We start from the raw sequence: 91,756 nt of genomic DNA, 5'->3' as shown, positions 1-91,756 counted from the left end.
CCTTGCGCGGCTCGTTGCCCGGGGCGAACAGGAGCGAGCGAAGTGGCAGCGACGTGTCGGCGGCGCTCATCGGGACCACCCGACCGGTTCCAGGACGGCCAGGGTCAGGAAGCGGTCCATCATGGCGTTGACCTGCTCGGGGACCTCGGGCTGGCCGACATCGTTCCCGCGCCGGCGGTCAGTCACGGATTGCCGCCCACGGTCTCCGTCTGGATCTGCCGGAGATGGCCCCGCATGAGCGACTCGGCGCGCGCCGAGTCGCCCGCCTCGAGCGCGCCCAGGATGGCCAGGTGCTCCTCGCAGATCACGCGCGCCCGCCGCTGCCACTGGCGTGCTGTCAGCGCGGTCAGCGAGGCCCGCATCGGCGACCTCTGGAATGTCCTCCAGCGGCCGCAGTTGCCCGTGCCGGCCCACGTGGTGCGAGCCAAGGCGCGGTTGATGCAAAGCTTGGTGGAGCAGTTGGGATGCCGACATTCGGGCACTCCGCGGCGATGTCCACGGCCAGCTGCTCCCAGCTCTTCCCGGCGTCGGTGGAGCGATAGATGCCCGGCTTGCTGGGCGTGCCGGTCCCGACGAACATCACATTCGGATCGACCGGGTCGATGGCCATGCTCCAGACCATGGAGCCCTTCATCGGCGTGTCCAGCAGGCGCCAATGGGCGCCGCCGTCATCGCTCTCGTAGAGGCCCATGTCGGTCCCGGCGTAGACGACATCCAGGCGCCGCGGATCTGGTAGCAGCGCCCGCACAATACAGTCGGAATGCATGCCCTGTCGCACGCTGGCCCGTGTCCAGCTCTCGCCGTCGTCAGCGCTCATCATGACGCCCTGGCCGATCGTCCCTACCAGAATGTTTCCCTGCTTCGCCATGGCCCACCTCCTGACTTCGTCCGGACCGTTTCCGCTTTCCTGCGCCCGCGACTATACGCCTATCGGCGAGGGTCCGCCTCTACGGACGCAGGAAGTTGCGGACCAGCTCCGCCACCGCGGCCGGCTGCTCGAGATGGGGCGCGTGCCCCGCCTCCTTCACGGTCTCCACCCGAGCACCCGCGATGTGGCGGACGAAGTCGTCGGCGTAGACGGGCGGCACGAGCCGGTCCTCGGCGCCCCAGATCAGGAGCGTGGGCGCCTTCACGCGGTGGATGCGCTTCTTCAGGCCCTTGTCGGGGATGGGCCAGATGAATTTGCCCGTGGCGCCCATGGCCCAGGTGAGCTCGACCTGGGCCGTGACGCGGGCCTCCTCGTCCTCTGCCTGGGCGAACATCACACGCGCGCCGGCGCTCGCGGGATCACGGAAGATCGCGCCGGGCAGCTCCTGTGGGTTCAGCATCATCCAGTTGACGACGGGGGCGTCGTCGCGCCAGAGGCCGAGGGGATCGATGAGGGCCAGGCGGCTGGCGCGGCGCGGGTAGGCCGCGGCCACTTCGCAGGCAACCATGGCGCCGAAGGAATGGCCCACGAAGGCCGCGCCCTCGAGGCCCATCTGCTCCAGCAGCTCGTCGTAGCAGAGGATCAGGTCCCAGAGGCCGTCCAGATGATAGATGTCGTCGGGCGCGCCGGGCGTGGTGCCGGGGTGTTCGGGGGCGTGGACGGTGAAGTGCTGGGACAGCGTGTCCAAAAACGGGTCCCAGTGTAGGCCCCAGGGGCCGTGGAAGAAGACGAGCGCGGGGCCGGCGCCCTTCGAAAGCACGCGCATGCGGACGCGGTTCTGCCAGACGGAGAGGGTGCGGGCTTGGGTGTCGTTGAGACTGCTCATCGCGCCGCGACCACGGCGGGCTCCGGTGCGCGCTTGCGGAGCTTCTCGGGCCACCAGTGGTTGACCCAGCCCTCGTCCTCCCAGAAGCCGCGGAGGGAGGGGAGGACTTCGCGGGCGAAGAGGTCCATGTTCTGCAGGGTCAGCTCGTGGGGCATGGAGCCGATCTGCAGGAGCACCATCAGGTTGCCGACGCGGAGGCCCTTGACGACTTCTTCCTCGAGCTGCTGACGGACGGTGGCGGGACTGCCGGCGATGACGTAGCCCTTCTCGACGAAGTCGCGGTAGCGGAGCTCCTTGGTATTCACCGCGTAGCGCATGGGGTTGCGCGCGGTGGCCTGGAGGCTCCGGTAATCCTGATTGCCCGGCGGCGAGAACCACACGGCGGGGACGTGGAGGCACTTGTGATAGAAGTACTCCACGTGCCGCGCGTACTGCTCCTCGGCGCGCGCGTCGGTGTCGGCCACGACCACCAACTGCAGGAAGCCCGCGCGGTAAGGGTTGGCGTCGCGGCCCTTCTTGGTGACCACGTCCCAGTAGCCGTCCATCATGCCCTTGGCCGAGCGGGCGCCCGAATAGCTCAGGAAGCAGTAGCACACCTCGTTCTCGACAGCGAAGTCGAAGGTGCTGATGCTGCCTGAGCCCGGCACCCACACGGGCGGATGCGGCTGCTGGATGGGACGGGGCCAGAGGTTCACGTTGGCCAGCTGGTAGTAGCGGCCATTCCACGGGAAGATCTCGCGCGCCTGCCAAGCCTTCATGGTGAGGGCGAAGGCCTCGCGGTAGCGCTCGCGATGCTCCATGGGCGTGATGCCGTAGCAGAGGTTGACGTCCATGGGGCTGCCAAGCGGCAGACCCGCCACCAGCCGCCCGCCGCTGATGCAGTCGAGCATGGCGTACTCTTCCGCCACGCGGATGGGCGGGTTCTGGGTAGGCAGCGTGGCGCCCATCTGCACGATGGCCACGGGCAGATCATTGGTGGCCTTGGCGAGCACGCTGCCCATCAGGTTGGGACTGGGCATGAAGCCGTAGGCGTTCTGGTGATGCTCGTTGGTGCACACGCCGTCGAAGCCGGCGCGGGCCGCGAACAGCAGCTCGTCGAGCGTCCAGTTGTAGTACTGCCCCACGCGGACGGGATCGGCCAGCTCCCACCAGGGCGGCGTCACCCACACGGACGGGTAGCGCTTCTCAAAATCGGCGGGCAGCTCCCGGTGCGGCATCAAGTGAAACGCGCTGATCTTCATGGAGGTCCCTCGCAGGGCTTGGAATAGGCTGGCGTGGCTGCTGGTGCCTCACAGTACTGCCGGCGTCCGGGGAGTGTCAATTGCTAAGCGCGTTGCATGCTCTCCAACCTGCCGTTCCGCCCGGTGCGGAATAGCTGACAGGGGGTTTCTCGGGATTCGTGCCCTGCTGGCCCCGCGTGCTCCGAGGCGTGCCACCCTTGACCACCCACCGCGGTGACACCCCCGCCCGGGTCGATCTCGCTCCGCGTCTCGCTGCCTCCGTCGCCGTCGTGTCGCTCACGTCGGATGCCCCGCGAGCCGCTCGGTACGCCCGAGAATCTGCCCAAAGAGGCGCTGCGTCAAGTGGCGTTCGGCCAGCTGGAGGACGAAGTACCGAGCATGCCGGATCAGGCGACCACCGGTCTTGAACAGCCGCTGCTGGAGGCTCGTCAGGGACCAACTCTGAATGGTAAGGGGGAGAGCGAGCCGACGCAGGAGGGTGCCGAGATTGTAGGCGATGACCCCGAGGAGCAACCGCACCTCGTTGGCCCGGAAGCAGTGGCAAGAGAGGCGCGTCCCATGGGCGGCTTCTTTGCCCTCCTTGATCCACTGCTCCGCCGCCGGGCGCCACGTCTGGAGCTCGGAGATCAGATCCTGCGAGATCAACCGGGCGCGGAGCTTGAGGGCGGCGCGGCCGGTCCCGGCGCGCGCCGCCGCCGGCCAGCCGAAGTATCCCCGGCCCTTTGGGTTCATCTTTCTGAATGTGGTGCGGCCCGCCGCCAGCGCGCGTTTCACATCTATCCAGGCGGGCGGCAGTCGGCGGGCGAGGGCGCGGCGAACGAGCCCGGGGCGGACGGCGAGCACCATAGCCGTCTCGAGCTCGCCCGAGTGCCACTCTCGATCCGGCCGCGGACTCCGGCAGAGCGCCGTGATGCGGGGATTGACCATGGCCGCATTCGAGTGGTCTGGGGCGAAACCGGCGAAGAGCACCTGCATCCGACCGCGCCGCTCGGCAGAGCGCTTGATGAGGGCCATGGCCCGGAGGTGCCCTGGATCCGCCTGATAGTTGGTGAGCACGAACCGCCGGAAGCCGTGGCGGGCGAGACCGCGAATGATTTCCCCCACCACCCGCCGCAGCGTCCCGGTCGAGAGCGACACCGTGCCGCTCCAATCCTCGGCGAGCGGGCTCGCGCCGTAGGGCATCGACGGCACGAGCACGGGTCGCCAGCCCGCGCGCCGCAGGTAGGGCGCGATCACCCGCGCCAGCTCCTCCGCGCCCAGCCAGTCCACGAGCAGCGGAAGGTGCGGACCATGCTCCTCGATGGCGCCCAGCGGAAACACGACCACCGATTTCGGATCGCGGGCGAGCCTGGCAGCTTCTTCGTAGGTGCGTTCGGCGAGCCGGATCATCAGCGGTCCGTCAATCCGACGCTCGCTCCGGCCCCGACGGCACGCAGTTCACGCGGACCCCGTCGCGGCCATGATCGCGCGTGGACGGCTCCAGAAGGCGCGCCGGGTCGTGGGGATGCGCGACGGACGGTGTGGTGTTTCAAGACCTGGCCCCATAATCCAGTGTCGCCAGGGCTAGAGCTCACCCTTGAAGGCGCGGTCGAGGACAGCGGGAAGCAGGGTCGCGAGTTCGGCGGTGGTCTCGGTTTGCACGCGCCTCATCGCATCCACCTGCACCTGCAACGCATCCAACTCGCTCAGGATCCGGCGCTGCTCGGGAAGTGAGGGAAGGGCGATCGGCAGTGCCTTCAGCTTGGTGGCGTTGACGTTAGCCTGTCCCGTCATCTGTCGTTTTTCACTGAGCATATAGGCCCGACCAAGTGGTGAATTGATGTAGGCAGCGACAAGCTCCGGATGGGCACGTTCTTGATCGACGCGCAGCCGAATGAGATACGACGCAAACGAGAAGTCTCTGTCTACATGAAACACCGCGCATTTCCCTACGAGGTCGGCGCTGTTTGTCCGGTTTACGAGAATATCTCCTTGCTTCAGTATGAGCTTGGCGCGCTCCTTTTCGGAGAGATGAAGAAACTTCAGATCGTGGAGGTCAAGGTGTCCGTTCTGTATGTTTCCCATCCGAAGTACCGGAATGCCTGTACTGTCGTCAGAGGTTTTCTCGGATGTTCCGTAGCAGTCGTCCAACACATAATCGCCGAGCGTCCTCCCTGGCCAGCCTTCGACTTGACCATTTCCGAAAATATGGGAGACCTTTGAAGCGACCAATACCTCCGTTTCTTCTGCCGTCTGGTGGCGGAGGGTGCAGGCCTCGTGGATCTGGGCGGCCAGCTCCTCGATTCGCGCCACCACGCGGCGCTGCTCCGCAAGCGGCGGCAGCGGGATCTCGTAGCCCAGAACATCCGCCGGACGGATCGCCGCATAGTTCGTGGACCCCTGTGCTTCAACCTGCTCGCGAAACGCCAGCGTGCGAATGAAGTAGTCGAGGAACCCGCGCTCTAGCTTGGCCTCGTCAAGATCGAAGAGGAAATAGTGACTACTGACGATGGTGCCATCGAGCGCCTCTGGTACCACGCCGAAGCCACCAACCTTGGCATCGATTTCAGCGACTAGGAACTCTCCGGCTCGACACACCTGCTGCTGCTTCGTCTTGATGAGTGTGCCGGGAACTTCGTCGCGGAGAACGATGCCCTGAGCGTGCAATTGAACCCGTGGGCGGCGATAGGTCGTGAGGTCGTCAATCGTCACGAACTCCTTACGATGGCGTAGCACCTCCCCCAGCCGAACCTTGGGCCACTCCCTCTTCATCTGCGCCTCGTCGGTGAGGCGGCGCCGAATATGCTCGACACTGTCGAGCGAATCCGAAGAGGGGCGGAACGAGAAGATTTCCGAATCACTGTCTCGGAAATCTTGCCCCGGAGAGCCATGTGGGTGCCGGGCGTCAAGACTCAGCGCTCCGAGCCAGCAGCTTTTGGATGCGCCCCATGATCTCCGCGATGCGCTGTTCCTTCTCCAGGATGCTGGCGGCGATCTGCTCGGGCGGCAGGTGGGCGATGTCCTCCTTGGCGCGCGGGTTCTTGCGGTCAAGGTTGCAGTTGCTGGCGAGTAGCTCGGTGGCGGGAACCTTCCACGCGCGCTCGTTCTCCTTCCGGTGGGTCCACCACGCCTGGCAGGCCGTGAACTCCTCGAACTGGATGGGCGTGGTCTTCGTGTAGTTCTTCCGGCCCTCGGGCAGCGGATGCTCGTAGTACCAGACGTCTTGAGTCGGCCCAGAGCGGTCGAAGAACAGCAGGTTGGTCGGAATGCTGGTGTAGGGCGCGAACACGCCGTTGGGCAGGCGCACGATGGTGTGGAGGTTGAACTCCTTGAGCAGCTCTTCCTTGATGCGGGCGCAGACCCCGTCGCCGAAGAGGGTGCCATTGGGCACGACCACGGCGGCGCGTGCCGGCAGGCCGGCAGACGTGGGGCGGCGGCGGAGTTTGCGCATGATGAGCTGGAGGAAGAGCAGCGCCGTCTCCGCGGTCTGCCGGTCCTCGGGGAAATTACCCTGGACGCCCTTCTCTTCCTCGCCGCCAAAGGGTGGATTGGTGACGATCACGTCCACGCGCTCCTTCTCGCCGATCTCGGAGAGCTTGTGGCGCAGGGCATTGCCGGGGTCGATCTCTGGGGCATCGAGGCCGTGCAACAGCAGGTTCATCTGACAGAGCAGGTAGGGCAGGGGCTTCGGCTCGCAGCCGGAGAGCGAGCGCCTCTGGAGCGTTGCGCGGTCTGCCACGGTTTTTACCTGTGCGCCGAGGTGGTTGAACGCCTCGACCAGGAAGCCGCCGGTGCCGGAGGCCGGGTCGAGCACGGTCTCGCCGAGGCGCGGGTCGGTCACCGCCACCATGAAGCGCACCACGGGGCGCGGCGTGTAGAACTCGCCAGAGTCCCCCGCCGCGTCCCGCATCTCGCGCAGGAGGGACTCGTAGAGGGCGCCGAGGGTGTGCAGCTCCTCGCTCGAAGTGAAATGGATGCCCGCGATCTTGTTGATGACGTCGCGCAGCAAGTAGCCGCTCTTCATGCGGTTGTCGACGCCGCGAAAGACAGTGGCGATCACGTCGCGGCGGTCGTCGCCATTGGCGCTGGTGAGCGCGCGCAGATAGGCGAACAGCCCGGGCCCGCGCGTGCCGTCCGGGCGGACGGTCTCATCCTGATTGATGAAGGCCAGCAGCTCGTCGCCGGTGACGCCCTGCGGGTTGGCCGCCCAGTCGCGCCAGCGGTAGGGAGCCTCGAGGGCCGGCCGGAACTTCTTCCGAGCGAGTGAGGCCTCCTCCTCGCGCTGTAACTCCAGATCGTCGAGGAACTTGAGGAACATGATCCAGGTGAGCAGCGGCAGGCGGTCGAGATCGCCGTTGAGTCCCTTGTCCTTCCGCATGATGTCGCGCGCGGACTTGATCAGGCTCCCCAGCGACTGGGCGGTGGTGGGAGCGGGAGCGGTGGGGCCCTTTGCCCTACGCCGCATAGAGTTGGGCCTGGAGCTCGGTCACCGCGGTGCGGAGCTGTTCGGCGCCGCCGAAGAGCTTGACGATCTCCGCGACGGTGCCGTGCCGCGAGAGCGGCGGAACGTGGAGCACGTCGGGCAGGACGAACTGGGCGTCGCCGTGTTCAGCGTACTTCTCGACCAGCTCGTCCAGCACCTGACGGGCCTCGGGAGCGTAGCGGTCGAAGAAGTCCTTGCGAGTTTCGCGGAGCCGCTGCGCCCGCTCCCGGCGGGTGCGTAATGGAGCGTTGAACGCCAGATGGCAGAGCAGATCGAACGGATCGGCCTCGGGCTGATGGGCGGCCTCGGCTAGCTCGGTGAAGCTGATGCCGCGCTCCTCCAGCCGCCGGATGATCTCGGACCGCTTCGCCGGGTCGGCCCACTGGGCCCGAAGCTCCGGCGCGGTCGGGCAGAGCATGCGAACCTTTTCAGCGGCGTAGTCCGTGTAGCGGACCACGCGGAGTTGCTTGCCGTCCGGGTCCAGCTCATAGACGAGGTGTGCCGCCACCTCGACACGGCCGCCGTCGAAGTAGAACTTCCGCCGCTCCTCGGCCGGCGGCTCGACGATCTCCGGCTTCCCGTCTGGCTCGGTTGGATCGTAAGGCGCGGGCGTTTCGTGAACGGCACGGACCGAGCCATCCCCCGCGAGCTCTTCCTCGGTCAGCCGCGCCGGGTCACCATCAAAATCCGGGTCGGCGAAGAGCCGCGTGGCCGAGCCGGTGTAGTCGATGATGTTGAACCAGAGCTTGCCGTAGTCGTCGCGCACGCGGCTGCCGCGCCCGATGATCTGCTTGAACTCGCTCATGGAGCTCACCACGCGGGCGAGCACCACGTTCTTGCACGTGGGCACGTCCACGCCCGTGGTGAGCAACTGGGACGTGGTCAGAATCGCCGGTACCTGGGTGTCAACATCCTGAAACCGCCCGAGGTGACCGCGTCCGATGTCGCCCTCGTCGGCGGTGACGCGGCAGACATAGTCCGGGTACCGCATCACCAGGTCGCTGCTGAGGTTGGAGAGCGCCGCGCGCATCTCGCTGGCGTGCTCCTGGTCCACGCAGAACACGATCGTCTTGGCGAAGCGGTCGGTCTTCTTGAGGAAGTCGGTAAGGTGCCGCGCAATCGCCTGGGTACGGGCCCGCAGCGCCACCACACGCTCGAAGTCCTTGGTCTGGTATTCGTCGTCGGGGATCGGCCGGCCGTAGCGGTCCACCTCATCCTTGCTTGGCCGCCAGCCGGCCGCGTCCCACTCGGTGATCACCCGGTGCACGCGGTAGGGCGCGAGGAAGCCGTCGTCGATGCCCTGCCGTAGGCTGTACTCGTAGATGGGGTTGCCGAAGTAGAGGTAGGTGTCGCGGTTGTCGTCGCGAAGGGGCGTCGCGGTCATGCCGAGCTGGAACGCCGGCTCAAAGTACTCGAGGATCGTGCGCCACGAGCTGTCGTCGCGCGCGCTGCCGCGGTGGCACTCGTCCACGATGACGAGATCGAAGAAGTCGGCCGGGAAGGACCGGAACAACCCGGCGCGCCGCTCGTCCTCGGCAAGTGCCTGGTAGATCGCGAAGTACATCTCGCGGCTCTTCACCACCTCGCCGGACTCGATCTTGGAGCGCGCATCGCCGAACGCCGCGAAGATGCCGTCCTTCGGATAGTCGACGAGAATGTTGCGGTCGGCGAGGTAGAGGATCCTGGGCCGGCGATGTTCACCGGTACGGTTCCAGCGGGCGGTCCAGAGCTTCCAGCAGATCTGGAACGCCACGGCAGTCTTACCGGTACCGGTCGCCATCGTGATGAGCAATCGGCGCCGGGCATTGAGGATCCCCTCTACCACGCGGTTGACCGCGATCTGCTGATAGTAACGCTCGCCCTGACGGACCGTGTGGTTGAACGGTGTGAGGAGCTGGGCCGCCGCATTCGGATCGGTGAGACCGGCGGCCGTGCGGTAGCGCTGCCAGAGCTGATCGGGCGTCGGATAGTCGGCCCGGGTCTGCTCCAGCCCGGTTGTGTAGTCGAATTCGATGATCTCGTCCCCGTTGGTCGCGTAGGCGAATTTCAATCCGAGCATCCCGGCATAGTCCTTCGCCTGCTGCAACCCGTCGGCCGCGGCCTTGTAGGCGGCCTTCGCCTCGACGACCGCGAGCGGAAAGTCGCGCGTGTAGCGCAGCAAGTAGTCCACGCGCTTTGGCGGCTTGCGGACAAAGCCCTTACCAACCGGAATGATGCGGCCGTCCGTGATCGTGCGTTGCTCGGCGATGGAATGCGGCTCGTCGTCCCAACCGGCCGCCTGAAGAAGGGGCACGACTTGCTTGCGGCAGGTGTCGGCTTCGTTCATGCCCGGCGCCAACCTCGCCTCTGCACGGATGTAGCTGCTGTCACAGCGGTGAGCATGCCACAAATCACCACCGGCCCCCCTGTTCTTCACCGTATCGTTCCTGCGGCACTTGCGAGGCTCTCAGCGCCCGGCGTAGAGTCGGGGCCATGCGCCTGTTCCGCGTGAGGGGACGTCTGACCGGGCCCTCGGGCTGCCGCGAAGACGCCGCGCTCCTGATCGACACGGGGCCAACCCTGCTCGGAGTAGGGGTACAGCGATCTCGCCGACGCAACCAAGCACAACCAGCAATCCCCCTTTTGACGCGTATGGCTCGCAGCGGGCTGGGGAACGACTGAATGGGTGGAAATGGGTCGCGCCCGGTGACGTCACCGACGCGATGGCTCTACGCGCTGATTCGTCTGGCAGGACTGGCTCTCGCGCTCTCCCTGGCGGCCTGCGCGACGGCGTCCGCTCCTCCGCGCCTGCCCACTGAGCCGGTGGTGGGCGCCCCGGCACCGACTCCCTCGCGCTTGCCCATCGAGCCGATGGTGGGCGCGACGGAGAGTGGAGACGCCACGTGGTACGGCCGCGAGCACCAGGGGCGCCTCACGACGAGCGGCGAGCCATTCGACATGCACAAACTCACCGCCGCGCACCCCACGCTTCCCCTCGGCACCCACCTGCTCGTCACGAATCTGAAGAATGGGCGCTCGGTTCAGGTTCGAGTGAACGATCGTGGCCCGGGGGCGCCGGGCCGCATCATCGACCTGTCCTACGCGGCGGCAGAAACGCTGGGCTACGTCCAGGCCGGCCTCATCCAGGTTCGCGTCCGGGTCCTGTCCTTGCCGAACCACTGACGCGCACCATCGCCACCCTCGCGAGCCCGTGGCCGTCTCCGCGCTGCCTCAGGGGCTGCAGCCGCTTCTCGCCGCCGACCGCGACCCCGCGCTCGTGATCCACGTCGACCGTGAGGTCGCGCCCGCCCGCGTGGCGTCCTCCCGTATGCCACCATATCGATGATATGGTTGCGGCCGACGCCATGGGGGTCTACCCTCGGCGTACTGGATCGGCTGATCAAAGGAGGGCGCTATGTATACGAAGGACATCGGCGGCAATGTTCCGCTCTATGGCCAGGAGATGTGCTTCTGGTGCGGCGCGGCAAGCGCCCAGATGTCCCGGAACGGCTATCCCAACCCGCCGGATCGCCTGTTCTACACGCAGCTTGCCCTGTGGAATTCGATCCAGGTGAACAACAGCACCGACCCCGCCGACAGCGGGTGGGCCACCGACCCGCACGGTCTGCAGGGGTGTCTGCAATCGGCGGCGAATCCTGCTGGCGTGCACTGGTCAGAATTCGCGAATGCGAGCCGTGACGGCTTGCTATTTTCCACGCTCTACTGGATGAACCGCCGGGAGTTTCCCGCACCCACGCTGGTGAACCAGGGCGGCCACTGGGTCGTCATCGTCGGTTGGACGACGGATGTCGAGCCGGTCACAGGCAGCAGCCCGGTGCTTCAGTCAATCCACTATCACGATCCGGAGCCCCACAATGTGGGCACCGACACGATGATGACGGCCGCCCAGTGGTACGGCGGTCCATGGAACGGTGCGGTGATGTATGGTGGAACCTGGCTCAATAAATACGTGGCGATCGTTGAGCCCCCCCTCACGAAAGGACAGGCCCGCGTGAAGCAGGTCAAGCGTACGGGTAGCAGGCTGCTGAAGCCGGCGCAGGCGGTGGCGGCGGCCCGCCGCTGGATTGAAGAGCAACGCCTGGGTGAGATGCCAAAATACGGTCTGCTTGTCCGGAAGGGTGTGGAGGTGCTGACCCCGCTGCTCGTGAGAGAAGGGCCGCCGATTCGCCCCGCCGGCCAGCGCGCCCAGTCGCGTACGCGGTCCCGCGCCACCCAGGTTCCCCACTACTACATCGTCCCCTTCGGCGTCCGCGGCGAACGAAGTGAAGCCGGAAGCCCACTCGCCCGCGTGTGCGTGCTCGTCAACGGATACACCGGCGCGTTCGAGGAGGTGACGGCGTTCGGGCAGCCGCTGAAGCATCTCACCGTTGAAGAGGCGCTGAATGTGGTCGCTGCCGCGCTGAAGGTCGCTCCAAATCGGTTGAGGCGCGCTGATGCGACCTTGATGTTCCAGCCCGGTGATATTACCCATGTACGGACGTACCCGTTCTGGAGGGTGCAGGTCGGGGAACGAACCCTCTACGTGGATCAGCTGGGCAAGCTTTACGGCAAGCTGTTGCCAGCTATCCCAGGCGACTAAACGTTCATTGCAGACTCGGCGGTAGGTCTTAGGCCTGAGGTCTCAAGTGCGCAGCCAACGGCTGCACGTTTTTGCCGCAGTTCAGAGCATAGATAGGAAACACAAAGGCCCTATCGCCTCTTGGACCTCGCTGGGTATGAGCGTTCCTGTCCTTCAGCGGTCGTCGAGCGCATCGAGCGCCTGGCGCAGCGGGAGTACACCGCGTGCGGTGACGGGCGCATGGTGTGGAGGTGCTGGGGCACGGGGCCGCCGCTCGTCCTGCTTCACGGGGCGACAGGCTCGTGGACCCACTGGCTCCTGAACGTGCTGCCGCTCGCCGCGCGCTTCCGCGTGATCGTCCCCGACATGCCCGGCTTCGGCGACTCCGACCTGCCTCACGAGCCCCACACGGCCCAGGGCCTCGCCGACATCGTCTCGGCGTGCCTCGACGCGCTCGTGCCGCCGCCCCGGCCGCTCGACCTCGCGGGCTTCTCCTTCGGCGGGATCATCGGCGGGCTCGTGGCGGCCCGCCAGGGCGAACGCGTGCGCACCCTCGTGCTCCTCGGCCCCAACGGCATGGCCCTTCCCGGTGGGACCGACCGGCCGCTCGCGCGCACGCGGCCCGAAATGACACCCGCCGAGGTGATGGCGACGCACCGCGAGAACCTGCGCATTCTGATGCTCGCCGATCCAGGGAAGGCCGACGACCTCGCCGTCCACCTCCAGATGGAGAACATTCGTCTGGCCCGGATCAAGTCGGGCGGCATCCCCGCCTCCGACACCCTCTTGCGGGCGCTCCCCGCCGTGCGCGCGCGGATCGCCGGGATCTGGGGGGCGCAGGACGCCTTCGCCCTGCCCTTCCTCCACGAGCGGCGGCGGACGCTTGCGCGCTTCCAGCCCGACCTCGACTTCCGCGTCATCGAGCGCGCAGGCCACTGGGTGGCCTACGAGGCGCCTGTCCAGGTGAACGCAGCGCTGCTCGAAATCCTCGACGTCCGCCACCGCTCCGCCCCACGCTGACAGCCGCCCCGGGGCGGGGGTATCAACGACCTGGGGCGTCCAGTCCAGTCGGAAAGCGCCGGATTTCCGTTGAAGGGTTCGTCGGCTGATGGCGTTGTAAGCCGCAGCAGCCAGCCGGAGGGGACCATGGGGATGTCGAGCGTGATCGCTCAGCTGCGGACGACGTCGAAGCTGTGGCAGAGGCACTCATGAAACGTGGGATTCGGTTTACGAAGGACGTCCATGAGACGCCGTGGGAACGAAAGAGTTCACCATCAAGGACAATCATGCCCATTTCACCGCGATCTGGCTGGCGGAGGATGCGCTTCGGACGGCCTTCGGCGCGGGCTGGGAGGTGCGCGCTCAGGGGCCCATCGCGCTGGACGCCGAGTCCGAGCCCGAGCCCGACGTGGCGGTGGTGCCAGGAACCGGCCGCACCCTTCGGCTGGCGCTACCAGTCCGTCACGACCATTGGACCCGAGGGATCCGTGGCTCCTCTCGCTGCCCGCGGCTCCCACATCCCGGTTGCCGATCTCCTGCCGTAGTCGGACCTGTTGGCTCGGCGCTCCTGGGCGCCGCCTCAGTCCACGCGGAAGACGAGGTCGCGCTCCAGGTTCTTGACGCTCGTCTGGCCCGAGAGCGCCATCGTCGTGCGGAGCTCCCGGCGCAGGATGTCGAGCGCGCAGGCGACGCCGGCGGCGCCGTCCGCGGCGAGCCCCCACAGCACGGTGCGTCCCACCGCGACGACGGTCGCGCCGAGCGCCAAGCCCTTCAGCACGGCCGTACCGCGGGTGAAGCCGCCGTCTATCACGATGGCGGCGCGGCCCGCGACGGCATCCACGATCGGCGGCAGGGCGTCGATCGCGCCCTGGGTGTGGTCGAGCTGGCGGCCGCCGTGGTTCGACACCCACACGATCTCCACGCCCGCCTCGACGGCGCGCTTGGCGTCGCGCGCGGTCATGATGCCCTTGATCCCGATGGGCAGGCGCGTGGTCTTCTTGAGCCACGCGACGTCGTCCCAGGTCAGGCGCTCCGGGTAGCTGCCGTCGGGGCCGCGCGGGTTGGGCGCGTGCGACATCGCATCCCGCGGGCTGAAGCGGTGGACGATGTCCCGCTCGCGCCTGCCGTAGACCTGCACGTCCACGGTGAGGACGACGGACTGATAGCCCGAGGCCTCGACGCGCGCGAGGACGTCGGCCGCCCACGTGCGGTCGCCGTGGTGGTAGAGCTGGAACATCTTCGGGCCCGGGCTCGACTTGGCGACGTCCTCGACGGACCAGCCGGCGGCGCCCGAGAGGAACTGGAGCGTGTCGCCCTGCGCGGCGCCGCGGGCCATCTCGCGGTCGCCCTCGGGGTGAAACAGGATGAGCCCGCCCATCGGTGCGATCACCACGGGCCACGATAGCGGCAGCCCCAGCAGCGACGTGCGCAGGTCGATCTCGCGGACGTCCACCAGGATGTCCTGGCGGATGGCGAGGCGGTCGATGGCGCGCCGGTTGCGGCGCAGCGTGGTCTCGCTCTCGGCGCCGCCGTCGCCGAAGTTCCACGCGTCTCTCGGCAGGACCTTCTGAGCAAACTTCCGAATCTCGGGCAGGGTGACGAATTTGTCGGCCATGGTCCAGTACCATAATGCTTTCGGGCCCCCAAAGTAAATGGGGACGCAAATGAGCAATTGACAGCGGGTGGGCCCGCGTCTAGATTCGGGCCTGCCGCGCACACCCCACCGACAAGGAGACCTTTACAATGATGTACGAGCTCCGCACGTACTACGCCATGCCCCTGCGCCTGCCGGACCTGAACCGGCGCTTCGTCGACATCACGCTGGGCTACTTCAAGAAGTACGGCATCCAGGTCGTCGGCTTCTGGACCAACGAGCTCGGCGGCTCGTCCGAGCAGTTGATCTACATGCTGGCCTACGAAAGCCTCGCGGACCGCGAGAAGAAGTGGGGCGCCTTCATCGCCGACCCGGAGCGCCTCGCGAAGTTCGCCGAGACCGAGAAGAACGGGCCGCTCCTCAGCCGGCTGACGGCCCAGATCCTCAAGCCGACGGCGTACTCGCCCATGAAGTAGACGGCCGTGCGCGCCAGCGCCACTCTCGCCGCCGCCCTGCTCGTGGCATCCGCCGGCGCCGCCAGGGCCGACGCGCCCTTCGCGCCGCCGGCCGCGGTCGCGATTCCGTTCGGGCCCTTGGGCGAGGCCATCCGCCACGGCGAGAAGGTCGCGACGCGGACGTCTTCTTACGCCAAGGCGAACGTGGGCGCCGGGCTCGACTGCACGAGCTGCCACATCAAGGGCGCCCGCGCGCCCAACGCCTTGCCCTGGGTCGGACTCTGGGGTGTCTATCCCGAGTACGACCCCCGGAGCGGCCGTGTCATCACGCTCGCCGACCGCATCAACGAGTGCTTCCGCCGCTCCATGAACGGCAAGCCCCTGCTGCTCGACTCTGCCGAGATGCGCGGCCTCCTCTCCTTTATCTGGTGGCTGTCGAAGGACGTGCCTACGGGCGTCTCCGTCGAGGGCCGCGGCTTCAAGCCGGTCGAAGCCTCGCGTCCGGCCGATCCCGCCAAGGGCGGGATTCTCTACGCCGCGAAATGCGCGGCCTGCCACGGCGTCTTGGGGCAGGGGGTGATGGGCGCGGGCGGCTACACCGTGTTCCCCGCGCTGTGGGGGCCTCGCTCCTTTAACATCGGCGCCGGCATGGCCCGCCTCGACACGGCCGCGGCCTTCGTCAAGGCCAAGATGCCGCTGGGCGGCCCTGCGCTCACCGACCAGGAGGCATACGACGTCGCCGCCTACTTCACGCGCCGGCCGCGGCCCGACTTCAAGGCGAAGAGCCGAGACTGGCCCAACAGAGACAAGCCCCCCAACCGAGTCAAGCCCAGGGATGCCCGGTACTGACGGAGCGCCGGCCGGCCGGGTCTTCCAGGGCGCGGACGCGCGGGTTCCGCCCGGGCCCTGGGACGTCATCGTCGTGGGCGCCGGAATCTACGGTCTGCCGGCGGCGTATTTTCTCGCCAAGCAGCAGCGGGCGCGCGTGCTCGTCCTCGAGGACAACGCCGTCCCCGGCGAGTGCATCACGGTCAACACGGGCGGCATCATCCGCATCGCCTATTCCGACCTCGACGTCGTCCGCGTGGCGGCCTTCGCGCGCGAGATTTACCGCGATCCCGTCGCGCGGCTGGGGCTCCGCGCGCCGGTGCACCTGGGCTTCGTGCCCACCGGCTGGGCGCGCTTCGTGTCCGAGTCCGGCGTGCCCGGCATCCTGGGTGAAGTTACGAGGATCGCCGAGGGCGCCGGTGGCCGCCTCGAAGTGGTCCGCATGGGGGACTATCTCGCGCGGCTCGGACCGGGCCGCCGCCGCAACCTCGAGCGGATCATGGACGTGGAGGACTCGACCCACGTGCTGGCCGACGAAGAGGGCGGCTTCGCCGACGGCGGCACGGCGCTCACCGGCTTCTTCGAGGCCTGCCTCGAGGCGGGCGTCTGCGTCAGCCTCTACTCCCCCGTCGCCGAATTCCTCCGGGAGGGCGAGCGCGTGACCGGGCTCGTGCTGGAGCGCTGGTCCCAGCGCGGAGCCGAGCGCCACGTCGTCGCCCGCGAGACGCTCAAGGCCGACAGGATCGTGCTGGCGGCGGGACGCGGCAACGCCGCGCTGGTGCGGAGAGCGGCGGGCTGGGAGATGCCCACCTTCACCAGCTTCCACCAGGTGCCGTACATACGGAACTCGCCCGACAACAAATTTGCCCAGCGGCGCTACGCCGTGGGGCCGCACGGCGCGCGCCGCGAGGTCGAACTGATCGACGCGCCGACTATCTCGCACTGGCGCGACATCTACTTCCGGCCCGAGGGCGACGGGCTCATCTTCGGGACGCACCACCGGGAGCTCCAGCATGACGACTACCGGCCGCGGGGCGGCGAGATCGGCGGCATGCGCGTGGGGCTCGACCAGGTCATGATCGAGACCCTGGTGGAGGTGATGCCTCACTTCCCCGTGCTGTCCTCCCAGGGACTCAACCTCGGCAAGACGCCCGCGGACATCGCCGGCGGCGCCTACTACATGAACCCGGAGGAATTGCCCTTCGAGGGCCTGGTGCCGGGCACGGGCGGCGCGGTCTTCTATGCCGGCAGCGGCTGCGGCACCGGCTTCAAGCTCGGCCCGGGCGTCTCCTGGCTCCTCGCCGAGCGCATGGCCGGCATCCCGCAGGAGAACCGCCTCATCGCCTCCCACGCGCTCTCCGCCGAGCGGGCGGAATACTTCTATCCGCCGGGGACGAGTCGCGAGGAGCTGCTGCGGCAATTCCGCCCAGCGTCCGAAGGCGGCAGGCTCATCGAGATGGGCGCGGCGGGGATCTCCGTCGCCCAGCAGAGGAGGGGGTGACGCTCGCGCTGCGCATCGCCGACCCGCTGCGCGCGGCGCGCTCTGGCATAATGACGCCTATGCTGAAGGCGGCCGTCGTCCTGATCGCGCTGCTGTCTCTGGGGCTCGGGGCCTGCGAGCGCGAGCAGAAGGGCATCAGCGAGGACCTGCCCGCCGCGCGCGCCACCAAGGCGCGCGACGACGCCCAGGCCATCGCGAGCGCCGTCCGCCAGTACCAGGCGACCTTCGGGGCGCTGCCCGGGTCCGTCGCGGACCTGACCGAGGCGCGGACGGCCTCCGGTGTCACCGGCGGGCCGTTCCTGGGGAGGGTCCCGACGCCGCCCACCGGCTTCACGCCGTACCAGTACGCCAAGCAGGGCGACGTCAACTTCACCATCACCTCGTCGGCCGGCGCCGTCACCGTCACGGCGCCCTAGCGCCGCCCTGCGCGCGATGCCCCGACTGCCGCTCCTCGACCCGGCCGCGCTCCGTTACGCCGACCGGCTCGGCGCCGACCACCACACCGTGGATGACGCGTTGTGGGAGGATCTCCGCACCCGCTTCACCGAGGACGAGCTCTTGGAGCTGACGTGGGTCCTCGCGGAGTTCATCGCGCTCGGCAAGGTCATCTATGTCCTCGGCATCCAGTACGGCGGCACCGCGCATGTCTGAGAGCGCCCGCTCCGCCGCCTACCCTCACCCGATGGGAGAGCCGCGCATGACCGCCGTCAACGACCTCGACACGCCCGCCGTCACCGTCCGCCTCGACATCATGGAAGACAACATCCGACGGGTGCAGGCGCACCTGGCGAAGCACGGCATCGGCAACCGCCCGCACATCAAGACCCACAAGATCCCCGCCATCGGAAAGCTCCAGATGCAGGCGGGCGCCATGGGCATCACCTGCCAGAAGATCGGCGAGGTCGAGGTCTTCGTGGACGCGGGCGTGGCGGACGACATCCTGCTGACCTACAACATCCTCGGCCGCGCCAAGACCGACCGCCTGATGGCGCTCATCAAGCGGGCGCCCGCGCTGACCGTGGTCCTCGACAATGATGTAGTTGCGCGGGAGCTCTCGGAGGCGGGTGTCCGCCACGGTCTCGACGTGCGCTTCCTGGTCGAGTGCGACACGGGCTTCGGCCGCACGGGCGTCCAGACACCGGAGGCAGCGTTCGACCTGGCGCGCCAGGTCGCGCGCCTGCCCAAGATGCAGTTCCGCGGCCTCATGACATTTCCCAACCGCGAGCCCACGACGCGCGAGTTCTTCGCCCAAGCGCTCGGCCTCTTCAAGGGCGCGGGCATCCCGGTGCCCGTCGTCTCGGGCGGCGGCACGCCGGGTCTCTTCACGGCGCAGAACTTTCCCATGCTGACCGAGCACCGCGCGGGCACCTGCGTCTTCAACGACGCCATGGTCGTCTCGTCGGGGACGGCGACGTGGGACAACTGCGCCATGCGCGTGCGCGCCACGGTCGTGAGCCGCCCCACCGACGGACGCGCCATCCTGGACGCCGGCACGAAGGTGCTGACCTCCGACCAGTACGGTCAGAAGGGCTTCGGTCACGTGATGGAGTACCCGGAGGCCGTGGTCGCCAATCTCTCGGAGGAGCACGGCATCGTGGATCTCCAGGCCTGCGCCGAGCGCCCGAAGGTGGGCGAGATCGTCCACGTCGTGCCGAACCACTGCTGCGTCGTCAGCAACATGGTGGACGAGCTGTACGGCGTCCGCGGCGCGGCGGTCGAGGTGGTCTGGCCGGTCGCCGCGCGCGGCCGCGTGCGCTAGGCCGCCCATGACCGCGCGCGGGGCCGACCTGGTCGTCGGCGCGCTCGCCGGAGCGGGCGTGCGCCACCTCTTCTCGCTCTCCGGCAACCAGATCCTCTCCGTCTACGACGCCACCATCGGCCGGGACATCCGCATCATCCACACGCGACACGAGGCCGCGGCCGTGCACATGGCCGACGCCTGGGGGCGGCTCGGCGAAGAGCCCGGCGTCGCGCTGGTGACGGCGGGGCCGGGCCACATGAACGCGCTCTCCGCGCTCTACGGCGCGCTGATGGCGGAATCGCCCGTCGTGCTGCTGAGCGGACACGCGCCCGCCGCGCAGGCGGGCCGCGGCGCGTTCCAGGAAATCGACCAGGCGGGCGCCGCGGCTCCGGTCACCAAGGCCTCGTGGGTCGCCAAGGACGCGGCGAGGCTCGGCGAGGACATCACCCTCGCGCTCGACCTGGCGCTTCACTCGCGGCCCGGCCCCGTGCACGTGAGCCTGCCGGGCGATCTGCTCGAGGCGACGGTAGGAGACGAAGGCGCCGCCGGCTTCGGCGCCGGGCCGCGCGGCTCAATGTCGGTCGCGGAGGCCGATCTGCGCCGTCTCCTCGAGCTTCTCGAGGGGGCGCGCCGGCCGCTCATCCTGATCGGGCCCGCGATGGCGAGGCCCGCCCGCCGCGCCGCCGTCCTACGGCTCGCCGAAGCGACCGGCATACCGGCGCTCCCGATGGAGAGCCCGCGCGGCGTCAACGACCCGTGGCTTCACATGGCGACCGGCTGTCTCGGCCGGGCCGACCTCGTTCTGCTCCTCGGCAAGAGGCTCGACTTCGCCGTGCGCTTCGGCGGCGCGCCGCCCTTCGACCCAGAGTGCCGTTTCGTCCAGGCCGACTGGGACGCCGAGGCGCTCGACCGAAGCGGGCGCGTCAGCTTGGGGCTCGTCACCGACCCGGCGCTTCTCGCCGGGGAGCTGGCGGCCGCCGCGACGCTCGCGGGGCGCTGGCGGGCCTGGGGCGAGGAAGTCGCAGCGGCGCGAGCCTTGGTGCCCGCAGAGTGGGAGGGCCTTCGCCGGTCGTCACGGACGCCCATGCATCCGCTGCGCGTCTGCGCGGAGATCCAACCGCTGCTCGATCGCGGCGCCGTCCTCGTCGCCGACGGCGGCGAGTTCGGCCAGTGGATCCAGGCCGGATGCGAGGCCGGGACGCGCCTGATCAACGGTCTCTCGGGCTCGATCGGCAGCGCGCTTCCGCTGGCCCTCGGGGCCCGGCTCCGCCATCCCGACCGGCCGGTGATCGCGGCGCTCGGCGACGGCACCTTCGGCTTCCACGCCTTCGAGCTCGACACCGCCTTGCGCGCGGGTCTGCCCATCGTGGCCGTGGTGGGCAACGACGCGCGCTGGAACGCCGAGCACCAGCTGCAGCTCCAGCACTACGGCGCCGCGCGCGCGGTGGCGTGCGAGCTGCGCCCGTCCCGCTACGACCTCGTGGCTGCAGCACTCGGCGGGCACGGCGAGCACGTGGAGCGCCCGGAGGATCTCGGGCCCGCGCTCGAGCGGGCGCTCGCCTCGGGGCTGCCCGCCTGCGTCAACGTGATGATCGACGGCGTCGCGGCGCCGACCTACCGCGCGACCGCCCCGCCCGCCCACTGAGCGGCGCGCTAGAGGTTGATCCTCCGCCTGGCCATGGCCCGGTCCCACTTGGTCTCGTAGGCGTCGTCGAAGACGATGGCGTCGTCGGACGGCACGACGATCCAGTAGCCCGCCTCCATCTCGGCCTCGAGCTGCCCCGGCGCCCAGCCGGCGTAGCCCAGCGTGAAGCGGGCGCGGCGCGGGCCCCTGCCCTCGGCGATGGACTGGAGAATGGAGGGCTCGGCTGTGACGGCGACGCCGTTGGCGACCTTGACCGTGTCGGGCCCCGCGTAGTCGTCGGTGTGCAGGACGACGATGCGCGTTGCCTCCACGGGGCCGCCCACGTGGAGCCTGACCGATCCCTTGGCGCCTGCGCTAGGCAGGCCGGACTGCTTGAGAAGGACCGCCATGGGCACCTCCCCCAGCTGGCGGTTGACGACGAGTCCCATGGCGCCGGTCCGGGCGTCGTGACGGACCATGTAGATGACCGTCCGGGTGAAGCGCGGGTCCTCGAGCTCGGACGTGGCCACGAGCAGCTGGCCGGCGAGACCCGCGTTCTGCGCCTGGGTGCTGGCCGGCTCCGCGGCCCAGAGTGCTGAGCCCAACACGACGGCCGCGGCGACTGCGGCGGACAGCAAGGATCGCGCGAGGAACACGCCTCACACCTCCGTCCCGGAAGTTGGATTCGTGGCACAGTATAGACGATGCCCTGGCCCGCCGGGCTCCGCGCGTTCCGCCACCGAGATTTCCGCCTCTTTTGGTCCGGTCAGCTCGTCTCCCTCGTCGGCACCTGGATGCAGAGCGTGGGGCAGGTCTGGATCGTGCTCGAGCTGACGGGCTCGCCGTTCAAGCTGGGTGTGATCAGCGCGCTGCAGTTCGGCCCGATGCTGTTTTTCTCCCTCCTCGCAGGCGCGCTCGCCGACCGCGTTCGCAAGCGGCGCCTCCTTCTGCTGACGCAGGGCGCGCTCATGCTCCAGGCCCTGGCCCTGGCCGCGCTCGACTGGACGGGGCAGATCCAGTTCTGGCACGTCGCCGTGCTGGCCGCGTTCTACGGGGTCGCCAACACGCTCGACCTGCCGGCCCGGCAGTCCTTCGTCGGGGAGCTCGTGGGCAAGGGCGATCTCATGAACGCCATCGCCCTCAACGCCACCGTCTTCAACGGCGCGCGCGTCGTGGGCCCCGCCGTCGCGGGCCTGCTCATCGCGCGGTACGGCGTCGCGCCGGCCTTCCTCCTGAACGGGCTGAGCTTCCTCGGGGTGCTGGTGGCGCTCGCCGCTATCCGCAACGAGGGGGCGCCGCGTCCCCGCGCGGCCGCCACGCTGGGCCAGGAGATCCTCCAGGGCGTGCGGTACGCGGCCGCCACGCCGCTCATCGGGCTCATCCTGGGTTTGCTCCTCGTCGTGAGCCTCTTCGTCCTCAACTTCAACGTCCTCGTGCCGCTCGTGGCCCGCGACGTGCTGCACGAGGGCGCGCGCGGCTTCGGCCTCCTCATGGCTTCACTCGGCTTAGGCGCCGTGGCAGGGGCGCTCGTCCTGGCCGCGATGACCCGAGCACGACCGCCGCTCGTTCTCATCGTCGCGGCGGCCCTCGTGACCGCGGCAGGGCTGCTCGGCCTGGGAGCCGTGCGGCACTTCTGGGTCGCGGCAGCGGCGCTGGCCGTCATGGGTTTCGCCCAGATCTTCTTCATGGCGAGCTGCAACACCACGGTGCAGGTGACGGCGCCCGATCATCTCCGGGGGCGGGTGATGAGCCTCTACGCGATGGTCTTCGTGGGCGTGCACCCTTTCGGCGCGCTGCTCGCGGGCGGAATGGCGGAGAAGTGGGGTGTGGGCGCGGCCTGTCTCTGGGGCGGCGTCACGGGGCTCTGCCTCGTGCTGGCGCTCGCGCTCCTCTGGCGGCGGCGCGGGGTATAATCCGGTTTCAAATGACCACAGAGACCACGCTGACATCCGACACGATCCCGGTGCGGGAGACGCACCGCTTCGACCTGGGCGCGCTCGAGCGCTATCTCTCCGGACGCATCCCGGGCTTCGCGGGGCCGCTCCGCGTCAGCCAGTTCCAGGGCGGCCAGTCCAACCCGACCTACCGGCTCTCCGCCGCCGGCCACGAGTACGTGCTCCGGCGCAAGCCGCCGGGCAAGCTCCTGCCGTCGGCTCACGCCGTCGATCGCGAGTACCGCATCCTGACGACGCTCGGCCGCACCGACGTGCCCGTGCCGAAAACCTACCTTCTATGCGAGGACCCCGAGGTCATCGGCACGGTCTTCTACGTCATGGACTGGATCGAGGGGCGCATCATGGTCGACCCGCTCGTGCCTGGGTGCACGCCGGCCGAGCGCGCCGCGATTTACGATTCGATGAACGACGTCATGGCGCGGCTCCACAGGGCGGACTGGAAGGCGCTGGGCCTCGAGGACTTCGGCAGGCCGGGCAGCTACTTCACGCGGCAGTTGAAGCGCTGGACGCAGCAGTACCGCGCATCCGAGACGGAGCGCATCGAAGCGATGGAGCAGCTGATGGCGTGGCTGCCCGAGCACATCCCGGCCGACGACGAGACGACCATCGTTCACGGCGACTTCCGCCTGGGCAATTCCATCATCCACCCGACAGAGCCGCGCATCGTCGCCGTCCTCGACTGGGAGCTTGCGACTCTCGGCCACCCGCTGGCCGACCTCGCCTACAACGCCATGCCGTATCACCTGAAGCCCGACATCCTGGGCGGCGTCCTCGGCGAGGACCTGCGCGCACTCGGCATCCCGACGGAGGAGGAGTACCTCGCCGCCTACTGCCGCCGCACGGGGCGCACGAGCCTCCCGGACTGGAGCTTTTACGTCGCCTTCTCCATGTTCAGGCTCTCCGCCATCGCGCAGGGAATCATGGGGCGAGTGCTGGCGGGCACGGCCAACGACGCCAACGCGCGCGCGCGCGGCGAGCGGGCGCGCCCGATGGCCGAGGCCGGCTGGGCGATCGTCGAGTCTCGCGGCTAGGGGGCCTTATGAAGCCATTCGTGATCAACCGCTACGGCCGCATCGTCTTCCCGTTCAATTTCTTCCCGGAGCTCGACTTCTCCATATTCCAGACGCTCGACCAGTTCGCGGCCGTCATCAAGCGCGACTTCGAGGAGAAGGCGCCCACGGAGGCCGACATCGTCGCGCGCGTGGAGTCTCGGGGTTACAAGGGCCGCTACGAAGTCCTGCGCGACCTTGCGCTCCACCTCTTCTGGGTCAACCGCTACGCGATGACGATGTACGAGAAGCGCCCGACGCGCTGGCGCGATGTCCCAAGGCAGCGCGACGATGTCTTCCTGCCGGTGTTCTCGGCCCGGGACAGCGCCGAGATGACGGCCGCCATCGAGGTCGCCTACCGGGCGCTGCCGCCCACCTGGGACGAGGGGACCGAGGACAAGGTCTGTCGCATCTTGCTGGATCTCTTCCGCCACAAGAAGGGAGCCGGCGACGAGCTGCCGGCGATCAAGCCGACGGTCGGCGAGATCTTGGCGAATCCAAAGAACCTGACGTACCACCTGCTGGCCTACGACCCGGACTACCCGGGCTACGGCCAGGACGACATCATCGAGTTCGCCCACGGCGTCCCCGAGCTGGAAGCGCTCATGCGGCAGGCGATGGTCCTGCACAACCAGTACCGCTGGGACCGCGCCAAGACCCGCCTCACCGAGGTGGGCCAGCTCCACGACGACGACTTCGTGGTGGTCTTCCACCCACGCGGCGACGACGTCCTGCGGTTCATCCGCCGGGTCAAGGGCGTGCACCGGGTGCAGCCGCGCAAGCCCGCCCCTGCCGAGTCGCGCCAGCCGATCCGGCCCTACCCGCCGCTCGATGTGCGCGCGCGCTTCACGGTCATGCCGCGACTCGAGGCCGTCGCCGTTTACAAGGGCGAGCGCCCCTGCACCAACGACGACCTCGTCCGCAACGCCGCGTACTGCTGGTCTCCCATGACGGTGGAGGAGATCCGTCACAAGACCGGCATCGAGCAGCGGCTCTACACCGAGCTGGATCTCGACCAGATGGCGCTCCTCGCGGCCCGGCGCGCGCTCGAGAAGTCCGGGCGCAAGGCCGAGGAGATCGGCGCGGTGCTGTTCTGCTCCTGTACCAGCTCCAAGATGATGCCGTCGCTGGCGACCTGGCTCTCCGGCCAGCTCGGCATGTTCCAGACCCACGCGTCGTGCGACATCGTCGCGGCCTGCGCGGGCTTGCCGTACGGGCTCAGCGAGGCGGTGCGGCTGCTCCAGGAAGTCGAGCGGCCCATCCTGGTCGTGTGCGGGGAGAAGTTCTCGGACAAGATCGGGACGGTGCGGACCTCGCGGATGATCTTCGGCGACGGCGCCGCCGCCCTCGTGGTCGGCCCCGCTGCCGCCGGCGCCGCGCCGGATATCGAGATCCTGCAGACCTACGCGAGCGGGCCCATGTCGGAGGTGGACTCGATCATCTGGCCGAATCCGGAGTTCGACAACAACATCACGATCTACGGGCCCGAGGTCCGCGCGCTGGTCAAGCGCTACCTGGGCCAGATGCTGGACGAGCTCCGCGCCCTGCCGCATCCGGACGGCGTGGCGGGGGCCTCGCTGCTGGACGCTGTGGACCTGATCGTGCCGCATCAGGCCAACAAGACCATGGTGGTGAGCATCGCCCAGGCGGCCGGCGTCGCGCCCGAGCGCCTGTACTTCAACATCGAGCGCGTCGGCAACACGTCCTCGGCCAGCATCCCGATCGCGCTCCATGATGCAGTCCAGGAGGGCGTGATCACGCGGCCGATGCGGGTCTTCGCGCCGGGCTTCGGCGCGGGCGCGGTGGGCGGCTACGCGGTGCTCCGCGTCGACCCCGCCGTGGTGGCCTAGACGTGAAGCTCGGAATCTATCTGAACGCGCAGCACCCGGCCGGCGACGACCCCGCCCGCCGCTTTGCCGAGACGGTGGAGCAGGCGCGGCTGATCCGCAGGCTGGGGTTCGATTCGATCTGGGGCGGGGAGCATCACGTCACCCCCGGATTCCACTACTTCCCGCTCCTGCCGATGCTGCAGCGCCTCGCCGCCGAGGTCGAGGGAATGTGGGTGGGAACGAACCTGGTCCTGCTCCCGCTCCACAATCCGGTCGAGCTGGCCGAGGTCGGCGCCTTCCTGGACGTGATCACCGGCGGGCGGTTCATGCTCGGTGTCGGGCTCGGTTACCGGACCGAGGAGTTCGCCGTCTTCAAGGTGCCGATGGCCGAGCGCGTGAGCCGCCTCACGGAGGGCGTCGAGATCATCCGCCGCCTCTGGACCGAGGACCGGGTTACGCACCATGGACGCCACTGGCAGCTCGACGACGTCAGCATCCATCCGCGGCCGTTGCAGCAGCCCCGGCCGCCGATCCTGGTCGGCTCGCAGGTGCCCGCCGGGATCGCGCGCGCGGCCCGCATCGCAGACGGCTGGCTGGTGGTGCCGGTCCCCACCGTGGACGAATTCGCCGCGCAGGCGGGCGGCTTCGCGGCCGCCCGGACCGCGGCGGGCCTGCCGCCGAGCCGGCACATCTGTCGTCTGCTCGAGGTGGTGTGCGCGCCCGACGAGGACACGGCCGTCCGCCGCGCGGCGCCGTTCCTGCTGGAGAAGTACTCGGCCTACCTGTCGTGGGGCCTCCCGGGCATCACCATCGATCCCGCCGCGAAGCCCGAAGAGCAGCTGCGGCGCTTGGCCAAGAACCGGTTCGCCCTCGGCTCGCCCGCGCAGGTGATCGAGGCCCTGCTCGCCCAGCACAAGGCTGGCGTCACCCACGCCACCATGCGGGTGAGCTGGCCCGGGATGCGGCAGGACGACATCCTGGCGGGGATCGAGTTGCTCGGGCGCGAGGTCCTGCCCGAGGTCCGGCGCCGGACCTCGGCGGGGCGCGGATAAGCGCTCTTGGCGTCGGACGGTCGGGCCGCGCTGAACGTGCTCGTGACGATGCGCTTCAACGAGGGCCAGCTGGAGCGGCTTCGCGCGGTCTCGCCGCGGCTCCGCGTGACCTGCGAGGACGCGCAGACGGCCGACTACTCCCGCGCCGACATCCTGTACGCGGGGATGCCGCCGCGCGACCTCGCGCGCGCGCCCGGCCTCAAGTGGGTGCAGCTCCACCTGGCCGGAGTGAATGCCCTCTACGATCATCCCATCTACCGGGACACGGCCATCCCCCTGACCACGACGAGCGGCGTGCACGCGGCGACGATCGCCGAGTACGCCATCACCATGCTCCTCGCCCTGGCGCACCGGGTGCCCCGGATGGTCGATTGGCAGGCCAGGGGCGCCTGGCCGCCGGACGAAGAGCGCTGGCCCCTGTTCGTGCCGACGGAGGTGCGCGGAGCGACGCTCGGCATCATCGGCTATGGGAGCATCGGGCGCGAGCTCGCCCGCATCGCGAAGGCGGCGTTCGGGATGGCGGTGCTCGCCTGCAAGCGCGACCCGTCGCGCCGGGCGGACTCCGGCTATTTCCTGCCCGGCACCGGTGATCCGGAAGGTGCGCTGCCGGACGAATGGTTCCCTCCCGAGCGAGTGGTGGAGCTCCTCGCCAGGTCGGACGCCGTCGTGATGTGCGCGCCGCTCACACCGGAGACGCATCGCATGATCGGCGCCGGCGAGCTGCACGTCATGAAGCGCTCGGCCTTCTTCATCAATGTCGGGCGGGGGGCGACGGTGGACGAGGACGCGCTGGCCCGGGCGCTCGGCGAGCAGCGCATCGCGGGGGCGGCGATCGACGTCTTCGAGCAGGAGCCGCCCCCCGCCGGGCACCCGCTCTACGCGCTCGGCAACGTGATCCTGTCACCGCACGTGTCGGGCTTCATCCCGAGCTACGACGAGAAGTGCTCGGAGCTCTTCGCGGACAACCTCCGGCGCTACCTCGAGGGCGGGGCGCTCCTGAACCTGGTCGACCGCGCCAGGGGTTACTAGAAGGCCCCTGGCCAAGGTTCATCCCGCCGCCTGCGGGCCGGGCCGTGTGCCGGATCTCACGATCGGGGCCCGCTCGTAGGCCGTCTGCTCCATCCAAGCCGGGCCAAATGCATCACGGGCGGAGGTGACGGGCCCGCTTACCTCTATCGCGGAGGGCTCGAAGAAGTATGATCCTCCCCATGGAAGATCAGCCTCGCGTCCACCAACGATCGCAATCGCACGCCACGGATCCAGCCGACACCGCCGGGGAGCGCCATTCATGCCGAAGCTGATGATCATCCAGGCGACCGGTTATCGTTTCCGTGATCTCCGGGTCCCCTACAAGCTTCGCAAGCGAAAGCTCGTAGGCGCCGTGCTGCCCCACCTTGCGGCGCTTGCGCCGAAGGAGTGGGAGGTGACGCTGGTCGACGACGCGACGCAGGACGTGGACTACGACGCCGACGTGGACGTGGTCGCGATCACCATCAGGACAGTGACCTCTCTGCGGGGATACGAGATCGCCGCCAGGTTCAGGGACAGGAAGATTCCCGTGGTGATGGGCGGGCCCCATGCGACGTTCTATGCGGCGGAGGTCGCGGAGCATGCCGACGCGGTGTGCATCGGTGAAGCCGAAGAGGTCTTCCCCGCCATGCTGGAGGACGCCGCGGCGGGCCGATTGAAGAAAACCTATCAGGCGGAACGCCCCGCGCTTCTCGCCGGCCTGCCGGCCCCCCGCTGGGATCTGCTCGACCCTCGCAAGTACGTCTTCTACAGGCCCTTCGTCATCCAGTACTCACGCGGCTGTCCTTACACGTGCGGCTTCTGCGCCGAGAGGCGCCTGAACGGGGACTATGGCTACCGGTATCGGCCCACGGAGGATGTGGTCGAGGACATCAAGCGATGCGGCAGCAGGCACATCTTCTTCGCGGCCAGCCAGTTCGCCGGCAACAAGGCCCACGCGATGGAGCTGATGGAAGCCCTCATTCCGCTCAAGGTGCGCTGGTCCACCCTGGTGTCCGCCCACTTCTGCCTCGACGAGAAATTCATGGACCTCGCCAAGAGGTCGGGCCTCCTGCACGTCAACATGGGGGTGGAAAGCATCGACCAGAAGACCCTGCACGCCATGAACAAGGACTCCAACAGGGTCAGGCAGTACGGGGACGTGATTCACAATCTGACCAGCCGCGACATCAGCTATTCGCTGAACTTCGTCTTCGGCTCGGACGAGGAGGAGGAGGACGTGTTTCGCACGACGCTCGAGTTCCTGTTCGAGCACAAGGCCCAGACGGCCTACTTCAACATCCTGGTTCCCCTTCGCGGCACGTCGGTGTACGAGCAGCTCAAGACGGAGGGCCGCCTCATCGACGAGGAGAACATGGAGAGATGGCCCGAGCTCTCCTGCCACTTCAAGCCGCTCCGCTACACTCCGGAGGAGTTGGTTCACCGGGTCGGGAAGATCCGGCGGGACTTCTATACGCTTGGCTCGGCCGCCAGGCGGCTGCCCGTGCCCTACAAGGAGGCCCACTTCGCGTCCTGGAACCTGCACTTCCTCCAGCGGAAGGTGGCCACTCACCTGGACTCGATGCGGGACTTCACGGAATTCTAGCCCGGCCGGGCGGCGATCCGCCTCCCTCGTCGCGCCTACTTCGCCGCGACGCCCTCGATCTCGACGAACCGTGACGCGCTCTTGTCTACCCGCGCGAAACGTGCGAGACTCCGGCCGCTTCCCCCACTAAGGAGGGCTCAACGATGAGTACGCGCTTGCTGGCCGCCGCCGTCACCGCCGCCCTGCTGTTCCTCACCAGCTCCGCCCATGCCGCCGACAAGAAGGTGATCCGCCTCTGGCAGACGGAGACGGAGCCCCAGACCATGGCGGTCCTCAACCAGATCGCCGCGGCGTACGAGAAGACGCATCCGGACGTGTCGATCAAGATCGAGGGGCTCGCCTGGGGGGATCTCGAGAAAAAGCTCACCGCCGCGCTCGCCGCGGGAGCGCCGCCGGACGCCACCCACGGCCAGCCCATCACCTGTGTGTCCTTCGCGGCCAAGGGGCTGCTGCGCCCGGTCGAGGACTTGGCCGATTCGCTCGGCAAGGACAACATCGTGGACGCCTTCCGCGACCTCTGCCGCTGGCAGGGGCGGACCTACGGCGTCGGTCACTCCCCGGCGTCCTCTGTCTTCGTCTACCGCAAGGATCTGCTCGCTCAGAAGGGCCTCAAGGTGCCGAAGACCTGGGACGAGCTGATCCAGGTGTCTGAGGCGCTCAGGGAGACCAAGGACGGCCAGGTCGTCCGCTACGGGCTCACGATGACCGGCGCGCCGCTCTTCATTAATATCGGCATCGGCGAGCTGCTGAAGACGAACGGCGGCCGGCTCTTCGACGAGCAGGGGCGGCCGACGCTCACCTCCAGGCAGGTGATCGAGCTGCTGGACTTCTACAAGAAGCTCAACGGCGTGCTGCCGCCCGGCTGGACGGGCCACGGCTACCTCGACACCTTCGCCAACCTCGCCAACGGCAAGGCGGCGATGCTGTACCAGGCCTACGGCCGCGGCGTCGGCTACATCGAGAAGTACGCGCCCAAGGAGCTCGCCGACTCCGACCACTACGCTGTCGCGGACAAGGTGGTCGGTCCGTCGGGGAAGTCGCCGGCGGCGCAGCTCGACTGCGAGCCCTGGATGGTCTTCAAGGACGCCAAGGGCGGCGCTGAGGCCGTCGATTTCCTCAAGTTCTTCTTCAGGGACGAGAACTACATCCCGTACCTGCACTCGGTGCCCATCCACCTGCTCTCCATCAAGAAGTCCACGTACAAGAACCCGAAGTATGCCGACAACGCGACCATCGCCAAGTGGCGGCCATGGGTGGACATGCAGGAGAAGTACTTCCGCAACGATTGGATCAAGCCCGTGCTCGTGACCGACTGGAGCGACATGCAGAAGCCCTACCTGCTGGAAGTCATGGGCTCCGGCATCCTCGTGGACATGGTGTTCGACTCCGTCAAGGGCATGCCTTCGGCGGAGGCGGCCGCCAAGGCGCAGAAGCGCGTCGAGGAGCTGCTGGTCCAGGGCGGCTACCTGAAGAAGTAGCGTGCCAAGCTTTGCCGACGCGGCCGCGCCGGGCGCCCCCGGGGTCCCGGCGCGGCCGCGCCGCCGACTGTCCCCCGCGCTCCTGGGGCTCTGCGGCATTCTCCCCGCCCTCGTTCTGATCGGCGTCCTCATCCTCTACCCCGTCGCCTACGCGATCTGGCTCTCCTTCTTCGACAAGCATTCGTTCTTCCCGGCCGAGCGATGGGTCGGCCTCGGCAACTACGCGCGCCTGCTCCGCGACCCGGAGTTCTGGGACAGCCTCTGGAAGGGGACCGTCTACGCGGCCGGCACGACCGCGCTGCAGCTCGTTTTCGGATTAGCCTCTGCGCTCCTGCTCCACCGGGCCTTTCGCGGCCGGACGGTGGTGCGCGCCCTCGTGCTCTTTCCCTACATGATCCCCACCATCGTCGCGGTCATCGTCTGGCGGTGGCTGCTCAACGAGACCTTCGGGCTCGTGGACTACGTGCTCGTCGCCTGGGGGCTCGCGCGGCAGCCCATCGCCTGGCTGGGCGTGGACCATATCATGACGTCGCTCATCGCCATGAGCGTCTGGCAGTTCGCGCCTTTCGTGACGCTCTCCGTGCTGGCGCGGCTGCAGACCATCCCGCTCGAGCTCTACGAGGCCGCGCGGGTAGACGGCGCCTCGGCGTGGGCCCGGTTCCGTTTCATCACGCTGCCCCAGGTCCGGGCCGTGATGTTCGTCGTCATCCTGCTGCGCGGGATCTGGATGTTCACGAAGTTCGACACGGTGTGGCTGTGGGGCGAGGGCGCAGGCGCCGGGGCCGAGATCCGGACCCTGCCGATCTACACCTTCATGCGGACGTTCACGTACTACCAGGCGGGCTTCGGCGCGGCGCTGTCGGTCGTCATGTTCCTCATGCTGATGGCGGCGACGGGGCTCTACTTCCGGCTCTTCTGGCGTGACGAGGAGAAGGCGTGAGGCAGGTCGGCGCCCGCCTCGGCCCGGTATGTCTCTACCTCGGTGCCCTGGGGCTCTGCGCCCAGGCTATCCTGCCGCTGCTCTGGATGCTCTCGACCTCGCTCAAGCCGCCGCGGGAAGTTCTCGCGACCCCGCCGACACTCATCCCTGCGGCGCCCACGCTCGAGAACTTCGCCCGGCTGCTGACCCAGACGGCCTTCGTCACGTACTTCCTCAACAGCATGGTCGTGTCCGGCCTGACCGTGCTGCTCACGATGGCGGTGGGCGCCGCCGGCGCCTACAGCCTCACGCGCTTTCCTTTCCCGGGGCGCGAGAGCATCGCCCGCCTGATCCTCTGCACCTACATGTTCGCGCCGATCATGATCGTGGTGCCGATCTACATTCTCGCGCGCCGGCTCGGGATCGTGGACACGCATACCGCGCTGGTGCTCTCCTACTCCTCCTTCTGCCTGCCATTCTCGCTGTGGCTGCTCCGCGCCTTCTTCCAGTCCATCCCGATCGAGCTGGAGGAGGCGGCGCAGGTGGACGGCGCCGGGCGGCCGCGCGCGCTCATCTACATCGTCGCCCCCCTGGCGCTGCCGGGGCTCATCGCGACGTCGATCTTCACCTTCACGTTGGCCTGGAACGACTACATCTTCACGCGAATCCTGATCGTGTCCGACGAGCTAAAGACGCTGCCCGTCGGCGTCCAGGACCTCTTCTCCGCCGCCGTCGTGGACTGGGGGCTCGTCATGGCGGCCGGCATGCTGATCACCATCCCCGCGCTTGCCTTCTTCATGGCGGTGCAGCGCCATCTGGTGGCGGGTTGGGGAACGGGAGGACTCAAAGGATGACGACGATACGCTTCGGTTTCTCGGTCCAGGGTCGCGGCGCGCTGGCGGATCGCGAGGGCCTGGGCACGCTGGCCCGGCGCGCCGACGCGCTCGGCTACGATTCGATCTTCGTCAGCGACCGGATGCTGATTCCCGTCGCGAGCACGTCGGGCTATCCGTACTCGCCGACAGGCGCCTTCCCGCTGGGGCCCGACGAGCCGTGGCTCGAGGCGCTCACGGCGGTGACGTGGCTCGCCACCATCACCCAACGCATCCACGTCGGCACGAGCGTGCTGATCATCCCGTACCGGAACCCGGTGTTCACGGCCCGGGCGTTGGCGACGGCGGACTACCTCTCGGGCGGGCGCGTGATCCTTGGGGCCGGCATCGGTTGGTGGCGGGAGGAGTTCGAGGCCGTGGGCGTGCCGTTCGCGGAGCGCGCGGCGCGCACCGTCGAGAGCCTGCGGATCATGAAGGAGATCTGGACCAAGCCGCGCGTCGCCTTCGAGGGACGATTCTGGCGCATCGCCGAGGCCGGCGGAGTCCGGCCGCACCCGGCGCAGCGCCCGCACATTCCCATCTGGATCGGCGGCCACAGCGAGGCCGCGCTCAGGCGCGTCGTGGCCATCGGCGACGGCTGGCACCCGCTGGGGCTCCGCCCGCCGGTCGCGCTTTACCCGCCGGAGATGGCGGCCGCCGTGCGCCACCTTCGGGATCTCGCGGTCGCCGCCAAGCGCGACCCGCGCGAGATCACCATCACCTTCAAGGGACCCGTGAAGCTCGACCCCGCGGCCCCGAAGGACCGCGTGCCGCTGACCGGCTCGCCGGCCCAGATCGCCGAGGATCTGTCGGCCTACGTCCTAGCCGGGGTCGAGCACTTCGTCCTCGACTTCTCGGTGCCCACTGTGCCCGAAATGCTCGACGTCCTCGAGCGCTTCGCGGCCGATGTCCGGCCGAAGGTCGGGCGCTGACGGATTGACTCCGGCTCGGCTGGCCTACCTCGTTTACTTCGCGGCGATCCCGGCGATCTCGACGAAGGACTTCGGCGCGGCCAGCCTCGCTTCGACCGTCGCGCGGGCGGAGGTCGTCTTCGCCATCACCGCAGCCATCTGTGACGACCCCGAGCGCCTGCGCGCCATCCATCCGGCGCCCGCGAGCTTCGATCCGGGTCGAGCGCACCTCGAACCGGGTGGCCCTTTCCACGAGGGCGCCGCGCGCTACTTTGCGGCCCGAGGTGGCCCCGAGGTCAGGTCTTGACCCGGACGCCGATTCGCCCCGCCGCCTGCTGAAGTCGCTTGTCGGCAGTCGCGATAGGGGCGGCGTGCGACACAGCGAGCGCGAGGTAGAGGCAGTCATAGACCGGATGCCCGAGCTCGACGGCCAGTCGAGCGGCAGACGGAAGGAGCATCGCCGAAGGCGTCCAGGCGATTCCCAGGGCAAGCAAATTCGTGATGGCCTGCTCGACGTCCGCCCGCTCCATCTCATGACGACGGAGCTTCTTCCACCAGGCGTTGGTCGCCTCGACGGCCATCAGGTCGGGAGCGAGCAGGGTAGAGTCGCTTTCGAGCAGCTTGTCGGCTCCGGACCTGTCCGGCTCGTTGGCGAACCACAGAAACGCGATCGAGGCGTCGACGACGATGGGCTCCGAGATCGCCGAAGTGTATCGCGAGCCGCGCTCGCGCACGCGTCGGGCGGGCGCTCTCGCGGCCCGGCGTGGCGTCATCGCGCCCGGTCTTCCCGGATCGAATCCACTCCGCTGGAGCGGTGGGGGCGTTGGCGGGCGCGAATGGCCGCAGCCCGCGCGGCAATCTCCGCCCGGCTCACCCGCGTGCCGTCGGCGAGGACTCGCCGCGCCTCCTGCTCGACCGATACGCCGCGAAGGCGGGCCTGCAGCCGCAGCCGCTCGGCCACCTCGTCATCGAGATTCCGGATGATGATCGTCGCCATAGTGTCGATAGCGTCTCATGCTAGCAGCGATATCGCAACATGCTATCGGTCCACCTGGGGGTCAGGTCTTGAAATACGGCATCAGCCTTCGGGGATGGCTGGCCGACCGCGACAGGACTGGGCCGCGGATGCGTGAATTCAAGACCTGACCCTGCTGTTACTTCGCGGCGACGCCCGCGATCTCGACGAAGTACTTCGGCGCGGCCAGCCTCGCTTCGACCGTCGCGCGCGCGGGCGGGTTCGCCGGGTCCATCCAGGCGTCCCACACGCTGTTCATGTCGTCGAAGTAACGCATGTCGGCGAGCCAGATGGTGGCCGAGAGCAGCTTGGACTTACTGCTGCCCGCCGCGGCCAGGAGGTCGTCGAACTTCTTGAGGATCTGCTGGATCTGGCCCTTGACGTCCGTCGCGGCGTCACCGGCAATCTGGCCGGCGATGTAGATGGTGTCGCCGTGGACGACGGCGGCGCTCAGGCGCTTGCCGGGCTGTAGCCGCTGGATGCTCACTTGAGTGTCCTCCTTAGAGGGGAGAGAGGGTCACAGAGTCCGAAAATCCCTCTCCCCCATCGGGGGAGAGGGTAGGGTGAGGGGGCTGGGGATCATGGCGCCGCGGGGTTGGCGTAGTGTTCCATGATGAAGCCCGCGATGCTGTGGCGGGAGGGACGGTGGGGCAGAGCGTCGCCGGGGAACCAGCGCGCGTCTTCCAGCTCCGAGTGGTCCACGCGGATCTCGCCGCCGGCGTACGTCGCGACGAAGCCCAGCATGATCTGGCTCGGGAAGGGCCAGTTCTGGCTGCCGACGTAGTGGATGTCCTTCACGTCCACGCCGACCTCTTCTTTGACTTCGCGCGCCACGCAGCCCTCGAGGGACTCGCCGTTGTCCACGAAGCCCGCGACCAGCGCGTAGCGGCCGGGCGCCCATTCGGCCTTGCGCGCGAGCAGCACGCGGCCCCCGTCGCGCACCATGATGATGACCGCCGGGTGCAGGTGCGGGTAGTGCTCGTAGTGGCAGCGCGGGCAGCGCTTGCCCCATTCCCCCTCGATGCGCGTGGTCGGCTCGCCGCAGCGGGGGCAGAAGCCGCTCGTGCTCTGCCACCACAGCGCCTGCATGGCCATGCCGCCCAGGGATAGGAGGTCGTCCGGCAGCTTCGTGCCGCGCATGGGGACGAGCGTCTCGCGCTTCAAGCCCTCCGGAAGGGCGGCGTCCTTCGGGAGCTCGGCGGTGAAGCAGGGCGCGCCCCGCAGCGTGCCGAGCCAGAACGGCTCCTTGACCGCCGATTCGAGCCCGGCCGGCAGGGCGCCCTCGGGCAGGCGGAGCGCGTCGCCGGCGGGCACGACGACCAGCTGCTGGTCCTGGACGAGCAGCCAGAGCCCGCGCCCCTCGGGCGGGCCGCCGCCGCGCTTGGCGGGCTCGAAGTCGGCGCCCAGCACCTCGCGGTTGAAGGGCAGGTAGACGGACAGCGGTGTCGTCACCGGGAGGCCCCTTGCTCGAGGCGCTGCAGAGCGGGCATGACTTCCTTCGCGAACAGGCGCATGTTGCGCTCGGCCTCGGCGGCCGGCATGCCCGCGTAGGAGAAGACGCCGACGTAGTGGTCGTTGCCGACGCGGCGGCGGATATCGAGGATCTTCTCGTAACACTGCTCGGGCGTGCCCCACACCTGGAGGTCCACGAAGAAGTCTATGACCTTCTCGTCGCCGTACGTATGGATCTTGTCGGCCATCTTGGCGTAGTACTCGTAGCCCTTGGTCTTCGCCATGTGGTCGCCGCCGAACTGGTAGTGGTCGAGCACGGTGCGGAAGTAGCCGCCGATCCATCGGCGGGCCTCTTCGCGCGCGCGCGCCGGATCGGGATCGCAGAAGGTCCACCCCGCCGAGATCGGCGCCGGCGGCTCGACGCCGTTGATCTGCCGGTAGAGCGCGTGGTACTCGACGAGCTCCTTGGCGACCTCGGGCCACGGCTTCTGCGGGATGATGAGGATGCCCACGCCCAATTCCGCCATGATCTTCACCGACTCGGGCGACACGGCCGCGGCGTAGGTCCGGCCGCGGAAGCTCTTGAAGGGCGCGGGACGGATGTCGGCGCGCGGCTGGCTGACGAACTGCCCGTCGAACTCGCAGTAGCCCTTCTCGAGGCCTTCGAGCAGCATCCGCGCGTATTCCACGAAGCGGTCGCGGCTTTCGTCCATGGGCACGCGCAGACCTTCGAACTCGACCTTGCCCGCGCCGCGCCCCAGCCCCAGGATCATCCGGCCGCCCGATATATTATCGAGCATCGATATTTGTTCCGCGACGCGCATCGGGTCGTGCCACGGCAGCACCACCACCATGGAGCCCAGCGCGACGCGCGTCGTTCGCCCTGCCATGTACGTCAGGAACTGCAGCACGTCGGGGCACATGGTGTAGTCGGTGAAGTGGTGCTCGACGCTCCAGATGGAGTCGAAGCCGAGCGGCTCGCAGAGATCGGCGAGCCGGAGGTCGTCACGGTAGACGTCGAAGTCGCTGCGGGCCCTGCCGGGGTTCTGGAAGACGGCGGCCATGCCGACGCGCATGCAGGTTCCCTCCTTGGGAGACGAGGCGTGCGCCTCGGCCCGCCAATTTTGCCCCACGACGAGGCCTCGCGCAAGGCCGGGGCCCTTCCTGCTGACGGATTGACAAACCGCGCCTTTCGACTAGGCTAGAGCGCGCCCTGCCACGGCGGCGGGCGGAGACCGCAACCCCATTCGGAGGCTCTGCAATGAAGCATCGCGATGTGTACCGGACCGAGCTCACGCCCGTGAGCTTTCTCGAGCGCAACGCCTACGTCTTCCCGGACAAGACGGCCGTCATCCACGGCAGCCGGCACTACACGTACCGGCAGTTCGCGGAGCGCGTGAACCGCCTGGCGTCCGGGCTCCGCAAGGCCGGCATGAAGAGGCACGACAGGGTCGCGTTCATCTGTCCGAACATTCCGGCCATGCTCGAGGCGCACTATGGGGTCCCGCTGGCGGGCGGTATCCTGGTCGCGATCAACATCCGGCTCTCCTCCGACGAGATCGACTACATCCTCAAGCACTCGAGCTCGAAGTTCCTGTTCGTGGACGCCGAGTTCGAGCCCGTGATCAAGCACCTCGATCTCTCCGGCCTTAAAGTGGTCCGCGTGGACGACACGGGCGCCGCCGGCGACCCCTACGAGGACTTTCTCGCCACGGGCGCGCCCGGCGCCGTCGAGCCGGTCCTCGAGGACGAGGAGGAGATGATCTCGATCAACTACACCTCGGGCACGACGGGCCGCCCGAAGGGCGTCATGTACTCGCACCGCGGCGCCTGGGTCAACGCGATGGGCGAGATCGTCGAGACGGGGATGAACTTCGAGACGAAGTACCTCTGGACGCTCCCCATGTTTCACTGCAACGGCTGGTGCTTCACGTGGGCGGTGACGGCGGTCGCGGGAACGCACGTCTGCTTGAGACGCGTCGAGTCCACGCGCATCTGGGAGCTGCTCGAGTCCGAGGGCATCACGCACTACTGCGGCGCGCCCACGGTCCAGATCGGCGTGGTCAACGACCTCAAGGCCCACCGACTCGCGCGTCCGGTCACGGTCACCGTCGCCGGCGCGCCGCCCTCGCCGACGCTCCTGGGCAAGTTGAAGGAGCTGAACTTCCGCCCGGTGCACGTCTACGGCCTGACCGAGACGTACGGCCCGCACACGGTCTGCGCCTGGCACAAGGAGTGGGACAGCCTGCCCGCCGAGAAGCAGGCGGCGCTGGCCGCGCGGCAGGGGCAGGGCTACGCGATCTTCGACCTGGTCCGCGTGGTGGACGAGGAGATGAACGACGTGCCGCGGGACGGCGAGACGCTGGGCGAAGTCGTCATGGTCGGCAACAACTGCGCCAAGGGCTACTTCGAGCAGCCGGAGGCGACGGCGGAGGCCTTCCGCGGCGGCTGGTTCCACTCGGGCGACATCGGGGTCTGGCACCCCGACGGCTACATCGAGCTGCGCGACCGGAAGAAGGACATCATCATCTCGGGCGGTGAGAACATCTCGACCATCGAGGTGGAGCAGTGCGTGGCCAAGCACCCGGCCGTGATGGAGTGCGCCGTCGTCGCCGTGCCGGACGAGAAGTGGGGCGAGCGGCCCAAGGCTTTCGTCACGCTCAAGCCGGGCCAGCAGGCGACCGAGAAGGACATCATCGAGTTCTGCAAGCAGCACATTGCGCACTTCAAGGCGCCGGCGGCGATCGAGTTCGGGGACCTACCGAAGACCTCGACCGGCAAGGTCCAGAAGTTCGTCCTGCGCGACAAAGAGTGGAAGGGCCGCGAGAAGCGAATTAACTAGGTTCTGCGGGTCAGGCGCGGTGCGTTTTCGGGTGCTGTGCGTGCCACTGGGTCCGGAGTCTCAGGGCCACGGCGACCAGCAGCACTCCGAAGCAGAGCGAGTACGCGCCCACCAGCCAGCCCAGCGCCAGGAGCCCCGCCCACGGCAGCAGGACCATCAGCACGCCGAAGGCCGCCGTCAGCGCGCCGTTGACGACCAGCACGCGCTCGTCCCGGATGTCGCGGCGGAGCCGTATGGCGGCGAAGATGTGGAGGATGCCACTCGCGAAGGCGAAGCCGCTCACGACGAAGAGCCATAAGCGGGCGGCCGCGTCGGGGCGCAGCAGGGCGAGGAGCCCGACGGCGACGGCGATCACACCCTCGGTGGTGAGCGGCCAGGAGCGCTCCCGGTTTTCCTCGGACCGCACGCCGGCGACGATGGCGAGGATGCCGCTCAGGAGCACGGCCACGCCGAACCCCAACACGAGGGTGGGCAGCGCGATGCCGGGCCGTGTCAGCGCGAAGAGCCCGAAGAGGATAGCCAGGACGCCCCGAGCCGCCAGGGCCTTCCAGTTCCGCGCCAGCCCGCTGTACATGGCGGCATTCTATCAGCGTCGCGCCTCCGCGCGTGTAAGATACGGGAGCCGGGCGGCCGGAGACGGGGCCCGCAACCACGAGGAGGAGACGATCCGTGCGCTACTGGGATGACATCAAGGAAGGCGAGGTTGTCGAGCTCGGCAGTCGGACCATGGAGAAGGACCGCATGGTCGCATTCGCCCGCGAGTTCGACCCGCAGCCGTTCCACACCGACGAGAAGGCGGCCGAGGCGAGCATCTGGGGCGGGCTCATCGCCAGCGGCTGGCTGACCGGCAGCGTGCTGATGCGCATTTTCTACGACGGCTACCTCAAGGACACGGCGAGCCTGGGTTCGCCCGGGATCGACGAGCTGCGCTGGCTCAAGCCCGTGCGCCCCGGCGACACGCTCACCGTGCGACTCACCGTGCTGGAGACCGCGGCGTCGCGCAGCAAGCCCGACCGCGGCATCGTCCGCTCGCTGATGGAGGTGGTGAACCAGCACGGCGAGATCGTCATGACCACGAAGGGCGTCAACTTCTTCCGCCGCCGTCCGGCAGGCGGCTAGGGCACGCCCACTCGGCCGACGGCGGGAAGCTTCACCGCGGGACGCTTCAGGTCGAGGCCGAAGATGAGACCGAGCACGTTGACCTCGAGCCCTTCGTCCCAGGCGGCCATGACGCCCAGCAGGCCCAGCGCCGAGAGCTGGAGGCCCGTGCCGCTCGGAGCCACGCCGATGGGCGCGCCGTCTGGAAGATAGTCCTTGCCGATGGCCGTCGGCGGCAGGTTCAGCCGGAGCTCCGGCACCCCGCGCGCGACGAAGGCGGTGAAGGTGTTGCTGTTGGGGCCTGGCCAGGTTCGGTACGACGCGCCGTAGGGATAGGCGGCAACCGCGGCCTGGACCTTCTCGATGACCGCGTCCACGTCGGGGCCGCGGAGATCCACCAGGAGATCGGGCCGGCTGCCGAACCAGTGGTTGTCCGGTCCGGTGCGGTTGACGCGCAGGGCCGGCGCGCCGCGGTCCACGCCCCAGCCCATCACTTCGTAGCGGGTGTAGGAAGAGGCGCCGCTCTGCTTGACGGCGATCCACGTGTGCACGGCCAGGAGGCCGCGCAAGCCGACGGTGCGCGCGGCGTAGACCTGCACCACCGCCTCGGGCGTGGTGGCCGGATCGGGCGCCTGGCCCGACGGCTCGCGTGAGAGCTGCCACCAGTCGCCCCGGGTCCGCTCGAGCGTGGAGCAGCCTGACACCGTCGCGAGAGCGCAGGCGAGCACGACGAGGCGGCATGCGCGCGCGGTCATAGGCGCACAGCATACCCCGCGATACGGTGCCGGGGCGAGAAGCCGGGCTCGCTAGATGAGCGGCACGGGGTAGCGGAAGGGCGCCCAGCCGATGCCGGCCACGGGCTTCGGTGTGTAGGCGGCGACCTTGCGAGACGAGGCCTTCGCCGCCGGCTTCCGGGCCGACGCCTTCTTCGCTGCCGGCTTCTTCGCTACGGGCTTCTTCGCGGCCTTCCTCGGAGCGGTCTTCTTCTTTGCCATGCGCGGGAGTCTACACCAGCGCTGTCCGCGGAGCAATCGCCGCGGCGCCCCCCGGCGGGCAAGGGCCAGCTTGCGGGCGCGCGGCAGCCGCTTGATCGCGGCCTCGCGCCGGAGGGCGGCGGAGCGGTCCCGATGCCGCTGGCACCACCTCAGCCTGACGGGCAGCCGGCTCCGTGTATACTTCGACGCGACCCCGCGGGCGTGCTGGCCGAGGCGGCGGGGCAGGTCGTTCGAGATACCGGTGTACAGCGTGCCGTCGGCGCACTCGAGGAGGTAGCAGACCCATGCCATCAGGCGCCAGTATGCCCGAGCTCGACGCGGGGCAGGTGCATTACGAGTGGAACAACGCCATCGCGCCCCGGCTCGAGATCGAGCCCGGCGACACGGTGGTCTTCCAGACGCGAGACGCCGCCGACGGCTTCTACTCGCGGGCGTCCAGCCACGCCGACGTGCTCAACCGCGGGCCCTTCCGCGGACATCCTTTGACGGGCCCCGTGCGCGTCAAGGGCGCCGCGCCCGGCGACGTGCTCGTGGTCGAGATCCTCGACGTGAAGCCCGCCGCCGACTTCGGCTGGACGGCGATCCGTCCCGGGCGCGGGCTCCTGCCCGAGTCGGATTTCTCGAAGCCGTTTCTCCAGATCTGGGATCTCTCCGATGGCACGCACGCGCGCATGGACCGCCGCGTCGCCGTGCCCATCGAGGCGTTCCCCGGCGTCATGGGCACGGCGCTCGACGAGCCCGGTGGGCACAGCACCATGCCGCCCAGGAAGAACGGCGGCAACATGGACATCAAGCAGCTCACGCGCGGTGCGACGCTCTACCTGCCGGTGTGGGTGCCGGGCGCGCTCTTCAGCGTGGGCGACGGGCATGCCGCGCAGGGCGACGGCGAGGTGTGCGTCACCGCCGTCGAGATGCGCGCGCAGGCAACGCTCCGCTTCGGCCTCGAGAAGGGCCGCCGCCTCGAGGAGCCCCAGCTCCGCACGACCCGCCCGCTCGCCGCGGGGACCAACACCGCGCCCTGGTTCGCGACGACGGCCCACGGACCCGATCTCTTCGCGGCCGCGCAGCGGGCCACCCGCCACATGATCGACCACCTGGTGAGGGAGCGCGGTTTCTCCAGGGAGGAGGCCTACATCGTGTGCAGCGTGGCGGCCGATCTCAAGATCAGCGAGATCGTGGACGCGCCCAACTGGATCGTCTCCGCCTTCATGCCCGAGAGCATCTTCCCCTGATTTCACGGGGTTGTGACAATCCGGCCGGACCCGCCCGTACACTACAGCCGGGAGCGTGACGAGAGCGCCTATGTCGAGCCGAATGAGCTTGCCCTTGCTGAGCAGTGAGCCCGGCGCCGGTCACGCGCCGGTCGTGCCCTTCCTCCGCCTCTCGGCGCTCTGGATCCAGATCACGGGCACCTGGTGCAACCTCGAGTGCACCCACTGCATCAACGCCTCCGGCCCCGACGACCCTTGGCTCAAGCCCATCGCGCCCGAGGTCGCGCGCGAGGCCATACGGGAGGCCGACGAGCTCGGCGTCAAGGAGATCTACTTCACGGGCGGCGAGCCGTTCCTCCACGGCGAGTTTCTGGCGCTCCTGGCCGACGCGCTCGCGGTGGCGCCGACGACGGTCCTCACCAACGGCACGCTCATCGACGACGCCATGGCCGACCAGCTCGCCGCGCTGGCCCGGGGCGCCGCCTACTCGCTCGAGATCCGCGTGAGCCTCGACGACACCGACCCGGAGAAGAACGACAGGGTCCGCGGAGCCGGCGTTTTCGACAAGGCCGTGCGCGCCATCCAGCTCCTGCACGAGCGCGGGCTCCTGCCCATCGTGACCGCGACCGAGATCACGAGCCACGAGCACGCGGGCGGGCGGGGGATGTACGAGCGCTTCCGCGGGTTCCTCGCGGGCCTCGGCATCGAGAAGCCGCGCGTGAAGATCATGCCGGTCTTCGCTCTCGGGCGCTCGAGCCGCGGCGGCGGGCGCCGCCTCACCGAGGACGACCTCGAGGGCTTCGACCGCGGGACGCTCCAGTGCTCGGAGTCCCGCGTCGTCGCCGATGGCGGCGTCTACGCCTGCCCCATCCTGGCGGGTCTGCCAGGCGCGAAGCTCTCGGACGGCGGCCTCGAAGCCTCGTTCCGCGACGCCCCCCTCTACCATCCTTCCTGTGTCACCTGTCACGAGACGGGGATGACGTGCAAGAACGGATAGCCGAGTACCGGCGCGTGGCGCTCTTCGGCGGCGTGTACAACAACGCGCTGGCTCTCCACGCGACGCTCGAAGACGCGAGACGGCGCGACGTCGAAGCGGTGTTCTGCCTCGGAGACATGGGCGGTTTCGGGCCTCATCCCGACCGCGTGTTCCCTCTCTTGAAGGCCCACGATGTCCTCGCGATCCAGGGCAACTACGACGAGTCGCTGGCGCAGGGCAAGACCGACTGCGGCTGCGGTTATACCGACCCGCGCGACAATCACTTCGCGCGCATCAGCTACGAGTACACGTTCGCCAACACCTCGACCGAAAACAAGGCGTGGCTCGGCGCGCTGCCGGGAGGCCGCCGGATCCGCCTGGGCAACCACCGGGTGCTCATGTGCCACGGGTCTCCGAGGGTCATCAACGAGTTCCTCTGGGAGTCGGCGACGCCGACGGGGCTCCTCAAGCGCCTCCTGGGACAGGCGGAGGCCGACGTGCTCGCCTGCACGCACACGGGGATCAAGTGGCACCGGCCGCTGCCCGACGGGAGGCACGCCGTCAACGTGGGCGTGATCGGGCGACCGGAGAACGACGGCTCGAGCAACGTCTGGTACACGGTGCTGACCGCCGGGCCCGACCTCTCGGTCGAGTTCATCCCCGTGCACTACGACTTCGAGACGCTGGCCTGCCAGATGGAGCAGGAGGGGCTGCCGCCCGAGTTCGCCGAGACCGTGCGTACCGGCTGGTGGACCACCTGCCTCGAGAACCTCCCATCCAGAGAACGCTCGCGCGGCAAGTTCTGACGCGGCTCTGCAGATGGTAGTGGATGTGCTTCCCAACGATGCCCACAACGCCCTACTGGTGGCGAATGTCCACCCGCCCGACTGGCGCCAGCCCAACCCGGCGCCGCGCTACAACCTGGTCGTCATCGGCGGCGGCACCGCCGGGCTGGTGACGGCGGCGGGCGCGGCCGGCCTCGGCGCGCGCGTGGCGCTCATCGAGCGGCACCTCCTGGGCGGCGACTGTCTCAACGTCGGCTGCGTGCCCTCGAAGTGCGTCATCCGTTCATCGCGGGTGGTCGGTGATATCCGCGCGGCCGGGGCGCTCGGCGTAAGGGTAAACGGAGCCGTCGAGCCAGACTTCGGCGCGGTGATGGAGCGCATGCGCGGCATCCGCGCGCGGATCAGCCGCCACGACTCCGCCGAGCGCTTCAACGGGCTCGGCGTGGACGTCTTCCTCGGCGACGGGCGCTTCACGGGGCCCGACATCGTCGAGGTCAACGGCACGGCTCTCCGATTCAAGAAGGCCGTCATCGCGACGGGTGCCCGCGCGCGCCACCCGATGGTCCCCGGGCTCGCCGAGGCGGGTTTCCTCACCAACGAGACCGTGTTCGAGCTGACGGAGCGCCCGCGACGCTTGGCCGTCATCGGCGCCGGTCCCATCGGCTGCGAGCTGGCGCAGGCCTTCAGGCGCCTGGGCTCCGAAGTAACGCTGCTTCACACCGGTGGCCACATCCTGAACCGGGAGGACGCGGACGCGGCCGGGATCGTCCAGCGCGCCTTCGTCGACGAGGGCATCCACCTCGCCCTCGACGCCAGGCTCACGCGCGTCGAGCCGAGCGCCGACGGCAAAGTGCTTCACTGCGAGACGCCGCGCGGGCCCCTGCGGGTCGTGGTCGACGAGATCCTGGTGGGCGCCGGCCGCGTGCCCAACGTGGACGGCCTCGGCCTCGAGACCGTGGGCGTCGCCTACGACCGGAAGGCCGGCGTCACGGTCAACGACCGCCTGCAGACCTCGAACCCGCGGATCTATGCCGCGGGCGACATCTGCATGAGCGAGAAGTTCACCCACGCCGCCGACTTCGCGGCGCGGGTCGTGATCCAGAACGCGCTCTTCCTCGGGCGCAAGACGCTGTCGGCGCTGACCATCCCGCGGTGCACCTACACGGATCCGGAGATCGCCCACGTCGGTCTGTACGAGCGCGACGCGGAGAAGCGCGGCATTCCAATCGACACGTACCTCCGGCCGTTCTCCGAGGTGGATCGCGCCGTCGCCGACGGCGAGGAAGACGGCTTCGTGAAGGTGCACGTGCGCAAGGGCGGCGACAAGATCGTCGGCGCCACCATCGTGGCCCGGCACGCGGGCGAGATGATCAACGAGCTGACCCTCGCCATGACGGCCGGCGTCGGGCTCGGGCGCCTCGCCTCCGTCATCCACCCGTACCCGACGCAGGCCGAGGCCATCCGCCAGGTCGGCGACATGTTCAACCGCACGCGGCTCACGCCCAAGGTCAAGCGGCTCTTCGCCGCGTGGCTGAGGTGGTCACGATGAGGCGCGGCTGGGTCCGTCCGGTTATCGCTCTGCTGCTCGTCGCGGCCGGCATCGTCGCGGCGCGCTCGCTCGGACTGGGTGACCTGATCCGCCTCGAGAACGTCGCCAGGCTCAAGCTGTGGATCGAGGGCTACGGCGCGCTGGCGCCCGCCATTTACGTCGTGGGGTACATCCTCGCCACGGTCTTCTTCGTGCCCGGACTGCCCATCACGGTGCTGGGCGGCGTCGCCTTCGGGCCGCTGTGGGGCACGCTCTACGTCTGGATCGGGGCCACGATCGGCGCGGGGCTGGCCTTCCTCGTTGCGCGGTATGCCGTGCGCAGCACGGTGGAGCGCTGGGTCCAGGCGAGCCCGCGCATCGCCAAGGTAGACGGGCAGGCGGCCAAGCACGGCTGGCGCATCGTGATGCTGACGCGGCTCGTCCCGATCTTCCCGTTCAACCTCCAGAACTATGCCTACGGCATCACGCGCATCGGCTTCTGGCCCTACCTCATCACCTCGTCCATCTGCATCCTGCCGGGCACCGCGGCCTTCACCTTCGCTGGCGGCGCGCTCAGCGACGGGCGCGGCGACGTCAGGCGGACGCTGGCCTACCTGGCGATCGCGGGCGTGCTGCTGGTGCTCATCTCGCTGATCCCGCGCTGGCTCCAGCGCCGGAGCAAGCTGGCGGGCGATCTCTTGAAGGCCGCGGTCATCGCGGCGCTCCTTGGCGTCGCGCTGCCCGCTGACGCCGCGGGTGACGACGCCTACGCACGGCTGCTGAAGGCGCATGTCAGGCCGGGGACGGCAAGCGGCATCAAGCTCGCGCTCGTGGACTACCGGGCCGTCAAGGCCGATCCCGCGTACGCCCAGGCGCTCAATGCGCTGGCCGAGTCTCGGCCGGACGCTCTTACGAGTGATGCCGAGCGCATCGCCTTTTGGGTCAACGCCTACAACCTCGCCGCGATCAAGGCCGTGCTCGACCAGTACCCGACGAAGAGCATCAGGGATGGCGGCAGCCTGCTGTCACCCATCTGGAAGAAGAAGGTCGCCACGGTCGGCGGCGTGCCGTATGCCCTCGATGACATCGAGCACGGCATCCTGCGCAAGGCGTTCAGGGAGCCGCGCGTGCACTTCGCCATCGTCTGCGCGTCGCTGTCGTGCCCCGATCTCCGAGCTGAGCCCTTCGACGCGACGCGGCTCGACACCCAGCTCGACCAGCAGGCGGCCGCGTTCCTGTCGAACGCGACCAAGGGTCTAAAGCCCGGCGCCGACGGCAAGACGGCTCGCGCGTCGTCCATCTTCAAGTGGTTCGCCGGAGACTTCGCGGCTTCGGGAGGCGTGGCGGCCTTCATCCGCGCCAAGTCGAGCCCGGACGTCGCCGCCCGTTTCGGCGCGCTGACCGACGTGGGGCTGTCGTACCTCGACTACGACTGGAGCCTCAACGATACTGCGCGGAGCTCGTGAGGCTCCGGCGCCGGCGCGCCTTCTGATCAGCATCGTCATCCCCGCCCTCGACGAGGCGCCCAACCTCGAACGCCTGCTGCCCGATCTCGTGGCGCGCTTCCCCGGCGCCGAGGTCGTCCTGGTGGATGGCGGCAGCACGGACGCGACGGCCGCCATCGCGGCGCGCTCCCCGCAAGTCCGGCTGCTCGCGAGCCCCCGCGGGCGCGCGCGCCAGATGAACGCGGGAGCGCGCGCGGCGCGCGGCGACGTCCTGCTCTTCCTCCACGCCGACACGCTCCTGCCCGACGGCGCGCTCGCCGCCGTGGAAGCCGCGGCCAGAGATCCCGGCGTCGTCGCGGGGCGCTTCGACGTCCGCTTCGACAACCCGCGGCCCGTGTTCCGGATGATCGCCTGGTTCATGAACCAGCGCTCCCGCTGGAGCGGCATCTCGACGGGCGATCAGGCCATCTTCGTCTGCCGGGAGCCCTTTGAAGCCTTGGGCGGCTATCCGGACATGCCGCTGATGGAAGACGTCGAGCTCTGCCGACGCCTCAAGCGTCGTGGGCAGATGGCCGCCCTGCGGATGGCCGTGACGACGTCGGCCCGGAAGTGGGAGCGGGAGGGCGCGCTCCGGACTATCCTCCTCATGTGGGCGCTCCGCTTCTTCTATATGGCCGGGGTTGCGCCGGCCCGGCTCCACCGCTGGTATTACCGGCGCGAGCCCTGAACAAATTCCGGGGGTCCTCCGCCGCTGCCTCCACGAGAGGGGCTTCCAGGTCATCGGCTGGCAGAGCCTTCCCCCCGTGGGTACAATGACTCCATACCCACGGTATTAAAGGAGGCAGGCCCATGTTCCGCGTTTCCGTGATGTACGCCGGCAAGAACGGGGGCAAGTTCGACCTCGACTACTACGCCAAGAAGCACATGGCACTCGTGCGCGAGCGCCTGGGCTCCCTCGGTCTCGTGCGCACCGAGGTGGACAAGGGGCTCGCGGGAGGTGCGTCGGGGCAGGCTGCGCCCTAGGTGTGTACCGGCCACCTCTACTGGAACTCCCTCGACGACTTCCAGAAGGGCATGAAGGCCCACGGCAAGGAGCTCATGGGCGACGTGCCCAACTTCACCAACCTGACCCCGCAGATGCAGATCAGCGAAATCCTGGCGTAAGGGCCTGCGACCATCGGGCGCGCCGCGGCATCTAAACAAGCAGAAAGGAGTTCTTACCCATGAAGCCCAATATTGGTATCCCAGACGCGAACCGGGACGGCGTCATCAAGCTCTTGGCGCCACTCCTGGCTGACGAATACCTGCTGTACACCAAGACCCGCAACTACCACTGGAACGTGGTGGGCCCGCAGTTCAACGACCTGCACAAGTTCTTCGAGGCGCAGTACGAGGAGCTCGACGGTTTCGTGGACGAGGTCGCCGAGCGCATCCGTCAGCTTGGCGCCAAGTCACCCGGCACGCTGACCGAGTTCACCAAGGCCACGCGTCTCAAGGAGCACCCTGGGCAGCACCCGGACGCCACGGGCATGCTGTCCGCCCTGCTGGCGAACCACGAGGACGTGATCCGGACGCTGCGTGGGGATCTCGCGACCGCCATGGACAAGTTCAGCGACGCCGGCACCAGCGACTTCCTCACGGGCCTGATGGAGAAGCACGAGAAGATGGCCTGGATGCTTAGAGCGTTCGTCGAAGCCTAACCCGGTCCTTCCACAACCACGGGGTGGGGCGGCGACGAGCCGTCCCGCCCCGTTCTCGCTTTTACTTCGCGTCGGGCAGGCCTGCCGCCTTGCGGATCTTGGCGATTTGCCCCGCGTGGTCGTTCCAGTGGTACTCGAAGAGCGCGCCGACGTAGGTCGGGATGTCGACCTCGTCGGTGCCCATGATCTCCTTGAAGAGCGGGATGCGCGACTTGCGGCTGAGCTCTGCCTCGCTGAGCCCGTCGAGATAGGCCATCACCTCGCGCCGCTGGGCGTCGAGGGCGTCCATGTACTGCTTGAGGGTCATGGCCTTGCGCTCGCTGCTGACGTCGGTCTCGCTCGGCTTGATGTCGATCACGGGCAGGTTCTGGTGGGCGAAGGATTTGAGCACCGGCACGGGCTTCCAGCCGGGCTCGAAGAGCATGTGGCAGAGGACCTCGCGGGTGGTCCACTGTCCCGGGGCGTCGCTCTTGTCGAGGTGCGGCTCCATGCCCTGGAGCTGCGATCTCAGCTGCGCCCAAGCCTTGTCGCTGCGGCCGCGGAGCTCGTTGACTTTCGCGTGTGCCATGGCCCGGATCCTCCCGTGCGTGATTCTACCGCCTTACTCGCCGAGGAACCAGCGGCGCTTCATCCTCGGCCCGTAGGTGAGCCCGAAGCGCTGCAGGCCGATGTTGCGGACGTGGGCCGCCGCATCCTCCGGCGAGTCGGTCACGAAGAACTCGTCCACGTCCACGGGGTCGATCGTGCCTTCCTTGACCAGCGAGGCGCGCATGAAGTCCAGCAGCGGCTTCCAGAATTCGACGCCCATGAGCACGATCGGGAAGCCGGCGATCTTGTGGGTCTGGACGAGCGTCGCCGCCTCGGTTACCTCGTCGAGAGTCCCGAAGCCTCCGGGCATAGCGATGAATGCGTAGGAGTACTTGACGAGCATCACCTTGCGGACGAAGAAGTGGCGAAACGTCACCCACCGATCGAGGTAGGTATTGGGCTTTTGTTCCTGGGGCAGCTCGATGTTGCACCCGATGGAGCGGCCGCCCGCCTCCTTGGCCCCGCGGTTCGCCGCCTCCATGATCCCGGGGCCGCCACCCGTCATGACGGTGAAGCCGTCCCGTGCCAGCTGGGCCCCGACCCGGCGCGCCATCTCGTAGTACTTGTGCTGCTCCGGGAAACGGGCCGAACCGAAGACGGTGACGCAGGGCCCGATGAAGTGCAGCGCCCTGAAGCCACGGATGAACTCGACGAAGATCCTGAGCGCCCACAGGAGCTCGCGGAGCCGCGACTGGGGGCCCGCGAGGAACCGCCGGTCGTCGGGATCGGCGGAGACCTCGCCCCACCGGCGCCGCCTCCGCGCGCGCAGCTCCATGTCGCCCGTCATGGCAGGTCTCCTTCGGATCCGACGCCCAGCGCCACGGCGGTGGGCGCCCACGGGGCCCACTGCCTGAGCGTCTCGGGCGGATAGAGGATGACGCTCGGTGTCCCCACGCATGCGGCCAGGTGGCTCACGCCCGAGTCGCTGCCGAAATAGGCCTGGGCCAGCGCCAGCGCGCCCGCCAGCTCCGTCAGCGACGGCTCGAGGTAGCGATGCGCGGGGATGCCGAGTGTGGTGACGAGCGCGTCCACCGCGGGGCCGTCGGCCGGACCCTGGTGCACCACGACCTCGAAGCCGGCGCCTGCCACCATGCGCTCGAGCGCCTGGGCGAAGCGCGCGGCCGGAGCCTGCTTCCAGCGCGCGCCGGCGCCTGGGTGCGCGATGAGGAGCGGGCGGCCTTCGTCCACGCCAAGCACCATGAGCGCGGTTCGCGCGGCGATGCGCCAGCGTTCGGTGGTCGCGAGCGCATGGAGCTCGGCAGGACGCGCCACGCCCCACGGGTGGAGCGTCGCGACGAGGTGCTCCCAGACGGTCAGCGGAGAGTCGTCGTCGGGCACCGGCGGCGCCACGATCACGTCGGGGACGAGCGCGCCGAGCCGCCCTGCGTAGCCGGGCTCGCGGGCGCCGAACCACGAGACGACGCGCCGGAAGTGCCCAAGCCTCGACGCGAGACGGTCCGGCACCTGCACGTCGGCGAAGAGCGCTTCGAGGCCGAAGGTGTCGAACGATGTCGCCGCGAGCACGAGGCCCGAGCCCTGGAGCAGCTCGCCCAGCCGCGGCTGGCCCGCGAAGGTCAGCCGGTGGCCGAGGCGCCCGAGCGCTTCGAGCGCCGGCACGGCCTGGAGGACGTCGCCGAGCGCGCCTGGGTGAATCACGAGGGTGTCGATGGGTTCTTGAGCCACGGAGCCCTATTATCCCCGAAACCGCTTGACTAACCGCATAGCCTGCGGCATCGTTCGGTCTCCAGCGTATGCCTCACGCCAATCCGCCTCTCGTCGCCGTCATCATGGGCAGCAAATCCGACTGGGAGACCATGCGCCACACCGACCTGCTGCTGGCGCAGCTCGGCGTGCCGCACGAGTGCAAGGTCATGTCCGCCCACCGCACCCCCGGCTTGACCGCCGAGTACGCCGCCAAGGCCGAGGCCCGCGGCATTGAGGTCATCATCGCGGCGGCCGGCGGAGCCGCGCACCTGGCGGGCGTCGTGGCGGCCCACACCGTCCTGCCCGTCTTGGGCGTGCCCATCGAGAGCCGGGCGCTCAAGGGCATCGACTCCCTCCTGTCCACGGTGCAGATGCCCGGCGGCATTCCCGTGGGCACGATGGCCATCGGCAAGGCGGGCGCCATCAACGCGGCGCTCTTCGCCGCGGCCATCCTCGCCAACCACCGGCCTAAGCTCAGGAAGAAGCTCCACGCCTTCCGCGAGAAGCAGGCGCGAAAGGTCAAGCAGGAAACCCTTCCGTAAGGAGCCAGCATGCGCTTCGCCATTTTCTCCAGCATGGGCAATACCACTTGGAACGACGTCGTCGCGCTCTGGCGCCACGCGGAGCAGACGGGCTGGGACGCGGCATGCGTTACCGACCACTTCATGCCGAACACCCCCGACCGGGTCGGCGACATGCTCGAGAGCTGGACGACGCTCACCGCATTGGCCGCGCTCACCAAGCGGATGCGGGTCGGGACCATCGTCTCGGGCAATACCTACCGCCATCCCGCGGTGCTCGCCAAGATGGCCGCCAACGTGGACATCATCTCGGGCGGCCGTCTCATCTGCGGCATGGGCGCCGGCTGGCAGGAGAACGAGCACACGGCCTACGGCATGCCGTTCTACACGGTGGGCGAGCGGCTCCAGCGCCTCGACGAGGCCTGCCAGGTCTTGAACATGCTCTGGACCCAGGAGCGCTCGACCTTCAAGGGCAAGTACTACCAGCTCGACGACGCGCCACTTATGCCCAAGCCGGTCCAGAAGCCGCGCCCCGAGCTGATGATCGGCGGCGGCGGCGAGAAGGTCACGCTCAAGATCGTCGCGCGCTGGGCCGACCACTGGAACGTCTGGGGCGGCCCGGAGACCCTCGCGACGAAGGGAAAGATCCTCGACGGGTACTGCGCGGCCATCGGGCGCGATCCCAAGACCATCCTGCGCTCGGCCGTCATGGTGCCGGTGCTCAGCGAAGACCGCGCCGAGATCGACAAGATCCAGCAGATTTTCATGAAGCGCATGGCACGCGACGAGGAGTCGGCCAAGGACACCCTGCTCGCGGGCAGCGTCGCCCAGATCCAGGACAAGCTCGGCAAGCTCCGCGAGTCCGGCGTCGGCCTGCTCTTCATCCCGACCATGTTCCTCGGGAAGGACCAGCTCAAGCCGCTCGACACGTTCATAGAGAAAGTCGCTCCCGCTCTCCGCAAGGCGTAGGCGTGAAGGCCTTCGCGGACTTCGAGCAGTACGACGCCCTCGGCCTGGCGGATCAGGTCAAGCGCGGCAAGGTCTCGCCCACCGAGCTGCTCGAGGCCGCCATCGAGCGCGTCGAGGCGCGCAACGGCGCGGTCAACGCCGTGACCATGAAGCTCTACGACTACGGCCGCAAGACCATCGCCGACGGCCTGCCCGACGGCCCGTTCACGGGCGTGCCATTTCTCCTCAAGGACCTGACGGCTTCGCTGGCGGGCGTCAAGATGACGCGCGGCTCGAAGTTCTTCGCCGACGCGCCGCCGCCCACGGCCGACAGCGAGCACGTGAAGCGGCTCAAGTGGGCGGGCCTCGTCATCTTCGGCCGCACCAATACCTGCGAGCTCGGGCTCTCGCTGACCTGCGAACCGCAGCTTTACGGCCCGACCAAGAGCCCGTGGGATCTCACGCGTATCTCTGGCGGCTCGAGCGGCGGCGCGGCGGCGTCGGTCGGCGCGCGCATGCTGCCGATGGCGCACGGCTCGGACGGCTTCGGCTCGATCCGCGTCCCCGCGGCCTGCTGCGGCATCGTCGGGCTGAAGCCCACACGCGGGCGCAATACGCTGGCGCCGTATACGGGCGAGGGGCTCGGCGGCTGCTCGACCGAGCACGCGCTGACGCTTACGGTGCGCGACACCGCGGCGCTCCTCGACGCCACCGCCGGCGCGGGCCCCGGCGATCCCTACGTCGCGCCGCCTCCGCCGCGGTCCTTCCTCGCCGACGTCCAGGCCGAGCGCAGGCCGTTACGCATCGCCTACACGACCGCGGCGCCGAACGGCGCTCCCGTCGATACCGAGTATCTGAAAGCCCTCGCCGAGACGGTCGTCCTCTGCAAGGACCTGGGCCACAAGGTCCAAGAGGCCGATCCGGAGATCGACCGCGCGGATGTCGTGCCGACCTTCCTCACGCTGGCCGCCGCCAACATGGTGGTGAACCTCGCGAGCCACCCGACGGCGGGGCGCCCGGCGCGCAAGGGCGAGGTCGAGAACGTCACGTGGGGCACGGCGCAGAAGGGCGAGAAGATCGCCGCCGCCGACTACGTGCGCGCGACGCAGACGATGCACCGCCTCGGCAGGCAGATGGCGGCCTTCCACGCGGGCTACGACGTACTGCTGACGCCGGGCCTCGGCACGCTGCCGCCCAAGCTCGGCTGGATCGACATGATGCTGGAGGACGTGGACGAGTACTGGCGCCGCGTCTTCACCTTCTCGCCCTTCACCGTCTGGTTCAATCTCACCGGCCAGCCGGCGCTGATGCTCCCGCTCGGCCGCACGGCCTCGGGCTTCCCCATCGCGGTCCAGCTGGCAGGGCGCTACGGCGAGGAGGGCACCATCCTCTCGCTGGGCGCCCAGCTCGAGAAAGCGCACCCCTGGTTCGACAAGAAGCCGCCTATCGCGTCCTGAGGGCGCTCTCCTAGCCTGAATTATCGACGGGCACGTGTTGCGCGTCCTCGGCTCCCCCTCACCCTGCCCTCTCCGGGGGCGAGGGTATCGAAACGGCTCCCTCTCCCTCGGAGAGGGAGAGGGTCGGGTGAGGGTGGCGCTCTGTTCGTGAATAATCCGGACTAGGGCGCCGCCCTCTCCATCTTCTCGAAGTACTCGAAGATCGATCTGTCGTCTGACCAGCTGTGCAACTCGCCATCAGGCTGCTGTAGCCACAGCGTTTCTGGATCCTCCGGAGCGCCCGTCAGAGCGGTCCAGAGTTGGCCGGCCTCATGAGTCAAGCCGGTGGGAACTCCCGCTTCATCAAGCCCGGCCAGCGACCTCTTGAGTCTGAGACGGTCGCCCGCCCTGAGGCCGCATCGGTAAATCTGCACAGTAAAGTTTGTGACAGGTACGTACTCATCCTGCCCGTCCTGCTTCCTCCGTCGGAGGATGTACCGCCTTTTCTCGTTCATCTCGCCTGTGCGTCTATCGCGTCGTGAGCTGGGAGCGGAGCACGGTGCCTGCGAGGGCGGCGTCGAGGACGGCGTTTAGGGCGAAGGAGAGGACGAGCGGCCGGAGCGAGATGAGCGTGGCCAGCTTCTCGCTGTAGAACCAGATGGGCCAGAACACGACGCCGACGAGCAGGACCGCCACGTTGATGATGACCACCGCCGCGCCGAACTTCAGCAGCTGAACCATCGAGGCCGTCGCGTCACGGCGGCGCCCCAGCCGCCCCACGACGATCGCGCCCGCGACACACACGCCGAGCGGCACCGCCATGAAGACGGCCGCTAGTATCAGGACGCCGAAGGCCGTGGGCAGGCCGAAGAGGAAGAAGACCGTCCGCGCTCCGGTATCGGTGCTGACCATGTTGCCGAGAACGCTGACCGCGAGGCTGACGGCCAAGGTTAGAACGGGATAGGCCGCAGTGGCGGCGACTGTCTGAAGGACCGTGATGACTCCGAGGCCCACGGGGATCAGTCGCACGGGTCAGCCCACGATGGCGAAGACCGGGTGCCGCGGCGCCTCGGCGCGGAAGGCGTCAAGGTCGGACTCCGGCCTCACGTCGAAATACGGGCGGGTGATCGGCACGCGCGTCACGTACCACTTGAGCACGGCAGCGGCCTCCTCGGGCTTGATCTCACGCACCGCGACCGCCTCGGTGCGCCCGCAGTGCGAGAGGGTAGCCCGTCCAGTCGCGCGCAGGTTTCGCACCCAGGCGACCTCGCCGTACGGCGAGACGAGCCAGCGCCGCCCGCCTTCCTCCACGAGCGTCACGGGCGTGGAGCGGGGCACGCCGCTCCGCCGCCCCGTGACGGTCAAGAGATACGTGCGCGCGGGGCCGAGTCCCAGCCGCACCAGCATGCGAACGAGCCCGTTGGCCGCGCGCCGCGCGAGGCCGCGCTGGTACTGGGCGGCCACGGGCTACGGCAGGATGCGCTGGTAGAGGACGTGGCGGCGGTTCTTGGTGAAGGGGCGCACCTGCCCGGGCCAGCGCCCCTGGTCCACCGCGGCGCCCCACCCGGGGCTCGTCAGCACGTCGGGGCTCTCGATCTCGTAGGTCGCGGAGTACGTCGGCTCGTTCTCCGCGACGATGGTCTTCTTCTCCCCGCCGATGATCATGGTCAGCGTGGTCTTCTTGAGCCGCGCGACCGCGATCACGCCCGGCACCTTCAGCAGCAGGGGCACGTGCTCGGTGTCGTAGACCTCGTTGAAGAGCTTCTCCTGCGCGGGTTCGACGTCCATGGCTGCGGTGAAGAGGTAGCGGGTCTGGATGGCCATCGGTCGGGTCTCCTTATTAAAGGATAGGTGCGGAGCAGGGGGGTCAGCGATACGTCTCGGCCGCGTCCACGGGCTCCCAGCCCAGGACGGCACGCGGGTGCTCGAGGTCGCGATAGCCCCACTTGTTGCGAGAGGTGCCGAAGAAGATGTCGTAGCGGAGCGCTTCCGACGCCTCGACGCACCGCTCGATGAGGCGCACGATGTCGCGCTGGCTGCACCAGACCGAGAAGTCGCGCGGCGATGCCGGCCTGTCCTCGGCGTGCACGCGCCCGATGCGCACGCAGATGATCGACAGCCCGTGGGTGTCGGCGAACTGGCGGCCGAGCGCCTCGCCCCAGACCTTGCTGACGCCATAGAGCGCGGCGGGCCTGACGGGCGAGAGATGCGTCAGCATCGGCCACGAAGTCAGGCCGTCGTAACGGCCCGCCACCAGATCGCTGTACGGCTTGTCCTTCTCGATGCCACTGACCGTTGCGCCGCTCGACGCGAAGACCACGCGCTTGACCTTGGCACGCCGCGCGGCTTCGTAGACGTTGTAGGTGCCGGTGACGTTGTTGTGCAGGATGCTGTCCCACGGCGGGTTCGGGCTCGTGGCATCCGCCGCGAGATGCACGACGGTGTCCACGCCCTCGAACGCGGGCGCGATCGCCTCGAGGTCCGCGATGTCCGCCCGGTGGCAGGGGACACCATCGACTGCGCCGCGATTCAGCGCGCGCAGGTCGAAGCGGCCTCCCAACTGTTTCCGGAGCGCGCGGCCGATCAGGCCGCTCATCCCGGTGACGAGCACGGAGCGTCTCACCATGGCTTACCGGATCGCCGAGTGGGCGAGGTTCGACACGACGTCCATCCGCTGGCTGTGCCAGGGATCCGGCACGCGGCTATTGGTCAGGTAGGCGAACGAGACGCCCGACTCGGGATCGGCCCAGCAATACGACGAGCCGACTCCACCGTGGCCGAAGGCACGCGGCGAGGCCAGCGAGCCCAGCCCGCGGATGGTCTCCGTCGTCCCGCGCGAGTGGGGGCCGAGGCCCCGGTGCATGGGCATGTTTATATAGCCGTCCACGCGGTCTCCCGTGAAGTTTCGCGTGACGTACTCGACCATGCGCGGCGAGAGGAGCCGCACGCCGTTGACCTCTCCACCGCGGGCCATCATCTGGTAGAAGGTCACCATGGCGCGCGCCGTCGCGTAGCCGCCGCTGCTCGGCGCGCCCGCGCGGCGGAACTCGGGATTGTTCTCATCCGCGCGGCGGACCTGCCGGCCGCCATCCGCCGCGGGCTCGTGCATGTCCACGGCGCGGCCGGCTTCCGCATCCGGCAGGCCGACGAAGAGCTCGTTGCCAAGCCCCAGCGGCTCGATGACGTTGGCGCGGATGAAGTCGCGGTAGTCGGTCTTGGTCAGCGCTTCGATCATCGCCGCCGCCGTCCAGTGGGCCGCCATGCTGTGGTAGTGCACGCGCGAGCCCGGCGTCCATTCGAGCGTGAAGGCGCAGACGGTCTTCCGCAGGAGGTCGTGATCCTCCCACACGGTCTTGGGTACCTGCGCATTCGGGAAGCCGCCCTGGTGCGTCAGGAGCTGGATCACGGTGATGTCGCCCTTGCCATTCTGCTCGAAGCCCGGCAGGTGCTCGGCCACGCGGTCGGTGAACGAGAGCGCCCCGCGCTCGACCAGGAGCCAGACGGCGCAGGCCGTCACGACCTTGGTGTTCGAGTACAGGAGCCAGAGCGTGTCCTCCGACGCCGTAGCCCGCGCGGGATCGATGCGGGCGTCGCCGATGGTCTCGAACAGGGCCAGCTTACCCCGGCGGGCCATCGCGATCTGCGCGCCCGGGTAGCGCCCTTCGGCGATATGGCGCGTCACGGTCTCGAGCAGGCGATCGAGCGCTTTCGGGTCGAGGTCGAGGGAAGCGGGCGTGGCGCGGTCGAGCTTCGCCATCATGGCAGGGGTCTCCTCAGGGCTGCTTGGTGGTCCGCCAGTGAGCGGCGATCTCGCCGAGCGGCGCGGTCCAGACGCGCGGCGTGTGTTTCACATGATCGAGCAGCTCCCGCAGGCACGCCAGGCGCGATGGCCTGCCGATGATCTGCGGGTGGAAGGTGAAGTTGGTGACGCCGTGCGCTTCGGTGATGCCGTCGAACTCCGTGATCCATCCCTGGAGCACCGGCCCCGGCGCCTGGATGCTCCGCTGGCCCGTGAACATGAAAAACGGCGCGTCGTCCAGCACCCACGACACGGGGATCTCGACCAGCGCGCGGCCGTGGGCCTCCGGGTGCAGGTACGGCACCAGCCGGTCCATCATGTTCGAGGAGTACTCGAAGCCGTGCTTGGCGACGAGATCGAGCGACTTCGCGGAGAGCTGCCAAGACGGCGCGCGCCAGCCGAGCGGACGGCGCCCCGCGAAGGGCGTCAGCGTCTCGATGCTCTTCTTGAGAATCGCCTCTTCCTGCTTGGGCTCGAGCTCGGAGACGCGCTCGTGCTCGTCACCGTGGCAGCCGATCTCATGCCCCGCCGCCGCGATGGCGCGGACGGCGTCCGCATAGTGCGACGCGACCCACGCGGGGATGAAGAAGGACGCGCGGACGTCGGCCTTCTCCAGCAGCGCCAGGATGCTCGGCAGCGCTTCGATGGGGCCGAAGCGCCCCTGCGACAGCGCGACGGGCTCGTGGATGTCCCGCGCCATCCACAGCGTCTCGGCGTCCATGTCGAAGGTGAAGGCGCAGGCGGCCCGGGTCTCGCCGGGCCACCGGGGTGCCGCGGGGGCCGTCGCTTTGGCGTCTGCCATGGGGCTCAGAGAGTAGCCCAGACCGGGCCCAGGAGCCAGCCCTCTCGGCCTCCGGTTTGACCTGTCCCACGCGATCTGGCAGGATCGGCGCGATGATCGCGGCCGCCGGACTGCTGTTCCCACCAGGAAAGAGACCACTATGGCCAAGAAACCCAATCTGATTGTGATCCTGATCGACGACCTGCGCTTCGACGAAACCAGCGCCTCGGGCCATCCGTACATGAAAACGCCGCACATCGACCGCCTCGCGCACGAGGGTGCGATGTTCGAAAACGCGTTCCACCCCACGCCGCTGTGCTCGCCGAACCGCGCGTCGATCCTGACCGGCCAGTACGCCTCGCGCCACGGCATCATCGACAACGTCGGGCGCGACGTCGCGAGCTATCGTCTGGACAACTACCACATCGCATTGCAGGCGCTCGGCTATGAAACGGCGCACGTCGGCAAATGGCACATGGGCAACGACTCGAGCCCGCGGCCCGGGTACGACCACTGGGTGAGCTTCAAGGGGCAGGGTAAGCTCGTCGACCCGATCCTCTGGGAGAACGGCGGCGAGCACCAGGTCGAGGGCTACATGACCGATATCCTGAATGCGCGCGCGGTCGAGTTCGTGAAAAGGAAAAGGAAACAGCCGTTCGCGCTGTTCTTCGCGCACAAGGCGGTGCACCCGGACCTCGCGCAGAATGCGAGCGGCAGCATCGACGCGAGCAGCATCGGCGGCTACACCCTGCCAGAGCGCCACAGGGACCTCTACAAGGGCATGACCTATCCGAGCCGGCCGAACATGCTGCCGCTCGAGCAGGTGGCGAAGGACAAGCCGGCGCTGAAGATGATGTTCGAGATGCGCGCGGACCCGGTATCGCGCGACATCCTCGCCGCGATGGACGGCGGCACGCAGGAGGAGATACGGAAGCGCGCCGCGATGATGGCCTCGGTGGACGAGGGCGTGGGCGTGCTGCTCGAGGCGCTCGAGCAGACCAGGCAGCTCGACAACACCTGCATCGTCTTCCTCGGCGACAACGGCTTTTTCTTCGGCGAGCACGGGATCACGATTGAGCGCCGCTTCGCCTACGAGGAGGGCATCCGCACCGCGTTCTACGCGCGCTATCCGAAGCGGATCGTTGCGGGCACGAAGCTCGGCCAGATGATCCTGACGATCGACATCGCGCCGACGCTGATCGAGCTCGCCGGCGGCAAGCCCGGCGACACCATTCAGGGCCGCTCGCTGGTGCCGCTGATGAAAGGCAGGACGAAGAAATGGCGCCGGTCCTTCCTGTGCGAGTACTGGAGCGAGGGCGCCTGGCCGTGGATCGTCGGCATGGGCTACAAGGCGGTGCGCACCGAGCGCTGGAAGTACATCCACTGGACCCAGCACCAAGGCATGGCCGAGATGTACGACTTGGAGAAGGACCCCTATGAGCTCCAGAACCTCGCTTTCGATCCCGCTTGCGCGAAGGTGCGCGAGGCGATGAGGAAGGAACTGAGAAAGCTCACGGCCGAGGCCCTGGGCATCTGAATGAACCATCTGAGTGAAAGGGACTGTGCAAGTCATGCCTGAACCCAGGCGCGGCCGGGAAGGCAGGGTGGTGGGAGGGATGCTTGTCCTCCTGGGGATCCTTTCCCTGTGGGAGGGATGGCGGCTCCACGCCCTCAGGACCCAGATGGTAGCCGGCGCCGTCGTGGGGGACGACACCTTCCCGTTTATCGTCGGGGCGGCGCTGGTCCTCCTTGGGGCGAGCATCCTCTTCGTTGCGAAGCCCCCCCGGGTGAAAGTCGCCCGGCCGTCCGGGGAGCCGCGTATGCGAATGATCCTGGGGGCGGGCGTCCTCGCGGCCTACTGGGTCATCGTTCCCTACCTCGGCTACACGGGGAGCACAGCCCTCGTCTCCACGGGGCTCTTCCGCGCGATGGGCGGCTACCGCTGGCCGCAGGCACTCCTGCTCGGGGGCGCGACGACCGGCCTGCTCTACCTCCTGTTCCGGGTGTGGCTTCTCCAGCCTCTCCCGACGGGCCTACTGGGACTCTGATGGACGTCCTGGGCCACCTCGCGAGCGGGTTCGGAGCGGCGCTGTCTCCCACGAATCTGATGATGGCCGCCCTTGGCTCGCTCCTGGGCACGCTGGTCGGCGTTCTGCCGGGGCTCGGCCCGACGGCGGCGATCGCGATCCTCTTCCCGCTGACCACCGTCCTCGCGCCCGCTCCCGCCATCATCATGCTCGCGGGAATCTACTACGGCGCCATGTACGGCGGTTCCACGACCGCCATTCTCCTCAACATCCCGGGCGAGGTGGCGTCGGTCCCGACCTGCCTCGACGGCTACCCAATGGCCCAGCAGGGGCGCGGGGGGGTCGCACTCGGGATCTCCGCCATCGGTTCCTTCTTCGCGGGCACCCTGGGGGTGGTCGCGCTCACCTTCTTCGCGCCGTTCCTCGCGGATCAGGCGCTCAGGTTCGGCCCGCCCGAGTACTTCGGCCTCATGGTTCTCGCCTTCACGGTCATCGCCTCGCTCTCGGGCGGCTCGCTCGTCAAGGGCTTCGCCATGGCGTTCCTCGGCTACTTCATCTCGCTGATCGGGCTGGGGCCGTCCACGGCGGAGCCGCGCTTCACCTTCAACTGGGGGCCGCTCATGGGCGGCGTGGACCTGATCGCCCTCATCGTTGGCCTCTACGCCATCTCCGAGGTCTTCATCGGACTCGAGGAGGAGCGCGTGGCCATCACGCAAAAGATCCGGAATGTCTTCCCGCGCCTCGCCGACCTCCGGGAGGCCTTTCCCGCGATCCTGAGAGGGACGGGCATCGGCTTCTTCTTGGGGCTCCTGCCCGGTTGCGCCCCCGGCGTAACCGTCTTCATGGCCTACGACGTCGAGAAGAAGCTCTCGAAGCATCCCGAGCGCTTCGGCAAGGGCGCCATCGAGGGCGTGGCCTCGCCCGAGTCGGCCAACAACGCAACCTCCTCGGCCGGCTTCATCCCCCTTCTGGCCTTGGGCATCCCCGCCTCGGCGCCGTTGGCCGTTCTGCTCGGCGGGCTCCTCGTGTACGGCCTCCAGCCGGGGCCGCTCCTTTTCCAGAAGAACCCGGAGTTCGTCTGGACCGTCATCGCGAGCCTCTACGTCGGGAACGTGATCCTGCTGATCCTCAACCTCCCCCTGATCGGCATGTGGGTGTGGCTCACGCGGATCCCGTACGGCATCCTGGGGCCCGTGATTCTATTGTTGGCATTTATCGGCGCCTACTCGGTGCGGAACAGCATGTTCGACGTGGGGGTGAGCTTCGTGTGCGGCGCGATCGGTTTCTTTCTTCGGAGGCACCAGTGGCCGCTCGCCCCCATGCTCCTGGCTTTCATCCTGGGCCCGCTCCTCGAGAAGTACCTGATCCAGTCGCTCTCCATGAGCGGCGGGAACCCCCTGATCTTCTTCCAGCGCGGGATCTCCCTCGCGCTGATCGTCGCCGCGGCGCTGTTGCTGCTGACCTCCCTCGCGCTCGTGCGCTACACCCGCCGGCGCGTGAAGGAGGAGACCGCGGAGGAACTGGCGCTCTAGCGCATCTGCCACCTACAAGGAGGAACCGACACCATGACCTGGATTCGCACCGTGATAGTGCTTGTGGCTGCACTCGTGCTCCTGAGCCCCCTGGCCGCCGAGGCGCAGGACTACCCGACCAAGCCCATCGAGATCGTCGTCCCCTTCACCCCCGGCGGGGGAACGGACCTGATCGCCCGCCTCCTCGCCGACTACATGGGGAAGAAGTGGGGGCAGCCGATCCTCGTCGCGAACAAACCCGGTGGCGGCGGGATCATCGGGGCCCGGGCGGCGCTCAAGGACTCCCGCCCCGACGGTTACACGGTCCTCATAGACATCCACACGACCTCTTCGATGCACATCGGCGCGTGGAAGACCCCGCAGCTCACCCTGGCCGACCGGAAGTACGCGGCCCGGATCGTGCGGGACCCGATGGTCTTCGCCGTCAAAGTGGACGCGCAGTGGAAGAGCTTCAAGGAGCTCTCGGACTGGGTGAAGGCTCACCCCGACCAGCTCATCTGGTCCAGTGTCGGACCCTCCGGCCCGTCCCGCTACACGGCCTTCGACTGGTTCACCCAGATCGGCGTGGACCCAAGCAAGACCAGGATGGTCATCACCGAGGGCGCAGCAGACTCGTTGACCAAGCTCGCGGGGGGGCACGTCCTGCTGTCGATCCACTCGGTGGCCGAAGCTCATGCTCTGACGACGGCCGGGAAGATCCGGCTCCTGGCTGTCCTCTCGCCCTCGCGGGTCAAGTACCTCCCCGACGTGCTGACCGCTGAGGAGCAGGGCGTGATGAAGGGGGTACGCGTCCAGTGGTGGGCCGCCGTGGCGTTCCCGTCCGCGACCCCCGACCCCATCGTGAAGAAGTGGGAGTCGGCCATCGCCGAGATGACAAAGGACCCCGCCTTCCTGGCGGGCGCCGACCGGATCAACATGAACATCGATTTCCTGAACGCCGCCGACATGCGCGCCTTCGTGGAGAAGGAGGTCGAGGGCTACACCGACATGGCCGGGAAGATCGGCATCCGCCGGTAGGGCCGACCGGTGCCGCTCCGGCTAACGCCCGAGGAAGACGGGATCCTGGCTGGTCGCTGGGGAGAGCCGGCCGGCCGGGCTCTCGCGATGCAGATGGCCGTGGGCGAGTTCTTCGGCGCCCGCGAGATGGTTCCCGTCGCCTCGGCTCACCTGACGGGCGACTCTGAGTCCATGGGGGACGCCGGCCTGGCCTTCGTCGAGGACTTGGTCCGGCAGGGGGCCCGCTTCGTCGTGCCGACAACCACCAACGCGCGCAACGTGGACTTCGACCTCTACCGGGAGCTGGGCCAGCCCGAGGAGGTGGCGGCGAAGGAGCGGCGGCTCCGCGAACTGGTGGTGGCGATGGGTGGCGTCGCCCTCGATTCCTGCACCAACTACCAAACGATCTGCCAGCCGCTCTTCGGCGAGCACCTGGCGTGGGGGGACACGGGCACGGTCATCTACGCCAACGCAGTGGCCGGGGCCCGCTCCAACTTCGAGGGTGGGCCCGCCTCCTACGGCGCTGCCCTCACCGGGCGGGTGCCGGCCTACGGCATGCACCTGCCCGAGTGCCGGTTTGGGACCCATCTCGTCGAGGTGCGCGACTCGCCGCGAACCGTCAGCGACTGGGGCGCCCTCGGGGTCTTTGTGGGCCGGCAGCTCACGAACTACTGGCTCGTCCCCGTTTTCACCGGGCTTCAGGTCGCCCCCGGCGGCGACGCCTTGAAGCAGCTCGGTGCGACCCTCGCCTCCTACGGGTCGTTGGCCATGTTCCACATCGTGGGCGTGACGCCCGAGGCCCGGACGCTTGAGGAAGCCTTCGGCGGGCGGGCCCCCCGCGCACGGATCGTCGTCGCGCCCGGCGCGCTCGCTTCCATCTACCGGAGCTTTGTCCCGGAAAAGGAAAAGGCCGACCTGGTCGTCTTCGGGACGCCGCATCTCTCCCTCTTCGAGGTGCGTCTCCTGGCCGAGCTACTCCGGGGCAGGCGCGTCCACCGTGACACGATGCTCCTCCTGACCACCAACCAGCCCGTCAAGGCGCTGGCCGACAGCATGGGCTACACGGCCGTCATCGAGGAGGCCGGCGGAAAGATCCTGGCGGGAGCGTGCTACTACATCATGACGCCGCGAGAACTGGCGCGCCGGCACGGGTTCAGGACCATCGTGACCGACTCGGCCAAGCTCGCCAACATCATTCCGGCCTCGGGCTACAACGCGATCTTCCGGCCGACGGCCGACTGCGTGGAGGCGGCGGTCACGGGGAGGATCTCCGCATGAATGCGGCGCCCGTGATCCTGACAGGCCACGCGGGGGTCGGGGAGGTGGTGGAGGGCCTAGCCCTCGTCTCCCCCGACGGCTTCAGCGCCCGCTACGATCTCGACCGTGTCACCGGCCGTATTTCCCGGGAGTCCCACGCTCTCTACGGAGCGTCCATCGCGGGCAAGGTCCTCGTCTGCCCGCTCGCCAAAGGCGGCTTCGCGACCTCGTGGGCGCTGTTCGATCTCCGCTCGCGGGGGCTCGCGCCGGTCGCCATGCTCTTCACCTGGGCCAACCCCGTCATGGTCCAGGGAGCGGTCCTGGCCGGCATCGCCCTCATGGACCAGCTCTCACCCGACCCGATGGAGGCGATCCGGACGGGGGACCGGGTCCGGGTAGATCCGAAGGCCGGCCGCGTGGAAGTCATCAGGAGGGCTCAGTGATGGGATTCGACGGCGAAGTTGGTGACGCCGTGGGTCTCCGGGTGCAGGTACGGCACGAGCCGGTCCATCATGTTCGATGAGTACTCGAAGCCGTGCTTGGCGACGAGATCGAGCGACTTCGCCGAGAGCTGCCAGGACGGCGCGCGCCAGCCGACCGGACGGCGCCCCGTGAAGGGCGTCAGCGTCTCGATGCTCTTCTTGAGGATCGCCTCTTCCTGCTTGGGCCGTAGACTGTATTGCTTCCCAGACACCCTGCAAGGTGCGCCAAGTTCCGCGGTTGCAGATGTATAGTGCCAGCTGTGACGATCGCAATCTCGATTCAGACGTCTACAGCAGTCGTGTTTGCAGCTGACAGCCGGCTGACGACCTACGGTCGTGCCGGGTTCGACACGAACGGGGAGCCGATCGTCGTGCCCCAGACGTATGAGAACGCCACCAAGATAGTGAAGGATCAGTCGAACACCGCGATGGTCGTGGTCACCGGGAGTGCGAGCCTTGGTCGCATCTCGTTTATGGACTACATCGCCTCAAGTACGGTGCCTGGCCATTCTGATTATCAGAAGCATGACGAGGCGATCCGTGGCTTCGCGGAAGACATGGCGAAGATGCGAAACGCTTATTGGGCGGACGTGCAGGTCGAACGCTGGCCAGACACGGTACTCATGCTAGCGGCAGTGTCACCGTCCTCCAGCGAGCCAGTTGTCTGGCGCATCGCTTATCGTGGCCAGGACACCACTGTCGGGCGGATCGACAACCCTGTCTACTTCGAAGGATCGTACCGGAATGTCTTTACACTGTTGTACGGCTACGACTTCAGGCTTGTGACCGCGTTGGCCGACGAACTCAAGGTTGGGGATCAGCCCGTGGGTATCGAGGCGTTGCGGCACACGCTTGGGCAGCTCAAGATACTCAAGCCGATCGAGCAGCTCTCCGTTGGGGTGATGCCCATCCAGGACGCAATGGACTTCGCGTACTTTCTTGCGTCGACCCAAGTTCAGATGGAACGGTTCTTACCTGGTGAGCCGCTTTGCGGGGGCCCGATAGACCTGATGGTCTTGAAGACAGCGCCTGTTCAAGAGATACTCTGGCACCCAGGGAAATTGCTCCACCACCCCGGGGGGCGTAGACTTGCGGATAGGGGGTAGCTGACATGCGTAACGTCGATGAAGATCTTGAGCGCCTCCAGCAGGAACAGGCGGCCCGTCAGGAAGATCTGAAGACAGGCCGTGTGCGGGTGATTCCCCCTGTCCGGGAGAGCGCCGAAGAAAAGGAGAAGCAGCCAGCAAAAGCCTAGGGATCTTGACGCTCACGCACAAGGCCGGCGCTGGTCCCTGCGCCGGCCTTGTTGCTTGTAGAATCTGGGGTCAGGTCTTGCGATCCAACATGCCCACCCGAGCGTGACGTTGGCGGGGAAGACTTCCCGAGAGGACAGACATGTACGATCTCTTGCTGAAGGGTGGGACCGTTGTTGACGCGGCGAGCGGGCTCGACGGTGTCCTTGACGTGGCGATCGGGAATGGGAAGATCGCGCGCATCGCCGCGGGCATCGCTGCCGGCGAGGCGGCGCGGGTGGTTGAGGTCGGGGGCAAGATCGTCACGCCGGGGCTGATCGATTGCCACGCCCATGTGTTCGAGGGCGTCAACCGCACCGGGGTCAATCCCGATCTGGCCGGCGTCTACGCCGGCGTCACCACCATCGTGGACGCCGGGAGCGCGGGGGCGGCCACCTTCGACGCCTTCCCACGTCACATCATCCCGCGGTGTCACACCGAGATCGTGCCGTTTCTCCATATCTGCCAGACGGGGCTTGCCACGAACCCGGACATCATCGCCGAGAGCAGCGTGGACCTCGATGACACGGTGCGGGTGGCCAGCCAGTACAAGGGGCTCATCCGCGGGATCAAGGCGCGCATGGTATCGCCCGCGCTCGAGATCATGGGCATGGAGATGCCAAAGCTGGCCAAGCGGGCGGCGCGCGAAGCCGGCATCAAGCTGATGGTCCACATCGGGGACACGACGAAGCGCTATGACCCGAAGGTGATTCACCCGCTGCTCTCGCTGCTCGAGCCCGGGGACATCCTGACCCACTACTTCACGCCGAACCCCGGCGGTGTCCTCGACGCCAACGGCAAGCTCGTGCCCGAGGCGCGCGAGGCCGCCGACCGCGGCGTCTGGTTCGACACCGCGCACGGCCGGATGAACTTCAGCTTCGACGTCGGCCGCCGGATCATCGACCAGGGCCTCCTTCCGCACTGCATCAGCACCGACCTGACTGTGCCCGGGCGTCTCCAGACGGTGCACAGCATGACCGAGATCATGACGCGCTTCCTCGGCCTCGGCTTCACGCCGGCGCAGGTGGTGGCGATGTCGACCACGAACCCCGCGAAGGCCATCGGCGTCGAGCATCGGCTCGGCCGTCTCGAGGTTGGACGCCAGGCCGACGTCTCGGTCCTCGAGCTCCGGCAGGGCGACTGGATGGTCTACGACATCCTGGGCTCCGGCCTGCGCGTCGAGCGCGCCTTCCTTCCGCATCTCACGGTGAAGCGGGGCACGGTGTTCGCGCCCGACTTCGGGCCGCGCCCGTGGGGCTGGGAGCCCGATCGCGTACTGCCCAAAGGCGCCATCGCCGGGGGCTGCTGCTAGCCGAGACTCACTCCAAGGAGAACCTGATGATTTCGAAGAGCAAGAGTCCCGACGTGCGTATTCCCGACGTGCCGATCACTGACTACGTGCTGCGCCACGCGGCCCGGCTCGGCGACAAGCCGGCGCTGATCGACGGGCCGACCGGCCGCACCCTGACGTACCGCCAGCTCGCGGAGAGCGTCAAGCGGGCGGCCGCCGGGCTCGGCCGGCGCGGGTTCAAGAAGGGCGACGTCTTCGCGATCTACAGCCCCAACCTGCCCGAATACGCGGTGATCTTCCTCGCCGTCGCCTCCGTCGGAGGCATCAACACGACGGCGAATCCCTTGTACACGCCCGATGAGCTGGCGAAGCAGCTGGTGGACTCGAGGGCCCGGTTCCTGGTGACGGTGCCGGCCTTCCTCGACAAGGCGCAGGAGGCCGCGAAGAAGAGCGCGATCGAGGAGGTCTTCGTGTTCGGCACGGCGGAAGGCGCCACGCCCTTCTCCGATCTCCTCCAGGCGGGAGACGAGCCGCCGGCCGTGCGCATCGACCCAAGAGAAGACCTCGTCGTCCTGCCGTATTCGAGTGGGACGACCGGGCTCCCGAAGGGCGTGATGCTGACTCACCGCAACCTGGTGGCGAACCTCTGCCAGGTCGAGGGCATGGAGAACTTCGGAGGGTTTGCCGAAGCCGACGTCACGATCGCGTTCCTGCCTTTCTTCCACATCTACGGCATGGTCGTCATCATGATGCTGGGACTTGCCAGCGGCGGCACCATCGTGTCGATGCCCCGCTTCGACCTCTTGGAGTTCCTCGGCCTCATCCAGAAATACAAGGCGACCATTCTTCCGTTGGTCCCGCCGGTCGTTCTCGGGATGGTGAAGCATCCTGCCGTCGCCCAGTCCGACCTCTCGAGCGTCCGGCTGGTCTTCTCGGGCGCGGCACCGCTCGGCGAGGAGATAGCGCGCGAGCTCGGCCGCAAGCTCAAGTGCCCCGTGGTCCAGGGCTACGGCATGACGGAGGCGAGCCCGGTGACGCACCTGAGCCCGACGAAGAACGCGCCGATGAAGCCGGGGTCTGCCGGGTGCGTCGTGCCGAACACGGAGGTGAAGATCGTCGACATCGTGACCGGCGAGGAAGTGCCACAGGGCAAGGACGGCGAGCTTTTGATCCGCGGGCCGCAGATCATGAAGGGCTACCTCAACCAGCCCGGGGAGACCGCCGCGTGTCTCGACCGCGAAGGCTGGTACCACACCGGTGACGTCGGCTACGTGGACGACGACGGGTTCTTCTTCATCGTGGACCGAACCAAGGAGCTCATCAAGTACAAGGGGCTCCAGGTTGCCCCCGCCGAGCTCGAGGCGCTGCTGGTGACGCATCCCGCGGTGCTGGACGCGGCGGTGGTGCGGAAGGCCGACGAGGAGGCGGGCGAAGTGCCCAAGGCCTTCATCGTGCTGAAGGCGGACGAAGCCTCGCGCGCGACCCCGGCTGACGCCATCATGGGCTGGGTGGCCGAGCGCGTCGCCCCCCACAAGCGCATCCGGCACCTCGAGTTCATCGACCAGATCCCGAAATCGGCGTCCGGCAAGATCCTCCGCCGGGTGCTCATGGACAAAGACAAGGCGCGGTAGATCACCACCCCAAGGAGCGTGCACGTGGCCAAGAGTGTCGTCACTCCCAAGCGGTTCGCCAAGGGTATGACCTTCGATGAGTACGTCAGGTACGCCGGCAGCGCCGAGAACCTCGCCCGCGAGGCCTTTGGCAGCTATTTTCCCGACGGCGGAGCCCGCGGCGCGCCGCGCAAGGACAACAGCGCGGTGCTCCGCGAGCGCTATGCCAAGGCGCGCTTCAGCGACGAGCAGGCGGCCGCCATCAAGTGGCTTGTCGCGCAGCCCAACGGGCCGGCGAAGATCCTCGTGATCTCCGAGGACTGGTCGTCGGATTGCCGCCGCGACGTGCCCGTGCTCGCGCGGCTCGCCGAGGCGGGCGGGATGGAGCTGCGCATCTTCAACCGCGACGGAAAGAAAGTGCTGGGGACGCGGCGTCCTGATCCCGCCGCCGCGCCCGACGCGAACTACGACATCATGCTCGAGTTCATGAACAAGAAGAACGGCGGGGAGTGGGCGTCGGTGCCGGTCGCGGTGGTCTACACGAAGGATTTCCAGGAGCTCTGTCGCTACATCGAGTACCCGGCCATCTACAACAAGGACCGCATCCGCGGGCGCCAGCAGGCGGCGCGGCCCGGTGAGACGCCCGCGCAGGCGAAGGAGCGCGGCATGCGGGAGTTCGGGGCCCTGCAGGCATCGCCCTTCTTCGACCTGTGGGCGTCCGCGGCGATCGGGGAAATCATCAGCGCGCTGCACGAGAGGCTGGTGGTCGGGGAGAAGTGAGCGGCGCGCCGAGCGTCGAGACCATCGAGGACCCCGAGGACCCGCGCCTCGCGGACTACCGCGAGATCCGCGACGCGGAGCGGCGGCGGCGCGACGGCACGTTCATTGCCGAGGGGCGCCAGGTGGTGCGCCGCCTTCTCAGCGCGGGGCGCTACCGCGTGCGCTCGGCGCTGGTGACGCCGCCCGCGCTCCACGCGCTCGGCGAGGCGCTCGCCGCCGCGGGGGCCCCGACCTACCTGGTCCGTCAGGACATCGTGGAGGCCGTGGTTGGCATGGAGTTCCATCACGGCTGTCTCGCCGCCGGCGAGCGCGGCGCCGAGCCCACGGCGGAAGCCGTCCTCGCCGAGGCGCTTCGCCCGCGGCTCGTCGTCCTGGAGGGGCTTGGCGACTCGAGCAACGTCGGCGCGCTCTTCCGCAATGCGCTGGCCTTCGGCGTCGGCGCCGTGTTCCTCGCCCCCGGCACCGCCGACCCGCTCTACCGCAAGGCCATCCGCGTCTCGTCGGGCGCGACCGTGGCCCTGCCCTTCGCGCGGCTTGCCGACTGGCCGCGCGACCTCGAGCGGCTGCGCGACGCCGGCTACACGGTGTTGGCGCTGACGCCCCGGGCGGAGGCCGTGGACATCGGTGAGCTGGGCAACGGGGGCGAGCTGGGCGCCGGGCGCCCGCTGCCCGCGCGGGTGGCCTTGCTCCTCGGCACGGAAGGCCGCGGGCTCAGCGCGGAAGCTCTCGCGGCGGCCGACCTGCAGGTCCGCATCCCGATGGCGCCCGAGATGGACTCGCTCAACGTGGCGGCCGCCGGAGCTGTCGCGCTCCACTGGCTGAGCCGTCTCGAGTCCAATGCATCAGCCGCACGTAGGCGACGAAAGTGAGAGGGCGCCGCCGGTCTCGTCAGGCCTGCTTGGCTTCCAGCTCCGCCCAGCGGGTGTAGAGCCGGGCGACCTCGGTGCGAGCGGCCTCGAGGGCCGCGTAGCGGGCCTGTAGCGCCGCCGGGTCGGCGGCGACCCCCGGGTCTTCCGCGGCCTGGCGGCACGCCTCGGCCGCGGTCTCCGCGTCGAGGACGGCCCGCTCCATGCTCTCCCACTCGCGCTGCTCGAGGTATCCGAGGCGCTTCGTCCGCGGGCGCGGCGCCAGCGCGGGCGGCGCACCGGCCTGGGCGCGCGGCGACGGCGAGCGCGCGCCGCGGGCGGCTTCCCACTGCGCGTAGTCGGCGTAGGTCTCGGCGCCGCCCTCGCCGTCGAGCGCCAGGATCACGGTGGACACGCGGTCGAGCATGAACCGGTCGTGGGTGACGAGCACGAGGCCGCCGTCGAACTCCGCGAGGCTCTCCTCGAGGACCTCGAGTGTCGGGATGTCGAGGTCGTTCGTCGGCTCGTCCAGGATCAGCAGGTCGGCGGGCTCGCACATCACGCGCGCGATGAGGATCCGGGCCTGCTCGCCGCCCGACAGGCGGCCGACGGGCATTTCGAGCTGCTCGGAGCGGAAGAGAAAACGCTTGGCCCACGAGGCGACGTGGACGCTCCGGCTCTTCCAGGTGACGGCGTCGCCGTCGGGCGCCAGCGCGCGGCGCAGCGATTGCCCGGGGTCGAGGCCCGCCCTGTGCTGCTCGAAGCGGACGAGGCGGAGGCCGTCGGCGCGCTCGATGACGCCGGCATCCGGGGCGAGCGTGCCCGCGAGCAGGTTCAGCAGCGTCGTCTTGCCGCTGCCGTTCGGGCCCATGAGTCCGACGCGCGTGCCGGGCGTGAGGGTGAGGTCGAGATCGCGGATGAGCGACCGGCCGCCGAGCGATTTGGACAGTCCGCGCACGGCGATGAGCCGGCGTGTCCGGCGCTGCGAGGAGGTGATGTCGATCCCCGCGGTGCCGGCGGCGGCGCGCGCCCGGACGTCGCCGAGCTCCGCGATGAGCCGGCCCGCCTCCTTGATGCGCCCCTTCGCCTTGGTGGAGCGCGCCTTGGCGCCCCGGCGGAGCCACTCGATCTCGCGCCGGACGATGTTGGCGAGCGATTCCTCATAGGCGGCCTGCCCACGCAGAAAGTCGTCCCGGCGGGCGAGGAAGTCGCTGTACCGCCCGTCTGTCTGGAAGAGGCCGGCAGGATAGGCGCGGTTCAGCTCCAGCATGCGCGTGGCCACGTGCTCCAGAAAGTACCGGTCGTGGCTGACGACGACGACGGCGCGGACGCGCTCGGCGAGGACGTCCTCGAGCCAGAGGATGCCTTCCACGTCGAGGTGGTTGGTGGGCTCGTCCATCAGCAGCACGTCGGGGGCGGCAGCCAGCGCGCGCGCGATCGCGAGGCGCTTCTTCCAGCCGCCGGACAGCGCGTCGACCTCCGCGCGCCCGTCGGCGAAGCCGGCGCGGCCCAGTGCCTGCGCGATGCGGCCCGGCCGCTCGCCCTCGTCCACCCCTGTCAGGGCCAGGGCGATGACTTCCTCGACGGTGACGCCCGGCGGAAGGACCGGGTCCTGGGGCACGTAGCCGACGCGCACGCCGCCGCGCACGGAGCGCGTGCCGCGGTCGGCCGGCTCCAGCCCTGCCAGGATCTTGAGGAGAGTGGACTTGCCTGAGCCATTGGGACCCACGAGACCGGCCTGGTCGCCTTCGAAGAGCCCGAATGACAGCTCTTCGAAGAGCGACCGGGTCCCGTAGGCCTTGCTGACCGCCTCACAGCTGAGGAGCAGCGACCGGGTCATCCGGCGCTACTTCTTCTTCTTCGGCTTCTTCTTTTCCTTCTTCATGCCCGTGCCCTTCGCCATGCGCTCACCCCCCTCCGTTGGGTGATTATACCGCGTGCTTTCCGTTTCCGGCTCCCGCGCGTCGCTTGACGGGGCAGGGTGCGACAGATCACTATCGTGCCCCATGGGGAACCAGGGTGAATCGCCGAGGAGGGCCGATGCCTGTCACGCGCTTTGAGATGACCCAGCGGCGTCCGCTCGCCGGCGGACGCGCGTTCGGCGACGCGGGCCGCTACGAGGAGCTGACGGGCAGGCTCCACCTCGCGGTCGATCCTCAGCACGCGGCGAATCGCGCCATCACCGACGTGGCGCTGGCGCCGCGGGATGCGGCCGGGCGCGTCGCCTTCGCGGCCGACGTGTCGATCCTGCTGCCTGTCGATCGCGCGCGGATGAGCGGCAGGTTCCTCGTGGACGTCGTGAACCGCGGCAACACGGTCGCCGTCCCGAACTTCAACCACGCCACGCGCCCGGCGGCAGGACCAGGCGGCGACCCGCATCCGCCTGTCGACGCCGGCGACGGCTGGCTCATGCGGCGCGGCTGGGCCGTCGTCTCATGCGGCTGGCAGTGCGACCTTCCGCCAGGGCTGCCCGGCCTCCTGCGGCTCGAGGCTCCAGAGGCGTTCGGCCCCGACGGCCGGCGGCTCACCGGGCGCGTCTACGTCCAGATCCAGGCGCCGGTGGATGTGGCCGATTTTCTACTCTCGGACCGCGGCCACGATGCATACGAAGCCGCGGATCTCGACGAGCCCGGCGCCGTCCTCGTGGTACGCGACCAGCCCGACGGCCCGCCCGAGGCCATCGCGCGCTCAAAGTGGCGCTTCGCCCGCGTGGAGGGCGAGCGCGTCATCCCCGACGCCCGCCATATCTATCTGGCCGGCGGCTTCGCCAAGGGCCGGATCTACCAGCTCGCGTACACCGCCGTCGGCCCCCGCGTGCTCGGCCTCGGGATGGCGGCGCTGCGCGACTGCGCCGCGTGGCTCAAGCACGGGAGCGCAGCCGAGGGCAACCCCGCGCCGGGCGCGCTTCGTCACGGCTACGCGTACGGCCGCTCGCAGACAGGGCGCCTCCTGCGCACGATGATCCATCACGATCTCAACGTTGACGAGGCGGGCCGGCGCGCGCTCGACGGCATCATCGCCAACGTGGCCGGCGGGATGCTCGGCGAGTTCAACGACCGCTTCGGACAGAACTCGAAAGACCGGCCGGCGATGATGGACCACTTCGAGCCGTTCCAAGTGGAGCCGCGGGGCGGCCTCAAGGTCTTCTACACGAACACCTCGTTCGAGTACCACCGCGGCGACGCCTCGCTGATCCACACCGATCCCGCGGGCACGCGCGATGTCGAGCACGGTTCCGACGTGCGCGTCTACCACTTTGCCGGCACCGAGCACGGCCTCGGCGTGTGGCCGCCCGCGGACGCGCAGGCCGTCGCCGCGGATCCGCGCGGATGGACCGAGCGCTCGCAGCACCTCCGCGGCGTCGTGAACTACGGCCGGCTCCTCCGCGCGTGCCTCGTGAACCTCGACCGGTGGGTGACGGAGGGTGTCCCGCCGCCGCCCGGCCGTCATCCGCGGGTCAGCGACGGCACCGCCGTCGATCCCGCGACGCTTGGCGGGGTGTTCGGGCGGATCCCCGGCGCCCGCTATCCCGGCCACTGCGCGCGGGCGCAGCGCCAGGACTTCTCGACGCTGCCGCCGCGACCGGGCCCCGCCTTCGGCACCCGAGTGAGCGCGGTGGATGACGACGGCAACGAGCGCGCGGGCATCGCCGTGCCCGAGCTCAGCGTGCCGCTGGCCACGCATACCGGCTGGAACCTCCGCCATCCCGACAGCGGCGGCGCGGAGCAGCTCCTCTACTTCGCCGGCGCGACGCTGCCCTTCGCGGCGACGCGCGCCGAGCGCGAGGCGGCCGGCGATCCGCGCCTTTCAATCGCCGAGCGCTACCGCTCGCGCGAGGACTACCTGGCCCGCGTGGGCGCGGCCGCGCGAGCGCTCGCCGCCGAAGGCTACCTCCTCGAGGAAGACGTCGAGATCTCGCTCGCGTTCGCGGCACGGATGTGGGACGCATGGGCCCCGAAGGCCTGAGCGGCATCAAACCGCCACCACGCAGCTGACATCAACCGAAGGCAATGGGACTGAAGGCAAGGGAGGCAGCGACATGGGTCTGCTCGACGGAAAGGTAGCCATCATCACCGGCGCGTCCAAGGGAATCGGGCGCGCCTTGAGCCTGCGCTTCGCCCGCGAAGGCGCGGCCGTGGTCTGCGCGGCGCGCTCAGCCGACCTCGTGAAGGAGACGGCGGCGCAGGTGAAGGGCGCGGGCGGCCGCGCGATCGCCGTGGTGTGCGACGCTTCGCACGAGGACGAGGTCCGCCGTTTGGTGGCCGCGGGCGTGAAGGAGTTCGGCAAGATCGACACCCTCGTCAACAACGCGGGCGACGGCGGCGTGACCAAGCCGGTGCAGGACTACTCGATGGAGGACTGGCGCTATACCATCGACTCCTGCCTCACCAGCTCGTATCTCTGCACGCGCTTCGTCGTACCCGAGATGATCAAGGCCGGCGGCGGTGCGATCGTGAACATTTCTTCCGGCGCCGGCCGCCGCGGATTACCCTATCGCATCGGCTACTGCTCGGCCAAGGCGGGCCAGGTCGGCATGACGTTCGGCATGGCCCTCGAGTTGGCGCCGCACAATATCCGCGTCAACTGCGTCGCCCCCGGCGCCGTGGAGGGCGACCGCATCGACCGCGTCATAGCCGGCCAGGCCCAGGTGCGCGGCATCTCCGTGGACCAGATGCGGGCCGCCATGATCGAGCGGTCGCCGCTCAAGCGCATGGTTACGGCGGACGACATCGTGGACGCGACGGTCTTCTTCTGCAGCGACATGACGCGCAGCGTGTCGGGCCAGGTCCTCGCCGTCAACGCGGGCGAGCCGGCCGGGTGAGCCCGGCGCCGCTCAGCGCGCGCGGCGCAGGACGAGGAAGTACTGGTGCGGCAGGAGCGGGCGATCGGCCACCAGCCGCAGCCCCGCGCGGCGCGCATCGCGCAGGAAGCGCGCGCGGGGGATGCGGCGCTTCGGCGGCGGGCCGAACTCCGTCTCTTCGTCCCAGTTGATGTTCACGACGCGGGCGTTCTTCGGCAGCGCCGCGACCAGCCGGCGCAGGAACGCGACGCGCCCGCGCATGTGGTGGTAGACGTTGATGAGCACCGCCACGTCACAGCGGCCGCGCGGCAGGAGCGGGTCGTCGTCGCGGCCCAGCACCGGCGTGACGTTGCGCACGCCCATGCGCGCCATGCGACGGCGCAGCACGTTGAGCACCGCCGCCTCGGGATCGACCGCGTAGACGTGACCGGATGGGCCCACCGCGCGCGCCAGCCGCGGGGTGAAGTAGCCCGGGCCCGAGCCGATCTCCGCCACGACCTGCCCGCGGCGCAGCCCGAGCGCCCGCACGAGGACGGCGGGCTTCTGCCACGTCGCCCGGCGCGGGTTCAGTTGTCGGCGCAGCGCGGCGGCCAGCTCTTTCGGCGTCATAGATCTCCTCGCGTGAATGTCGGCAGAATGGAACGGGTGGCCCTATTGGGCACACGCCGGGACGCGCCGTCAAGCGACCTCTCCCCGGCCGTGGTATCGTTCCTGTGCGGTCCAACCCAACGCTCGGCTGGAGGCACATGATGGAGCTCTACGACGTGATGCGCGCCACCTTCGCCGCGCGCGAGTTCACGGGCGATCCGTTGCCCGATGAAGCGCTCGGCAAGATCCTCGACAACGCCCGCTTCGCTCCCAGCGGCGGCAATCGGCAGGGCTGGCGCGTCGTCGTCGTCCGCGACCCCGCCACGAAGCGCGTGCTGGCGGACCTGAGCGGCTTCGCCGCCAAGCGCTATGCCGCCCAGGTGAAGAACGGCGAGAGCCCCTGGAACACCATCGACCCGCCGGGCGTGGACGCCGCCACCATCGAGCGCACGCCTCCGCCGCCGCACCTGACGGAACCCATCGCGAAAGCGCCCGTCGTGCTGGTCATCTGCGTCGATCTCAAGGTCGTCGCCTCGATGGACCAGGACCTCGAGCGCATCGGCATCGTGAGCGGCGCGTCGATCTACCCGTTCGCGTGGAACGTCCTGCTGGCTGCGCGCCACGAGGGCTTCGGAGGCACCATCACCACGCTCGCCGCCGCCCAGGAGCCGAAGGTCCAGGCGCTCCTCGGCATCCCGAAGCACGTCGCCGTGTGCGCGGTCATGCCGCTCGGCCGGCCCGTCCGCACGTTGACGAAGCTCAAGCGCAAGCCGGTCGCCGAGTTCGCGATGCGCGAGCGCTGGGGCGGACCGTCGCAGTGACCATGGCTGAGCGCGATCGGATCGCCGAGTTCAAGGAGGTGGCCGAGCTGATGCCGGACGATCCGGTCGTCCGGTTCGGCCTGGCGGCTGCGTACCTCGAGGCCGGCCAAGCCGAGAGCGCGATCGCCGAGTATGAGGAAACGATCCGGCTCAAGCCCGACTACTCCGCCGCGCATCGCGGGCTCGGCCGGGCGCTGGAGCGGGCCGGACGACGCGAGGAAGCCCTGGCGGCGTACCGGAAGGGGCTCGAGGTGGCGGCGCGGACCGGCGACCTCCAGACCAAGAAAGAGATCGAGGTGTTCGTCCATCGCCTGGAGACGCCGGGCGGTTGAAGGGACGGAGCACTCGGCCAAGAGGCCGCGTGCGTGTGACTACGAAGACCGGAGGATCCGATGAGCGTGACCATTCTGTACAAAGAGCGGCCGCCGTATACGGCCGCGGCCACTGCGGAGGGCGGGGACCTGTGGGTGCCGGCAAGCGAGCTGCCGGCGGCCACCGGCTGGGAGCTTCGGTCCGAAGGCGCGTGTCGCGGCGACGTGTGCGTGCCCATTCCCCGGGGCCGGGAAGCGGCGTTCCTGCGTGAGCGCCCCGCGCGTTTCAATCTCGCCGCGCTGGCACGGCTGCTCTCGGAGCCCGTGGTCCACGACGACGCGCACGGCGTATGGTTCTTCGGCGAAAGCGCCGCCGCCCGCCGCACGGAGATGCAGTCGCTCCGAGCGCCCGATTTCACGCTGCCGGATCTCGAGGGCCGTCCGCACGCGCTGGCAGACTATCGCGGCAAGAAGGTCTTCCTCGTGTTCTGGGCGTCCTGGTGAGGGTGCCGCTTCGACCTGCCCGTGTGGCAGGCGCTCTACGACGAGCTGCGGGCGCGAAACTTCATCGTCATCTCGGTCGCGCTCGACAGCGGCGGGCCCGCGAAGACCGAGCAGTGGGTCCGCGCCGCGAAGGCGACCTATCCGTGCCTGATCGATGAGCGCCACGTGACAGCCGAGCTGTACGGCGTCGTGAACGTGTCCTCGGCCGTGTGGATCGACGAAGCCGGGCGGATCGTGAGGCCGACGGAGACGGCGGGCACGAGCGACGCGTTCCGTACGGAGCTGGACCGCACCACCAAGCAGATGAGCGCTCCAGGCATGGCCGAGCGCGAGCGCGTGCGCGGGGCGTATCTCAATGCGCTGCGCGATTGGGCCGTCACCGGGCCCGCGAGCCCGTACGCGCTGCCTGAGGCCGCGGCGCGCCGGCGCCTGCCGCTGCCGTCTGAGGAGCACGCGCTCGCGGCGGCCAACTTCCGCTTGGGACAATACCTCCACGCGAGCGGACACGCGCAGGCGGCGGCGCCATACCTGGCGGAGGCGCGCCGGCTGCATCCCGAGAGCTGGAGCTACCGGCGGCAGACCTGGGAGCTGGAGGAGCCGGGTAAGGCGGGTGGTGCTGCGTTCTGGGCTGCCGTGGACGCGTTGGGCGATCGCCCGTACTATCCGCCGACGCTACTGGAGCCGTAGAGAAGGAGCGCGCGCTCAGTCGGCGTCGCCCGGCCGGGCTCGCCAGCGCTTCACGGCTCCGCGCAATTTCTTCCCGGCGAGCCGCCGTCGCCGCGCGCCGGCCGTCGGCGCCGTGTGCACGCGCCGGCGCGGCGGGATGAGCGCGGCCCGGATCAGGTCCGCGACCCGGGCGCGGGCATCCTCGAGGTTGCGCGCCTGGTTGCGGGTCGCCTGGCTCGTGATCACCAGCCGGCCGTCGGCGTCCAGCCGGTGGCCCGCCAGCACGCGCAGCCGTGCGCGGGCGGCATCGGAGAGTCCTTCGACGCCCGCCAGGTCCACGCGCAGGTCGATCTTGGTCGCGACCTTGTTCACGTTCTGGCCGCCCGGCCCCGAGGCCCGCACGGCGTGGACCGTCAGCGCCGATGACGGAACGCGCACCGTCTCCGTAACCACGATCGCCTCGCTCATGCCGCCATTGTAGCGGAGGCCCCGGGGCCCGGTGGTTTGACCCGTCTCTGCCGGTCTGGCACCATCTGCGCCATGGTACTGCCCCTGTCCGAGTTCCTCCTCGCTTCGTTCGCCGCCTTCTTCGTCACCATCAACCCGATCCAGGCGGCCGCCATCTTCGCCGTCCTGGGAGGGGTGTTCTGCACGACGTGCGGGAGCCGGCTGTAGCCGGTTTCGGAGTACCCTGCTCCAGGGGGATCGAGCCGACGCGATGACCGACAGCATGCCGGGACCGACTTCACACACGTACTTTTCTCAGCGCCTGCGGCTGCACTACGTGGACTGGGGCAACGCCGGCAAGCCTCCGCTGCTCCTGCTCCACGGCGGGCGCGACCACTGCCGGAACTGGGACTGGACCGCCGCGGCGCTCAGGAACGACTGGCACATCATCGCGCCGGACCTGCGCGGGCATGGCGACAGCCAGTGGTCCCCCGACGGCACCTATACGCCGGCCGGCTACATCTACGACCTGGCTCAGCTCATCCACCAGCAGCGGCTGGCCCCGGTCACGATCATCGCCCATTCCCTCGGTGGGAACATCGCGCTCCGCTACGCCGGCATCTATCCCGACACGGTGGCGAGGCTGGCGGCCATCGAGGGGCTCGGCCCGCCGCCCCGCATACTCGCGGACCGCGGCGCCAAGCCCATTGCCGAGCGCATGGACGACTGGATCCGCGAGCAGCGCGGCCTCGCCGGTCGGATGCCCAGGCGCTACGCGTCGATCGAGGACGCCTTCAGCCGCATGCAGGAGGAGAATCCGCATCTCTCCGCCGAGCAGGCGCGGCACCTGACCGCCCAGGGCGTCAACCAGAACGAGGACGGCACCTACAGCTGGAAGTTCGACAACTACGTGCGCGCCTGGCCCCCCTACGATATGTCCAGTCACGACATCAAAGACCTGTGGGCGCGGATCGACAGTCCGACCCTTCTCCTGTACGGGAAGGAGAGCCAATCCGGCAACCCGGCCGAGGACGGCCGCGCCGCGCCGTTTCGCGACGCCACCGTCGTCGGCATCGACAAGGCGGGGCATTGGCTGCACCATGACCGCCTGGACGAGTTCCTCCGGATCATCCGCGAGTTCCTCAAGGACTGACCAAAAGGAGCGGTGATGAGCACGATGCGGGCAGAGCCGATCGCCGGACCCGAGGCGTGGCTGGGCGCCGACATGGTGCGATCCAGCGAATGGATCGTGCCCGTATCCCCCACAGTGGTCGCCGAGTTGGATGCGGCGCTCCGCGACATGGAGCGCCGCGGCCTCGCCTGGCCGCGCTTCGGCCGCGACGATTTCCCGCTGCCGACGTTCTCGCGCGAGCTGTCGAGCGTCCTCGATGAGCTGGAGCGCGGGCGCGGCTTCGTGCTCCTGCGAGGCATTCCCGTCGGCCGCTATACGCCGGAGGAGCTCCGGAACCTCTACTGGGGCCTCGGCGCCCACCTGGGCCGCGCCCGCTACCAGAACGCGCAGGGCGAGCTGATCGGCGAGGTGCGGGACGAGAATCGCCTCTATGGACAGGTCCGCGAGGTGTCGATGGACTCGGCGCTCGGCCGCTCCTCGCGCTCGAAGGCGCGGTCGGCCGGGCCGCTGCGCTTCCACACGGACCGCTGCGACCTCGTGAGCCTCCTGTGCGTGCGCAAGGCACGCGCCGGCGGCTTGAGCCGGATCGTGAGCGCGGTGAGCGTGGCCAACGCGATCCTCGCCCGGCGGCCCGACCTCCACGCGTTTCTCTGGCAGGACTACTGGCGGAGCCGCCAGGGCGAGGAGGCCGGCGGCGAGCGCCAGACGTACGCGCTGCCGCTCTTCGCAAGGCACCAGGGCAAGTTCACCACGCAGTACTCGCGGACCTTCGTGGAGGCTGCGCAGAAGCTTCCCGGGATCCCGCGCCTGAATCCGGCCCAGGAGGAAGCGCTCGACTTGCACGCCGAGGTGTGCGAAGAATTGGCCTTTACCATGGAGCTCGAGCCCGGCGACCTCCAGCTTCTCAACAACCACGTCGTCTACCACGGGCGTACGGCGTATGAAGACGCGGACGGGCCGGACCGCGACCGGCTCCTGCTGCGCCTTTGGCTCGCGCCGCCCAACAGCCGCGAGCTGCCGCCGGGCTTCGAGTCGCTTTGGGGCACGACGGCGCCGGGCGCGCCGCGCGGCGGCATCGCCCAGCCCGTGCCCGCCTGATCGGCGGGGGCACGCACGGCCGTCAGGAGATTGGACCCGGTCCCTTCGGAAAGCGGAGACCTAGGTAGGGAACGTTCGTACCAGAAGGAGGCGTGTTCATGACCTATCGACGCGCGCTCGTCCTGAGCCTCGCCGTTCTCGTGCTCGTCCTCGCCGTTGCGCCCGCCCGGGGGCTGGCCGCCCCCGAAGGCCAGCTCATCTGGGGCGTGCACGTCTCGCTGGCCCCGCTCTGGTTCGATCCCGCCGACACCATCGGGATGATCACGCCCTTCATGGTGCTCTATGCGCTGCACGACGCCGTGGTGAAGCCCATGCCCGGCCAGCCGACGGCGCCGAGCCTGGCCGAATCGTGGTCCGTCTCCAAGGACGGCCTCGTCTACGAATTCGTCCTCCGCAAAGGGGCCCGATTCCACAACGGCGACCCCGTCACCGCCGAGGATGTGAAGTTCTCCTTCGAGCGGTACCGCGGCACGTCCAACAAGATGATCAAGGACCGGGTGGCAGCGGTGGAGGCGCCCGATCCTGCGCGCGTCCGCTTCCGCCTGAAGCAGCCGTGGCCTGATTTCTTGACCTTCTACTCGAGCGCCACCGGTGCGGGCTGGATCGTGCCGAAGAAGTACGTCGAGAAGGTGGGCGACGAAGGCTTCAAGAAAGCGCCGGTGGGCGCTGGGCCCTACAAGTTCGTGTCGTTCAACCCCGGGGTCGAGCTGGTCCTCGAGGCCTTCGACCAGTACTGGCGAAAGACCCCCAGCGTCAAGCGCCTGGTCTTCCGGGTGATCTCCGACGAGTCCACCCGGTTGGCCGCGCTCAAGCGCGGCGAAGTGGACATCGTCTATTCCGTGCGCGGCGAGCTGGCCGAGGAGCTGCAGCGGACGGCGGGTCTCACCCTCAAGCCCGCGGTCATCCAGGCCGCATTCTGGCTCTACTTCCCGGACCAGTGGGACCCCAAGTCGCCGTGGCACGATCGCCGGGTGCGGCTGGCCGCGAGCCTGGCCATGGACCGGCCGACCATCAACCAGGCGCTGACCCTTGGGCATTCCAAGCTCACCGGCAACATCATCCCCAGCTCGTTCGACTTCTTCTGGCAGCCGCCTGCTCCCACATATAACGCCGCCCGGGCCAAGCAGCTCCTCGCGGAGGCCGGCTATCCCAACGGCTTCGATGCCGGCGAGTACTTCTGCGACGCCTCTTACTCCAACCTGGCCGAAGCCGTCGGCAACAACCTCCACGCGGCCGGGATTCGCGTGAGGCTCCGCCCGCTCGAGCGAGCGGCGTTCTTCAGCGCGTACTCGGAGAAGAAGCTCAAGAACATCATCCAGGGAGCGAGCGGGGCCTTCGGCAACGCCGCCACGCGCCTCGATGCTTTCGTCGTCACCGGCGGGACCTACGTCTACGGCAGCTACCCGGACCTCGACGGCCTGTTCCAGGAGCAGGCGGCCGAGCTGGACCGGAAGCGCCGCGAGGCGATCCTGCACAAGATGCAGCAGGTCGTCGTGGACAGGGTTATCTACGCGCCCATCTGGGAGCTGGCCTTCCTGAACGGCGTGGGGCCGCGCGTCAAGGAGTCGGGCCTCGGCCTCATCTCCGGCCACGCCTACTCGGCGCCCTACGAGGACGTCACGCTGAAGGGAAAGTAGCCCGCAAGCGGCTCAGCCCTGTCGGCGGAGCTTCGGGTCCCAGGCGTCGCGGAGCGTGTCGCCGAAGCGCGTAGGAGACAAAAAGGCCATTCTCAGACCGGGCCGGGGCCGGCGGGCGCCGACGGCGGGGTGGCTGGCGCCGAGAGCACCGCGCGTCGCGCATCGGTGATCCCGCAGCCGGGCCAGTCATCAACCGCGATCTTGCGCCGGCGCCCGCGGGGCAGTCAAGACGCGTCCTGCAGGGGCAGAGTCCCACCCCGGGACTGGGACGGATTATTGATGGGAGGGGGCGGCAGCGCGCAGGGCGGCCGACGGCGGGGCCGGCCCCGGAGAGTCCGCCGGGTGGAGCAGGCCCAGGGGCGCGAGGATCGTGCCCACCACGGCCGGGTCCTCCACCGTGGCGATGCGCCGCCGCCGGCCGCCGCAGCGCGGGCACGCGAGCACGTCGATCCCGAAGGCCCGGCGCATCAGGGTGGCCCAGGCCCCCTTTATTTGCGGTCAGACAAAATACTGAATGCCGCTTACGCCAGCCAGCACGAGAGCGAGAACTATTAGTACAAAGCAGATCGGTTCTGCCAAACGCACATCACCTAGCCATTCCCTGGTGGGTGTGCGCTTATCCATAACGTGATTTGTAATCACTCTGCACGCCATAAGTGCAGCAAGTCCAAATAGGGAGGCGGCGACAAGCCCGATGCTCGTCCACGCCATGCCTAAAATGGGCCTGGGCGGCCAACCCATGCGATAGATATCCCATAGGTAGAGAAACATCAGACCCGTAGTCCAGAGCCATCCGAGTCAAGCGAGTTTCTCGGAACGTGCTTCGTATTCGCGCAGTTCCTCCTCATCCAGCGGCGCGGGTTTCCAGGACTCCCGTAGTTTTTCGAACGTCCCGGAGCGTGTAGCTAGTAGGATTTCAATGATTGCTCTCCAAAGACGGCTATCGCTCCAAGCATTCCAATGAGGGCCATTGCCGAGGGATCGTTCGGCGTACCGAGCATGAGCATCTGGCCGAAGCGCCCGCCCGATGAAATCCTGGTCTCGCCAAAGGTTGGCCCAGAACGCAATTAGCGGAGATTCGGAGTAGCTTTTGACCAATTCATCTGCACTCGGCACAGTTCCCTTAAACATATCCGACATCAACCGGAGCGGTGAGCCAATCGTTGCAACGACGATGCGATCTGAGTGCTCGGTCGAACCAAGATGAAGTGCCGATTGGGCCACCAAGACGCTACCAAGACTGTCCCCCACCACCATGGTTTTCGCTTTCGGAGCGGCGCGCAACACGTACGCCAGTACGTTTGCAAGTGCTGCAATCCGCTTTTGTCTAAAGGAATCACTTGCCACGTAACGTACGACATCGCCCACGAAATCAAAAGCCGGCGTAGTCAGTTTTACGATGCAACCGACAAGCAACAGACCGAAAGCTCCATAGACCGGGCTAAACATGCTTTCAGCCGCATAGACATTGTTGATTGCAAATCGCGCGGATAAATACGCACCCAGAGCCGCGCAAATCACAAATACCGCAACGCCCGCGAGCGCCGGTATCCATGGCGCCCTTGCTTTGGGAATGCAGCGGAGACAGTCCACGCTAAGCAGCAAAAGCGAATATCCCCACAGGGGAATACTCACTGCAATGCTGACAGGGTCGCTCCACTTCGGCCAGTATTGCGCACGGAGGCGAAAATCCGACCAAACGATGGGGAGAATGACATGCCTGCTCCCGTCGACCTCGATCGAGAGTGAAGAGAGTGATGGATTGTCGTCCCCGTGCTTTTCCCATATAGGGTATGGGGGAGGTTCCGACGGGATGCCCGTTAACTGGATTCGACGAACAAGGAAACCGGAGTCCTGGAAAGCCGCAGCACCCTTTGCCGCTTCGTCAAGAATGTCGACATCGGAATGATCACCGACGCCGTGGACAACGATGGCGACGGTGCGAGCGTCCTGGAGCAGATTATCCGTAGCGGTCATAAGGACAAGCCCACCGGCTATCATAGCGCGTGAGGTAAAGTGCCGCACGGCGCGCAGGCGACAGAAAGGCAATTATCAGACCGGGCCGGGGCCGGCGGGCACCGACGGCGGGGTGGCTGGGAGATGACTTAAGCGAAATGCGCTAACCACGGAAACACGAAATCACCCACGAATCCGGATACGTGCTCGCCTCTTGGATATTTCTCTGCCATTTTCTTTACAACCCGTTCTAAGGCTTTTTCCGCGAGCAGTGTTTTAGCCTGCGTAAAGGCGTTGTGCTCATCTGGCGGAGGCAGACCTTTGGTATTCTGAATGTGGATGCGGTTGCGAAGTTTTCTCAATTCGGTCAGGATGTCGTAAAAGCGAAGATTAGCCATCTCAAACAAATTATGCTTCCTGGCGCTGGCGATATAGGTTTCAAGTTCATCGGGATCTTTCCCTTGTATGTAGGCAATTACGGAATCTGCCAGGGTCTTCACTCCCTCAATGGTGAAGACGCGAATACGCATGTGAAAATCGTGCAGAATTGCTTCGATGATGGACACCAAAATCAATATTATCGGCTTGCATAGGAGGCTTTGTTCTTCAGCATTCGCTTCTTCGTAGTGCCTGTATAAAACCGCGAGGAGACGCAGATTGTAGTTGATATTATCGCCAGTCTTGAAAGTGCCGATGAAGTTGGCGGGTACGGTAAACATAGAATGGTCATAGTCTAAGACTGTAGTTTCGTATTACGCAAGATCAAGCATCCCGAAAGCAAAGGAGAGTTTATAGAAAATTTATCTCGGTATGCTTTAGTAAGAGCAGGCCAACGCAGCTTTGCGGCTCATGCCTTCGGCCTCGCGACCTCCTTCTCATGACGATGGTCATGAACCATACTTATGTGAGATACGGGTGCTATCGGTGCCGGCGGCCTCTTTATAAGGGAATTGAGAGTTACAGCGTGAGTGGTAGGAGCGACGAAGATGTCGTAACTTGCCTTAGGCGGCAAGTTTCTTGGAGTCGGGATCGTGGCTTTGACGACGGGCCACAAGTTCAAAGGCGACTGACGCCGTTGGATTGCGACCATCCGAATTGGGGGCGAGATTCAGCAGCGGAGACCACCCTCCCTACGGCGGCTCTTGGCGTTCTGCGATATGCAACAGAGCGCCTCGCCCCGGACAGGAGCCAATGAAATGCTCCGAGCAGATACTCAGGGACAGAAGAGCGAAAGTTGAGGACTAGAATCTTTGAAGAATTCGAGCCCGAATCGGTCCCGACTTGGCCGCCGGCCGCTCACTCGAGCGAGTGGTTGTCCGACGTATCTCTGGCGCTGTGCGGCCACCGAGGGCCTCCGCCAACTCATGAACTCCGGGCGCTTTCGGGCCCTCAAGAGCGTAGATAACATAAGACCCGTTCTCAGTCATGGCCCGCCTCGCCCGAGGGTTCTCCCCCCGGGTCTTCCTTGTCACAGGCCCGGCGCCGGGGCGGCGTGACTCCGGCGCGACCGCTGACTCCGGCTCGGCGGCCCCGCCCCCCGGGGGCGTGGCCAGGCCTTGGTCCGCTCCGCGCACTTCTTGACGGACCCGGGCTCCCCGGCGCAGGATCGCAGCCATGGCTTGGCCGGTCAGCGCCTCGTCAGTCACTCCGTCGGGCCGGCCCGCCCCGCCCCCGGTGTCCACGCGCCCCCGGCTCGGGGCCGCTAACGGCCTTTTTGTTGCCTTCGCGCCGGCTACGATTGTGGACGCTTCTCTTTCGCGGGCACATAGGTCACTCCGGTCATGAAGTTCAGCCTTATCGTGCTCGGCCTGCTCGTCGTGGGATACGCCCACTGGCCGTGGACCGGCCGCCTCGCGGCGCAGGCGCGCGAGGACTCGCCGCTGGCCGGACGACATCGAATGGTCGAAGACCAGATCAAAGCGCGTGGCATCAAGGACGAAGGGGTGCTGGCCGCGATGTTGAAGGTGCCGCGCGAGCGGTTCGTGCCAAGCGGAGTGGTGCCGCAGGCCTACGCCGATCGGCCGCTGCCGATCGGCTACGGCCAAACGATCTCACAGCCCTACATCGTGGCCTACATGACCGAAGGGCTGCAGGTCACGAACAAGAAAAAGGTGCTGGAGATCGGCACTGGGTCGGGCTATCAGGCTGCGGTCCTGGGCGAGCTGGCGCGCGAGGTCTACACGATCGAGATCGTGCCGCAGCTTGCCGACCACGCCCGCAACACGCTTGCGGAGCTCGGCTACCGGAACGTGCACGTGCGCACGGGCGACGGATACCTCGGATGGCCCGAGCAGGCGCCGTTCGATGCGATCATGGTGACCGCGGCGCCCGACCACGTGCCGCAGCCGCTGGTGGATCAGCTCGCGGTCGGCGGGCGCATGATCATTCCCGTAGGCGTCGCCTATCAGGAAATCCTGCTCGTCTCGCGGACGCCAACCGGCATCGTTCAGCAGCGCACCATCCCCGTCCGCTTCGTGCCGCTGGTGAGGCCGCCCCGGTAAAGAAGTCGGAAGACGACTTCCGTGCAGGATCCCCTCGCGGTGCAGGCCATTCTCGCCCACCGGGCCCGCTCCGGCGCCCTCCCGGCCCCGCCGCCGCACCCCTCCGCCCGCTTCTCGACCGCGAGCCCGTGGCGGCGCAGGATGGCCCCGGTCAGAGGGCGATCGCGGTGCTGACGCTCGCCTTCGCCCCGGTGAAGCGAGCAATGCCGGGTGTCAGGCTGGGGCCCGCAGGGGAGGCCGCATGTCCCCCACCCGCTTCGCGCGGCGAGGGAGCCGAGGGAACAGCGTTTGTCCGTCCTATGCGCTGACAAGGGGAAGAGTTGTGACAAGGAGGAAAGAGCCTGGGCCGCGGGGCGCCATGACTGAGAACGGGCTCTATGTTATCTACGCTCCCGATGTACAGTACATAGCCCAGCGCGAGCGGTCGGATGGGTACGCCGGCTTTGTCCGAGAGTCCGCCCAGTTGACTGCCATTCTCCGTCACAAATCCTGACACCCTCTGTCACGCCCTCGTCGGCCAGTGTCAGCAAACTGACGGATAACCTTGCACATCGGGCCTTGGCAACGGTCGTGCACTAGAGGTGCGCGAATGCAACTTCACGCCGCGCGGCCGATGGGCCGACGAATGGGAGGCTCAGATGTTAGGGCGAATCACCGGCGCCGTCAGGTTCAGAGAACCCCTCAGCTTCCACACCTCGTTGCGGATCGGTGGCCCCGCGGAGTTTTTCATCATGCCGCAGGACCTCGTTGATCTCCGCTACGCTCTCGCCTTCGCCGAACAGGAGGATCTGCCCCTCATCGTGATCGGCGGCGGCAACAATCTGCTCGTCTCCGACCGCGGCCTGCAGGCCGTCGTCGTGAAGCTACAGGGCATTCTCAGTCGAGCCGAGTTCGCCGGCGACGAGGTCGCGGTGGGAGCGGGCATGCCGCTCTCTGCCCTCATCCGGGAGGCCGCGGCGCAGGGTCTGGGCGGCCTCGAGTACCTGGCGGGGATTCCGGCCACCGTCGGGGGCGCGCTGGCGACCAAGGCGCGGACAGCCGAAGGCGCGCTCATCGAGCATTGTTCGGCCGTCTACTTCGTGCATCCCGACGGGACCCTGGGCGAGCACCGCGCGGGAGGGCCTGCCGGCGGGCGGACCTTCGATCTGCCGACGGGCGGCATCCTCGTGGGCTGCCGGCTGCAGCTCGAGCGTCGTCCGGCCCAGGTCGTCCAGAAGGCTCTGCAGTACCGGCTGAAAGTGTGGAAGGAATCGCAGCCCTTCACCCTCGCGACCGCGGGCTACATCTGGAAGAATCCGCCCGGCGATCGCGCCGCCCGACTCGTCGAGATGGTTGGCCTCCGCGGCAAGCGCGTGAACGGCGCCGAGATCTCCTCGAAGTCTGCCAACCTGATCGTCAACGTTGGCGGGGCCACCCATCACGATATCCTCGCGCTCATGGAGATGGCTCGCGAGCGCGTCGAGACGCGGCTGGGCATCACGCTCCACCCCGAGATCAGGCTGGTCGGGTTCCCGGCCGGCGTCCCCTTCGAGGCGCAGCCGATGGAGCTATCCGCCGCTCGCTAGGTCGCCGCTGCGTTCAGGGCGGATGCAGCTCATGCGCGTAGGCGACATATTGAGTCTTGCAGAAATAATGGGAGATTCTCGAGGATCGGGTGACAGCGTATGAGGCATGAGACCAGCCGGAACACCCGAGCAACTGGAGCAACGGCGGCGGCGGGCGATCGCGCAGGTGAAGGCCGGGCAGACGCTGTCGGCGGTGGCGCGCCAGTTCTCCGCCTCGGCGAGTTCGGTGTCCCGGTGGTGGCAGGCGTACGAGCGCGAGGGGGCGCGGGGCCTGCGCCCCAAGCCCACCCCAGGACGCCCATCGCGATTATCGCCCGGCCAGAAAGCGAAGCTGGTCACGCTGCTGGGCCACGGGCCGTTGCGGGCCGGGTACCGCACCGATCTCTGGACGTTGCCCCGAGTGGCCGCGCTGATCCGCCAGCAGTTTGGCGTTCGCTATCATCCGGCGCACGTGTGGAAAGTCCTGACCGGCCTGGGCTGGAGCTGCCAGAAGCCCGAGCGGCGGGCCGTCGAGCGGGACGAACCGGCCATCGCCCGGTGGAAGCGGAGCGCGTGGCCCCGGATAAAAAAACGCCGCCCGCCGGGGCGCCCACCTCGTGTTCGTCGATGAGAGCGGCTTCCTGCTCACCCCCACTGTCCGGCGGACCTGGGCGCCCCGCGGGGGAACTCCGTATCTGCGCCATCGGTATCGCCACGATCGCCTCTCGGTCTGTAGTGGGGTGGCGGTGTCGCCCGGACGGCGCCAGATCGCGCTCTATCTCCACGGTCGCCCCCGCAATCTCACCGGCCTCGACATCGAGACCTTCCTTCGACACCTGCTGCGCCACCTCCGGGGCCCCGTCGATCTGCTCTGAGACCGTGGCTCCATCCACCGGCGCGGCAACGTCCAGCGCTTCCGCGCGCGCCATCCCCGGCTGCCCGTTCACTTCTTCCCCGCCTCTGCGCCCGAACTCAACCCCGCCGAGTCCGTCTGGGGCCACGCCGACCGCGCCCTCGCCAATGGCGCCCCGGACGATCTCGCCGCACTCCGCCACGCTCTTGGCACCGCGGTTCGCCGCCTCCGTCGCTCGCAAGATCTCCTGTGGTCCTGCATCTACGCATCAGCGTTGCCGTGGACACCGTGACTCCTTCCATTGCTTACGCAAGACTCAATAGGCAACGACGCCCCGACCGTCCCGGAGGATCAGACTGATGATCCACCATCGTCCCTTGCCATACCATAAGTGAAAGTCAATCTGCGGGTGACCCCGAGACAGCACATCAGACACAGTCTGTAGTACCCAGTCGTATTGGACCGTCAGCCGTAACGTGTCCTCTGTAGGCTTCATGTGGCTTCCCACCGAAAAGACAAAGTCTGCTACCGCAAGGAATGGTGATTGCTTACGAAGAGTCCCAAGATACTCGTGAAAAGGCCGCCATCCTCGATAGAGACCCTCGGTTTCGTAGTAGACCATCCCACTGGGGTGAAACAATGCAGCGGGCCTGTCCCAATCGGGTTCTGTGCTAGGAGTGATCCTCTGGCTAGCAAAGAAACTCGCGACCACGGCGCGAGGGTCACTGACATCGATGGCACTGCATGTAACAAAGCGGCGCTCTAAGTCCTCCTCCGTAAGCATCTCGTCTGGGACCAGTCCATGTGCCGTGACGGCGGCCGCCAAGCGGCCGAGAACCTCGGACGGGAGTGGATACTCGGGATACTCATTTATGGTCCCGTACATGTTTGAGGGAGGCACGACCTGATCGGCCGAATAGCGACGTGCATAGTTCACAAACCAGAGAGCATTGATCTTCGCAAGGCGCTCGCCCCCTCAGTTTGAATGTGGACCCAACTTTCTCCAGGCATCCACAAACCAGGCCTGCTCAAGGGAAGTCTTCCCGGGTTCAATTGGCGCATTTACATCAATCATGACGACGTAGGGCAAGCCGCGTCGGTCCTTGGCCAAGGCCTCCGTGATAAGCCTGTCTACGTCTGCCCGGGCCGCCTTTTTCGGGTCTAGTTGTCCGGGCCGATGAAGTACCCCTTCGCGATGGCGACTCTTCGCCTCGACACCGAAGCTGGTAGCAGTGATTGGGTCCTCAGCGATGAACTCCGGCCCCGTTTTGGTCGTGTCCTTGATGAAGTTGACGCGGAACCCCGCGCGGACGGAGATAGCTGCAACAGCCATCTCAAAGCGGGCACCTTGATACTCCGTGCGCACTCGGAGTCGTTCTAGAAGCGGAACTGGCAGACAGTGTCTATCGATCAACAGTGCTAGGTCGTAGGCCAATGCTAAGAGCTCACTCATGTATCCTGAGGCCGGAATCCGGATTTCATCTCCGGGACTGGCCTGTGCGACTCGCTGTGCCTCGTTGATAGACGCCACAGTGCGCGAGTACCAGCCGCTCACGACATGACGTTCTGCAATGGGCAAAGGAAACTCGCGTTGCAACCATTCCAGGCCACCGAACTGCTCGACGACGAAGCCAATCAAGAACTCACGGAATGTCACATCAGACGGATGTACATAGTCGCGATACCCGATACGTCTCAGGGTGGTGGCAGGGCCAATGACAGGCGAATGAGAAAAGGTCCCCGGCGGTTGTCCCGCTAAGAGCTGGGCGTCCTGGATGGGGATCGACCAGTGATCAAGCGGAACGCCTCCGAAGGCGTGGCGAGGATCGGCCGGCGCAGGCATGGCAAGATGGCCCTACCGATAATTGTCGCACCGACGAAGGCGAGCCAGGAGCGCCATTTCGAGTACGGTCCGCTGCGCGTAGGCGCCATAAAGGCCAGTATCAGACCGGGCCGGGGCCGACGGGCGCCGACGGCGGGGTGGCTGGCGCCGAGAGCACCGCGCGTCGCGCATCGTTGATCCCGCAGCCGGGCCAGTCATCAACGGCGAGCTTGCGCCGGCGCCCGCGGGGCCGTCAAGACGCGGCCTGCCGGGGCAGAGTCCAACCCCGAGACTGGGACGGATGACGGAGGGGAGGGGGCGGCAGCGCGCAGGGTGGCCGACGGCGGGGCCGGCCCCGGAGAGTCCGCCGGGTGGAGCCGGCCCAGGGGCGCGAGGATCGTGCCCACCACGGCCGGGTCCTCCACCGGGGCGATGCGCCGCAGCGTGGGCACGCGAGCCCGTCGATCCCGAAGGCCCGGCGCATCAGGGGGGCCCAGGCCCAGGAGCGCGGGCAGCGTGATGCTCCGCGCTCAGTCCGCCCGGCCGCCTCCTCGCTCGCCGGCGACCTGCGAAAGCCTACGATCTGCCGGCGCCAGCGAGCATGCGGCGCCCGGGCCCCGTGGTAGAGGAGCAAGTGCACCTCGGGTCGCGGCGTCAGCGCGGCCAACTTCTCCAGGAACTCGGCGGGCTCGAACAGCAGATG

90 protein-coding genes and 4 pseudogenes are annotated in these 91,756 nt (G+C 68.1%); 58 read left to right on the top strand and 36 right to left on the bottom strand.

From position 1 onward, the window contains the following. Positions 1-182: 182 nt before the first annotated feature. From Q7W02_20225 to Q7W02_20190, 8 genes are all read right to left on the bottom strand, one after another. The gene (locus Q7W02_20225) at positions 183-362 is read right to left on the bottom strand and encodes an FCD domain-containing protein (GenBank protein MDO8478476.1); all 180 of its coding nucleotides are present in this window, start codon (positions 360-362) and stop codon (positions 183-185) included. Then, complete coding sequence (locus Q7W02_20220) at positions 347-868, bottom strand: hypothetical protein (protein ID MDO8478475.1); 522 nt, start codon at positions 866-868, stop codon at positions 347-349. Before Q7W02_20220 ends, Q7W02_20225 begins: the two co-directional genes overlap by 16 nt. 79 nt (positions 869-947) lie before the next feature. Continuing rightward, entirely contained in the window at positions 948-1,754 is an 807-nt protein-coding gene (locus Q7W02_20215) for an alpha/beta hydrolase (GenBank protein MDO8478474.1), read from the bottom strand. After that, positions 1,751-2,995, bottom strand: a complete 1,245-nt coding sequence (locus Q7W02_20210; GenBank protein ID MDO8478473.1) for an LLM class flavin-dependent oxidoreductase — start codon at positions 2,993-2,995, stop codon at positions 1,751-1,753. Before Q7W02_20210 ends, Q7W02_20215 begins: the two co-directional genes overlap by 4 nt. Positions 2,996-3,271: 276 nt before the next feature. Next, complete coding sequence (locus Q7W02_20205; GenBank protein ID MDO8478472.1) at positions 3,272-4,384, bottom strand: creatininase family protein; 1,113 nt, start codon at positions 4,382-4,384, stop codon at positions 3,272-3,274. A gap of 174 nt (positions 4,385-4,558) precedes the next feature. Then, positions 4,559-5,746, bottom strand: coding sequence for a restriction endonuclease subunit S (locus Q7W02_20200; protein MDO8478471.1), 1,188 nt, complete (start codon positions 5,744-5,746; stop codon positions 4,559-4,561). 133 nt (positions 5,747-5,879) lie between these two features. Then, positions 5,880-7,439 carry a class I SAM-dependent DNA methyltransferase gene (locus Q7W02_20195; protein ID MDO8478470.1) on the bottom strand — a complete coding sequence of 520 codons (1,560 nt, stop codon included), beginning with the start codon at positions 7,437-7,439 and terminating at the stop codon, positions 5,880-5,882. After that, positions 7,429-9,783, bottom strand: a complete 2,355-nt coding sequence (locus Q7W02_20190; protein MDO8478469.1) for a DEAD/DEAH box helicase family protein — start codon at positions 9,781-9,783, stop codon at positions 7,429-7,431. The genes Q7W02_20195 and Q7W02_20190 overlap by 11 nt, the downstream gene beginning before the upstream one ends. Positions 9,784-10,142: 359 nt before the next feature. Between Q7W02_20190 and Q7W02_20185 the strand changes: the two genes are divergently transcribed. The 3 genes from Q7W02_20185 to Q7W02_20175 all read left to right on the top strand — a co-directional run bounded on the left by Q7W02_20185 (position 10,143) and on the right by Q7W02_20175 (position 13,035). Then, positions 10,143-10,619 (top strand): septal ring lytic transglycosylase RlpA family protein, encoded by a 477-nt coding sequence (locus Q7W02_20185; GenBank protein ID MDO8478468.1) that lies wholly within the window; start codon positions 10,143-10,145, stop codon positions 10,617-10,619. Positions 10,620-10,851: 232 nt separating this feature from the next. Further along, positions 10,852-12,036 (top strand): hypothetical protein, encoded by a 1,185-nt coding sequence (locus tag Q7W02_20180; GenBank protein ID MDO8478467.1) that lies wholly within the window; start codon positions 10,852-10,854, stop codon positions 12,034-12,036. 219 nt (positions 12,037-12,255) lie between these two features. Continuing rightward, positions 12,256-13,035, top strand: a complete 780-nt coding sequence (locus Q7W02_20175; protein MDO8478466.1) for an alpha/beta fold hydrolase — start codon at positions 12,256-12,258, stop codon at positions 13,033-13,035. A gap of 559 nt (positions 13,036-13,594) precedes the next feature. Here the strand turns inward: Q7W02_20175 and Q7W02_20170 are convergent. Beyond that, a complete protein-coding gene (locus Q7W02_20170) occupies positions 13,595-14,629 on the bottom strand; it encodes an alpha-hydroxy acid oxidase (GenBank protein ID MDO8478465.1) in 1,035 nt (344 codons plus the stop codon). A gap of 128 nt (positions 14,630-14,757) precedes the next feature. On the opposite strand from Q7W02_20170, the gene Q7W02_20165 reads away from it, so the two are divergent. The 7 genes from Q7W02_20165 to Q7W02_20135 are packed head-to-tail and all read left to right on the top strand — an operon-like array spanning position 14,758 to position 20,778. Continuing rightward, positions 14,758-15,084, top strand: a complete 327-nt coding sequence (locus Q7W02_20165) for an NIPSNAP family protein (protein MDO8478464.1) — start codon at positions 14,758-14,760, stop codon at positions 15,082-15,084. A gap of 6 nt (positions 15,085-15,090) precedes the next feature. Further along, on the top strand, positions 15,091-15,912 hold the full coding sequence (locus tag Q7W02_20160; GenBank protein MDO8478463.1) for a c-type cytochrome: 822 nt from the start codon (positions 15,091-15,093) through the stop codon (positions 15,910-15,912). Next, positions 15,899-17,392 carry an FAD-binding oxidoreductase gene (locus tag Q7W02_20155; protein ID MDO8478462.1) on the top strand — a complete coding sequence of 498 codons (1,494 nt, stop codon included), beginning with the start codon at positions 15,899-15,901 and terminating at the stop codon, positions 17,390-17,392. The genes Q7W02_20160 and Q7W02_20155 overlap by 14 nt, the downstream gene beginning before the upstream one ends. Next, positions 17,389-17,808: a type II secretion system protein GspG gene (locus tag Q7W02_20150; protein MDO8478461.1), complete on the top strand. Its 420-nt coding sequence runs from the start codon at positions 17,389-17,391 to the stop codon at positions 17,806-17,808. The genes Q7W02_20155 and Q7W02_20150 overlap by 4 nt, the downstream gene beginning before the upstream one ends. Positions 17,809-17,824: 16 nt before the next feature. Continuing rightward, entirely contained in the window at positions 17,825-18,043 is a 219-nt protein-coding gene (locus Q7W02_20145) for a hypothetical protein (GenBank protein MDO8478460.1), read from the top strand. 46 nt (positions 18,044-18,089) lie between these two features. After that, positions 18,090-19,151, top strand: coding sequence for an alanine racemase (locus Q7W02_20140; protein ID MDO8478459.1), 1,062 nt, complete (start codon positions 18,090-18,092; stop codon positions 19,149-19,151). A gap of 7 nt (positions 19,152-19,158) precedes the next feature. Further along, the gene (locus Q7W02_20135) at positions 19,159-20,778 is read left to right on the top strand and encodes a thiamine pyrophosphate-binding protein (protein MDO8478458.1); all 1,620 of its coding nucleotides are present in this window, start codon (positions 19,159-19,161) and stop codon (positions 20,776-20,778) included. Positions 20,779-20,786: 8 nt separating this feature from the next. Here the strand turns inward: Q7W02_20135 and Q7W02_20130 are convergent, their stop codons facing one another. Further along, complete coding sequence (locus Q7W02_20130) at positions 20,787-21,413, bottom strand: YqgE/AlgH family protein (GenBank protein ID MDO8478457.1); 627 nt, start codon at positions 21,411-21,413, stop codon at positions 20,787-20,789. Positions 21,414-21,461: 48 nt separating this feature from the next. On the opposite strand from Q7W02_20130, the gene Q7W02_20125 reads away from it, so the two are divergent. From Q7W02_20125 to Q7W02_20080, 10 genes and pseudogenes are all read left to right on the top strand, one after another. Then, positions 21,462-22,670 carry an MFS transporter gene (locus tag Q7W02_20125; protein MDO8478456.1) on the top strand — a complete coding sequence of 403 codons (1,209 nt, stop codon included), beginning with the start codon at positions 21,462-21,464 and terminating at the stop codon, positions 22,668-22,670. 11 nt (positions 22,671-22,681) lie between these two features. Next, the gene (locus tag Q7W02_20120) at positions 22,682-23,743 is read left to right on the top strand and encodes a phosphotransferase (GenBank protein ID MDO8478455.1); all 1,062 of its coding nucleotides are present in this window, start codon (positions 22,682-22,684) and stop codon (positions 23,741-23,743) included. Between the two features lie 8 nt (positions 23,744-23,751). Further along, a pseudogene (locus Q7W02_20115) lies at positions 23,752-26,642 on the top strand (LLM class flavin-dependent oxidoreductase). Between the two features lie 6 nt (positions 26,643-26,648). Next, positions 26,649-27,671: a D-2-hydroxyacid dehydrogenase gene (locus tag Q7W02_20110; GenBank protein MDO8478454.1), complete on the top strand. Its 1,023-nt coding sequence runs from the start codon at positions 26,649-26,651 to the stop codon at positions 27,669-27,671. A 259-nt stretch (positions 27,672-27,930) separates the two neighbouring features. Then, entirely contained in the window at positions 27,931-29,256 is a 1,326-nt protein-coding gene (locus tag Q7W02_20105; protein MDO8478453.1) for a radical SAM protein, read from the top strand. 143 nt (positions 29,257-29,399) lie between these two features. Next, on the top strand, positions 29,400-30,734 hold the full coding sequence (locus Q7W02_20100) for a sugar ABC transporter substrate-binding protein (GenBank protein ID MDO8478452.1): 1,335 nt from the start codon (positions 29,400-29,402) through the stop codon (positions 30,732-30,734). 1 nt (position 30,735) lies between these two features. Beyond that, complete coding sequence (locus tag Q7W02_20095; protein MDO8478451.1) at positions 30,736-31,674, top strand: sugar ABC transporter permease; 939 nt, start codon at positions 30,736-30,738, stop codon at positions 31,672-31,674. Continuing rightward, positions 31,671-32,507: a carbohydrate ABC transporter permease gene (locus tag Q7W02_20090; protein ID MDO8478450.1), complete on the top strand. Its 837-nt coding sequence runs from the start codon at positions 31,671-31,673 to the stop codon at positions 32,505-32,507. Before Q7W02_20095 ends, Q7W02_20090 begins: the two co-directional genes overlap by 4 nt. Continuing rightward, positions 32,504-33,457 carry an LLM class F420-dependent oxidoreductase gene (locus Q7W02_20085; protein MDO8478449.1) on the top strand — a complete coding sequence of 318 codons (954 nt, stop codon included), beginning with the start codon at positions 32,504-32,506 and terminating at the stop codon, positions 33,455-33,457. The genes Q7W02_20090 and Q7W02_20085 overlap by 4 nt, the downstream gene beginning before the upstream one ends. Positions 33,458-33,461: 4 nt before the next feature. Continuing rightward, on the top strand, positions 33,462-33,743 hold the full coding sequence (locus tag Q7W02_20080) for a hypothetical protein (protein MDO8478448.1): 282 nt from the start codon (positions 33,462-33,464) through the stop codon (positions 33,741-33,743). On the opposite strand, the gene Q7W02_20075 is transcribed toward Q7W02_20080, so the two are convergent. The 5 genes from Q7W02_20075 to Q7W02_20055 form a co-directional block, all read right to left on the bottom strand. Further along, positions 33,733-34,209: a type II toxin-antitoxin system VapC family toxin gene (locus Q7W02_20075; GenBank protein MDO8478447.1), complete on the bottom strand. Its 477-nt coding sequence runs from the start codon at positions 34,207-34,209 to the stop codon at positions 33,733-33,735. The genes Q7W02_20080 and Q7W02_20075 overlap by 11 nt on opposite strands. Beyond that, the gene (locus tag Q7W02_20070; GenBank protein MDO8478446.1) at positions 34,206-34,433 is read right to left on the bottom strand and encodes a plasmid stabilization protein; all 228 of its coding nucleotides are present in this window, start codon (positions 34,431-34,433) and stop codon (positions 34,206-34,208) included. Before Q7W02_20070 ends, Q7W02_20075 begins: the two co-directional genes overlap by 4 nt. Before the next feature lie 157 nt (positions 34,434-34,590). Further along, positions 34,591-34,938 (bottom strand): RidA family protein, encoded by a 348-nt coding sequence (locus Q7W02_20065; GenBank protein ID MDO8478445.1) that lies wholly within the window; start codon positions 34,936-34,938, stop codon positions 34,591-34,593. Between the two features lie 92 nt (positions 34,939-35,030). Beyond that, positions 35,031-35,903, bottom strand: coding sequence for an NAD(+) diphosphatase (nudC, locus tag Q7W02_20060; protein MDO8478444.1), 873 nt, complete (start codon positions 35,901-35,903; stop codon positions 35,031-35,033). Continuing rightward, the gene (locus Q7W02_20055; protein MDO8478443.1) at positions 35,900-36,979 is read right to left on the bottom strand and encodes an LLM class flavin-dependent oxidoreductase; all 1,080 of its coding nucleotides are present in this window, start codon (positions 36,977-36,979) and stop codon (positions 35,900-35,902) included. The genes nudC and Q7W02_20055 overlap by 4 nt, the downstream gene beginning before the upstream one ends. 185 nt (positions 36,980-37,164) lie before the next feature. Here Q7W02_20055 and Q7W02_20050 point away from each other — a divergent pair, with 185 nt between their 5' ends. Then, entirely contained in the window at positions 37,165-38,745 is a 1,581-nt protein-coding gene (locus Q7W02_20050; protein ID MDO8478442.1) for an acyl--CoA ligase family protein, read from the top strand. 10 nt (positions 38,746-38,755) lie between these two features. On the opposite strand, the gene Q7W02_20045 is transcribed toward Q7W02_20050, so the two are convergent. Further along, positions 38,756-39,319 (bottom strand): HdeD family acid-resistance protein, encoded by a 564-nt coding sequence (locus Q7W02_20045; protein MDO8478441.1) that lies wholly within the window; start codon positions 39,317-39,319, stop codon positions 38,756-38,758. Positions 39,320-39,414: 95 nt separating this feature from the next. On the opposite strand from Q7W02_20045, the gene Q7W02_20040 reads away from it, so the two are divergent. Beyond that, positions 39,415-39,864 carry a MaoC family dehydratase gene (locus tag Q7W02_20040; protein ID MDO8478440.1) on the top strand — a complete coding sequence of 150 codons (450 nt, stop codon included), beginning with the start codon at positions 39,415-39,417 and terminating at the stop codon, positions 39,862-39,864. Here the strand turns inward: Q7W02_20040 and Q7W02_20035 are convergent. After that, positions 39,861-40,598, bottom strand: coding sequence for a DUF3750 domain-containing protein (locus Q7W02_20035; GenBank protein MDO8478439.1), 738 nt, complete (start codon positions 40,596-40,598; stop codon positions 39,861-39,863). The genes Q7W02_20040 and Q7W02_20035 overlap by 4 nt on opposite strands. Before the next feature lie 300 nt (positions 40,599-40,898). Further along, positions 40,899-41,129: pseudogene (locus Q7W02_20030) on the bottom strand (GIY-YIG nuclease family protein). Here Q7W02_20030 and Q7W02_20025 point away from each other — a divergent pair. From Q7W02_20025 to Q7W02_19990, 8 genes and pseudogenes are all read left to right on the top strand, one after another. Continuing rightward, positions 41,123-42,070 carry an acetamidase/formamidase family protein gene (locus Q7W02_20025; GenBank protein MDO8478438.1) on the top strand — a complete coding sequence of 316 codons (948 nt, stop codon included), beginning with the start codon at positions 41,123-41,125 and terminating at the stop codon, positions 42,068-42,070. The pseudogene Q7W02_20030 and the gene Q7W02_20025 overlap by 7 nt on opposite strands. A gap of 94 nt (positions 42,071-42,164) precedes the next feature. After that, positions 42,165-43,046, top strand: coding sequence for a radical SAM protein (locus Q7W02_20020; GenBank protein MDO8478437.1), 882 nt, complete (start codon positions 42,165-42,167; stop codon positions 43,044-43,046). Further along, positions 43,031-43,831 carry a metallophosphoesterase family protein gene (locus tag Q7W02_20015; protein ID MDO8478436.1) on the top strand — a complete coding sequence of 267 codons (801 nt, stop codon included), beginning with the start codon at positions 43,031-43,033 and terminating at the stop codon, positions 43,829-43,831. Before Q7W02_20020 ends, Q7W02_20015 begins: the two co-directional genes overlap by 16 nt. A gap of 13 nt (positions 43,832-43,844) precedes the next feature. Continuing rightward, positions 43,845-45,359, top strand: coding sequence for a mercuric reductase (locus Q7W02_20010; GenBank protein MDO8478435.1), 1,515 nt, complete (start codon positions 43,845-43,847; stop codon positions 45,357-45,359). Next, positions 45,356-46,804 (top strand): VTT domain-containing protein, encoded by a 1,449-nt coding sequence (locus tag Q7W02_20005; protein MDO8478434.1) that lies wholly within the window; start codon positions 45,356-45,358, stop codon positions 46,802-46,804. Before Q7W02_20010 ends, Q7W02_20005 begins: the two co-directional genes overlap by 4 nt. 37 nt (positions 46,805-46,841) lie before the next feature. Continuing rightward, the gene (locus Q7W02_20000; protein ID MDO8478433.1) at positions 46,842-47,510 is read left to right on the top strand and encodes a TIGR04283 family arsenosugar biosynthesis glycosyltransferase; all 669 of its coding nucleotides are present in this window, start codon (positions 46,842-46,844) and stop codon (positions 47,508-47,510) included. Positions 47,511-47,632: 122 nt separating this feature from the next. After that, positions 47,633-47,947 (top strand): annotated as a pseudogene (locus Q7W02_19995) (EthD family reductase). 59 nt (positions 47,948-48,006) lie between these two features. Next, complete coding sequence (locus tag Q7W02_19990; protein ID MDO8478432.1) at positions 48,007-48,483, top strand: DNA starvation/stationary phase protection protein; 477 nt, start codon at positions 48,007-48,009, stop codon at positions 48,481-48,483. Positions 48,484-48,544: 61 nt separating this feature from the next. On the opposite strand, the gene Q7W02_19985 is transcribed toward Q7W02_19990, so the two are convergent. From Q7W02_19985 to Q7W02_19975, 3 genes are read right to left on the bottom strand one after another with little or no spacing between them, the layout of a single operon-like run. Beyond that, on the bottom strand, positions 48,545-49,051 hold the full coding sequence (locus Q7W02_19985) for a DinB family protein (protein MDO8478431.1): 507 nt from the start codon (positions 49,049-49,051) through the stop codon (positions 48,545-48,547). A gap of 33 nt (positions 49,052-49,084) precedes the next feature. Further along, a complete protein-coding gene (locus tag Q7W02_19980) occupies positions 49,085-49,858 on the bottom strand; it encodes a TIGR00730 family Rossman fold protein (protein ID MDO8478430.1) in 774 nt (257 codons plus the stop codon). After that, a complete protein-coding gene (locus Q7W02_19975) occupies positions 49,855-50,754 on the bottom strand; it encodes a glycosyltransferase family 9 protein (protein MDO8478429.1) in 900 nt (299 codons plus the stop codon). Before Q7W02_19975 ends, Q7W02_19980 begins: the two co-directional genes overlap by 4 nt. A 68-nt stretch (positions 50,755-50,822) precedes the next feature. On the opposite strand from Q7W02_19975, the gene purE reads away from it, so the two are divergent. Genes purE through Q7W02_19960 form a run of 3 tightly spaced genes read left to right on the top strand, consistent with a single transcriptional unit; the run spans position 50,823 to position 53,701 of the window. Next, positions 50,823-51,317, top strand: a complete 495-nt coding sequence (gene purE / locus Q7W02_19970) for a 5-(carboxyamino)imidazole ribonucleotide mutase (GenBank protein MDO8478428.1) — start codon at positions 50,823-50,825, stop codon at positions 51,315-51,317. 9 nt (positions 51,318-51,326) lie between these two features. Further along, positions 51,327-52,265 carry an LLM class F420-dependent oxidoreductase gene (locus Q7W02_19965; GenBank protein MDO8478427.1) on the top strand — a complete coding sequence of 313 codons (939 nt, stop codon included), beginning with the start codon at positions 51,327-51,329 and terminating at the stop codon, positions 52,263-52,265. Positions 52,266-52,267: 2 nt separating this feature from the next. After that, positions 52,268-53,701, top strand: coding sequence for an amidase (locus tag Q7W02_19960; GenBank protein MDO8478426.1), 1,434 nt, complete (start codon positions 52,268-52,270; stop codon positions 53,699-53,701). A gap of 161 nt (positions 53,702-53,862) precedes the next feature. Here Q7W02_19960 and Q7W02_19955 read toward each other — a convergent pair whose 3' ends face one another. Genes Q7W02_19955 through Q7W02_19925 form a run of 7 tightly spaced genes read right to left on the bottom strand, consistent with a single transcriptional unit; the run spans position 53,863 to position 58,281 of the window. Next, on the bottom strand, positions 53,863-54,195 hold the full coding sequence (locus Q7W02_19955; GenBank protein ID MDO8478425.1) for a hypothetical protein: 333 nt from the start codon (positions 54,193-54,195) through the stop codon (positions 53,863-53,865). 13 nt (positions 54,196-54,208) lie between these two features. After that, positions 54,209-54,709 carry a hypothetical protein gene (locus Q7W02_19950; GenBank protein ID MDO8478424.1) on the bottom strand — a complete coding sequence of 167 codons (501 nt, stop codon included), beginning with the start codon at positions 54,707-54,709 and terminating at the stop codon, positions 54,209-54,211. A 3-nt stretch (positions 54,710-54,712) separates the two neighbouring features. Beyond that, a complete protein-coding gene (locus tag Q7W02_19945; GenBank protein ID MDO8478423.1) occupies positions 54,713-55,144 on the bottom strand; it encodes a nitroreductase family deazaflavin-dependent oxidoreductase in 432 nt (143 codons plus the stop codon). Positions 55,145-55,147: 3 nt separating this feature from the next. After that, on the bottom strand, positions 55,148-55,504 hold the full coding sequence (locus Q7W02_19940; GenBank protein MDO8478422.1) for a hypothetical protein: 357 nt from the start codon (positions 55,502-55,504) through the stop codon (positions 55,148-55,150). A 43-nt stretch (positions 55,505-55,547) separates the two neighbouring features. Further along, positions 55,548-56,306: an NAD(P)-dependent oxidoreductase gene (locus Q7W02_19935; protein MDO8478421.1), complete on the bottom strand. Its 759-nt coding sequence runs from the start codon at positions 56,304-56,306 to the stop codon at positions 55,548-55,550. A gap of 3 nt (positions 56,307-56,309) precedes the next feature. Continuing rightward, positions 56,310-57,440: a serine hydrolase domain-containing protein gene (locus tag Q7W02_19930; protein ID MDO8478420.1), complete on the bottom strand. Its 1,131-nt coding sequence runs from the start codon at positions 57,438-57,440 to the stop codon at positions 56,310-56,312. A gap of 13 nt (positions 57,441-57,453) precedes the next feature. Beyond that, positions 57,454-58,281 (bottom strand): polysaccharide deacetylase, encoded by an 828-nt coding sequence (locus Q7W02_19925; protein MDO8478419.1) that lies wholly within the window; start codon positions 58,279-58,281, stop codon positions 57,454-57,456. Positions 58,282-58,420: 139 nt separating this feature from the next. Here Q7W02_19925 and Q7W02_19920 point away from each other — a divergent pair, with 139 nt between their 5' ends. From Q7W02_19920 to Q7W02_19895, 6 genes are all read left to right on the top strand, one after another. Beyond that, complete coding sequence (locus tag Q7W02_19920; GenBank protein MDO8478418.1) at positions 58,421-59,797, top strand: sulfatase-like hydrolase/transferase; 1,377 nt, start codon at positions 58,421-58,423, stop codon at positions 59,795-59,797. A 79-nt stretch (positions 59,798-59,876) separates the two neighbouring features. Beyond that, positions 59,877-60,308 carry a tripartite tricarboxylate transporter TctB family protein gene (locus Q7W02_19915; protein MDO8478417.1) on the top strand — a complete coding sequence of 144 codons (432 nt, stop codon included), beginning with the start codon at positions 59,877-59,879 and terminating at the stop codon, positions 60,306-60,308. Next, positions 60,308-61,819 (top strand): tripartite tricarboxylate transporter permease, encoded by a 1,512-nt coding sequence (locus tag Q7W02_19910; protein ID MDO8478416.1) that lies wholly within the window; start codon positions 60,308-60,310, stop codon positions 61,817-61,819. Before Q7W02_19915 ends, Q7W02_19910 begins: the two co-directional genes overlap by 1 nt. Before the next feature lie 33 nt (positions 61,820-61,852). Further along, positions 61,853-62,836 carry a tripartite tricarboxylate transporter substrate binding protein gene (locus Q7W02_19905; protein MDO8478415.1) on the top strand — a complete coding sequence of 328 codons (984 nt, stop codon included), beginning with the start codon at positions 61,853-61,855 and terminating at the stop codon, positions 62,834-62,836. A 9-nt stretch (positions 62,837-62,845) separates the two neighbouring features. Further along, positions 62,846-64,093 carry an aconitase X catalytic domain-containing protein gene (locus Q7W02_19900; GenBank protein MDO8478414.1) on the top strand — a complete coding sequence of 416 codons (1,248 nt, stop codon included), beginning with the start codon at positions 62,846-62,848 and terminating at the stop codon, positions 64,091-64,093. Continuing rightward, complete coding sequence (locus Q7W02_19895; protein MDO8478413.1) at positions 64,090-64,515, top strand: DUF126 domain-containing protein; 426 nt, start codon at positions 64,090-64,092, stop codon at positions 64,513-64,515. Before Q7W02_19900 ends, Q7W02_19895 begins: the two co-directional genes overlap by 4 nt. Here Q7W02_19895 and Q7W02_19890 read toward each other — a convergent pair. Next, complete coding sequence (locus Q7W02_19890) at positions 64,509-64,766, bottom strand: hypothetical protein (GenBank protein ID MDO8478412.1); 258 nt, start codon at positions 64,764-64,766, stop codon at positions 64,509-64,511. The genes Q7W02_19895 and Q7W02_19890 overlap by 7 nt on opposite strands. Before the next feature lie 48 nt (positions 64,767-64,814). Here Q7W02_19890 and Q7W02_19885 point away from each other — a divergent pair, with 48 nt between their 5' ends. The 6 genes from Q7W02_19885 to Q7W02_19860 all read left to right on the top strand — a co-directional run bounded on the left by Q7W02_19885 (position 64,815) and on the right by Q7W02_19860 (position 70,396). Beyond that, positions 64,815-65,660, top strand: a complete 846-nt coding sequence (locus tag Q7W02_19885; GenBank protein MDO8478411.1) for a hypothetical protein — start codon at positions 64,815-64,817, stop codon at positions 65,658-65,660. A gap of 5 nt (positions 65,661-65,665) precedes the next feature. Then, the gene (locus Q7W02_19880) at positions 65,666-65,809 is read left to right on the top strand and encodes a hypothetical protein (GenBank protein ID MDO8478410.1); all 144 of its coding nucleotides are present in this window, start codon (positions 65,666-65,668) and stop codon (positions 65,807-65,809) included. Between the two features lie 140 nt (positions 65,810-65,949). Continuing rightward, positions 65,950-67,158, top strand: coding sequence for an amidohydrolase/deacetylase family metallohydrolase (locus Q7W02_19875; GenBank protein MDO8478409.1), 1,209 nt, complete (start codon positions 65,950-65,952; stop codon positions 67,156-67,158). Between the two features lie 26 nt (positions 67,159-67,184). Then, positions 67,185-68,768 (top strand): 4-coumarate--CoA ligase family protein, encoded by a 1,584-nt coding sequence (locus Q7W02_19870; protein MDO8478408.1) that lies wholly within the window; start codon positions 67,185-67,187, stop codon positions 68,766-68,768. A 24-nt stretch (positions 68,769-68,792) separates the two neighbouring features. Continuing rightward, complete coding sequence (locus tag Q7W02_19865) at positions 68,793-69,527, top strand: thioredoxin family protein (protein MDO8478407.1); 735 nt, start codon at positions 68,793-68,795, stop codon at positions 69,525-69,527. Then, positions 69,524-70,396: an RNA methyltransferase gene (locus Q7W02_19860; protein MDO8478406.1), complete on the top strand. Its 873-nt coding sequence runs from the start codon at positions 69,524-69,526 to the stop codon at positions 70,394-70,396. The genes Q7W02_19865 and Q7W02_19860 overlap by 4 nt, the downstream gene beginning before the upstream one ends. 19 nt (positions 70,397-70,415) lie before the next feature. Here the strand turns inward: Q7W02_19860 and Q7W02_19855 are convergent, their stop codons facing one another. Further along, positions 70,416-72,212, bottom strand: a complete 1,797-nt coding sequence (locus Q7W02_19855; GenBank protein MDO8478405.1) for an ABC-F family ATP-binding cassette domain-containing protein — start codon at positions 72,210-72,212, stop codon at positions 70,416-70,418. 200 nt (positions 72,213-72,412) lie between these two features. On the opposite strand from Q7W02_19855, the gene Q7W02_19850 reads away from it, so the two are divergent. Both Q7W02_19850 and Q7W02_19845 read left to right on the top strand, forming a co-directional pair. Beyond that, complete coding sequence (locus tag Q7W02_19850) at positions 72,413-74,338, top strand: alpha/beta hydrolase domain-containing protein (protein MDO8478404.1); 1,926 nt, start codon at positions 72,413-72,415, stop codon at positions 74,336-74,338. A gap of 73 nt (positions 74,339-74,411) precedes the next feature. Then, the gene (locus tag Q7W02_19845) at positions 74,412-75,194 is read left to right on the top strand and encodes an SDR family NAD(P)-dependent oxidoreductase (GenBank protein MDO8478403.1); all 783 of its coding nucleotides are present in this window, start codon (positions 74,412-74,414) and stop codon (positions 75,192-75,194) included. A 12-nt stretch (positions 75,195-75,206) separates the two neighbouring features. On the opposite strand, the gene Q7W02_19840 is transcribed toward Q7W02_19845, so the two are convergent. Continuing rightward, positions 75,207-75,782, bottom strand: coding sequence for a class I SAM-dependent methyltransferase (locus Q7W02_19840; protein MDO8478402.1), 576 nt, complete (start codon positions 75,780-75,782; stop codon positions 75,207-75,209). Positions 75,783-75,922: 140 nt separating this feature from the next. On the opposite strand from Q7W02_19840, the gene Q7W02_19835 reads away from it, so the two are divergent. From Q7W02_19835 to Q7W02_19825, 3 genes are read left to right on the top strand one after another with little or no spacing between them, the layout of a single operon-like run. Continuing rightward, positions 75,923-76,582 (top strand): nitroreductase family protein, encoded by a 660-nt coding sequence (locus Q7W02_19835; protein ID MDO8478401.1) that lies wholly within the window; start codon positions 75,923-75,925, stop codon positions 76,580-76,582. Then, a complete protein-coding gene (locus Q7W02_19830) occupies positions 76,474-76,914 on the top strand; it encodes a tetratricopeptide repeat protein (protein MDO8478400.1) in 441 nt (146 codons plus the stop codon). The genes Q7W02_19835 and Q7W02_19830 overlap by 109 nt, the downstream gene beginning before the upstream one ends. A gap of 60 nt (positions 76,915-76,974) precedes the next feature. After that, a complete protein-coding gene (locus tag Q7W02_19825) occupies positions 76,975-78,084 on the top strand; it encodes a ResA-like WAxxUGC motif-containing protein (GenBank protein ID MDO8478399.1) in 1,110 nt (369 codons plus the stop codon). Positions 78,085-78,099: 15 nt separating this feature from the next. On the opposite strand, the gene arfB is transcribed toward Q7W02_19825, so the two are convergent. After that, positions 78,100-78,531, bottom strand: a complete 432-nt coding sequence (gene arfB, locus Q7W02_19820) for an alternative ribosome rescue aminoacyl-tRNA hydrolase ArfB (protein MDO8478398.1) — start codon at positions 78,529-78,531, stop codon at positions 78,100-78,102. Between the two features lie 72 nt (positions 78,532-78,603). On the opposite strand from arfB, the gene Q7W02_19815 reads away from it, so the two are divergent. From Q7W02_19815 to Q7W02_19800, 4 genes are all read left to right on the top strand, one after another. Then, positions 78,604-78,738: a hypothetical protein gene (locus tag Q7W02_19815; protein MDO8478397.1), complete on the top strand. Its 135-nt coding sequence runs from the start codon at positions 78,604-78,606 to the stop codon at positions 78,736-78,738. 43 nt (positions 78,739-78,781) lie between these two features. Continuing rightward, positions 78,782-79,663, top strand: coding sequence for an alpha/beta hydrolase (locus tag Q7W02_19810; GenBank protein MDO8478396.1), 882 nt, complete (start codon positions 78,782-78,784; stop codon positions 79,661-79,663). Between the two features lie 15 nt (positions 79,664-79,678). Further along, positions 79,679-80,740, top strand: coding sequence for a TauD/TfdA family dioxygenase (locus Q7W02_19805; protein ID MDO8478395.1), 1,062 nt, complete (start codon positions 79,679-79,681; stop codon positions 80,738-80,740). A gap of 98 nt (positions 80,741-80,838) precedes the next feature. Beyond that, the gene (locus Q7W02_19800) at positions 80,839-82,377 is read left to right on the top strand and encodes an ABC transporter substrate-binding protein (GenBank protein ID MDO8478394.1); all 1,539 of its coding nucleotides are present in this window, start codon (positions 80,839-80,841) and stop codon (positions 82,375-82,377) included. Between the two features lie 273 nt (positions 82,378-82,650). On the opposite strand, the gene Q7W02_19795 is transcribed toward Q7W02_19800, so the two are convergent. From Q7W02_19795 to Q7W02_19785, 3 genes are all read right to left on the bottom strand, one after another. Then, complete coding sequence (locus Q7W02_19795) at positions 82,651-82,845, bottom strand: ATP-dependent helicase HrpA (GenBank protein ID MDO8478393.1); 195 nt, start codon at positions 82,843-82,845, stop codon at positions 82,651-82,653. A 330-nt stretch (positions 82,846-83,175) separates the two neighbouring features. Then, the gene (locus Q7W02_19790) at positions 83,176-84,354 is read right to left on the bottom strand and encodes a hypothetical protein (protein ID MDO8478392.1); all 1,179 of its coding nucleotides are present in this window, start codon (positions 84,352-84,354) and stop codon (positions 83,176-83,178) included. A gap of 128 nt (positions 84,355-84,482) precedes the next feature. After that, positions 84,483-85,052 (bottom strand): hypothetical protein, encoded by a 570-nt coding sequence (locus tag Q7W02_19785; GenBank protein MDO8478391.1) that lies wholly within the window; start codon positions 85,050-85,052, stop codon positions 84,483-84,485. Positions 85,053-86,231: 1,179 nt separating this feature from the next. On the opposite strand from Q7W02_19785, the gene Q7W02_19780 reads away from it, so the two are divergent. The 4 genes and pseudogenes from Q7W02_19780 (at position 86,232) to Q7W02_19765 (ending at position 89,523) form a co-directional block, all read left to right on the top strand. Then, positions 86,232-86,834, top strand: coding sequence for a protein-L-isoaspartate(D-aspartate) O-methyltransferase (locus tag Q7W02_19780; GenBank protein ID MDO8478390.1), 603 nt, complete (start codon positions 86,232-86,234; stop codon positions 86,832-86,834). Positions 86,835-87,472: 638 nt separating this feature from the next. Beyond that, complete coding sequence (gene murB, locus Q7W02_19775) at positions 87,473-88,399, top strand: UDP-N-acetylmuramate dehydrogenase (protein MDO8478389.1); 927 nt, start codon at positions 87,473-87,475, stop codon at positions 88,397-88,399. Positions 88,400-88,505: 106 nt separating this feature from the next. Beyond that, positions 88,506-89,009 carry an IS630 family transposase gene (locus Q7W02_19770; GenBank protein ID MDO8478388.1) on the top strand — a complete coding sequence of 168 codons (504 nt, stop codon included), beginning with the start codon at positions 88,506-88,508 and terminating at the stop codon, positions 89,007-89,009. Beyond that, positions 88,996-89,523, top strand: a pseudogene (locus Q7W02_19765) (transposase). The gene Q7W02_19770 and the pseudogene Q7W02_19765 overlap by 14 nt, the downstream one beginning before the upstream one ends. Positions 89,524-90,207: 684 nt before the next feature. Here the strand turns inward: Q7W02_19765 and Q7W02_19760 are convergent. Further along, the gene (locus Q7W02_19760; protein MDO8478387.1) at positions 90,208-91,074 is read right to left on the bottom strand and encodes a hypothetical protein; all 867 of its coding nucleotides are present in this window, start codon (positions 91,072-91,074) and stop codon (positions 90,208-90,210) included. Between the last annotated feature and the right edge of the window lie 682 nt (positions 91,075-91,756).

It is taken from the genome of Candidatus Rokuibacteriota bacterium, from assembly GCA_030647435.1.
In the GTDB taxonomy this organism is placed as follows: domain Bacteria; phylum Methylomirabilota; class Methylomirabilia; order Rokubacteriales; family CSP1-6; genus AR37.
Note: the sequence above shows the minus strand (reverse complement) of the source record. Positions and strands in the feature narration are given on the sequence as shown.

Coding starts and splice junctions, on each gene's coding strand:
- Q7W02_20200 (MDO8478471.1), bottom strand. CDS start 5,746: ATGAAGAGGGAGTGGCCCAAGGTTCGGCTGGGGGAGGTGCTACGCCAT.
- Q7W02_19990 (MDO8478432.1), top strand. CDS start 48,007: ATGAAGCCCAATATTGGTATCCCAGACGCGAACCGGGACGGCGTCATC.
- Q7W02_19875 (MDO8478409.1), top strand. CDS start 65,950: ATGTACGATCTCTTGCTGAAGGGTGGGACCGTTGTTGACGCGGCGAGC.
- Q7W02_20140 (MDO8478459.1), top strand. CDS start 18,090: ATGACCGCCGTCAACGACCTCGACACGCCCGCCGTCACCGTCCGCCTC.
- Q7W02_20075 (MDO8478447.1), bottom strand. CDS start 34,209: ATGACGCCACGCCGGGCCGCGAGAGCGCCCGCCCGACGCGTGCGCGAG.
- Q7W02_19850 (MDO8478404.1), top strand. CDS start 72,413: ATGCCTGTCACGCGCTTTGAGATGACCCAGCGGCGTCCGCTCGCCGGC.
- Q7W02_20105 (MDO8478453.1), top strand. CDS start 27,931: ATGCCGAAGCTGATGATCATCCAGGCGACCGGTTATCGTTTCCGTGAT.
- Q7W02_19955 (MDO8478425.1), bottom strand. CDS start 54,195: ATGAACGAGAAAAGGCGGTACATCCTCCGACGGAGGAAGCAGGACGGG.
- Q7W02_19800 (MDO8478394.1), top strand. CDS start 80,839: ATGACCTATCGACGCGCGCTCGTCCTGAGCCTCGCCGTTCTCGTGCTC.
- Q7W02_19935 (MDO8478421.1), bottom strand. CDS start 56,306: ATGGTGAGACGCTCCGTGCTCGTCACCGGGATGAGCGGCCTGATCGGC.
- Q7W02_19910 (MDO8478416.1), top strand. CDS start 60,308: ATGGACGTCCTGGGCCACCTCGCGAGCGGGTTCGGAGCGGCGCTGTCT.
- Q7W02_20190 (MDO8478469.1), bottom strand. CDS start 9,783: ATGAACGAAGCCGACACCTGCCGCAAGCAAGTCGTGCCCCTTCTTCAG.
- Q7W02_20180 (MDO8478467.1), top strand. CDS start 10,852: ATGTATACGAAGGACATCGGCGGCAATGTTCCGCTCTATGGCCAGGAG.
- Q7W02_20155 (MDO8478462.1), top strand. CDS start 15,899: ATGCCCGGTACTGACGGAGCGCCGGCCGGCCGGGTCTTCCAGGGCGCG.
- Q7W02_20100 (MDO8478452.1), top strand. CDS start 29,400: ATGAGTACGCGCTTGCTGGCCGCCGCCGTCACCGCCGCCCTGCTGTTC.
- Q7W02_19835 (MDO8478401.1), top strand. CDS start 75,923: ATGGAGCTCTACGACGTGATGCGCGCCACCTTCGCCGCGCGCGAGTTC.
- purE (MDO8478428.1), top strand. CDS start 50,823: ATGCCTCACGCCAATCCGCCTCTCGTCGCCGTCATCATGGGCAGCAAA.
- Q7W02_19795 (MDO8478393.1), bottom strand. CDS start 82,845: ATGCGCCGGGCCTTCGGGATCGACGTGCTCGCGTGCCCGCGCTGCGGC.
- Q7W02_20175 (MDO8478466.1), top strand. CDS start 12,256: ATGGTGTGGAGGTGCTGGGGCACGGGGCCGCCGCTCGTCCTGCTTCAC.
- Q7W02_19815 (MDO8478397.1), top strand. CDS start 78,604: ATGGTACTGCCCCTGTCCGAGTTCCTCCTCGCTTCGTTCGCCGCCTTC.
- Q7W02_20205 (MDO8478472.1), bottom strand. CDS start 4,384: ATGATCCGGCTCGCCGAACGCACCTACGAAGAAGCTGCCAGGCTCGCC.
- Q7W02_19985 (MDO8478431.1), bottom strand. CDS start 49,051: ATGGCACACGCGAAAGTCAACGAGCTCCGCGGCCGCAGCGACAAGGCT.
- Q7W02_20035 (MDO8478439.1), bottom strand. CDS start 40,598: ATGACCGCGCGCGCATGCCGCCTCGTCGTGCTCGCCTGCGCTCTCGCG.
- Q7W02_20025 (MDO8478438.1), top strand. CDS start 41,123: ATGCCATCAGGCGCCAGTATGCCCGAGCTCGACGCGGGGCAGGTGCAT.
- Q7W02_19770 (MDO8478388.1), top strand. CDS start 88,506: ATGAGACCAGCCGGAACACCCGAGCAACTGGAGCAACGGCGGCGGCGG.
- Q7W02_19930 (MDO8478420.1), bottom strand. CDS start 57,440: ATGATGGCGAAGCTCGACCGCGCCACGCCCGCTTCCCTCGACCTCGAC.
- Q7W02_19920 (MDO8478418.1), top strand. CDS start 58,421: ATGGCCAAGAAACCCAATCTGATTGTGATCCTGATCGACGACCTGCGC.
- Q7W02_20070 (MDO8478446.1), bottom strand. CDS start 34,433: ATGGCGACGATCATCATCCGGAATCTCGATGACGAGGTGGCCGAGCGG.
- Q7W02_19915 (MDO8478417.1), top strand. CDS start 59,877: ATGCTTGTCCTCCTGGGGATCCTTTCCCTGTGGGAGGGATGGCGGCTC.
- Q7W02_20085 (MDO8478449.1), top strand. CDS start 32,504: ATGACGACGATACGCTTCGGTTTCTCGGTCCAGGGTCGCGGCGCGCTG.
- Q7W02_19925 (MDO8478419.1), bottom strand. CDS start 58,281: ATGGCAGACGCCAAAGCGACGGCCCCCGCGGCACCCCGGTGGCCCGGC.
- Q7W02_20215 (MDO8478474.1), bottom strand. CDS start 1,754: ATGAGCAGTCTCAACGACACCCAAGCCCGCACCCTCTCCGTCTGGCAG.
- Q7W02_19785 (MDO8478391.1), bottom strand. CDS start 85,052: ATGTTTACCGTACCCGCCAACTTCATCGGCACTTTCAAGACTGGCGAT.
- Q7W02_19810 (MDO8478396.1), top strand. CDS start 78,782: ATGACCGACAGCATGCCGGGACCGACTTCACACACGTACTTTTCTCAG.
- Q7W02_19965 (MDO8478427.1), top strand. CDS start 51,327: ATGCGCTTCGCCATTTTCTCCAGCATGGGCAATACCACTTGGAACGAC.
- Q7W02_19940 (MDO8478422.1), bottom strand. CDS start 55,504: ATGGCCATCCAGACCCGCTACCTCTTCACCGCAGCCATGGACGTCGAA.
- Q7W02_20050 (MDO8478442.1), top strand. CDS start 37,165: ATGAAGCATCGCGATGTGTACCGGACCGAGCTCACGCCCGTGAGCTTT.
- murB (MDO8478389.1), top strand. CDS start 87,473: ATGTTAGGGCGAATCACCGGCGCCGTCAGGTTCAGAGAACCCCTCAGC.
- Q7W02_19905 (MDO8478415.1), top strand. CDS start 61,853: ATGACCTGGATTCGCACCGTGATAGTGCTTGTGGCTGCACTCGTGCTC.
- Q7W02_20005 (MDO8478434.1), top strand. CDS start 45,356: ATGAGGCGCGGCTGGGTCCGTCCGGTTATCGCTCTGCTGCTCGTCGCG.
- Q7W02_20210 (MDO8478473.1), bottom strand. CDS start 2,995: ATGAAGATCAGCGCGTTTCACTTGATGCCGCACCGGGAGCTGCCCGCC.
- Q7W02_19845 (MDO8478403.1), top strand. CDS start 74,412: ATGGGTCTGCTCGACGGAAAGGTAGCCATCATCACCGGCGCGTCCAAG.
- Q7W02_19880 (MDO8478410.1), top strand. CDS start 65,666: ATGCGTAACGTCGATGAAGATCTTGAGCGCCTCCAGCAGGAACAGGCG.
- Q7W02_20165 (MDO8478464.1), top strand. CDS start 14,758: ATGATGTACGAGCTCCGCACGTACTACGCCATGCCCCTGCGCCTGCCG.
- Q7W02_20120 (MDO8478455.1), top strand. CDS start 22,682: ATGACCACAGAGACCACGCTGACATCCGACACGATCCCGGTGCGGGAG.
- Q7W02_19840 (MDO8478402.1), bottom strand. CDS start 75,782: ATGACGCCGAAAGAGCTGGCCGCCGCGCTGCGCCGACAACTGAACCCG.
- Q7W02_20225 (MDO8478476.1), bottom strand. CDS start 362: ATGCGGGCCTCGCTGACCGCGCTGACAGCACGCCAGTGGCAGCGGCGG.
- arfB (MDO8478398.1), bottom strand. CDS start 78,531: ATGAGCGAGGCGATCGTGGTTACGGAGACGGTGCGCGTTCCGTCATCG.
- Q7W02_20045 (MDO8478441.1), bottom strand. CDS start 39,319: ATGTACAGCGGGCTGGCGCGGAACTGGAAGGCCCTGGCGGCTCGGGGC.
- Q7W02_20125 (MDO8478456.1), top strand. CDS start 21,462: ATGCCCTGGCCCGCCGGGCTCCGCGCGTTCCGCCACCGAGATTTCCGC.
- Q7W02_19790 (MDO8478392.1), bottom strand. CDS start 84,354: ATGACCGCTACGGATAATCTGCTCCAGGACGCTCGCACCGTCGCCATC.
- Q7W02_20055 (MDO8478443.1), bottom strand. CDS start 36,979: ATGCGCGTCGGCATGGCCGCCGTCTTCCAGAACCCCGGCAGGGCCCGC.
- Q7W02_20195 (MDO8478470.1), bottom strand. CDS start 7,439: ATGCGGCGTAGGGCAAAGGGCCCCACCGCTCCCGCTCCCACCACCGCC.
- Q7W02_20010 (MDO8478435.1), top strand. CDS start 43,845: ATGGTAGTGGATGTGCTTCCCAACGATGCCCACAACGCCCTACTGGTG.
- Q7W02_20145 (MDO8478460.1), top strand. CDS start 17,825: ATGCCCCGACTGCCGCTCCTCGACCCGGCCGCGCTCCGTTACGCCGAC.
- Q7W02_19980 (MDO8478430.1), bottom strand. CDS start 49,858: ATGACGGGCGACATGGAGCTGCGCGCGCGGAGGCGGCGCCGGTGGGGC.
- Q7W02_19855 (MDO8478405.1), bottom strand. CDS start 72,212: ATGACCCGGTCGCTGCTCCTCAGCTGTGAGGCGGTCAGCAAGGCCTAC.
- Q7W02_20135 (MDO8478458.1), top strand. CDS start 19,159: ATGACCGCGCGCGGGGCCGACCTGGTCGTCGGCGCGCTCGCCGGAGCG.
- Q7W02_19870 (MDO8478408.1), top strand. CDS start 67,185: ATGATTTCGAAGAGCAAGAGTCCCGACGTGCGTATTCCCGACGTGCCG.
- Q7W02_19760 (MDO8478387.1), bottom strand. CDS start 91,074: ATGCCTGCGCCGGCCGATCCTCGCCACGCCTTCGGAGGCGTTCCGCTT.
- Q7W02_19780 (MDO8478390.1), top strand. CDS start 86,232: ATGGTCGAAGACCAGATCAAAGCGCGTGGCATCAAGGACGAAGGGGTG.
- Q7W02_20170 (MDO8478465.1), bottom strand. CDS start 14,629: ATGGCCGACAAATTCGTCACCCTGCCCGAGATTCGGAAGTTTGCTCAG.
- Q7W02_20220 (MDO8478475.1), bottom strand. CDS start 868: ATGGCGAAGCAGGGAAACATTCTGGTAGGGACGATCGGCCAGGGCGTC.
- Q7W02_19805 (MDO8478395.1), top strand. CDS start 79,679: ATGAGCACGATGCGGGCAGAGCCGATCGCCGGACCCGAGGCGTGGCTG.
- Q7W02_19895 (MDO8478413.1), top strand. CDS start 64,090: ATGAATGCGGCGCCCGTGATCCTGACAGGCCACGCGGGGGTCGGGGAG.